The organism is Bradyrhizobium sp. BR2003 (genome assembly GCF_009720285.1).
Classification (GTDB): domain Bacteria; phylum Pseudomonadota; class Alphaproteobacteria; order Rhizobiales; family Xanthobacteraceae; genus Bradyrhizobium; species Bradyrhizobium elkanii.
The window spans coordinates 1-102,503 of the sequence record NZ_SMYJ01000012.1 but is presented as its reverse complement, the minus strand read 5'-3'; the positions used below and the strand labels follow the sequence as shown (position 1 = coordinate 102,503).

The 102,503-nt window shown below is 63.8% G+C and carries 90 protein-coding genes, 2 tRNA genes and 2 pseudogenes; 57 read left to right on the top strand and 37 right to left on the bottom strand.

The features are described from left to right. Positions 1-282 (top strand): annotated as a pseudogene (locus E2I15_RS08145) (DUF6502 family protein); the annotation flags it as partial. After that, positions 279-1,472 (top strand): DUF5666 domain-containing protein, encoded by a 1,194-nt coding sequence (locus E2I15_RS08140; RefSeq protein ID WP_137484005.1) that lies wholly within the window; start codon positions 279-281, stop codon positions 1,470-1,472. The pseudogene E2I15_RS08145 and the gene E2I15_RS08140, both read left to right, overlap by 4 nt. Positions 1,473-1,542: 70 nt before the next feature. On the opposite strand, the gene E2I15_RS08135 is transcribed toward E2I15_RS08140, so the two are convergent. Then, on the bottom strand, positions 1,543-2,913 hold the full coding sequence (locus E2I15_RS08135; RefSeq protein ID WP_137484004.1) for a M23 family metallopeptidase: 1,371 nt from the start codon (positions 2,911-2,913) through the stop codon (positions 1,543-1,545). Between the two features lie 100 nt (positions 2,914-3,013). Next, positions 3,014-3,745, bottom strand: coding sequence for a peroxiredoxin (locus tag E2I15_RS08130; RefSeq protein WP_155262270.1), 732 nt, complete (start codon positions 3,743-3,745; stop codon positions 3,014-3,016). 228 nt (positions 3,746-3,973) lie between these two features. On the opposite strand from E2I15_RS08130, the gene E2I15_RS08125 reads away from it, so the two are divergent. Further along, positions 3,974-7,675: a YhdP family protein gene (locus tag E2I15_RS08125; RefSeq protein WP_137484001.1), complete on the top strand. Its 3,702-nt coding sequence runs from the start codon at positions 3,974-3,976 to the stop codon at positions 7,673-7,675. Positions 7,676-7,821: 146 nt separating this feature from the next. Here E2I15_RS08125 and E2I15_RS08120 read toward each other — a convergent pair whose 3' ends face one another. From E2I15_RS08120 to tyrS, 3 genes are all read right to left on the bottom strand, one after another. After that, a complete protein-coding gene (locus E2I15_RS08120) occupies positions 7,822-9,414 on the bottom strand; it encodes an alkaline phosphatase family protein (protein WP_137484000.1) in 1,593 nt (530 codons plus the stop codon). Positions 9,415-9,617: 203 nt separating this feature from the next. After that, on the bottom strand, positions 9,618-10,868 hold the full coding sequence (locus E2I15_RS08115) for an MFS transporter (protein WP_137483999.1): 1,251 nt from the start codon (positions 10,866-10,868) through the stop codon (positions 9,618-9,620). A gap of 113 nt (positions 10,869-10,981) precedes the next feature. Continuing rightward, positions 10,982-12,235, bottom strand: coding sequence for a tyrosine--tRNA ligase (tyrS, locus tag E2I15_RS08110; RefSeq protein ID WP_137483998.1), 1,254 nt, complete (start codon positions 12,233-12,235; stop codon positions 10,982-10,984). A gap of 151 nt (positions 12,236-12,386) precedes the next feature. On the opposite strand from tyrS, the gene E2I15_RS08105 reads away from it, so the two are divergent. The 3 genes from E2I15_RS08105 to E2I15_RS08095 all read left to right on the top strand — a co-directional run bounded on the left by E2I15_RS08105 (position 12,387) and on the right by E2I15_RS08095 (position 14,585). Continuing rightward, the gene (locus E2I15_RS08105) at positions 12,387-13,490 is read left to right on the top strand and encodes an anhydro-N-acetylmuramic acid kinase (protein WP_137483997.1); all 1,104 of its coding nucleotides are present in this window, start codon (positions 12,387-12,389) and stop codon (positions 13,488-13,490) included. 82 nt (positions 13,491-13,572) lie between these two features. Further along, the gene (locus tag E2I15_RS08100; RefSeq protein ID WP_137483996.1) at positions 13,573-14,250 is read left to right on the top strand and encodes a glutathione S-transferase family protein; all 678 of its coding nucleotides are present in this window, start codon (positions 13,573-13,575) and stop codon (positions 14,248-14,250) included. Positions 14,251-14,255: 5 nt separating this feature from the next. After that, positions 14,256-14,585: a DMT family transporter gene (locus E2I15_RS08095; RefSeq protein WP_137483995.1), complete on the top strand. Its 330-nt coding sequence runs from the start codon at positions 14,256-14,258 to the stop codon at positions 14,583-14,585. Between the two features lie 106 nt (positions 14,586-14,691). Here E2I15_RS08095 and E2I15_RS08090 read toward each other — a convergent pair whose 3' ends face one another. After that, a complete protein-coding gene (locus E2I15_RS08090) occupies positions 14,692-15,339 on the bottom strand; it encodes an alpha/beta hydrolase (protein ID WP_016843213.1) in 648 nt (215 codons plus the stop codon). Between the two features lie 459 nt (positions 15,340-15,798). Here E2I15_RS08090 and E2I15_RS08085 point away from each other — a divergent pair, with 459 nt between their 5' ends. The 8 genes from E2I15_RS08085 (at position 15,799) to E2I15_RS08050 (ending at position 23,391) form a co-directional block, all read left to right on the top strand. Continuing rightward, positions 15,799-16,956, top strand: coding sequence for a cysteine desulfurase family protein (locus tag E2I15_RS08085; RefSeq protein ID WP_137483994.1), 1,158 nt, complete (start codon positions 15,799-15,801; stop codon positions 16,954-16,956). Between the two features lie 94 nt (positions 16,957-17,050). After that, entirely contained in the window at positions 17,051-18,547 is a 1,497-nt protein-coding gene (sufB, locus tag E2I15_RS08080) for a Fe-S cluster assembly protein SufB (protein WP_018271445.1), read from the top strand. 58 nt (positions 18,548-18,605) lie between these two features. After that, positions 18,606-19,358, top strand: a complete 753-nt coding sequence (gene sufC, locus E2I15_RS08075; protein ID WP_028342146.1) for a Fe-S cluster assembly ATPase SufC — start codon at positions 18,606-18,608, stop codon at positions 19,356-19,358. A gap of 17 nt (positions 19,359-19,375) precedes the next feature. Then, the gene (gene sufD, locus E2I15_RS08070; protein ID WP_137483680.1) at positions 19,376-20,698 is read left to right on the top strand and encodes a Fe-S cluster assembly protein SufD; all 1,323 of its coding nucleotides are present in this window, start codon (positions 19,376-19,378) and stop codon (positions 20,696-20,698) included. Then, positions 20,695-21,942: a cysteine desulfurase gene (locus tag E2I15_RS08065; RefSeq protein WP_137483679.1), complete on the top strand. Its 1,248-nt coding sequence runs from the start codon at positions 20,695-20,697 to the stop codon at positions 21,940-21,942. The genes sufD and E2I15_RS08065 overlap by 4 nt, the downstream gene beginning before the upstream one ends. Beyond that, positions 21,939-22,310, top strand: a complete 372-nt coding sequence (locus E2I15_RS08060; protein WP_016845787.1) for an SUF system Fe-S cluster assembly protein — start codon at positions 21,939-21,941, stop codon at positions 22,308-22,310. Before E2I15_RS08065 ends, E2I15_RS08060 begins: the two co-directional genes overlap by 4 nt. A gap of 79 nt (positions 22,311-22,389) precedes the next feature. Continuing rightward, positions 22,390-22,779, top strand: coding sequence for a HesB/IscA family protein (locus E2I15_RS08055; RefSeq protein ID WP_137483683.1), 390 nt, complete (start codon positions 22,390-22,392; stop codon positions 22,777-22,779). A gap of 147 nt (positions 22,780-22,926) precedes the next feature. Beyond that, positions 22,927-23,391 carry a TfoX/Sxy family protein gene (locus tag E2I15_RS08050; RefSeq protein ID WP_137483678.1) on the top strand — a complete coding sequence of 155 codons (465 nt, stop codon included), beginning with the start codon at positions 22,927-22,929 and terminating at the stop codon, positions 23,389-23,391. 99 nt (positions 23,392-23,490) lie between these two features. Here the strand turns inward: E2I15_RS08050 and E2I15_RS08045 are convergent, their stop codons facing one another. The 4 genes from E2I15_RS08045 to E2I15_RS08030 all read right to left on the bottom strand — a co-directional run bounded on the left by E2I15_RS08045 (position 23,491) and on the right by E2I15_RS08030 (position 28,493). Continuing rightward, a complete protein-coding gene (locus tag E2I15_RS08045; protein WP_028342140.1) occupies positions 23,491-24,558 on the bottom strand; it encodes a GGDEF domain-containing protein in 1,068 nt (355 codons plus the stop codon). Positions 24,559-24,871: 313 nt separating this feature from the next. After that, the gene (locus tag E2I15_RS08040) at positions 24,872-26,341 is read right to left on the bottom strand and encodes a DEAD/DEAH box helicase (protein ID WP_137483677.1); all 1,470 of its coding nucleotides are present in this window, start codon (positions 26,339-26,341) and stop codon (positions 24,872-24,874) included. A 252-nt stretch (positions 26,342-26,593) separates the two neighbouring features. Then, positions 26,594-27,286, bottom strand: a complete 693-nt coding sequence (locus E2I15_RS08035; protein ID WP_246668446.1) for a helix-turn-helix transcriptional regulator — start codon at positions 27,284-27,286, stop codon at positions 26,594-26,596. Positions 27,287-27,491: 205 nt separating this feature from the next. Beyond that, positions 27,492-28,493 (bottom strand): helix-turn-helix transcriptional regulator, encoded by a 1,002-nt coding sequence (locus E2I15_RS08030; protein WP_137483675.1) that lies wholly within the window; start codon positions 28,491-28,493, stop codon positions 27,492-27,494. A 230-nt stretch (positions 28,494-28,723) separates the two neighbouring features. Between E2I15_RS08030 and E2I15_RS08025 the strand changes: the two genes are divergently transcribed. Further along, positions 28,724-30,211 carry a caspase family protein gene (locus E2I15_RS08025; protein ID WP_137483674.1) on the top strand — a complete coding sequence of 496 codons (1,488 nt, stop codon included), beginning with the start codon at positions 28,724-28,726 and terminating at the stop codon, positions 30,209-30,211. Positions 30,212-30,290: 79 nt separating this feature from the next. Beyond that, on the top strand, positions 30,291-31,535 hold the full coding sequence (locus E2I15_RS08020; protein WP_155262269.1) for an FAD-dependent oxidoreductase: 1,245 nt from the start codon (positions 30,291-30,293) through the stop codon (positions 31,533-31,535). A gap of 31 nt (positions 31,536-31,566) precedes the next feature. Here E2I15_RS08020 and E2I15_RS08015 read toward each other — a convergent pair whose 3' ends face one another. From E2I15_RS08015 to E2I15_RS08000, 4 genes are all read right to left on the bottom strand, one after another. Then, positions 31,567-32,337 carry a glucose 1-dehydrogenase gene (locus E2I15_RS08015; protein WP_137483673.1) on the bottom strand — a complete coding sequence of 257 codons (771 nt, stop codon included), beginning with the start codon at positions 32,335-32,337 and terminating at the stop codon, positions 31,567-31,569. Between the two features lie 197 nt (positions 32,338-32,534). Next, a complete protein-coding gene (locus E2I15_RS08010) occupies positions 32,535-33,326 on the bottom strand; it encodes an outer membrane protein (RefSeq protein ID WP_137483672.1) in 792 nt (263 codons plus the stop codon). Positions 33,327-33,553: 227 nt separating this feature from the next. Continuing rightward, entirely contained in the window at positions 33,554-35,614 is a 2,061-nt protein-coding gene (gene parE, locus E2I15_RS08005) for a DNA topoisomerase IV subunit B (RefSeq protein WP_137483671.1), read from the bottom strand. Between the two features lie 126 nt (positions 35,615-35,740). Beyond that, complete coding sequence (locus E2I15_RS08000; protein ID WP_137483670.1) at positions 35,741-36,109, bottom strand: hypothetical protein; 369 nt, start codon at positions 36,107-36,109, stop codon at positions 35,741-35,743. A 188-nt stretch (positions 36,110-36,297) separates the two neighbouring features. Between E2I15_RS08000 and E2I15_RS07995 the strand changes: the two genes are divergently transcribed. The 6 genes from E2I15_RS07995 to E2I15_RS07970 all read left to right on the top strand — a co-directional run bounded on the left by E2I15_RS07995 (position 36,298) and on the right by E2I15_RS07970 (position 41,611). After that, a complete protein-coding gene (locus tag E2I15_RS07995; protein WP_028332199.1) occupies positions 36,298-36,828 on the top strand; it encodes a DedA family protein in 531 nt (176 codons plus the stop codon). Between the two features lie 147 nt (positions 36,829-36,975). Then, positions 36,976-37,965, top strand: a complete 990-nt coding sequence (locus E2I15_RS07990) for an MBL fold metallo-hydrolase (protein ID WP_137483669.1) — start codon at positions 36,976-36,978, stop codon at positions 37,963-37,965. A gap of 221 nt (positions 37,966-38,186) precedes the next feature. Next, positions 38,187-38,858, top strand: a complete 672-nt coding sequence (locus E2I15_RS07985; protein WP_137483668.1) for an FMN-binding negative transcriptional regulator — start codon at positions 38,187-38,189, stop codon at positions 38,856-38,858. After that, a complete protein-coding gene (gene argC, locus E2I15_RS07980; RefSeq protein WP_137483667.1) occupies positions 38,858-39,904 on the top strand; it encodes an N-acetyl-gamma-glutamyl-phosphate reductase in 1,047 nt (348 codons plus the stop codon). The genes E2I15_RS07985 and argC (E2I15_RS07980) overlap by 1 nt, the downstream gene beginning before the upstream one ends. 121 nt (positions 39,905-40,025) lie before the next feature. After that, positions 40,026-41,006, top strand: coding sequence for an N-acetyl-gamma-glutamyl-phosphate reductase (argC, locus tag E2I15_RS07975; protein WP_137483666.1), 981 nt, complete (start codon positions 40,026-40,028; stop codon positions 41,004-41,006). A gap of 14 nt (positions 41,007-41,020) precedes the next feature. Continuing rightward, positions 41,021-41,611: a class I SAM-dependent methyltransferase gene (locus E2I15_RS07970; RefSeq protein WP_137483665.1), complete on the top strand. Its 591-nt coding sequence runs from the start codon at positions 41,021-41,023 to the stop codon at positions 41,609-41,611. A gap of 50 nt (positions 41,612-41,661) precedes the next feature. On the opposite strand, the gene E2I15_RS07965 is transcribed toward E2I15_RS07970, so the two are convergent. Both E2I15_RS07965 and E2I15_RS07960 read right to left on the bottom strand, forming a co-directional pair. Continuing rightward, the gene (locus tag E2I15_RS07965) at positions 41,662-42,060 is read right to left on the bottom strand and encodes an MAPEG family protein (RefSeq protein ID WP_137483664.1); all 399 of its coding nucleotides are present in this window, start codon (positions 42,058-42,060) and stop codon (positions 41,662-41,664) included. A 109-nt stretch (positions 42,061-42,169) separates the two neighbouring features. Beyond that, positions 42,170-43,978, bottom strand: coding sequence for a PHA/PHB synthase family protein (locus tag E2I15_RS07960; RefSeq protein WP_137483663.1), 1,809 nt, complete (start codon positions 43,976-43,978; stop codon positions 42,170-42,172). Positions 43,979-44,269: 291 nt separating this feature from the next. Here E2I15_RS07960 and E2I15_RS07955 point away from each other — a divergent pair, with 291 nt between their 5' ends. The 5 genes from E2I15_RS07955 (at position 44,270) to E2I15_RS07935 (ending at position 49,265) form a co-directional block, all read left to right on the top strand. After that, positions 44,270-44,545: a hypothetical protein gene (locus E2I15_RS07955; protein ID WP_137483662.1), complete on the top strand. Its 276-nt coding sequence runs from the start codon at positions 44,270-44,272 to the stop codon at positions 44,543-44,545. A gap of 216 nt (positions 44,546-44,761) precedes the next feature. Continuing rightward, entirely contained in the window at positions 44,762-45,982 is a 1,221-nt protein-coding gene (locus tag E2I15_RS07950; RefSeq protein WP_016842955.1) for an LL-diaminopimelate aminotransferase, read from the top strand. Positions 45,983-46,003: 21 nt separating this feature from the next. Beyond that, a complete protein-coding gene (locus E2I15_RS07945) occupies positions 46,004-47,323 on the top strand; it encodes a homoserine dehydrogenase (protein WP_137483661.1) in 1,320 nt (439 codons plus the stop codon). Between the two features lie 79 nt (positions 47,324-47,402). After that, complete coding sequence (gene glpX / locus E2I15_RS07940) at positions 47,403-48,401, top strand: class II fructose-bisphosphatase (RefSeq protein ID WP_137483660.1); 999 nt, start codon at positions 47,403-47,405, stop codon at positions 48,399-48,401. A gap of 144 nt (positions 48,402-48,545) precedes the next feature. Beyond that, on the top strand, positions 48,546-49,265 hold the full coding sequence (locus tag E2I15_RS07935) for a haloacid dehalogenase type II (protein ID WP_137483659.1): 720 nt from the start codon (positions 48,546-48,548) through the stop codon (positions 49,263-49,265). Positions 49,266-49,365: 100 nt separating this feature from the next. Here E2I15_RS07935 and E2I15_RS07930 read toward each other — a convergent pair whose 3' ends face one another. After that, positions 49,366-50,109, bottom strand: a complete 744-nt coding sequence (locus E2I15_RS07930) for an outer membrane protein (protein WP_246668445.1) — start codon at positions 50,107-50,109, stop codon at positions 49,366-49,368. A 417-nt stretch (positions 50,110-50,526) separates the two neighbouring features. On the opposite strand from E2I15_RS07930, the gene E2I15_RS07925 reads away from it, so the two are divergent. From E2I15_RS07925 to E2I15_RS07915, 3 genes are all read left to right on the top strand, one after another. Continuing rightward, positions 50,527-51,492, top strand: coding sequence for an AraC family transcriptional regulator (locus tag E2I15_RS07925; protein WP_170991818.1), 966 nt, complete (start codon positions 50,527-50,529; stop codon positions 51,490-51,492). Between the two features lie 146 nt (positions 51,493-51,638). Then, positions 51,639-53,480: a single-stranded-DNA-specific exonuclease RecJ gene (recJ, locus tag E2I15_RS07920; RefSeq protein WP_137483656.1), complete on the top strand. Its 1,842-nt coding sequence runs from the start codon at positions 51,639-51,641 to the stop codon at positions 53,478-53,480. 18 nt (positions 53,481-53,498) lie between these two features. Beyond that, entirely contained in the window at positions 53,499-54,317 is an 819-nt protein-coding gene (locus E2I15_RS07915) for an SDR family NAD(P)-dependent oxidoreductase (protein WP_137483655.1), read from the top strand. 96 nt (positions 54,318-54,413) lie between these two features. Here E2I15_RS07915 and E2I15_RS07910 read toward each other — a convergent pair whose 3' ends face one another. Together E2I15_RS07910 and E2I15_RS07905 are read right to left on the bottom strand one after the other, a co-directional pair. Continuing rightward, entirely contained in the window at positions 54,414-55,649 is a 1,236-nt protein-coding gene (locus E2I15_RS07910; protein WP_137483654.1) for a lytic murein transglycosylase, read from the bottom strand. Positions 55,650-55,704: 55 nt separating this feature from the next. After that, the gene (locus E2I15_RS07905; protein ID WP_137483653.1) at positions 55,705-56,280 is read right to left on the bottom strand and encodes a MarR family winged helix-turn-helix transcriptional regulator; all 576 of its coding nucleotides are present in this window, start codon (positions 56,278-56,280) and stop codon (positions 55,705-55,707) included. A 95-nt stretch (positions 56,281-56,375) separates the two neighbouring features. Here E2I15_RS07905 and E2I15_RS07900 point away from each other — a divergent pair, with 95 nt between their 5' ends. The 3 genes from E2I15_RS07900 to E2I15_RS07890 all read left to right on the top strand — a co-directional run bounded on the left by E2I15_RS07900 (position 56,376) and on the right by E2I15_RS07890 (position 58,441). Further along, on the top strand, positions 56,376-56,852 hold the full coding sequence (locus E2I15_RS07900; protein ID WP_137483652.1) for a carboxymuconolactone decarboxylase family protein: 477 nt from the start codon (positions 56,376-56,378) through the stop codon (positions 56,850-56,852). A gap of 41 nt (positions 56,853-56,893) precedes the next feature. Then, entirely contained in the window at positions 56,894-57,400 is a 507-nt protein-coding gene (locus tag E2I15_RS07895; protein ID WP_137483651.1) for a cupin domain-containing protein, read from the top strand. Between the two features lie 147 nt (positions 57,401-57,547). Then, on the top strand, positions 57,548-58,441 hold the full coding sequence (locus E2I15_RS07890) for a dihydrodipicolinate synthase family protein (protein WP_137483650.1): 894 nt from the start codon (positions 57,548-57,550) through the stop codon (positions 58,439-58,441). A gap of 21 nt (positions 58,442-58,462) precedes the next feature. On the opposite strand, the gene E2I15_RS07885 is transcribed toward E2I15_RS07890, so the two are convergent. Further along, entirely contained in the window at positions 58,463-58,885 is a 423-nt protein-coding gene (locus E2I15_RS07885; RefSeq protein WP_137483649.1) for a DUF805 domain-containing protein, read from the bottom strand. Between the two features lie 250 nt (positions 58,886-59,135). On the opposite strand from E2I15_RS07885, the gene E2I15_RS07880 reads away from it, so the two are divergent. Then, complete coding sequence (locus E2I15_RS07880) at positions 59,136-59,561, top strand: chorismate mutase (protein ID WP_137483648.1); 426 nt, start codon at positions 59,136-59,138, stop codon at positions 59,559-59,561. A gap of 241 nt (positions 59,562-59,802) precedes the next feature. Here E2I15_RS07880 and E2I15_RS07875 read toward each other — a convergent pair whose 3' ends face one another. Further along, entirely contained in the window at positions 59,803-61,401 is a 1,599-nt protein-coding gene (locus tag E2I15_RS07875; protein WP_137483647.1) for a M23 family metallopeptidase, read from the bottom strand. Positions 61,402-61,527: 126 nt separating this feature from the next. Beyond that, positions 61,528-62,094: an elongation factor P gene (gene efp / locus E2I15_RS07870; protein WP_137483646.1), complete on the bottom strand. Its 567-nt coding sequence runs from the start codon at positions 62,092-62,094 to the stop codon at positions 61,528-61,530. A gap of 541 nt (positions 62,095-62,635) precedes the next feature. Here efp and epmA point away from each other — a divergent pair. From epmA to E2I15_RS07855, 3 genes are all read left to right on the top strand, one after another. Then, a complete protein-coding gene (gene epmA, locus E2I15_RS07865) occupies positions 62,636-63,688 on the top strand; it encodes an EF-P lysine aminoacylase EpmA (RefSeq protein WP_137483645.1) in 1,053 nt (350 codons plus the stop codon). Then, positions 63,685-64,776 carry a lysine-2,3-aminomutase-like protein gene (locus tag E2I15_RS07860; protein ID WP_137483644.1) on the top strand — a complete coding sequence of 364 codons (1,092 nt, stop codon included), beginning with the start codon at positions 63,685-63,687 and terminating at the stop codon, positions 64,774-64,776. The genes epmA and E2I15_RS07860 overlap by 4 nt, the downstream gene beginning before the upstream one ends. Positions 64,777-65,039: 263 nt before the next feature. Beyond that, positions 65,040-65,285 carry a hypothetical protein gene (locus tag E2I15_RS07855; RefSeq protein ID WP_246668448.1) on the top strand — a complete coding sequence of 82 codons (246 nt, stop codon included), beginning with the start codon at positions 65,040-65,042 and terminating at the stop codon, positions 65,283-65,285. Between the two features lie 66 nt (positions 65,286-65,351). Here E2I15_RS07855 and E2I15_RS07850 read toward each other — a convergent pair whose 3' ends face one another. The 3 genes from E2I15_RS07850 to E2I15_RS07840 all read right to left on the bottom strand — a co-directional run bounded on the left by E2I15_RS07850 (position 65,352) and on the right by E2I15_RS07840 (position 68,337). Further along, on the bottom strand, positions 65,352-66,437 hold the full coding sequence (locus E2I15_RS07850; protein WP_137483641.1) for a 3-deoxy-7-phosphoheptulonate synthase: 1,086 nt from the start codon (positions 66,435-66,437) through the stop codon (positions 65,352-65,354). A gap of 235 nt (positions 66,438-66,672) precedes the next feature. Then, positions 66,673-67,245, bottom strand: coding sequence for an HdeD family acid-resistance protein (locus E2I15_RS07845; protein ID WP_137483640.1), 573 nt, complete (start codon positions 67,243-67,245; stop codon positions 66,673-66,675). A gap of 54 nt (positions 67,246-67,299) precedes the next feature. Further along, positions 67,300-68,337, bottom strand: a complete 1,038-nt coding sequence (locus E2I15_RS07840; RefSeq protein ID WP_137483639.1) for a PrsW family glutamic-type intramembrane protease — start codon at positions 68,335-68,337, stop codon at positions 67,300-67,302. 353 nt (positions 68,338-68,690) lie between these two features. Between E2I15_RS07840 and E2I15_RS07835 the strand changes: the two genes are divergently transcribed. After that, a complete protein-coding gene (locus E2I15_RS07835) occupies positions 68,691-69,596 on the top strand; it encodes a sulfite exporter TauE/SafE family protein (RefSeq protein ID WP_137483638.1) in 906 nt (301 codons plus the stop codon). 7 nt (positions 69,597-69,603) lie between these two features. Here the strand turns inward: E2I15_RS07835 and E2I15_RS07830 are convergent, their stop codons facing one another. After that, positions 69,604-70,836 carry a Zn-dependent hydrolase gene (locus E2I15_RS07830; protein WP_137483637.1) on the bottom strand — a complete coding sequence of 411 codons (1,233 nt, stop codon included), beginning with the start codon at positions 70,834-70,836 and terminating at the stop codon, positions 69,604-69,606. Between the two features lie 165 nt (positions 70,837-71,001). Here E2I15_RS07830 and E2I15_RS07825 point away from each other — a divergent pair, with 165 nt between their 5' ends. The 5 genes from E2I15_RS07825 (at position 71,002) to E2I15_RS07810 (ending at position 73,080) form a co-directional block, all read left to right on the top strand. Further along, on the top strand, positions 71,002-71,343 hold the full coding sequence (locus tag E2I15_RS07825; RefSeq protein ID WP_137483636.1) for a hypothetical protein: 342 nt from the start codon (positions 71,002-71,004) through the stop codon (positions 71,341-71,343). An 83-nt stretch (positions 71,344-71,426) separates the two neighbouring features. Further along, entirely contained in the window at positions 71,427-71,576 is a 150-nt protein-coding gene (locus E2I15_RS38675) for a hypothetical protein (RefSeq protein WP_170991817.1), read from the top strand. Between the two features lie 158 nt (positions 71,577-71,734). Then, positions 71,735-71,809, top strand: a tRNA-Glu gene (locus E2I15_RS07820). Between the two features lie 611 nt (positions 71,810-72,420). After that, a complete protein-coding gene (locus E2I15_RS07815) occupies positions 72,421-72,678 on the top strand; it encodes a PilZ domain-containing protein (protein WP_137483635.1) in 258 nt (85 codons plus the stop codon). A 156-nt stretch (positions 72,679-72,834) separates the two neighbouring features. Next, positions 72,835-73,080, top strand: coding sequence for a hypothetical protein (locus E2I15_RS07810; protein WP_137483634.1), 246 nt, complete (start codon positions 72,835-72,837; stop codon positions 73,078-73,080). Positions 73,081-73,098: 18 nt separating this feature from the next. Here the strand turns inward: E2I15_RS07810 and E2I15_RS07805 are convergent, their stop codons facing one another. The 4 genes from E2I15_RS07805 to E2I15_RS07790 form a co-directional block, all read right to left on the bottom strand. Next, positions 73,099-73,740 (bottom strand): glutathione S-transferase family protein, encoded by a 642-nt coding sequence (locus E2I15_RS07805; RefSeq protein WP_137483681.1) that lies wholly within the window; start codon positions 73,738-73,740, stop codon positions 73,099-73,101. 354 nt (positions 73,741-74,094) lie between these two features. Further along, positions 74,095-74,547, bottom strand: coding sequence for a VOC family protein (locus E2I15_RS07800; RefSeq protein WP_016844600.1), 453 nt, complete (start codon positions 74,545-74,547; stop codon positions 74,095-74,097). 1,106 nt (positions 74,548-75,653) lie between these two features. Next, complete coding sequence (locus E2I15_RS07795; protein WP_137483633.1) at positions 75,654-75,881, bottom strand: hypothetical protein; 228 nt, start codon at positions 75,879-75,881, stop codon at positions 75,654-75,656. 69 nt (positions 75,882-75,950) lie between these two features. Further along, the gene (locus E2I15_RS07790) at positions 75,951-76,124 is read right to left on the bottom strand and encodes a hypothetical protein (RefSeq protein ID WP_018271496.1); all 174 of its coding nucleotides are present in this window, start codon (positions 76,122-76,124) and stop codon (positions 75,951-75,953) included. A 167-nt stretch (positions 76,125-76,291) separates the two neighbouring features. Here E2I15_RS07790 and E2I15_RS07785 point away from each other — a divergent pair, with 167 nt between their 5' ends. Beyond that, positions 76,292-76,639 (top strand): GrlR family regulatory protein, encoded by a 348-nt coding sequence (locus tag E2I15_RS07785; protein ID WP_137483632.1) that lies wholly within the window; start codon positions 76,292-76,294, stop codon positions 76,637-76,639. Positions 76,640-77,524: 885 nt separating this feature from the next. Here the strand turns inward: E2I15_RS07785 and E2I15_RS38670 are convergent. Continuing rightward, positions 77,525-77,686, bottom strand: a complete 162-nt coding sequence (locus E2I15_RS38670; protein ID WP_162832435.1) for a hypothetical protein — start codon at positions 77,684-77,686, stop codon at positions 77,525-77,527. A 254-nt stretch (positions 77,687-77,940) separates the two neighbouring features. Between E2I15_RS38670 and E2I15_RS07780 the strand changes: the two genes are divergently transcribed. From E2I15_RS07780 to E2I15_RS07765, 4 genes are all read left to right on the top strand, one after another. Then, positions 77,941-78,702 carry an SIR2 family NAD-dependent protein deacylase gene (locus tag E2I15_RS07780; protein ID WP_137483630.1) on the top strand — a complete coding sequence of 254 codons (762 nt, stop codon included), beginning with the start codon at positions 77,941-77,943 and terminating at the stop codon, positions 78,700-78,702. A 209-nt stretch (positions 78,703-78,911) separates the two neighbouring features. Next, positions 78,912-79,577: a cold-shock protein gene (locus E2I15_RS07775; protein ID WP_137483629.1), complete on the top strand. Its 666-nt coding sequence runs from the start codon at positions 78,912-78,914 to the stop codon at positions 79,575-79,577. A gap of 122 nt (positions 79,578-79,699) precedes the next feature. After that, entirely contained in the window at positions 79,700-80,179 is a 480-nt protein-coding gene (locus E2I15_RS07770) for a DUF192 domain-containing protein (RefSeq protein WP_137483628.1), read from the top strand. Between the two features lie 119 nt (positions 80,180-80,298). Further along, positions 80,299-80,375: transfer RNA gene (locus tag E2I15_RS07765), tRNA-Pro, on the top strand. A gap of 154 nt (positions 80,376-80,529) precedes the next feature. On the opposite strand, the gene E2I15_RS07760 is transcribed toward E2I15_RS07765, so the two are convergent. Beyond that, the gene (locus E2I15_RS07760) at positions 80,530-80,829 is read right to left on the bottom strand and encodes a hypothetical protein (protein WP_137483627.1); all 300 of its coding nucleotides are present in this window, start codon (positions 80,827-80,829) and stop codon (positions 80,530-80,532) included. 1,009 nt (positions 80,830-81,838) lie between these two features. On the opposite strand from E2I15_RS07760, the gene E2I15_RS07755 reads away from it, so the two are divergent. From E2I15_RS07755 to E2I15_RS07725, 7 genes and pseudogenes are all read left to right on the top strand, one after another. Beyond that, positions 81,839-82,729, top strand: a complete 891-nt coding sequence (locus E2I15_RS07755; RefSeq protein WP_137484088.1) for a dienelactone hydrolase family protein — start codon at positions 81,839-81,841, stop codon at positions 82,727-82,729. Positions 82,730-82,815: 86 nt separating this feature from the next. Then, positions 82,816-84,255, top strand: a pseudogene (locus tag E2I15_RS07750) (IS1182 family transposase). Positions 84,256-84,467: 212 nt separating this feature from the next. After that, positions 84,468-85,847, top strand: a complete 1,380-nt coding sequence (locus E2I15_RS07745; RefSeq protein WP_246668480.1) for an adenylate/guanylate cyclase domain-containing protein — start codon at positions 84,468-84,470, stop codon at positions 85,845-85,847. Positions 85,848-86,100: 253 nt separating this feature from the next. Further along, positions 86,101-88,152 (top strand): hypothetical protein, encoded by a 2,052-nt coding sequence (locus E2I15_RS07740; RefSeq protein WP_137484085.1) that lies wholly within the window; start codon positions 86,101-86,103, stop codon positions 88,150-88,152. Positions 88,153-88,327: 175 nt separating this feature from the next. Further along, the gene (locus tag E2I15_RS07735) at positions 88,328-91,621 is read left to right on the top strand and encodes a hypothetical protein (protein WP_137484083.1); all 3,294 of its coding nucleotides are present in this window, start codon (positions 88,328-88,330) and stop codon (positions 91,619-91,621) included. Positions 91,622-91,642: 21 nt separating this feature from the next. Further along, the gene (locus E2I15_RS07730) at positions 91,643-92,128 is read left to right on the top strand and encodes a hypothetical protein (protein ID WP_137484081.1); all 486 of its coding nucleotides are present in this window, start codon (positions 91,643-91,645) and stop codon (positions 92,126-92,128) included. 471 nt (positions 92,129-92,599) lie between these two features. Then, the gene (locus tag E2I15_RS07725; protein ID WP_170991841.1) at positions 92,600-97,429 is read left to right on the top strand and encodes a DUF11 domain-containing protein; all 4,830 of its coding nucleotides are present in this window, start codon (positions 92,600-92,602) and stop codon (positions 97,427-97,429) included. A 177-nt stretch (positions 97,430-97,606) separates the two neighbouring features. Here the strand turns inward: E2I15_RS07725 and E2I15_RS07720 are convergent, their stop codons facing one another. Continuing rightward, positions 97,607-98,242: a hypothetical protein gene (locus E2I15_RS07720; protein WP_137484078.1), complete on the bottom strand. Its 636-nt coding sequence runs from the start codon at positions 98,240-98,242 to the stop codon at positions 97,607-97,609. Positions 98,243-98,866: 624 nt separating this feature from the next. Here E2I15_RS07720 and E2I15_RS07715 point away from each other — a divergent pair. Next, positions 98,867-99,268, top strand: coding sequence for a hypothetical protein (locus E2I15_RS07715; RefSeq protein WP_155262266.1), 402 nt, complete (start codon positions 98,867-98,869; stop codon positions 99,266-99,268). 72 nt (positions 99,269-99,340) lie between these two features. Here the strand turns inward: E2I15_RS07715 and E2I15_RS07710 are convergent, their stop codons facing one another. The 4 genes from E2I15_RS07710 to E2I15_RS07695 all read right to left on the bottom strand — a co-directional run bounded on the left by E2I15_RS07710 (position 99,341) and on the right by E2I15_RS07695 (position 101,114). Continuing rightward, positions 99,341-99,556: a hypothetical protein gene (locus E2I15_RS07710; protein WP_137484076.1), complete on the bottom strand. Its 216-nt coding sequence runs from the start codon at positions 99,554-99,556 to the stop codon at positions 99,341-99,343. A 511-nt stretch (positions 99,557-100,067) separates the two neighbouring features. Further along, entirely contained in the window at positions 100,068-100,280 is a 213-nt protein-coding gene (locus tag E2I15_RS07705) for a hypothetical protein (RefSeq protein ID WP_137484075.1), read from the bottom strand. A gap of 38 nt (positions 100,281-100,318) precedes the next feature. Then, positions 100,319-100,591 carry a hypothetical protein gene (locus E2I15_RS07700; RefSeq protein WP_137484074.1) on the bottom strand — a complete coding sequence of 91 codons (273 nt, stop codon included), beginning with the start codon at positions 100,589-100,591 and terminating at the stop codon, positions 100,319-100,321. A gap of 34 nt (positions 100,592-100,625) precedes the next feature. Continuing rightward, on the bottom strand, positions 100,626-101,114 hold the full coding sequence (locus E2I15_RS07695; RefSeq protein ID WP_246668479.1) for a hypothetical protein: 489 nt from the start codon (positions 101,112-101,114) through the stop codon (positions 100,626-100,628). 379 nt (positions 101,115-101,493) lie between these two features. Here E2I15_RS07695 and E2I15_RS07690 point away from each other — a divergent pair. After that, the coding region (locus E2I15_RS07690) for a Gfo/Idh/MocA family protein (RefSeq protein WP_155262265.1) at positions 101,494-102,503 on the top strand (1,010 nt) is incomplete at its 3' end.

Sequence of the window (102,503 nt, the reverse complement as noted above, 5' to 3'; positions counted from 1 at the left end):
GACCATGTCGCGGCCGCCGAGCTCAACGTGTCGTCGGCCACGCCGCGCTTCCTCGAGCGCGCGGTGCATTACGATGGCTTGTCGGCGAAGCTGGCGAAACGGCTCGAGGGTCGCTCGCGCGAGCTCGCGATGGAGGCGCTGAAGGTCGCCAACCGCGAAGCCAACCGCGCGCTGGCAAAAGACAAGGGCGGCGACTATCGCTGGAATTTCGGCATCTACATCTATCGCGAGGGTCCGGACGGCCCGGTCGATGACGATGCCGACGAAGGCGGTGCGGCGTGAAGCGCCCGCCGGTCATTTCGCGCCGCGTGCTGCTTGTCGGCTTCTGGCTTGCCGGAACGTCGCTCGCGGGCGCGCAGGTCAAGAAGCGCGGCAATGATCAGGGCATCGGCGGCACCGGCATCACCGGTTCCGATCAGGGAATCGGTGGCACCGGCATCGTCGGCGTGATCCAGCGGTTCGGCTCGATCTATGTCAATGGCGAGCGTGTCGCCTATGCCCCCGACGTGCCGGTCAGAATCGACGGCGAGGCGACGAGCGCCAAGGCGCTGCGGATCGGACAGCTCGCGCGCGTGGTGGCGCAGCGCGATGGCGGCGGCACGCTGTCGACCAAACGCATCGATGTAACCAGCGAGGTGACCGGGCCGGTCGAGCAAATGAAGCCGGGCGGGCTGACGGTGCTCGGCCAGACGGTGGCCTGGATCGGACGCGAGAGCTGGCTGAAGGTGGGCGCGCATGTCGCCGTGTTCGGGTTGCGCCGCACCGACGGCGTCGTCGTCGCAAGTCTGGTGCAGGAGCGCCATGACGCCACCGCGCGCGTCGCAGGGCCGCTCGAGCGCGACCGTGCCGGCGCCTTGCGGATCGGCGAGCTCAAGCTCGACGGCGTCGATGCGGCGCTGGTCGGTCAGCGCGTGCAGGCCGAGGGGCACGTCGCGCAGGGCGTGATGCAGGTGTCGCGCAGCCGCGCCGACGATTTCTCCGATCTCGCCGGCGCGCACCGGCTGTTGATCGAGGCCTATGTGCGGCGGGTCGGCAATGACCTGCAGCTCGGCTCCGGCTTTGTCGCGCGCGACCATTCGCGGTTCTCCCCGGCGGCCGACACGCGCGTCATCCTCAACGCGCAGTTGTCGGGCCCGCGCGAGCTGCGCGTCGAATCGGTGCAGTCGGTCGGCAAGTTCCCGGGCTCGTCGGTGAAGAGCCCGGGCACGCCGGGCCGTGGCCCCGGCGGCGGCGGATCCGGGCCGGGTCACGGATCGGGACCTGGCGGCCGCGGCGCGCCAGGCGGCGGCGGTCCAGGCGGCGGGCCTGCGCCTGATCCGCTGAGTGGTGGACCGACCGGCCCCGGTCCCGGTGGCTTCGGCCCGCCCGGCGGACCGTTCGGTCCCGGTGGCGGTGGCAGACCATTCGGACCCGGCGGTGGATTCGGTGGCGGCGGACCGCCCGGCGGCATGGGGGGCGGCGGCCGCCGCTAAGGCCACAAACGCGATCGGCGCAAGCGAGACCGCTTGCGCCGATGTTCAGATCGATCGTTGTGCGATTGAGCTAGCCCGCGCTGAGCCGGACGCCGGCGCGGAGGAATTTCTGCGGATCGACCGCTTCACCGTCGATGCGGGTCTCGTAGTGCAGATGGGGACCGGTGGAGCGGCCGGTCGAACCGACGGCGCCGATCACCTGGCCGATCTTGACGTATTCGCCGACCTTGACGCCGATCTCGGAGAGATGACCGTAACGCGTCGACAGGCCGTTGCCGTGATCGACCTCGACCATGCGGCCATAGCCGCCGGCCCAGCCGGCCGACACCACCTTGCCGTTGGCGGTGACACGCACCGGATCGCCTTGCGCCGCGCGGAAGTCGAGGCCGGTATGCATCGCCGGCCGGCCGAGGAAGGGATCGGTGCGCACGCCGAAGCCGCTGGTGAATTCGACTTCACCGACCACGGGCTTGCGGTAAGGCACCAGCGCCAGCGTCTGGTTCAGTCGCTGCATCTGTGCGCGGTTGATATTGATGCGATAGAGCTGGCGTTCGAACGCGCCGGCGTCGGCAGAGAGTTTCACAGGGACAAAGGGCCCGCCCATGCCGGAGCGCGGCGTCGCCGCCTCGAGCTGCGCCATGTTGAGACCGAGATCGGAGATCACGCCGCGCATCCGGCGCACCTTGGAATCGATGCTGTCCTCGACCGAGGCGAGCGCGGCAACCTGGCGCCGCTCGACCTGGTCAAGCGAGGTCTGCAGGCGGACCAGCACGTTGTCGACGCCCTGGGCCTTCGCGAACTGGTTCGGCTGCGTCTTGGCGATCAGCGGCGCGCGCGATTCGAGCCGTGCCTCGCGATCCGGCGGCGCCACGAAGATCACGGTGTCGCTGATCGGGGAGGGTTTCAGCGTGCCGGAGGACGGCGCAGCCTCGGCCCGGCCCTGCGGCTTGATCGATCCGGTGCTGGTGACGTCGGGCATTGCGCCGAGCGCGGTGGCGCGCGATTCCAGCGTCGACTGCCGCTTCATGATCTGGTCGAGCTTTTGGTCGAACTGCTCCTGGTCGAGCAGCTGGCGGCTGGTGGTGCGGTCGACCTTGGCGCGCAGCTCCGAGATGCGGTCCTCATAGGCGTATTGCATCTCGGCTTGGCGCGCGATCAGCCGGGTCAGCACGTCGTCGCGGAACGCGAAATAGGTCGCGGTGGCTGCCGACCACATGCCGAGCAGCACCACGGTGCCGACGATGATCCAGAACACCACCGGCCCGAACCGGACCTGCTTGCCGGCATGGACCAGGGTATAGCCCTCGCCGGAGGCGGCCACCGCTGCCGCCTTAGCGGGTGCGGTGTGATGGGCTGCCGGACGGCGCGCCGGCGTCCGGCCATGGTCCTGCGGATGATGGTGTTTGTGATGTTCCTGGTGATGACCGGACCGGCTCGACATCGGTACTCCCGCGGCCGGTCGGACCAAGCTCCGTACGGCTAATTTGCGGGGCCGATTTGAGCCCGTCATGGTTAATTTTCAGGAAACGGAACTCGTCCCGTCAGAGCGCGCGGGCAGCCTCCAATACCGCTTCGGCGTGGCCGTCGACTTTCACATGGCGCCAGATGCGGGCGACTCTTCCACTGGAATCGACCAGAACCGTGGTGCGAATAATTCCCATGAAGGTCCTGCCATACATGGATTTTTCGCCCCAGGCGCCATACGCCTCCAGCATCTCGTGGGCCGGATCGGAGACCAGCGGCACCGACAGCTGGTGTTTGTTTCGAAATGACTCCTGCGCCTTAACCGTGTCGGCGGAAATGCCGACCACTTCGGTCCCCGCAGCGACGAACTCGCTTTTGAGCCGGGTGAAATCGATCGCCTCCCTGGTGCAGCCGGGGGTGTCGGCGCGGGGGTAGAAGAACAGCACCAGCTTCTTGCCGGCAAAATCCTTCAGCGAAACGCTGTCCCCGCCGTCGCGCGGCAGGTCGAAGCCGGGCGCCGTGGCGCCCTCGGCAAGTGTGATGGCGGACGAGTTGGTCACGGTCGGCCCTCGCTTTAACGGTTTCGATGCCGCCTTGTGCGAAGCTTTGCTTCGAACACCCGCTGCGGTCTTTGCTTTCGTTGCCTTTGTCGTTTTCTTAGTTGTTTTCTTGGCCGCTGCCTTCTTCGCAACCGCTGTGCGGGTTTTCGTCGCGGACTTCCCAGTGCTTGCGCTTGCGGCGCGCGCAACCTTTGTTGTGACCCGCTTTCCGGTTGTGTTGGAGGATTTCTTGCGCGTTTTCTTGGACATACGCCTTCCTTTCGTCGCTTTCCGAAGCTCAACCATTGGGGTATTGCGGGTCTTATTGGCGGCGGCCGGATTCGCGCCGGCCGCTGGGCAAGTTTGATGGCCACGGAGTATGGTGACAAGGAATTCGACGCGTGACCCGTCCGCTTGCTGAATTGGCTTTTGATTGGTTGGTTTGGTCCGTTCTGGGGGCCATCGGCGAGTAACATGATTAGGCGAGGATAGGCGGCGATGCCGGCACAGGAGCGCTCGATACGCATCGACGGGCGCCCCGATGGCGGCGATCAGCTTCGCCGTCAGCACCGAGAGGCAATGGCAAGGAACACGTCGCCGCAGGGTCCAAATCCGCGCGCCGGGGCTGACTTCTCGCAATGGGAAGACGACGCTGCGTGGGACGAGCAGGATGAGGCGGCGGGCAACCGTGCGCGGCAATTGCTGGCGCGTTCCAACACCAACCTGCATCGCTTCACCGATTTCTGCTCCGGCATGCAGCGCTCGCTGAACGGCGAGCGTTGGATCCGTCGCATCGGCCTCGTCCTCGTGGTGCTGGTCGCGATGTTCGCGACCTGCTTCGGCGCGCTGTGGTGGCGGCTCGGCGCCGGCCCGATCAATCTCGACATGGCGACGCCGTGGCTTGCCGCGGCGATCGAGGAGAATATCGGCCACGGCAACACGGTCGAGGTCGGTGGAACGCAGATCGAGCGCGCCGGCCGCGTCAGGATCGCGGTGCGCATCCGCGACATCATCGTCCGCGACCGCGACCATGCGGTGGTTGCGAGCGCGCCCAAGGCCGAAGTGCGCCTGTCGGGCACCGCGCTCCTGATGGGCCAATTGCGGGCGGAGAGCCTCAATCTGGTCGATGCTGAACTGTCGGTGCGCATCACGCCCGACGGCAATGTCACCGTATCCGCCGGCGACACCGCTAAACCGCTGGCCACCGGCGTTGCCTCCAAGCGGGAGGCGGGGATGCCGCCGACATTCCCGCGGCCGACACCCGCGGCACCGCCGCCGCCGGTTGCCTCGCCGCCGGCTGCCGCCGAGCCCTCGGCGTCACCCGATTCGGCCCAGAGCGGGCTGCTCGCCGGTCTCGACTGGCTCGACAGCCTCAGCATGACCGGCCTCGATGGTCAGAACCTCAACGAGATCGGCCTGAAGAACGGCAATCTCGTCGTCGACGATCAGCAGCGCGGCAATAAATGGAGCTTCGAGAACATCAGCCTCAGCCTGCGGCGCCCGAGCGGCGGCGGCGTTGCGCTCAGCTTCGGCGAGGAGGGCGCGAAACCCTGGTCGGTGCGCGTGCTGGTCGGGCCGCAGCAGAACGGCGTACGCTCGGTCGACATCAAGGCCGACAAGGTTTCCACCCGGAACATCCTGCTCGCGCTCCGAACCAAGGATCTGACCTACACCGCCGACCTGCCGCTGTCGGGCGAGATGAAGGGCGAACTCGGCCGCGACGGCCTGCCGACCTATTTCCGCGGCAAGATCAATGTCGGTGCCGGCAACATCATCGACACCGACACGCCCGACTACCCGATGCCGGTCGATTCGGCCGAGATGAGTGTCGAATGGGATTCGGGCCGCCGCGTGCTGCTGGCGCCGATCAAGGTCATCTCGGGCGCCAACCGCATCACGCTGCTCGGCCATATCGAGCCGCCGAACGACAACGTCACCGACTGGCAGGCCGGCCTGTCGGGCGGCACCATCGTGCTGGCCGGCGCCGACAAGAACGAACCGCCGTTGATCTTCAATCGCATCAACATCGGCTTCCGGTTCGACACCGACAAGAAGCGCGTGCTGCTGACCCAGGCCGACATCTCCAATGGCGAGATCGGCGTCGCTGGAACCGGCAGCATCGACTATTCCGGCGAGCCGCGGCTGCAACTCGGATTCGCCGGCACGCCGATGTCGGCCTCGGCCCTGAAACGGATGTGGCCGGTCATCATCGTGCCCGAGGTGCGCGAATGGGTGCTCGAGCGGATCGACCGCGGCACGCTCCAGCGTATCGATGTCGGCGTCAATTCGCCGGTGCACAACCTGTCGCGCAAGGGACCGCCGATCCCGGATGACGGCCTCTCGGTCAACATTGTCGCCTCGGGTGTCACGGTGCGTCCGGTGGACCAGATGCCCGCGGTGCATGACGCGGATCTGAAGGCCAGGGTGACCGGCCGCACCGCGACCGTGACCATCAACCAGGGCATTGCCGACACGCCTGCGGGCCGCAAGATCACGCTGTCGGACTTCAGCTTCGAGGTGCCGGACATGGCGCCGAAGCCGTCGCCGTCGAAGGTCAAGTTCCGGGTCGACTGTCCGGTGCCGGCCGCCGCCGAAATCCTCGCGTCCGACCGGCTCAGCGACCTCTCCGGTCCGCCGATCGATCCCAATGCCAGCAAGGGCAACGTCACCGCAACGATCAATCTCGGCATGCCGGTGAAGGGCGAACTGACCAAGGCCGATACGCTCTACTCGGTCACGGCCGACATCTCCGGCGTTGCCGTCGACAAGCTGGTGATGAACCAGAAGCTCGAAGCCAACGCGCTGAAGGTGATCGCCAGCAATGCCGGCTTCCAGGTCAAGGGCGACGTCAAGATCAACGGGCAGGCGGCCTCGCTCGACTACCGCAAGCCGGCTGAGGGCGATGCCGACGTCAAGCTGCAGGCGACGCTGGACGATGCGAGCCGCGCGCGCCTCGGGCTCGATCTCGGTCCCGCGGTCTCGGGCGCGATCCCGATCAAGCTGAGCGGCAAGATCGGCAGCGGCGACAACCCCACCACCAAGATGGGCGTCGAAGCCGACCTGACCCAGCTCAAGCTCGACAACATTCTTCCGGGCTGGGTCAAGGCGCAGGGCCGGGCCGGCAAGGCAACCTTCAACGTGGTGCCGAAGGGTCAATCGACCAGGTTTGAGGATATCTCGATCGACGGCGCCGGCGTGTCGATCAAGGGGGCGCTCGAGGTCGACCAGAACGGCGACCTCATGAATGCGTACTTCCCGACCTACGCGCCGTCGGAAGGCGACAAGACTTCGCTGCGGGCCGATCGCGGTCCCGACGGCGTGATCAAGGTGACGATGCGTGGCGACGTATTCGACGGCCGGGGCTTCCTGAAGTCGGCGATCTCCGGCCGCGACAGCGATCCCAAGAGCAAGACCAGGACCACCGATTTCGATGTCGATCTGAAGCTCGGCGCGGTCGCAGGATTCAACGGCGAAGCGCTGCGCAGCGTCGACGCCAAGGTCTCGCGCCGCAACGGGTTCTTCAAGGCGTTCACGCTGAGCGGCAAGGTCGGTCGCGATACCCCCGTCACGGTCGATATGCGCGGACGCCAGCAGGGCCGCGAGGTGATCTATCTGCAGACCAGCGACGCCGGTGCGTTCCTGCGCTTCATCGACACCTATTCGAAGGTGGTCGGCGGCCAGCTTACGCTGGCGATGGAGCCGCCGATCCCGGAGCCGAGCCCGAGAGAAGGGCTCATCAATATCACCGGCTTCTCGGTGAAGGGCGAGACCCAGCTCGACCGCGCCGTTGCCGGCGGGCCGGTCAGCACCCAGAACGGCATCGGCTTCGACGCGCTGCGCGCCGAATTCACGCGCCAGAGCGGCCAGCTTTCGATCCGCAACGGCGTGGTCAAGGGACCGACCATCGGCGCGACCATCGAAGGCAGCATCGACTATATCGGCAACCAGGTGCGGATGAACGGCACCTTCATTCCGATGTACGGATTGAACAACATGTTCGGCCAGATCCCGTTCTTCGGGATTTTCCTCGGCGCCGGCAGCAATGAAGGCCTGATCGGCGTGACCTATGAAGTGGTGGGCACGCCGAGCGCGCCGGTGCTGCGCGTCAACCCGATCTCCGCGCTGGCGCCCGGCCTGACGCGGAAGATCTTCGAGTTCAAGCAGTACGGCCCGAACGACCTGCCGCCGACGAACAACTGACGCGTTTCGAGCGAGGGGGTCGACGGCTCGCGCACGGAAAATACGTCAAGCCGGAAGCCTGAGCGCCCCTGAACGACGGCAAAGAAGAGCGGCGCCCGATTGAATCAGGCGCCGCTGATCTCAGCTCTTCACCGCAGTCGTCCGGCTCAGCGGTCGAAACCGGGCAGGGCGGCGGTGTGCTCCGCGCGGGCGCCCGTCAGTCTGTTGGGGTTGAGGTGAAGTGCGCGCAGAATCGTCGGTGCGACCTGCTTGTTCTCGACCTTGTCATCCACCACCGCGCCTTCGAAGCCCGGGTTGGCGACGACCAGCAGGACGTGGGTGTCGTCGTCGGTGAAGCCGCCATGCTCGGAGACCTTCTTCGCGCTGCCGCTGTAGATCGTGCCATGGAGCGGCTGGATGATGATGTCGGGCGTGCGGCCCTGGGCCGGGTTGCCGAATTTGTCACTCAGCTCGTCGCCGGCATAGATCTTCTCGATCCGGGCCTGGTTCAGCAGAACCCTGTCGGTCTCGAGGATGCCGACGGCCTTGCTGGCCTGGGTCTGATCGGCCAGCCAGATCAGCGAAACGTCGTCGGCGGTCTCCTGCGCTACCTTCACGCCGCCGGCGGTCAAGAGGTCGACCGGGTCGACGACGTCGGCATGGCCCATTGGCAGCCGCGGATTGGTAGAGCCCTTCAGCATGTGAAGCTGGCTCACGTCGATCGGTGACTGGCCATGCTTCGCACCGACGACGACCAGGGTATTCTTCGTGAGATGCTGCTTGTCGAGCTGTTCAAGGATCTGGCCGAGCGAGCTGTCGACGAACTCGAGCGACAATTCGAGCTCCGCGCTCGGTGTGCCGTTCGCATCCGTGTAGCCGTCGGCGGTGACTTTCTGTCCGACGCTGACGGCCTGGAAGTTCATGCCCAGGATCGCGGGCACGCCGACGGTCTTTGTCCCGGTATGGTCAAGGCCCTTGATCCAGTTCAGGACTGCGGTGACCTTCAGATTGTCGTAGTAGCGGGTGTAGACCGGGTTCACGGTCCAATCGTCACTCGCCTTGGGCGTCGGGATCAATTCGGGTGCAGTGGCAAGCACGGTCGTCGAATTGATCTCGGGCGCATAGAGCTCGTCGAGGCCCTTGCCGGAGGGGCCGCTGATGATCTCATAGGCCGGGTGCTTGTCCGACCAGGCCGTGCGCAGGCCAGCCTCGTGGATCACTTCCATGATCGTCGTGGTGTCGTTCTTCAGGTAGGCGTGCGGATAGACCGGCAGGCAAGCGCCGCCGACCTTGCGCAGCGGCAGGTTGGCTGGATTGATGTGGTCGGAATTGGCCGCACCACCGCCGTCGAGCTTGCTCAGATCGTAATCGAGCGCTTCGAAATATGTGGCTTCGGTACCTGGCTTGCCCTGGCAGTTGCTGCCGGGCGGAAACAGCGTCTGGTCGTAGGTGTCGTCGTAAAAGACGCCGTGCGTCTTCGGCGAGGCGCCGGTCATGAGTGCCAGCAGCCCCGGAAAGGAATCCGACGGGTGCGAGGTGTGCGCATTGGTGTAATGCACGCCGTGCCTCAGCAGTTTTGCGAAGGTCGATGTCGGGTGTCCTTTGACATAACGCTGCAGGTCGATCTCGTGCATGCCGTCGACGCTGATCAGAAGAACATGCTCGATGGCGCGATGATCGTCATCGTCGGAGCGTGCGGTCGCGCTGAGCGCGGTCGAGCCGAGCAATACCGCAATCGCGAGCTTTCCGAATCTATTCATGTTTGACGCCCTCCCGTTGAGAAACTGGCGTCCTTGGATACCGCTGCGAACACGACAGGGATGTGAAATCGCAATGATGATGTCATAACGATCCCGTTAGCGCGGTCATTGCTGCCCTGCGAGCGCGCTCCGCCGTCACATCTCGTTCGCATGCCCGTAACAGTCCGCTCGCAAATGGTGCGCTGGGTTCGCTGGTGCCCGGCTCAGCGCCGCAGCGCCGGCACCACCAGGAACGGGATCAGGCCGAGCACCACATTGACCAGCGCGAAGGCGATCAGCGGATTGTAGCTGTGGGTCCAGTCGTGAATCAGGCCGCCGCCCCATGAGCCGAGGCCGGAGCCCAGACCGCTGCCGATCATGATGGTGCCGTAGATCGTGCCGACGCGCTCGCCGCGGAAAATCTTCAGCGCGGTCGCCGTGATCAGCGGACCGCGCGAGCCGATCATGCTGCCGAAGCAGATGATGAAGCCGGTCAGCAGCCAGTAGTTCGGATACCACTGCAGCAGCCAGAGCAGGATGATGCCGATGATCGAGACGCCGTAGCTGAACAGCACCGAGGGCCGGCGGCCGATGATGCCGTCGAGCGTGGAGACGCCGAGCATGCCGACGAACAGCGCGACGCCGGAGAAGCCCCAGGCGGTTGCCGCCTGTAGCGGCGGGAAGCCGACATCGATCAAATAGGCGACGATCTGCGCCGTCAGCGCATACATCGCGATCGCGGTGAAGAAGAAGGTGGAGAACAGCGCCCAGAAGGCGTGGTGGCGCATCGCGCTGAGCAGTGTCCAGCCTTCGTCGGCCAGACTGCTTTCCGCCTTCCGGACGATCTGCGGCGATCCGCCGGCGAGCAGCCGCCACGGCAGAAAGACCAGCGGAACAAGCAGGCAGAGCGCGCCGATGCCGAACACCTGATAGGCCTCGCGCCAGCCGATCCGGTCGATCAGAACCTGCGACAGCGGCAACAGCAGCAACAGGCCGGCGCCGGTCGCCGAATACATCACGGCCATCGCGGTCGGCAGGCGTGGTCCGAACCAGCGGCCGAGCAGGATCGAATTCGACACATTGCCGATCAGCGCGGTGCCGAAACCGACGCAGAGGCCGACGCTGAGCTGGAATTGCCAGAGCGCTTGCGCGCGCGAGGCGACGAGGAATGCGCAACCGAGCAGCGACAGGCCCAGCGCATAGACCACGCGCGGACCCGAGCGGTCGAACAGGCGCCCGACCAGCGGCGCGGTCAGGCCGCTGGCGAGCCAGGTCAGCGAGTAGACCGACACCACGGAGGCGCGGTCCCAGCCGAAATTTTCCGAGATCGGTTTCAGGAAAACGGTGAAGCTGTCGCTAAGGCCGCGCCCGAGCACCGACAGCACGAAGCAGAGCGCGAGCACGTTCAGCGCGACGCGGGACTGCTTCGCCGGCGCTGCAAGCGTGTCGTTCGGAGGCGTGGTCTGCTGGTCCATCGCATTCTTTTCGAGCGCGATCGGACGCAAAACCGGAAGTCCACTTTTGCTGATCGCGCTCAGGCAGGGAGCGCGCTTTCCGCACTCCCTGCAACCGACAAATGCGAATGCGCCTATGCAGGCTTCAGCAGGACGTGGCGCTTCTTGCCGAGCGACAGTTTCACCACGCCTTCCGGCGTGAGATTGGCCGAAGTCAGCAGCATCTTCTCGTCGGTCACGGCGTCATCGTTGACGCGAAGGCCGCCGCCCTTGATCTGCCGGCGCGCTTCGCCGTTGGAAGCGACGAGCTCGGCCTTGACGAAGGCGACGAGCACGCCGACGCCGGCTTCAAATTCGCCGCGCGGAATTTCCACCGTCGGCAAGGTTTCGGCCAGCGCACCTTCCTCGAAGGTGCGGCGCGCGGTCTCGGCGGCTTCGTTCGCTGCATCGCGGCCATGGAGCAGGGCGGTCGCTTCCGTCGCCAGCACCTTCTTGGCCTCGTTGATCTCGCCGCCGGACAGGGCTGCAAGCTTGCTGATCTCGCTCATCGGCAGGATGGTGAACAGCTTGAGGAACTTGACGACGTCGGCGTCCTCGACATTGCGCCAGTACTGCCAGAAATCGTAGGGCGAGAACTGGTCGGCATTGAGCCACACCGCGCCCTTGGCGGTCTTGCCCATCTTGTCGCCGGAGGCGGTGGTGAGCAACGGCGTGGTCAGCGCAAACAGTTGCGGCGTGCCCATGCGGCGGCCGAGATCGACGCCGTTGACGATATTGCCCCACTGGTCGGAGCCGCCCATCTGCAGCCGGCAGCCGGCACGGCGCGACAGCTCGACGAAATCGTAGGCCTGGCAGACCATGTAGTTGAACTCGATGAAGCTCATCTCCTGCTCGCGTTCGAGCCGGAGCCGCACCGAGTCCATGGTCAGCATACGGTTGACCGAGAAGTGCCGGCCGATGTCGCGCAGCATCTCGATCCAGTTCAATTTGGTCAGCCACTCGGCGTTGTCGAGCATGATGGCGTCGGAAGGCCCGTCGCCATAGCGCAGCACCTTGGCGAACACGCCGCGGATCGAGGCCTTGTTGGCTTCGATCTCCGCAACCGTGCGCATTGCGCGCGTCTCGTCCTTGCCGGAGGGGTCGCCGACCATCGTGGTGCCGCCGCCCATCAGCGTGATCGGCTTGTTGCCGCTCTGCTGCAGCCAGTACAGCATCATCATGGTCAGGAAGTTGCCGATGTGCAGCGACGGCGCGGTGCAGTCATAGCCGACATAGGCGGTCGCCTGGCCCTTCGCGGCAAGCGCGTCGAGGCCCTCGAAATCGGAGCACTGGTGGACGAAGCCGCGTTCCTGTAAAGTGTTCAGGAAATCCGATTTAAATGCAGTCATTTGTCGGCCAGCCAGCTCATTCTGTTTTTACGGTTTTTGCATCTATTTGCGGAACCTTGGCGCTGAGGCTGCCGCAGGCGGACGCGCAGTGGCATTATAGGATGTACTTGTTTGAGACAAGCCGGGGGTTCCCGGCTGGGGCGCTTCCACGATGATGTTAACGGCACTCGGTCTGATGAGCGGCACCTCGCTCGACGGGGTCGACGTGGCATTGATCGAGACCGACGGCCGTCAGATCAAGGCCTTCGGACCCTCGGGCTATCGGCCTTATACCGAAGGCGAGCGCAGCCTGCTGCGCCAGGCGCTGACGGAGGCGGTTCATCTGTCGCAGCGCGACGCCCGGCCGGGGATTTTGCGTCAGGCCGAGCAGGCCGTCACCACGGCCCATGCCGAGGCGGTCGCCAGCTTCACGGCGCAGCACCGGATCTCGGCCCAGGATATCGACATCGTCGGGTTCCACGGCCAGACCGTCCTGCATCGCCCCGAGCGCAGGTTGACGGTGCAGATCGGCGATGCCCTGGCGCTCGCCAAGGTGATCCACATTCCGGTGATGCACGATTTCCGCGCCGCCGACGTCGAGGCCGGCGGGCAGGGCGCGCCGTTCGTGCCGGTCTACCATCGCGCGCTGGTGCAATCGCTGAACCGCGAGGGGCCGATCGTCGTGGTCAATATCGGTGGCGTCTCCAACATCACCTATATCGACGGCACGGACACGCTGATCGCCTGCGACACCGGGCCGGGCAATGCGCTGCTAGACGACTTCATGTTCCGCCAGATGCACCAGCCGTTCGACACCGCCGGCAAGTTCGCCGCGCTGGGCAAACCGGACGAGGCCTGGATCGCGCAGGCGTTGAAGCTGCCGTTCTTTGCGCTGCCGCCGCCGAAATCGCTCGACCGCAACGACTTCGCCAGCCTCAAGCTCGGCGCCGTGGCGCCGGCCGATGGCGCCGCGACGCTGACCGCCTTCACTGCCGCGGCCATCGCTCGCGTCGTGCCGCTGCTGCCGAAACGGCCGAAAAGCTGGATCATCTGCGGCGGCGGCGCGTCAAATCTCACGATGCTGCGGATGCTGCGCGAGCGGCTGGCGCCGGCGACCGTCGAGCCGGCCGAGGCGCTCGGCTGGGCGGCGGATGCGATCGAGGCGCAGGCCTTCGGCTTCCTCGCCGCGCGCGGCATGAAGGGCCTGCCGCTGAGCTACCCCGCCACCACGGGGGTGCCGATCCCGATGACCGGGGGCATTATCGCGCGACCGTGATTTAGATGCAAATGCATCTACCTTGACAGTTCCATGCCGTTGCATTTAAATCGATGCAGTTGCATTGAACGCGAGGTTCGTCATGGCCGCCCTGAAACTGATCAGCCACAAGCTCTGCCCCTATGTGCAACGCGCGGTGATCGCGCTGCGTGAAAAGGGCGTGCCGTTCGAGCGGGTCGACATCGATCTCGCCAACAAGCCGGACTGGTTCCTGAAGATCTCGCCGCTCGGCAAGGTGCCGGTGCTGGTGGTGACGCGCGACGACGGCAAGGAGGTCGCGCTGTTCGAGAGCAACGTGATCTGCGAGTACATCGAGGAGACACAGGCCGGCGCCAAGCTGCACCCCGAGGACGCGCTCACGCGCGCTGAGCATCGCGCCTGGATGGAGTTCGGCTCGGCCATTCTCGGCGACCTCTGGGGGCTCGAGACCGCAACCGATGCGGCGGCCTTCGAGAGCAAGCGGCAGGCGGTCGCCGCAAAATTCGCGCGCGTCGAGGCTGCGCTCGGCGCCGGTCCGTTCTTCGCCGGCCAGAATTTCAGTCTGGTGGATGCGGTCTTCGCGCCGATCTTCCGCTATTTCGATTTGTTCGACCAACTGACCGATCTCGCGGTGTTCACACACACGCCAAAACTTCGCGCCTGGCGCAGCGCGCTGGCACAGCGGCCGAGCGTACGCAGTGCCGTGTCGCCTGACTATCCGGCGCTGCTGCACGCGTTCCTGGTCGGCCACCGCGCGCATATGCTGAAGCTTGCCGCGTAAGAGCCATGTCGCACTCGGTTGCGTGGATCGCGCTCGTCGTCGCCGGCTTGCTGGACGTCGGCTGGGCGATCTCGATGAAATATGCCGAAGGCTATACGCGACTCGGCTGGACGCTGGTCTCGCTGCTGCTGCTCGCCGCGTTCGTGTTCCTGCTCGGACGCGCGCTGCAGGTGCTCGGCGTCGGCGTCGCCTACACGGTGTGGACCGGCATCGGCGCGGCGGGCACGCTGGCCATGGGCGTGCTGCTGTTCAACGAGGCGGTCAACCCGATGAAAGTCGCGGGGATTGCACTGGTCTTGGTCGGCATCGCCGCGTTGAAATTCGCACCGGAGTAAGTCAGCGCCGTAGCCCGGATGGAGCGCAGCGCAATCCGGGGAATTCTATCCGCGGCAGCAATCCCGGATTTCGCTGCGCTCCATCCGGGCTACGAAGCAGGCGCCGTCAGCGCACGTTGGCGAGACGCATGTCGAGATAGCCGGTCACCGTCTCCATCAGCGGCTCGAGCTTGCCGTCGAAGAAGTGGTTGGCGCCGGGAATGACCTGCTGGTCGATCACGATGCCCTTCTGCGTCTTCAGCTTCTCGACCAGCGTGTTGACGTCCTTGGGCGGCACCACGGCATCCTTGTCGCCGTGCACGATCAGGCCCGATGACGGGCAGGGCGCGAGGAACGAGAAGTCGTAGAGATTGGCGGGCGGCGCGATCGAAATGAATCCCTCGACCTCCGGCCGGCGCATCAGAAGCTGCATGCCGATCCAAGCGCCGAACGAGAAGCCTGCAACCCAGCAGGCGCGCGCTTCCGGATTGATCGCCTGCGCCCAGTCGAGGGCGCTCGCGGCGTCGGACAATTCGCCGGTGCCGTGATCGAACGAGCCCTGGCTGCGGCCGACGCCACGGAAGTTGAAGCGCAACACCGAGAAGCCGCGATGCGCGAACGCGTAGTAGCACTGATAGACGATCTGGTGGTTCATCGTGCCGTGGAACTGCGGATGCGGATGCAGGATCATCGCAATCGGCGCGTTCTTCTGCTTGGCCGGGTGGTAGCGGCCCTCGAGACGGCCAGCAGGGCCGGTGAAAATGACTTCAGGCATTGTGTTCCCTTGATTGACGCGTTCCCTTGATTGACGTCGATCAATCAACCGGTTGGAGCCATCTTCAGCGACGGTTCGCGAACAGAGCAGCTCGTGATGAAATCGGCGCAGGCACCGCCGCGCGGCACGCTGGAGGCCTTCTAGCATGACGCAAGGGGCAAAAATCAAGGAAATTGTGCCGCTTGGCGGCCGCGAATCCGCGTCGCGTTGCGCGCGTTGCCGGCGCGGCGGCGGCGATCCGGATCGACACGCCGGATTGCTTCGAAGGTTACCTGAAGTTTCAGTCTGTCATAATGCTATCGCGCTCAAGGACCGCGAACGCCGTGTCTGGCGGCAGCAAGGCTCCCCGCCGCGCGTGAAAAATCTCCCGTGCCGGGGACGTCTGATCTGGTCTGGGTCGTCAACTGTCGTTATGTCGCAGTGAAGGCCGCAACCACGATGGTTGCTGCGGATAGCTCCATGGCCGATCGCGTTTATCTCGACTGGAATGCCACCACGCCGCTTCGCCAGGAGGCGAAGGCAGCGATGGCTGCGGCGTGGGAATTGATCGGCAACCCGTCCTCGGTGCACAGCGAGGGGCGGCGGGCGCGACGGCTGGTTGAGGATGCCCGCAATGCCGTGGCGAAGGCGGTCGGCGGCCGGCCGCAGGACGTGGTGTTTCTCTCCGGCGGGACCGAAGCCAATGCGCTCGCGCTGACGCCGGGATTGCGCCGCGCTGCGGGCGCGCCGGTGCAGCGGCTGCTGGTGTCGGCGATCGAGCACGCGTCCGTGCTCGCGGGCGGTCGGTTTGCGACGGAGGCGACCGCCGCAATCCATGTCACGCGTGCCGGTGTGATCGATCTCAACCATCTGCGCGCGCTGCTGGCCGATGGTCCGCCGGCGCTGGTCTCGGTGATGCTGGCGAACAACGAGACCGGTGCCATCCAGCCGGTGGCTGATGTCGCCGCAATCGTCCATGCGGCTGGCGGGCTGCTGCATGTCGACGCGATCCAGGCGTTCGGCAAAATCTCGTTCGATCTGGCCTCGACGCAGGCCGACCTGGTGACTCTGTCGGCACACAAGATCGGCGGACCGAAGGGCGCAGGCGCGCTGGTGCTCGCCGAGGGCGTCGAGGGCCTGGAGGCGTTTCTGCGCGGCGGCGGGCAGGAGTTCGGGCGGCGGGCAGGGACCGAGAACATCGCCGGCATCGCCGGGTTCGGTGCGGCCGCCAAGGCCGCGATGGCGGCGCTGAAGGGAGACGCGGCGCGCGTCAGGGGGCTGCGCGATCGGCTGGAGCACGGGCTGCGGCAGACGCCGGACGTGCTGGTGTTCTCCGATGACGTCAAGCGGTTGCCTAATACCGTCCTGTTCACGGCGCCCGGAATGAAGGCTGAGACGGCGGTGATCGGGTTCGACCTTGGGGGAATCGCGGTGTCGTCCGGTTCCGCCTGCTCGTCGGGCAAGGTCCAGCCGTCCCACGTGCTGGAGGCAATGGGATACCGCTCAGGGGTGTCCCGGGGAGCGGTGCGGCTCAGTCTTGGCTGGTCTACCACGGAGACAGACGTGGATTTGACCCTCAAGGCTTGGCGAAAGCTCGCCGATACCTTAGTTAAGGGGGAACGACGAAACACAGCTTGAACTGTTCTAAGCGGATTTCGTCTTCAAAGCATCGTAAGAGACTTTCGGAACTTGATATCCACCGCGGTCCTTGAAACCGCGAGCGGAGGATTGAATGCCTGCTGTACAAGAGACGGTCGAGCGCGTCCGGCGCATCGACGTCGACCAGTATCGATATGGGTTTGAGACGCTGATCGAGTCCGACAAGGCCCCGAAGGGGCTGTCGGAAGACACCGTCCGCTTCATCTCCGCAAAGAAGAATGAACCGGCCTGGATGCTGGAATGGCGCCTGGAGGCGTATCGCCGCTGGCTGACCATGACCGAGCCGACCTGGGCGCGCGTCGACTATCCGAAGATCGACTACCAGGACATCTACTACTACGCGGCGCCGAAGCCGAAGAAGACGCTGTCCTCGATCGACGAGATCGATCCGGAAATCCTCAAGACCTACGAGAAGCTCGGCATCCCCCTGCGCGAGGTCGCGATCCTCGAGGGCGTCGAGCCGCCGCCCGGTGGCGAGCAGACGCCGAACCGCAAGATCGCGGTCGACGCCGTGTTCGATTCGGTTTCGGTGGCGACTACCTTCCAGAAGGAGCTGAAGGCGGCCGGCGTGATCTTCATGCCGATCTCGGAGGCGATACGCGAGCATCCCGAACTGGTGCAGAAATATCTCGGCACCGTGGTGCCGACCTCGGACAATTACTTTGCGACATTGAATTCGGCTGTCTTCTCCGACGGCTCGTTCGTCTACGTGCCGCCGGGCGTGCGCTGCCCGATGGAGCTGTCGACCTATTTCCGCATCAATGAGCGCAACACCGGCCAGTTCGAGCGCACGCTGATCATCGCCGACAAGGGCTCCTACGTCTCCTATCTCGAAGGCTGCACCGCGCCGCAGCGCGACGAGAACCAGCTGCACGCCGCCGTGGTCGAACTCGTCACGCTCGACGACGCCGAGATCAAGTATTCGACGGTGCAGAACTGGTACCCGGGCAATTCGGAAGGCAAGGGCGGCATCTACAATTTCGTCACCAAGCGTGGCGACTGCCGCGGCAAGAACTCCAAGATCTCCTGGACCCAGGTCGAGACTGGTTCGGCGATCACCTGGAAATATCCGAGCTGCATCCTGCGCGGCGACAATTCGAGCGGCGAGTTCTACTCGATCGCAATCTCGAACGGTTTCCAGCAGGTCGATAGCGGCACCAAGATGATCCATCTCGGCAAGAACACGTCGAGCCGGATCATCTCCAAGGGCATCGCCGCCGGCAAGTCGCAGAACACCTATCGCGGTCTGGTCAGCGCCCATCGCAAGGCCACCGGCGCGCGCAACTACACCGCCTGCGACTCGCTTCTGATCGGCGACAAATGCGGCGCGCACACCGTGCCCTATGTCGAGGCCAAGAATTCCTCGGCGACGTTCGAGCATGAAGCGACGACGTCGAAGATTTCCGAGGACGTGCTGTTCTACTGCATCCAGCGCGGGCTCTCGCAGGAAGAAGCCGTCGGCCTCGTCGTCAACGGTTTCGTGAAGGACGTGCTGCAGCAACTGCCGATGGAGTTCGCGGTGGAAGCGCAGAAGCTGATCTCGATCAGCCTTGAAGGTTCGGTTGGCTAATCCATCCCGCCGACGGCGCGGCCGACGCGCCTTTCGGGTGATGCTCAGGAAAAATCAGATGTCTCTGCTTGAAGTGAAAGATCTGCAGGTTCGTGTCGAGGAGCGTGAGATCCTCCACGGGCTGTCGCTCACGGTGAACCCGGGAGAGGTGCACGCGATCATGGGGCCGAACGGCTCCGGCAAGTCGACGCTGTCCCACGTCATCGCCGGCAAGCCGGGCTATGAAGTGACCGGCGGCCAGATCCTGTTCCGTGGCGAGGACCTCCTGGAGATGGAGCCCAACGAGCGCGCCGCCAAGGGCGTGTTCCTGGCGTTCCAGTATCCGGTCGAGATTCCCGGCGTCACCACCTGGAATTTCCTGCATGCGGCGCTCAACGCCCAGCGCAAGGCGCGCGGCGAGGACGAGATCTCGTCGCCGGCGTTCCTGAAGAAGGTCCGCGAAGTCGCCAAGTCGCTGAACATCCCGCAGGACATGCTGAAGCGCGGCGTCAATGTCGGCTTCTCCGGTGGTGAGAAGAAGCGCAACGAGATTCTGCAGATGGCGCTGTTCGAGCCGGCCGTCTGCATCCTCGACGAAATGGATTCCGGCCTCGACATCGACGCGCTGCGGATCGCCGCCGACGGCGTCAACGCGCTGCGCTCGCCGGAGCGCGCGATGGTCGTGATCACCCACTATCAACGGCTGCTCAACTACATCGTGCCCGACTTCGTGCACGTGATGTCGAAGGGCCGGGTGGTGAAGAGCGGCGGCAAGGAGCTGGCGCTGGAGCTGGAAGAGTCCGGTTACACGCAGTTCGAAGACGCTGCCTGACAAACACGGATTTTGTGATGAACGTGGTTGCAAAGACCGAGACCGGGCGTGCGCTGGGCGATGCATTCGCCGTGGTGCGCGATCGTCTGCCCGGCAAGGGCAAGATCGCCGATCAGCGGCGCCAGGCCTTCGAGGCTTATGAACGATCAGGCCTGCCGCATCGCCGGATCGAGGACTGGAAATACACTGACCTGCGCGCGCTGATGCGCGAGGTGCTGCCGCTCGCGCCGGCGCCGGATGCCGCCGCGCTGGATCGCGCCAAGGCGGTCGTAGAGGCCCACGCGATCGAAGGCGTCCGGCGCCTGGTGCTGGTCGACGGCGCGTTCGCGCCTGATCTCTCCGATTGGCAGGATCTGGAGAAAGGGCTCTCGATCAATCCGCTGCGCCTCGCGCTGGAAGGCGGCGACGAGATCATCGCGACGCAGGCTCTCGCGTCCGATATCGCCAACCCCATGGTCGCGCTGAATGGCGCGATGGCGACCGACGGGGTCATTATCGACGTCGCCGACGGCACGGTGCTGACCCAGCCACTGCACATCGTGCATGTCGCATCCGGCACTGCGCCGGCCTCGACGTTCACGCGGTCGCTGCTCCGGCTCGGCCGCGATGCCGGCGTAACGCTGGTGGAGAGCTATCTCGCCGCCGACGGCGCCAAGACCTACCAGACCCATGACGGACTGGTCGTTGCGATCGGCGACAATGCACGGCTCGATCACGTGCGCCTGGTCGAAGACAGCATCGAAGCCTTCAACATTTCCTCGGCGACGGTGTCGCTCGGCGCGCATGCCCATTTCAACACCTTCGGTTTGACGTCGGGCGGGCACGTCAGCCGTTACCAGCTGACGGTGACCTGCAGCGGCGAAGGCTCCAAGGTCGAGACCAACGGTGTCAATCTGATCAACGGCAAGCAGCACGCCGACACCACGCTGTTCATGGATCACGCGGTGCCGCACTGCGCGAGCCGCGAGATCTTCCGTGCCGTGGTCGACGACCGTGCCCATTCCGTGTTCCAGGGCCGCATCGTCGTCCGCCCCGACGCGCAGAAGACCGACGCCAAGATGATGACCCGCGCGCTGCTGCTGTCCGACGACGCGGAGGCCGACAACAAGCCCGAGCTCGAGATCTTCGCCGACGACGTCACCTGCGGTCACGGTGCGACCACCGGCGCGCTCGACGAGAGCCTGCTGTTCTACATGCGCGCCCGCGGACTGCCCGAGAAGGAAGCGCAGGCGCTGCTGATCCAGGCCTTCGTCGGCGAGGCGATCGAGTCCATCGCCAGCGACACGTTGCGCGAGGTCGCAATTGCCACCGCGCAGCGCTGGCTTCAGGCGAGGGCGTGAGCATGCACAAGGCGGTCGCCAACGGCAGTTACGACGTCGCTTTGGTGCGGCAGGATTTCCCGGCGCTCGCCATGCAGGTCTACGGCAAGCCGCTGGTCTATCTCGACAACGCGGCCTCGGCGCAGAAGCCGAATGCGGTGCTTGACCGCATGACCGAGGCCTACAAGAGCGAATACGCCAACGTGCATCGCGGCCTGCATTACCTCGCCAATACAGCGACGGAGGCCTATGAAGGCGCCCGCGGCAAGGTCGCGAAGTTCATCAACGCCCGCCGCAGTGAAGAGATCGTCTTCACCCGCAACGTCACCGAGGCGATCAATCTGGTGGCGTCGTCCTGGGGCGGAGAGAACATCAGAGAGGGCGACGAGATCGTCCTCTCGATCATGGAGCACCACTCCAACATCGTGCCGTGGCACTTTCTCAGGGAGCGCCAGGGTGCCGTGATCAAGTGGGCGCCGGTCGACGACGAGGGCAATTTCCTGATCGAGGAGTTCGAGAAGCTCCTGACGCCGCGCACTAAGATCGTCGCGATCACCCAGATGTCGAACGCGCTCGGCACGCTGGTTCCGGTCAAGGACGTGATCCGGCTGGCGCACGCCCGCGGCATCCCGGTGCTGGTCGACGGCGCGCAGGGCGCGGTGCACCTGCCGATCGACGTCCAGGACCTCGATTGCGATTTCTACGCCTTCACCGGCCACAAGGTGTACGGGCCGACCGGCATCGGCGCGCTCTACGCCAAGCACGAACATCTGGTGGCGATGCGGCCGTTCAACGGCGGCGGCGAGATGATCCGTGAGGTGGCCAAGGACTGGGTCACCTATGGCGATCCGCCGCACAAGTTCGAGGCCGGGACGCCGCCGATCGTCGAGGCGATCGGGCTGGGGGCTGCGATCGACTACGTCAATTCGATCGGCAAGGAGCGCATCGCCGCGCATGAGCACGAGCTGCTGACCTATGCGCAGGAGCGCCTGCGCGAGATCAACTCGCTGCGCGTGATCGGAACCGCCCGCAGCAAGGGACCGGTGATCTCGTTCGAGATGAAGGGCGCGCATCCCCACGATGTCGCGACCGTGATCGATCGTCAGGGCATTGCGGTGCGCGCCGGCACGCATTGCGTGATGCCGCTTTTAGAGCGGTTCAACGTCACGGCCACCTGCCGCGCATCCTTCGGGATGTATAATACTAGGGAAGAAGTCGACCATCTGGCGCAGGCGCTGATCAAGGCGCGGGAATTGTTCGCATGACCGATACAGCCGAAGTCAAGACGGCCACCATGGAAACCACCTCGGCGCTGCCGGCGGAGGAGACCGAGCGCATGAGCGGCGAGATCGTCGCGGCGTTGAAGACGGTGTTCGACCCGGAGATCCCGGCCGACATCTACGAACTCGGCCTGATCTACAAGGTCGATCTCAAGGATGATCGCTCGGTCGACATCATGATGACGTTGACCACGCCGAACTGCCCGGCCGCGGGCGAGTTGCCGCAGATGGTGGAGAACGCGGTTGCCAGCGTTCCGGGCGTCGGCGTCGTCAACGTCAATCTGGTCTGGGATCCGGCCTGGACGCCGGACCGGATGTCGGACGAGGCCCGCCTCGTCCTCAATATGTGGTGATGCGTTAGGGGATTAGATCAGGCTTAGGCTCGACAAGATCGGCAATTGATTTGCCGCTGGGACTGACCACATGAGTGACATGACGCAAGCTTCAACAACCCCAGCCAAGCCGAAGCGGCCGCGCCCGCAGGTCATGCGACTGACCGATGCCGCGGCGGAGCGGATCACCGAGCTGACCAAGCGCGCGGATTCCGAGATCGTCGGGTTGCGCGTCGGCATCAAGAACGGCGGCTGCGCCGGACAGTCCTATACCGTCGAATATGCCCATGAGATCCGCCCGACCGACGAAGTGGTCGAGGACAAGGGCGTGAAGATCCTGGTCGATCCGAAGGCCGTGCTGTTCCTGCTCGGCACCGAGATGGACTATGTGGCCGACAAGATGCAGGCCCAGTTCGTGTTCAACAACCCGAACCAGGTCTCCGCCTGCGGTTGCGGCGAATCGGTTCAGCTCAAGCCGGCCACGGTCTGATCGCTGCCGCGCCGGCGAGCGCGCAACGCGCTCGCGCCTTGGTTTCGATACCCACCATCGTTGCATGTCGACGCGGTCGTCGATCATACTGCGCCGCCAACAGGCTGCGGCACACGAATTCGGCCGCGCCAGATCAATGGTGCGCCCATGGACCGCGAATTCCTGACCGACCTGTTCGTCGATTTCGGCCCGGTCACGCTGCGCCGGATGTTCTCCGGCTACGGCATTTCCGCTGACGGCATCAACTTCGCGCTCGCCTTGCGGGCCGGGCTCTACTTCCGCGCCGACGAGGCGACCGTCCCGCAATTCGAGGCGGAAGGCTCCAAGCCGTTCCAGTATCAGACGCGGTCGAAGACCGTCACGGTGAACTCCTACTGGCAGCTGCCGGCGCGGCTGTTCGACGATGCCGAGGAGCTTGCGGTCTGGGCGCGCTTGGCGCTCGGCGCTGCCCAACGTGCCGCGCTGCGCAAGCGGCCGAGGAAGCCGCCGGCCGCGCGAAAGGCGAAGGCGCCGGCGAAGAAGGCTGCGGGCAAGAAGAAGGTTGCGAAGAAGGCGGGCGCGAACCAACCTTCAAAGAAGCGCACGCAAAAAAGGAAAAGGTCCTCATCCTGAAGGAGCGCGCACCGCGCGCGTCTCGAAGGATGGCCGCGGGCGCTGTACGGGCATCATGGTTCGAGACGGCGCGTTGCGCCTCCTCACCATGAGGGAAGACTAAGCCACGCGGGTCTGGATCTCGGTGCTGTATTCCGGATCGGCCTCGCAGATCACACGGTTGCGTCCGGCGCGCTTGGCGGCATAGAGGCAGGCGTCGGCGCGCTCGATCAGCGAGTCGGTGTCGTCGGACGGCTTCAGCATGGAGACGCCGACCGAGATCGTGACACGGCCGAGGATCTCGCCGGTCGACTTCTTCTTGAGCTCCTTGGCCATCACGGCGCGGCGGATGTGGTCGGCGACCGTCAGCGCCTGCCGCAGCGCCGTGTTGGGCAGCACCACGGCGAATTCCTCGCCGCCATAGCGGGCGGTGATGTCCTGGCCCTTGATGTTCTGCTTCAGCGACTGCGCCACCAGCCGCAGCACCTGGTCGCCGGTGAGATGGCCGTAGGAGTCGTTGAACGATTTGAAGTGGTCGATGTCGAACATCAGGAGCGACAGCGGCTCGCCGCTGGCGAGCGCGGCCTGCACCGCCATGTCGATCGAGCGGTCGAAATATTTCCGGTTGCCGAGGCCGGTGAGCGGATCGGTCAGGCTCTCGGCGCGGATCGCCTCGAGGCTGTGCTGCAGGTCGCTGATCTCCGACTTCGACAGCGCGAGCCGGTTCTCCAATGCCTGATTGGTCTCGCGCATCTCGCGCGTCGATTTTGCCAGGCTATCGACGATTGCCTTGATGTGATCGCGGGTGGTCGCGCTCGCAAGCTTGTCGCTGGCGCCGACGAGGCTGGCGTCATAGGTCGCGGACACGCCGAGCGCGTCGGTGATCAGCTTCATGACGGCGTCGATCTCGCCGATGACGCGCGCGCCGACCTTGTCGATGCGGTCCGAGGTCTTGATGTGCGAAAGATAGGTTTCGTAGATCTGCTCGAGATCGGATTCAGAGAGCTTGCCGCTGCGCGCCAGCGTCTCGTTGATGACCTTGTTGAGCGGCGCGTTGTATCCGGTCGCGTAGACGTACCAGATTTCGTAGTTGCGAGGGACGGCGGTCTGGCGAAGCGAGCGGATCTGGCCAAGTGCGACTTCGGCAAAGGCCAACGTACGTTCGTGCTCGTCCAGCAGCTTGACCACTGTTACGTCCTCAATGCACGCAATGCCGATTAAGCCGGCAGCAATGACTAAACTATTGGGGCGAGGGTACGGGACGAGAGTGAAGGCAAGGTAAACAGTGGAACTACGGGGAAGCCGGCTGCGATGAGCATGCGGCGCGCCCGATGCTTGTCCGCCTTGGCCACTTTCGGACGCGTTTCGCTTGCTCGCGTTTGCGATGCGCAAACTGCACGCATTTGCTTCAAACGCTGGGAATCAGCGCGTGCGCCGGTCCCGGGCGGCAACAGAGATTGGCTGGACTACCGCCGCTGGCGCGGCGGCATCGGAGCAGGCCTTATGCGCGTGCGCGCACAGGTCGCAGCAGGAAGGCGGGCAGGTGCGAATGATCGGCGGGCTCGGGGTCGACCTCGCGCTGCGGCCGCCGTGGCTCGGCACGCCCGATCGACGGCACGTGCGACGGAGCGGCCTGCGGAGCCGAATTGCGGCCGTGGCGCGGTTCACGCTCCGGCTTCGCTGCGCGCTCCTCGCGGGGCTCCCGCTCGTGACGCGCCTCGCCGCGCTCACCGTGGCGCGGCTCGCGGCGCGGCTTGCGGCCGCCGCGGGCACCATCGCGCGAACCTTCGCGGCCACGCGAGCGGCGCGGCGCCGCATCCTCGTCCGAGGCTTCGCTGTGAACGGTGTAGTCGCCCTCGGTGCGCGGAATCTGCTGGCCGATCAGCTTCTCGATCGCGGCTATCGACTTGCTGTCGAGCGGCGTGACGATGGAGATCGCGGTACCGGTACGACCGGCGCGGCCGGTGCGGCCGATGCGATGGACGTAGTCGTCGGGGTGATGCGGCACATCGAAGTTGAAGACGTGGCTGACGGCGGGAATATCGAGGCCGCGGGCGGCGACGTCGGAGGCCACCAAGAGGGGCAGCTCGCCCTTGCGGAATTGATCAAGCGCGGCCATGCGGGCGCTCTGGTCCATGTCGCCATGCAGGGCGCCGACGCTGAAGCCGTGCTTCTGCAGTGACTTGTGAAGGACGGCGACTTCGCGCTTGCGATTGCAGAAGATAATCGCGTTGTTGAGGTCCTTGGCATCGCGCAGCAGGCGGCGGAGGATCTCGCGCTTCTCGTGCGGCTCGCGGCCCGCGGGCACCTGGGATTGGGTCACGGTCACCGCGGTCGTCGCGGGCTTGGAGACCTCGATCCGGGCCGGGTTGTGCAGGAAGGTCTCGGTGATGCGGCTGATCTCCGGCGGCATCGTCGCGGTGAAGAACAGGGTCTGCCGCGTGAACGGGACGAGCTTGCAGATGCGCTCGATGTCGGGGATGAAGCCCATGTCGAGCATGCGGTCGGCTTCGTCGATCACCAGCAGCTCGACGCCGGTGAGCAGCAGTCCGCCGCGTTCGGTGTGGTCGAGCAGGCGGCCGGGTGTTGCGATCAGGACGTCGACGCCACGCATCAGCTTGGAGTCCTGGTCGCCGAACGAGACGCCGCCGATCAACAGGGCGACGTTGAGCTTCTGGCCGGCGCCGTATTTGTCGAAGTTCTCCTTCACCTGCGCGGCGAGCTCGCGGGTCGGCTCGAGGATCAGGGTGCGCGGCATCCGTGCCCGGGCGCGGCCCTTCTCGAGGATCGTGAGCATCGGGAGAACGAAGGCAGCGGTCTTGCCGGTGCCGGTCTGGGCAATGCCGAGGACGTCGCGCCGGGCGAGAACGTGCGGGATTGCCTGTTCCTGGATGGGAGTGGGGTTGGTGTAACCGGTAGCCGCAACAGCGGCGAGGACCTTATCGGACAGGCCTAGATTGGAAAAAGACATTGAGCCTCTGGTCGAAACCGCCGTTCGGAATCGAAGGTAAAAGGCTGTCGCGTTCGGCCCCGAAACGGCTCGCTTTTCTATAAAGCTCGGGGGCTCTGACTAACGCTGACGGACGGCAAACCTGACGAATCGCGCTTCGATCCGAGGGCCGCGTTGCCTCGCAACATAGGGGCGAAACCGGTAAAGTCAATCTTGGAACCGGCCGGATAGCCCAAAAAGCTTAACGTTTTGGCTGAAATATGCGTCTTTTCGTCATTTGGCGGTCAAATGAATCACGACCCGCGCCCCGGACGGCGAGGCCGCCGCGGGGGCTTCCGCGCTGTTTTTCATCCTGAATCCGCTGGGCGTCAGGCCTTCGGATGCGTTGAAGATCCGGTAGAAGGTGGCAAGGCTGCCGAACCCGCAAGTGAGTGCGATATCAGCGATCGGCCGCGGCGGCTTCTCGCAAAGCAGCCGTCGGCTCTCGTTGAGGCGCTGGGCGGTGACAGTCTGCGAAAAGCTCGCTCCGGTCGCTTCGAACAGGACGTGCAGGTAGCGCACTGAGACGCCGAGGATCTCGGCGACCATCCCCGGCGACAGCGCCGGCTTTGCCAAGTGCCGCGTGATCAGGCGGCGCGCGAGGCTGAGCCGGCCGACGCGCAGCGCCTGCTGCGCGCGGCGGCTGCCCGGCCTGATCGCGCCGCGCTCGATCAGCGCAAGCTCCGCCACGATCTTGACCAGCGCAGGAATGCTCGCGGTATCACCGGCCTCGGTGGCCTCCTTGAAGTCGGCGAGACAGGCTTCGAGCAGCGGCGCCCAGCCGCGATCGCCGGTCGCCGGTGAGCCCTGACGGGCAGGCTCAGATGCCGGGATTTGATCCGTGCGCAGTTCCGCGGCATCGAGAGGAATGCGCGTCGCGCCTGTGGCTGGCGTTTCCGGGCTGTGATCCTCGTGCTTACCGCGCATCGTGACTGACCCCTCGCTCTGCATGAGAGCGCGCGTTGCCGGTCAGGAAATTTGCTGTGCGGAACCCGGACGAAGCGCCGCAGTGGTTCTGACGAAATGGCCGGAAAATATCTTCTCAATGCGCGCAGGCTGATCACTTCGGTTCAGCGAAGGTGGGATCGCGCGGCGGTGTGAAATTCAAGGAGGTGAAGGGGGCGCGGCCGAGCTACGGCAAATTGCGAGTGCGGTGTCCCGGCCAGTCCGGACGGGCGCAGGCCGTTTGCGCGCGGTAGTCGCCCGGCGTCATGGACTCGGATGCATTGAAGAGGCGGTAGAACGTCGCAAGGCTCTCGAAGCCGCAGGCAAAGGCGACCTCGGCGATCGTTTGCCTCGGCTGCTCGCGGAGCAGGCGGCGGCTTTGCTCGAGCCGGAGCGCGGTGACGGTCTCCGAGAAGCTCATCTCGGTCCCCTCGAACAGGATGTGCAGGTGACGGACCGAGATGCCGAGCAGGCCGGCAATCAGGGTTGGCGACAGCGCCGCACGCGCCAGATGGCGCCGGATCAGGCGGCGGGCCAGCGACAAATGGGCGGTTCGCAAGGCCTGCTGCGCGAGCCGGCTCTTCGGCCGCATGATGCCGCGCTCGATCAGCGCGATATGGGCCAGCGCCTGCACCATCGGAGCCGTGCCCGCCGCAGCGATGGCATCGTTACTTTCGATGAGGTCGCGGAAGCATGATTCCAGCAGGGTCCGCAGCGCGGTCTCATCCTGCACGGGCCTGGGGACGAGTTCGCCGAGCTCGGCGCCCGGCGGGACGATGTTGGCCACCGGGACCTTGATGATGCGCAGGTGGAAGCCGTCGTCGTGCAGGGGGACAGTGCGATAGGGCAGGTCCGAATAGCTGGTCGCGAACATGCCGTCGCGGACCGCGAATTCATCGAGCCGAGCGCCGCCGAACCAGCCGCCGCCGCCAAGCTGCTGGTAGATGCACAGGCTGTCGCTGGCCGCGTCGGCGATGTCGCCCGTGCGCCGCTCGACGCGGTACGGCGAGGCGCGCAGCTCGACCAGCCCGGCATCGCCGAGCTTGCGCAGCGAGAACTCGCCGAAGAAGTCGCGGCGCCGGTCGGCTTCCAGCTCGGCGGTGACGCCGAACAGCCCCTTGGCGCGGACCTCGCGCCAATAGTCGAAGCGATCCTTGGGATCGACCTGATCAGTAGACCATGTGTGCACGGAAAAGCCGTTGCGACGTGCGGAGTGCTCGAGCCGGATGGAGCCACGAATCTATCACGCGGGCCGTAAAAAGAAACTTGACCTAAGACGGATCGGACCCCTCATTTCGGGCTGGCGTGGCCGGCCGCAACGGCCGTCCGCGGTCGGCCTTGAACCGGCCAAGCGGCTGGTCCGACTATCAGGCGGCGGTCGTACGGGCGGCGCATTGGTCGTGCAGGCGGGAAAACGGGATGAAGAGCTGGCTTTCGAGACTTTCGGCGATCCTTTGGGCAGTTGCATTTGTCGCATCGGCCGCGCCTGCCCAGGCCGAAAAGCGCGTCGCGCTGGTGATCGGCAACAATGACTACAGGAACGTGCCCAGGCTGCAGAAGGCGGTCAACGACGCCCGCACCATGGGCGACACGCTGAAGCAGCTCGGCTTCAGCGTCATGGCGGCCGAGAACCTCAACCGGCAGGCGTTCTCCGAAACGCTGCTCGCGTTCGACCGTGCCGTGGAACCCGGCGATACCGCGTTCTTCTTCTATGCCGGCCACGGCTTCGAGATCGCCGGCCAGAATTTCCTGCTGCCGACCGACGTCCCGGCCGCCACTGAAGGGCAGGAGGAATTGGTGCGCGACGCCTCTGTTCTTGCCGACCGCATCGTCGAGCGCTTGCAGAACAAGAAGGCGCGGACCTCGATCCTGGTGTTCGACGCCTGCCGCAACAATCCGTTCGAGCGCGCCGGCACACGCGCGGTCGCCGGCGGCGGTGGCCTTGCGCCAATGACGCAGCTGCCGGAGGGCGTGTTCTCGGTGTTCTCGGCGGGGCCGCGCCAGACCGCGCTCGACCGTCTTTCGAACGATGATGCCAATCCCAATTCGGTGTTCACGCGGACCTTCGCCAGGGAGCTGCTGCAGCCCGGCGAGAATCTCGTGCAGGTCGCGCAGCGCACGCGGCGCCTGGTCAGCGAGATGGCCGAGACCGTGAAGCACAAGCAGATCCCGGTCTATTTCGACCAGATGGTCGACGACGTCTTCCTGAACGGGATCGCCAAGGGGCAGGCCGAGGCGGCCAAGCCGTCCGCGCCGCCGCAGCAGGTGGCCGCGCTGCCGCCGGTCGCGGTGCCGAAGCTGGATTCGATCAACGCGCCGATCGCGAGCTTCTCGCGGCACAATGGCGGCTGGACCGTGGTGTTCTCGATCGCCGATCCGACGCTCGGGATTTCCTGGCGGATCGGCGACAGCGGCGATTTCCGCGAAACCGGCTTCATCGACACGCTCGATCCGCGCACGCGCAAGCGGAAGCCCAATCCGTCGGTCGAGCTGCCCGCCGATGCGCCGGCCGCCACGATCGAGATTCGCTATGTCGATACGCAAGGCACGATGCAGGGGCCGTTCCCGATCAAGTTCGATCCCGACGCCGCGCTGATCCGCGACCAGCGCAAGATCCTCGACATGACCGCGACCAGCTGGCTGTCGTTCCGCGAGTTCAACGGGCTGCTGGTCTACTATACGCACCTGATGTCGTATCGTTGCGCGATCCGCGAGGTGCGCATCGGCATCGACACCGCGATGCCGGACAAGGTCCTGAAGATGCCAGCCTGCAATTCGCGCGATCCCAGCGCGATCCCGTCCGACGCGCAGCCCTATCTGAAGCTTGCGCCGCAGACCAAGGCGGTCTCGGTCGAGCTGACCTATCGCGACGGCAGCGTGTCGGAAATCAAGACCTTCAGGCGATAGCCTTGCATCCTTGCCGCCGGATCCGCGTTACAATCGGGTCCTGGGTCCTGTAGGGCGAGGCAGCGGTGAGGACGGCATCATGGATGCAGGCAATCCGGCAGGGCCGAACACGCGCCAGATCAGGGTCCGCTGCTGCGTGGTCGGCGGCGGGCCGGCCGGCATGATGCTCGGCTATCTGCTGGGACGCGCCGGGGTCGATGTTGTGGTGCTGGAGAAGCACGCCGACTTCTTCCGCGACTTCCGCGGCGACACCGTGCATCCGTCGACCCTGCAGGTGATGGACGAACTCGGCCTGATCGACGGCTTCCTGAAGCTGCCGCATCAGGACATCCAGACGCTCGACGGCATGTTCGGCGGCACCTCGGTGCGGATCGCCAACCTCCGCCGCCTCAGCGTCAAATATCCCTTCATCGCGATGATGCCGCAGTGGGACTTCCTCAATTTCCTGCGCGAGAGCGGCAGGCGCTTCCCGTCGCTGAAGGTGCTGATGAAGGCCGAGGCGACGGATCTGATCCGGCGCGGCGATGCTGTCGCGGGCGTGCGCGCGAACACCCCCGACGGCCCAGTCGAAATCGAGGCGGATCTCACCATCGGTTGCGACGGACGTCATTCGATCGTGCGCGAGCGCGCCGGCCTCGACGTCGAGGAGATCGGCGCGCCGATGGACGTGTTGTGGTTTCGCGTCGGGCGGCGTCCGGATGAGACCGAGAATTTGTTCGCCCGCGTCGAGCACGGCAAGATGATGGTGACGTTCGATCGCGGCGACTACTGGCAATGCGCTTATGTGATCGCCAAGGGCCAATACGAGACCGTGAAGGCGAGGGGATTGCCGGCGCTGCTCGACGACGTGCTGCACCTGGCGCCGATCCTCAAGGCCGGCATTGCCGACGTGAAGAGCTTTGACGACGTCAAGCTGCTCACGGTCGCGATCAATCGCCTGACGCGCTGGACCCGTCCCGGCCTGCTCTGCATCGGCGACGCCGCGCATGCGATGTCGCCGATCGGCGGCGTCGGCGTCAACCTCGCGGTGCAGGATGCGGTCGCGACCGCCAACATCCTGGCGGCGAAGCTCGTTCACGGCGTGCCGTCGGAAGACGAGCTCGATGCGGTGCGGCGTCGCCGCGAATTCCCGGTGCGCGTGACGCAGCGGATGCAGGTGATCGCGCAGAACAACATCATCAGCGCGGCGCTGAAGGCCGGCGATCAGCCGGTGCCGCTGGCGCTGCGGTTGATCACGGCAATGCCCTGGCTGCAGGGTCTCACCGCACGTCTGGTGGCCATCGGGGTGCGGCCGGAGCACGTGCATTCGCCGGCTGCGGGCTGAACGCCGCGCGACCGGAAGAGAGCTCGTGCTTTCAGGCCATCACCGAATAGCCGCCGTCGACGGGGATCGCGGTGCCGGTGACGAAGTCCGACGCCGGCGACGCCAGGAACACGGCGATGCCGGCGAAGTCGTCGATCGCCCCCCAGCGGGCCGCTGGCGTGCGCGCAAGCACACGCTCGTGCAGCCCGGCCACCTGCTGGCGCGCGCCCTTGGTCAGGTCGGTATCGATCCAGCCGGGCAGGATGGCGTTGACCTGGATGTTGTCGGCAGCCCAGGCGTTGGCGCAGGCGCGGGTGTACTGCACGATGCCGCCCTTGCTCGCGGCATAGGCCGCGGCGAAGCTCGCGCCGAAGATCGACATCATCGAACCGATATTGATGATCTTGCCGTGGCCCGACGCCTTGAGCGCCGGATAGGCCGCCTTCGAGCACATGAACGCGCTGGTGAGGTTGGTGTCGATCACCTTGCTCCATTCCTCCAGCTCGAGCTCGTGCGGAGGCTTGCGGATGCTCATGCCGGCATTGTTGACGAGAATGTCGATCCGGCCGAGCTCGCGAACCACCCGTTCGACCATGGCCGCGACGGCGGCCTTGTCGGTCACGTCGGTTGCCACCGCGATCGCCTTGGCGCCGCGCTTGCCGAGATCCTCGATGGCGGCCTTCGACTTCGCCTCGTTGCGGCCGACCACGGCAACCGCCGCGCCGGCGTCCGCCAGACCGCGCGCCATGCCAAGCCCGATGCCGCCATTGCCGCCGGTGACGATGGCGACCCGGCCCGAGAGATCAAACTGTCCGTTTTTCATTGTTGTTGTCCGCTGAGGTTTGAACCGGGCGCGAGAGTGCCCGATCGTCACGGCGCTGACCAGATCGGCCACAGCCGGTCCGCCCTGCACCGGCGGGCCTGTGCGTGGGCGATTCCCGGGACGTTCGGGCAACAAAAAAGCCCCGGACAATGCCGGGGCTTTTGGTCTGCTGTCTCAGCAGGGATCAGGTACGTAGCTCAGTACTTGGCAACAACCGGACCGGTCCAGTTGAAGCGGTAGACCAGCGAGGTGCTGATGGTCTGGACGAACGGCTTGAAGGTGATGTCGCGGCCGTTCGAGATGTTGGTGCCGTCGGCCAGCTCGGAGATGTTCTTGTTGTCGTAGTAAGCGGCGCGATATTCGGTCTTCATGAACCAGCCCGGCGCGGTGATGCCGAAGATGTTCAGGTTGTTCTCGACGCCGCCGCCGACGAACCAGCCGCTGCGATCGAAGTCGTTGGTGTGCAGGCCCGAGGGAAGAGCGGTCGCGGTATTGAACAGCGTGGTGCCCTTCCAGTGCGAGCTGGAGTAACCGGCGTTGACGTAGGACAGAACGTTCGGGGCGATCAGATAGCCGAGGCGCGCACCAGCGGCCCAGCTGTAGTCGTTCTTGATGTTGCCGGCGACGAACGGACCCTGATCCTGGATGGTGCCCTTCAGGCTGCCGAACTGACCATCGGCGAACACGCCGATGACCCAGCTGTTGGCGGTCTGCCAGTCGTAGCCGGCACCGACGGTGCCGAACCAGCCGTCGCCGCCTTGGCGCTGGTTGAAGCCGAGGATCGGCGCGCCCGTGGTGGTCGACTGAACGCCGGTGTCAGCGTCCCAGACGCCGCCGCCGCCACCGCCGAAGATGTAGAAGCCGGTCCAGCTCGGAGCGACCGGGAGCGGGGCAGGAGCCTTGGTGTAGGGGCGGGCGGCCAGGTCGGCAGCCGACGCCGATGCCGTCATCGCAGCAACCGCGGTCAGAGCGAGCAAAATCTTCTTCATATCCAAATCCTCGACTTAGCGTTCGATCAGGTCGCTCAGGGGAGTGCGCTGGCACCGATTCCCGAAACTCATGGTCGGACTATACGTGGTTCCGCCGGAAATGCTGTTGCTGGTGAGACACAACCGGCCGAAAACGAAGCCGCCGGGGCTCTCCGAACCGGCAAAATGGCAACGGCCGCCCCAATCTGGGGGTGGCCGGAAACCCATTTCAGATCAATCGGTTGGGTCTAGACGTCGAGCAGGTCGTCGCTGGCGAATTCGGCCTTGTCGGAGATGAAGGCAAAGCGGGCTTCGGCCTTGGTTCCCATCAGCCGTTCGACCGAGTCGGCGGTGCCCTCGCGATCGTCGGCCAGCAGCACCACGCGCAGCAGGGTGCGCTTGGCCGGATCCATCGTGGTTTCCTTCAGCTGGGCCGGCATCATCTCGCCGAGGCCTTTGAAGCGATTCACCTCGACCTTGGCGTTGGCGTTGAACTCGCTCTTCAGCAGCTCGTCCTTGTGCGCGTCGTCGCGGGCGTAGATCGACTTGGTGCCGTGCTTCAGCTTGTAGAGGGGCGGAACTGCCAGGTAGAGATGGCCTTCGTCGATCAGCCGCGGCATCTGCCGGTAGAAGAACGTGATCAGGAGCGATGCAATGTGCGCGCCGTCGACGTCGGCGTCGGTCATGATGATGATGCGCTGGTAGCGCAGATCCTCTTCGCGGTAATGCGCAAGCGTGCCGCATCCGATCGCCTGCACGAGGTCGGAGAGCTGCGCGTTGGCGGTCAGCTTGTCCTTGCCGGCGGAGGCGACGTTGAGGATTTTTCCGCGCAGCGGCAGCACGGCCTGGGTCTTGCGGTCGCGCGCCTGCTTGGCACTGCCGCCGGCCGAGTCACCTTCGACGATGAAGAGCTCGGAACCTTCGGTGCCGGCGTCGGAGCAGTCGGCTAGCTTGCCGGGCAGACGCAGTTTCTTGCCGGCGGTCTTGCGCGCGGTCTCCTTTTCCTGGCGACGGCGCAGCCGCTCCTCGGCACGATCGATCACGAAGTCGAGCAGCCGGTTGGCTTGGTTGGGATTGCCTGACAGCCAGTGGTCGAACGGGTCCTTCATCGCCTGTTCGACGATGCGCTGCGCTTCGGCGGTGGCGAGCCGGTCTTTCGTTTGGCCCTGGAATTCAGGCTCGCGCACGAACACCGAGAGCATGACGGCTGCGCCCACCATCACGTCTTCCGAGGTGATGGAGGCCGCGCGCTTGCCCTGGCCTGCGCGTTCGGCGTGGTCCTTGAGGCCGCGCAGCAATGCGCTGCGCAGGCCGGATTCATGCGTACCGCCGTCGGGCGTCGGCACCGTGTTGGTGTAGGACGACAGGAAGCCGTCGGCATCGGCCGTCCAGGCCACCGCCCATTCGCACGCGCCATGCGCGCCGCTGCGGCCGGATTTGCCGGAGAAGATATCCTGATGCACCAGGGTGTCGGCGTGGATCGCCGCGGCCAGATAATCCTTCAGCCCGCCGGGGAAGTGGAATTTGGCTTCCGCCGGGACGTCTTCGACGCCCTTCAATAGCTCCTGGTCGCAGTGCCAGCGAATCTCGACGCCGCCGAACAGATAGGCCTTCGAGCGCGTCATCTTGAACAGACGCTGCGGCTTGAACGCCGCCTTGGCGCCGAAAATGTCGGTGTCCGGCTTGAAGCGGATGCGCGTGCCGCGGCGGTTGTTGACCTTGCCGAGGTCTTCGAGTTTGCCCTTCGGATGGCCGCGCTCGAAGGTCATGCGATGCAACTGCCCGCTGCGCGCAACCTCGACCTCGAGCCGCGAGGAGAGGGCGTTGACCACGGAAACACCGACACCGTGCAGGCCGCCCGAGGTCTCGTAGACCTTGGAGTCGAACTTGCCGCCCGAGTGCAGCGTGCACATGATGACTTCGAGCGCCGACTTCTTCGGGAATTTCGGATGCGGGTCGACCGGAATGCCGCGGCCATTGTCGGTCACGGTCAGGAAGCCGTCGGCCGTCAACTCCACGTCGATGAAGGTGGCGTGGCCCGCCAGCGCCTCGTCCATGCAGTTGTCGATGACCTCGGCGAACAGGTGGTGCAGCGCCTTTTCGTCGGTGCCGCCGATATACATGCCGGGGCGCCGGCGGACCGGTTCCAGCCCTTCCAGCACCTCGATGTCAGCCGCCGTATAGCCGGCTTCCGCGCTTCCAGCGGATCGCGAAGCAGCCTTGGCCGGGGCACGTCCCTTCGGCTCCGGGGCTTCGAACAGATCGTCGGCAGATTTGCTTTTGGCGTTCGATTTCAATGATTTGGCCATGGTTCTTCAAGTGGCGCGCCGGTCACGGCGCAGCGAATCGGTTGCTCTGACTATGCCACGGATGGGCTGCCAAATGGGGGCGGCGGCGCCCTCCGGGCAGCCGCCCCTGTAGATAGGCGTCCGCGATTACGCCTTCGAGGTGCGGAATACAACGACCGTGAACAGGACCATGGCGATGACCACCAGCAGTGAGCCGACGATCGGTGCCGCCTCGAACGAGGCCCCCTTGTGCAGCACGGCGGCCACGCCGGCCGGAAACAGGATGCCGCCGACGATGTGCAGCCAGCCCTGGATTTTCGCGAGCAGCATGCGGCCCGCTTCCGGCACCAGCCGGTAGTAGAGGCCGAACAGGAACAGCAGCACGCCGCCGACCAGATTGAGATGCGCATGCGCCGGTCCCAACGTGAAGTCGTGCTCGATACCCATCGCGATCCCCGCGAGCATTCCGAACAGCAGGACGACAACGCTCACGCACATCATCAGCGATCCGATCATCCGGTATTTCCTTTTTCTTGTGAGGGAGATGCCGGCCGGCCCGGACCTCAGGGTCCTTACGGGAAATCACGCTCGATCCCCGCCTTTGTGACTTGATGTCACGCAATGGGCTGGCTTACCTGTTCTTAGGCTGCGTGCCGCTAGAAAGGTTCATTCGAGGTTCAACGGAGCGGAAGGCACACGACGAGATGGAAGACCTTGCGCGGGCCCTGGCCGAATTCGTCCGCCATCACCAGGCCTGGGCCGCTCCGATCGTCATGTTGCTGGCATTCGCTGAATCGCTCGCCTTCATCTCGCTGCTGGTGCCCGCCTGGGGCGCGCTGGTTGCGATCGGCGCGCTGATCGGCGTCAGCGGGATCAGCTTCTGGCCGATCTGGATCGCGGGCGGCGTCGGCGCCGCGCTCGGCGACTGGGTCTCCTACTGGTTCGGCTATCGCTACAAGGAGCAGGTCGCGCAGATGTGGCCGCTGTCGCGTTACCCGGAAATCCTGCCGCGCGGCGAGGCCTTCGTGAAGAGCTGGGGCGTGCCCAGCATCTTCATCGGCCGCTTCTTCGGTCCACTGCGCGCCTCGGTGCCGCTCGCGGCCGGCATTTTCGAGATGTCGTACTGGCAGTTCCAGATCGCCAATTTCGTCTCCGCGCTGGTCTGGTCGGCGGCACTGCTGCTGTTCGGCGACGTCATCGCGCATGCCATCGAGTGGGTGTGGCGGGTGGTGTAGCAAGCTCCGGAATAAGGCCGTCGGGCAGGGGTTAGGCGGGAGGACAACCGCTCGCGCCGTCGTCATCGCGCGAGCATCGAAACGCTGATACAACCGCGCCCACCAGGCGCGAATTCATCGGGCGCAGTCTCACTGGGAGGACATCACATGGAATTGACACGACGTCATGCTCTTGCCGGCGCTGCCGGCATCGCCGCTGCACCGTTGCTATCAGCCGTTCCTGCGGCCGCTGTGGCGGCGGTCGCCGACAAGCAGGCGCCGAGCTTCTACCGCTACAAGGTCGGCGACATCCTCGTCACCGTGGTGTCCGACGGCAAGAACGTCTTCAAGCTCGAAGACTCCTTCATCCCCAATGCGAAGCGGGACGACGTCAACGCGGCGCTGGAGAAGGCGTTCATGCCGCGCGATCAAATGACGATCTGGTTCGCGCCGCTCGTGCTCAACACCGGCGGCAAGCTGGTGGTGATCGACACCGGCAATGGCGCGCTGGCGAAGGCCAGCACGAAGGGCGCCAATGGCCTGTTCGCCGACAATTTCGTCGCCGCCGGCTTCGATCCCAAGAATGTCGACATGGTCGTGATCTCGCACTTCCACGGCGACCACGTGAACGGCCTCTTGACCGCCGAAGGCACGCCGGCATTCCCGAATGCCGAGGTGCTGGTGCCGGCGACCGAGTGGAAGTTCTGGATGGACGACGGGGAGATGAGCCGGGCGCCGGCCGGACGCATGCAGGGCCTGTTCAAGAACAACCGCAATATCTTCGAGGCCGGCCTGAAGAAGAAGGTCACGCCCTACGAGTGGGGCAAGGAGATCGCGCCGGGCCTGACCTCGGTCGAGACCGTCGGCCACACGCCGGGCCATACCTCCTACGTGCTGGCCTCGGGCCCGGACAAGGTCTTCATCCAGTCCGACGTCACCAACAATCCGAACCTGTTCGCGACCAACCCCGGCTGGCATGCGTTCTTCGACCAGGACGGTGACGTGGCAGAGAAGACCCGCCGCCGCATCTACGACATGGTGGTTGCCGAGCGGCTCCAGGTGCAGGGCTTCCACTATCCGTTCCCCGGCCTCGGCAACGTCGTGAAGGACGGCAGCGGCTACCGCGTCGTGCCGGCGCCGTGGAATCCGGCGATCTGAACGGGTTTTCCTTGACGCAAAATGGGCGCGGCCTTATAGCCGCGCCCATGATCAACGCCGCGACCATCATCATTGCCCGCCGCCGCCGCATCCTCGCGGTATGGGCGGTCGCTCGCGTTTAAGACCATCGCCTCTGCCGCCGGACCTGATCCCGCGGCGCTCTCCTGAAAAGACACGCGGTTCGATCTGGCGGCTCCTTCATCACGCAGGAGTTTTCGATCATGTATACGCCACCGCCCTTCAAGCCTGACCGCGCCGCGAGCCTTGCCTTCGCGGAAGCGCGCGGTTTCGGCATCGCCTGCGCGTCGGACGGCGGCAAGCCGATCGCCTCGGCGCTGCCGTTCTATCTGACCTATGCCGCTGACGGCACGCCGCGGGCGCTGTTTCATGTTGCCCGTCACAATCCGCTGGTAAAGCTGGCGGGTGGCTCGCCCTGGCTGCTGGCCGTCAACGGCGCCGACGCCTATGTTTCGCCGGACTGGTACGTGTCTCCCGATCAGGTGCCGACCTGGCTCTATCAGGCGGTGCATCTGACCGGGCCGGTGCGGAGGTTGTCGGATGAGGAGCTTGCCGTTCAGATCGACGCACTGAGCGCCAAGTTCGAGGACCGGCTGCTGCCGAAAAAGCCGTGGGTGTCGGGCAAGATGACCGCCGCGCGGCTGGAAGCCATGAAGAAGGCCATCGTGGGCCTCGAGATGATGGTGGAAGAGGTGGAGGGCAGCTTCAAGCTGAACCAGCACAAGTCTGAAACCGATTTCGCCGCGGTCGGCAACACGCTCGCATTGCAGGCCGAAGCCGGTGCCCGGGCCATCGCGGCTTTGATGCGCGAGGTGCGCCCGCAGGCTTTCGCGATGATACAGGCCGAGATGACTGCGCTTCCGAGGAGCGAGTAATGACGAAGAAGAAAATCGGAATCTTGGGCGCGTCCGGCTACACCGGCGCCGACGCGGTGCGCCTGCTGGCGCGGCACCCGAACGCCGAAATCACCGCGCTTACCGCCAACACCCATGCCGGCAAGGCGATGAGCGAGGTGTTTCCTCACTTCTTCATGCTACACCTGCCAAAGCTCGTGGAATGGGAAAAGGTCGACTGGACTCGGCTCGATGCCGTGTTCTGCGGACTGCCGCACGGGACGACGCAAGAGATCATCGCCGCGGTGCTGAAGACCAATCCCGGAATCAAGATCCTCGATATGTCCGCGGATTTCCGGCTGCGCGACAAAGACAGCTACGCGCAATGGTACGGCCATGAGCACCGGGCGCTCGAATTGCAGGACGAGGCTGTCTATGGGCTGACCGAGCTCTACCGGGAGAAGGTCACGGCCGCGCGGCTGGTGGCCTGTCCCGGCTGCTATCCGACGGCGGTGCTGCTGGCGCTTGTTCCGCTGGCGAAGGCAAAGCTGATTGACGTCGACGACATTATCATCGACGCAAAGTCGGGCGTCACCGGCGCCGGACGCGGACTGAAGCAGAACACGCTGTTCAGCGAGGCCGGCGAGGGGTTGTCGCCCTATTCGATCGGAAGCCATCGACACTCGGCGGAGATCGAGCAGGAGATCGGCGCGGCCGCTGGCTCGGCCGTGACGGTGAACTTCACCCCGCATCTCGTTCCGATGGCGCGGGGTGAGTTCTGCACATCCTATGTCAAGCTCAATGGGGCTACACCGGACGATTTGCGCGCCGAGCTGGAAAGGGCCTACGCCAACGAGCCGTTCGTATATGTGACGAAGAAGGGTGTGCTGCCACAGACGCAGAACGTGCGTGGCTCGAATTACGTTCAGATCGGCGTCGTCGCCGACCGGATCAAGAACCGCGCCATCGTGCTCTCGACGCTCGATAACCTTGTGAAGGGTTCGGCCGGACAGGCGATCCAGAACATGAACCTGATGTTCGGCTTGCCTGAAACCACCGGACTGGAGCAGATCGCGCTGTTTCCATGAGCAGGGGTTGTTGTCGTGGGCGAGGGTGCGCTCAATCTAAGGATAACTGCCCATCTCCGTTGGCGGCGCAGGCGCGGCCAGATGTGTTAAACGAAACGAACGAGCTCGAAAGGACCATGCCATGACCGTCACCGACACCAACCAGCCGAAAACCAGGAGCGGTGCGACCAAGGCCACCGTGTTCGTCGATGGCGCGTCCGGCACGACCGGCCTCGGCATCCAGGAGCGGCTGCTCTCGATCGGCGACGTCGCGGTGAAGTACATCGCCGAGGACAAGCGGAAGGACGCCGGCGCCAAGCGCGCGCTGATGGAGGAGGTGGATCTCGTGATCCTCTGCCTCCCCGACGAGGCCGCCAAGGAGACCGTGGCGCTGATCGACACCATGGGCAATGCCGCGCCGAAAGTGCTCGACGCCTCGACGGCCTATCGCGTTGCGCCCGATTGGGCCTACGGTTTCCCCGAGCTTGCGCCCGACCAGGCCGACAAGATCCGTCACGCGAAGAAGGTCTCCAATCCGGGCTGCTATCCGACCGGCGCGATCGCGCTGCTGCGGCCGATCGTCGACGCCGGCCTGCTGCCGGCGGATTATCCCGTCACCATCAACGCGGTGAGCGGCTATTCGGGCGGCGGCAAGTCGATGATCGCCAGCTTCGAGGACGGCTCGGCGCCGGCCTTCGAGCTCTACGGCCTCGGCTTCGAGCACAAGCACGTGCCGGAGATGCAGCTCTACTCGCATCTGACGCGAAGGCCGATCTTCATCCCGTCGGTCGGCAACTACCGGCAAGGCATGCTGGTCTCGGTGCCGCTGCAACTCGACGCGCTGCCGGGCAAGCCTGATGGTGCCGATCTGCATGCCGCTCTGGCGAAATGGTACGCCGGCAGCAAATATGTCTCGGTGATGCCGCTGCAGAACGAGGCCGCCAAAGGCGGGCGGCTCGAGCCGGAGGCGCTCAACGAGACCAACCAGCTCGAGCTCTATGTCTTCGCCAGCGACAAGCACGGTCAGGCGGTGCTGGTCGCACGGCTCGATAATCTGGGCAAGGGCGCCTCGGGTGCCGCGGTTCAGAACATGCGGCTGATGCTCGGTCTGGCCGACAGCTGACGGCGACGCGGATCGTGGACGACGCTACGCTGCAATTCTATCGGCGCAATGCCGAGGCCTATGCCGGGTGGGCGAAAGCGCCGTCCACCCGGCTGATCGGCTTTCTGAAGCTGCTGCCGCCGGGCGGCGCGATCCTCGAGCTCGGCTGCGGCGCCGGCAATCATGCCGCTGTCATGCTCGCCGAAGGCTTTGTGCTGCGTGCGACCGACGGGTCGCCCGAGATGGCCGAGGTCGCGGCGCGCCGCATCAATCATCCCGTCGAGCCGATGCTGTTCGATGAGCTCGAGGACCACGAAGCCTATGACGGTGTCTGGGCCAGCGCCTGCCTGCTGCACGTGCCGCGCGACGAGTTGGCCGGCATTCTCGGCCGGATCCATCGGGCGCTGAAACCCGGTGGCGTGTTCTACGCGAGCTACAAGATCGGCCACGGCGATGGCCGCGACAGCATCGGCCGCTACTACAATTATCCCGTGGCGGACTGGCTCGCTGCGACCTACGCCGCGTCAGGGGCGTGGACGCAAGTCTCGTCCGACACCAGCGAGATCAAGAGCTTTGACGAGGCGCCCGCGACGATGCTGCACATCGTGGTGCGCAAGAGCGGGTAGTTGATGCCGCGCCGGCGCGGCTGTCGCCGCAACCGGCGGGAATATCTGGATCAGAGAACCTTGAAGATCGCGAGCGCCAGCACCGCTTGGGCGAGGAAGCCGACCGTGAAGGCCAGGGTGCGGAACACCGGCAGGCCGAGCGTGTACACGATCAGGTGGGCGACGCGGGCCCAGAAATAGACGGCGCAAGCGAGCACGGTCCATTTCGTGGAATAGTCGGCGGCGTTGAGGATCAGGACCAGCGGCGCGAAGATCACGAGGTTCTCGACCGCGTTGTCGTGCGCGAACATCAGGCGGTTGGCCCATTCTGCGTGCGGCTTGTCGGTGCGCGAGGGATTGGCCATGGCGCCGGAGAGGCCGCGCACTTGGCAGCGGTTGATGGTGTAGGGGATCCACAGTATGCCGGTCAGGATCACCGTCAGCGACAGCCAGAACAGTTCGCGCGTCATCGTCTCCCCCTCACGTGAATTCGATTCCCGACCGTCGGGACCATCTATTTATAGCTGAGCGGAAGACTTGGCGCTACGCGAAGCCTTTGCGCCGCGCGAAGACTTGGCGCTACGCGCGGACCCGGACATAGCTGCCAGGAGCGTCCTCGAGCACCGACACCCCGTTCGCGCCCACGATGCGCGCCGGCACGGTTTCGGGGTCGTGGCTCTCCAGCCAGGCGCGCCAGTCGGGCCACCACGAACCCTTGTGCTCCTCGGCGCCCTTCAGCCAGTCGGCGAGCTTCATGTCCTTGATGTTGTCGTTGGTCCAGTACTGGTACTTCTTCGACGCGGGCGGATTGACCACGCCGGCGATGTGGCCGGAGCCGGACAGCACATATCTCACCGGGCCGCCGAAGAACTGCGAACCGTAGAGCACCGATTCCGCCGGCGCGATGTGGTCCTCGCGGGCGGCGAGGTTGTAGACCGGCACCTTCACCTTCGACAGATCGAGCAGCGTGTTGTCGAGCACCATGGTGCCGGTCGACAGCCGGTTCTCCAGATAGCAGTTGCGCAGGTAGTAGGAGTGGTTCGACGACGGCATCCGCGTCGCATCCGAATTCCAGTGCAGCAGGTCGAACGAGGAGGGCGCCTGGCCCTTCAGATAATTGTTCACGACATACGACCAGATCAGGTCGTTCGAGCGCAGCATGTTGAAGGCCATCGCCATCTTGCTGCCCTCGAGCACGCCGGATTCCTGCATGTCGCGTTCGAGCGCCGAGATCTGGTCCTCGTCGACGAACACCAGGAGATCGCCGGCATGGGTGAAGTCGACCTGCGCGGCAAAGAACGTCGCCGATGTCACGCGCTGGCGGCGCTTCTCGGCGAGATAGGCGAGCGTCGAGGCGAGCAGGGTGCCGCCGACGCAATAGCCGGCGGTGTGCACCTTCATCTCGCCGGTGACCTTCTCGATGACGTCCATCGCCGTGAGCGGGCCTTCGGTCATGTAGTCGGCCCAGGTCTTCTTGCCGAGCTCCTTGTCCGGATTGACCCAGGAGATCACGAACACCGTGATGCCCTGGTCGACGCACCATTTGATGTAGGACTTCTCGGGGCGCAGATCGAGGATGTAGAACTTGTTGATCCAGGGCGGCACGATCAGCAGCGGCGTGCGCAGCACGTTCTCGGTCGCCGGCGAATACTGGATCAGCTGCATCAGCTCGTTCTGGAAGATCACCTTGCCCGGCGTCGTCGCCATGTTGACGCCGACCTCGAGATTGCTCGAGTCGGACTGGCGAATCCGCAGCGTGCCATGGCCGGCCTCGATATCCTCGGCCAGCATCTTCATGCCGCGCACCAGATTGTCGCCGTTGGTCTCGACGGTGGCGCGCAGCACCTCCGGATTGGTCAGTACGAAATTCGACGGCGCCAGCGCGTTGGTGATCTGCTGGACGTAGAATTCGGCCTTCTTGCGCGTGTGCGGATCGATCCCGTCGGCGTCATGGACCAGCTGCTGCGCCCATTTCGAGGTCAGCAGATAGAGCTGCAGGATGAAGTCGAAGAACTGGTTCGACTTCCATTCCGGATCCTGGAAGCGCTTGTCGCGCGGGGCCGGGGCGATCGCCGGCTTGGCATCGGCCTCGCCGGCCATGCGGCGCACCGCCGAGCCCCAGAGATCGAGGTAGTCCTTGCCGAGCTGCATCTGCAGCGACGAGGCGCGCTCCTTGTCGGACAGCCAGTATTCGGCGATCACGCTGAAGGTCTTGATGACCTCACCGAGCTCATTCGGCGGCTTGTCGCGGACTTCTCCGGTCTGGCGCGGCTTGAGATAGGCTGCCAGCGCCTGGCCGCTGCTCTCCATCGCTCGCGCGATGTTCATCGCGAAGGCTTCGGCGTTGAATTTCGGGGCGGCCTGGGTGTCGGTACTAACGTTGCTCATCTAAGGTACAATATCGCGTCGTTTGGAGGGCGTCATCGCGCGGTGCGGCAATGAAAATCAGTCAAAATCCGATGTTTCTCCCTGTTGCGGTGCGTCAAAAAATCTTTGTTCTGACATATTGAAGCCTCAGGGGTCGCTTTTGGTGTTCTCGCTTTAAGCGTTTCGGGCGACAATGGTTTGAAACGCTAAAGTCGGAATTAACGCAGCGGGGACGCTGCAAGGCTCGTACCAGTGCGACCCGTGTCGGCGACGTGCGACGTGCGCGCTAGCTTGTTGGGGACAATTCGGCGCATGCCGATCGATCGAATGAACAGGGGGCTCGCGGCCGCAGTGCTGCTCGCGTCGTTGGTGGCGCTGAGCGGGTGCTCGAGCACGATCGCCGATATGACGCTGCCGGCCGACGCCCCGGCGCGGCAAAAGGATGCCGGCGGCTACCTCCCGGTCCATGATCTTCCGCCCGACCGCGCCGATCCGACGATCAAGCCGGCGGACCAAGCCAAGATCGAGCAGGAGTTGATTGCCGCGCGCGAGCGCCAGGCCTCAACCGCCGCCCAAAGCGGCAAGTAGCGCGCGACAAACGGCCTATCAGCGCTGGCGCCGCCCGGTGTCCGTGCTAAAAGAAACCCAGTTCAACCGCAGATCCGGCCGCAGCCCCCAGATCGTGCGCCTGAATTCGCTCTAAGTCATTGATTCAGTGCGATTTCTGTCAGAGGCCGAGCCGGCTTCCGCAAACTGGACCAAGGGGGTCGATTCTGGCATCGCGGTTGTCGGAGCAAGGGTCCCATGGAAGATTTTTACCGCATTCGCCGTCTGCCGCCTTACGTCTTTGAGAAGGTCAACCAGGCCAAGGCGGCCGCGCGCAACGCCGGGGCCGACATTATCGACATGGGCATGGGGAACCCGGACCTGCCGACCCCGCCGCATGTGATCGAGAAGCTCAAGGAGACGCTGGGCAAGCCGCGGACCGACCGCTACTCGGCTTCGCGCGGCATCAACGGCCTGCGGAAGGCCCAGGCCGCCTATTATGCGCGCCGCTTCGGCGTCAAGCTCAACCCCGACACCCAGGTGGTTGCGACGCTCGGCTCCAAGGAGGGCTTTGCCAACGTCGCGCAGGCGATCACGGCGCCCGGCGACGTCGTGCTGTGCCCCAATCCGAGCTACCCGATCCATGCGTTCGGCTTCCTGATGGCGGGCGGTGTCATCCGCTCGGTGCCCTCGGAGCCGACGCCGCAGTTCTTCGAGGCGGTCGAGCGGGCGATCATCCATTCGATCCCGAAGCCGATCGCGCTGATCGTCTGCTATCCGTCGAACCCCACCGCCTATGTCGCGGACCTCGATTTCTACAAGGACCTCGTCGCGTTCGCGAAGAAGCACGACATCTTCATCCTGTCCGATCTCGCCTACGCAGAAGTTTATTTCGACGAGAACAATCCGCCGCCGTCGGTGCTGCAGGTGCCCGGCGCGATCGACGTCACCGTCGAGTTCACCTCGATGTCGAAGACGTTCTCGATGGCCGGCTGGCGGATGGGCTTTGCGGTCGGCAATGAGCGGATCATCGCGGCGCTGGCGCGGGTCAAATCCTATCTCGATTACGGTGCGTTCACGCCGGTCCAGGTGGCGGCGACCGCGGCGCTGAACGGTCCCGACGACTGCATCCGCGAGATGCGCGACACCTACCGCAAGCGTCGCGATGCGCTGGTCGAGTCATTCGGCCGTGCCGGCTGGGACATTCCGCCGCCGCAGGCCTCGATGTTCGCCTGGGCGCCGCTGCCCAAGGCGTTCGAGGCGGTCGGCAGCATGCAGTTCGCGACCCTGATGGTGGAGAAATCCGGCGTCGTGGTGTCGCCAGGCGTGGCGTTCGGCGAGCATGGCGAGGGCTATGTCCGCATTGCGATGGTGGAGAACGAGCAGCGCATCCGGCAGGCCGCGCGCGGCGTGCGCCGCTTCCTTGAAAGTGGCATCGAAACGTTGCACAACGTCGTTCCTCTCGCCAACCGACGCTAATCCTTCCAGGTTGCTTTATTCATGGTCGCACCCCTGAACGTGGGCATAGCGGGGCTCGGCACCGTCGGTGCCGATGTCGTCCGCCTCATCGAAACGCAAGGACGCGCGCTGGCCGAGCGCAGCGGCCGACCCGTTCGCGTGGTCGCGGTCACGGCGCGCTCGAAGGCCAAAAAGCGCGGCCTCGACCTGCATGGCATCGCCTGGGCGAAGAGCCCGCAAGACCTCGCCGAGGATCCCAACATCGACTGCTTCGTCGAATTGATGGGCGGCGCCGGCGATCCCGCGCTGTCCGCGATCGAGACCGCGCTGAAGGCCGGCAAGTCGGTCGTCACCGCCAACAAGGCGCTGATCGCCAAGCATGGACTGCGTCTTGCCGCGGCCGCCGAGAAGCACGGCGGCGCGCTGAATTTCGAGGCGGCGGTCGGTGCGGCGATCCCGGTGATCAAGACGCTGCGCGAGGGCCTCGCCGGCACCAGCGTCAACCGCGTCTACGGCATTCTCAACGGCACCTGCAATTACATCCTGACCCGGATGGAGCAGGAGGGCCTGTCGTTCGAGGAGTGCCTGAAGGACGCCCAGCGTCTCGGCTACGCCGAAGCCAACCCGTCGTTCGACGTCGACGGTCACGACACCGCGCAGAAGCTCGCGATCCTGGCGAGCCTCGCCTTCGGAACCAAGGTCGCCGAAAGTGCGGTTTATGTCGAAGGCATCTCCTCGATCACGCCGGAAGACCTCAAGGCCGCCGCGGAACTCGGCTACCGGGTCAAGCTGCTCGGCGTCGCGGTGCGCACGGCAAAGGGCATTGAGCAGCGCGTGCATCCGACCATGGTGCCGAAATCATCCTCGATTGCGCAGGTGATGGGCGTCACCAATGCAGTCGCGATCGACGGCGAGGGGATTCCGCCGATCACGCTGGTGGGACCCGGCGCCGGCGGCGGCGCGACGGCTTCGGCCGTGGTCGCCGACATCGCCGACGTCGCCCGCGGCATCCGTGCCAAGCCGTTCGGGCGCCCGGTGGAGCGGTTGCGCGACACCACCAAGGCGCCGATGGAACGCCATGAAGGTGGCTATTATATCCGCCTGATGGCGCGCGATCTTGCAGGCACTGCCGCAACAATCGCCACCCGGCTGGCGGAACAGAAGATATCTCTGGAATCCATCGTGCAACGGCACCCCGATGGCGTCGATGTGAACGGTGCGGCCAAAAAACCTTCACCGGTCCCGGTCATTCTGATTACCTATGCGACCAGCGAGGATGCCGTGCATCGTGCGCTGGCCGCAGTGCAGCGCGATAAGGTCATCAGCGGCCGGCCGCAGGTGATACGGATCGAGAAAAACTAGCGCATGGCCTGAACGGGTCGGGCGTGAGACGATTGATGCGGGCAGGCTGGCCTGTCCCAGAGGCTTAAGGAGTACGCCGATGTCGACCCATATTTCCGTTCCGCCGCAGATGCTGCTCGAGCGCATCCTGACGCTCGAAATCGTGCGCGTGACGGAGCGCGCGGCGGTGTCGGCCGCGCGGCTGCGCGGCCACGGCCAGGAGAAGGCCGCCGACAAGGCCGCGGTCGACGCGATGCGGCGCGAGCTCAACAAGCTGCCAATCGAGGGCACCATCGTGATCGGCGAGGGCGAGCGCGACGAGGCGCCGATGCTGTTCATCGGCGAGAAGGTCGGCCTCAACGCCGGCCCCAAGGTCGACATCGCGGTCGACCCGCTCGAAGGCACCACGCTGTGCGCCAAGAACATGCCGGGCTCGATCGCCACGATGGCGATGGCCGATGGCGGCACGCTGCTGCACGCGCCCGACGTCTACATGCAGAAGATCGCGATCGGTCCGGGCTTCGCCAAGAACGTGATCGAGCTCGACGCGCCGCCGGCCGACAACGTCCGCCGGCTCGCCAAGGCCAAGGGTGTCGACCCCAGCGCGATCAACGTGCTGGTGCTCGACCGTCCGCGCCATGCCGACATCATCAACAGCGTGCGTTCGACCGGCGCTGCCGTGCAGCTCATCACCGATGGCGACGTCGCCGGCGTCATTCACTGTGCCAAGCCCGATGAGACCGGCGTCGACATGTATATCGGCACCGGCGGCGCGCCCGAGGGCGTGCTGGCCGCGGTCGCGCTGCGCTGCATCGGCGGCCAGATGCAGTGCCGCCTGATCCTCGACACCGAGGAAAAGCGCGAGCGCGCGCACAAGATGGGCGTCACCGATCCGAAGATGATCTACGGCATCGAGGACATGGCCAAGGGCGACTGCCTGTTCGCCGCCACCGGCGTCACCACCGGCTCGCTGCTATCAGGCGTGAAGTTCAAGAAGGACGTGATCGAGACCGAGACCGTCGTGATGCGCTCGGTCACCGGCACCGTGCGCTACATCAAGGCCGAGCATCGGCAACTCGAGAAATTCCACCTGGACTAAACAGACGCTGTCATTCCGGGATGGTCCGAAGGACCAGACCGCAGATGAGCAATTGCGCATCGGGGAATCTCGAGATTCCGGGTTCGATGCTGACGCATCGCCCCGGAATGACGACAACAAGAACAACAAGAAGGGGAGCCACCCATGTCCGATCTGTCCGGAGTCAAGGCGCTGGTATTCGACGTGTTCGGCACCGTGGTTGATTGGCGCACCAGCCTGATCAACGATTTCACCAGATGGGGCGAAACGCGCGGCATCAAGGCCGACTGGACCGCGCTGGTCGACGGCTGGCGCGCGGTCTATGCGGCCTCGATGGACGAGGTGCGCAAGAACCCGCAGAACGGCTACGTCATCCTGGACGTCTTGCACCGCCGCTCGCTGGAAAAACTCGTCGCGCAGTTCGACGTCAAGGGGCTGAGCGAGGCCGACCTGCAGCATCTGACGCGAGGCTGGCATCGCCTGCACGCCTGGCCCGACAGCGTCGCCGGCCTCACCCGGCTGAAGACCAAATACATCATCTCGCCGCTGTCCAACGGCAACGTCGCGCTGCTCACCAACATGGCGAAGTTCGCGGGGCTCCCGTGGGATCTCGTGATGTCGGCCGAACTGTTCGAGCACTACAAGCCCGATCCGGAAACCTATCTCGGCGCCGCCAAGCTGCTCTGCCTGCCGCCGGAGCAGGTGATGATGGTCGCCGCGCACAATTACGACCTGAAGCACGCGCAGAAGCTCGGCCTGAAGACCGCCTTCGTGGCGCGTCCGACCGAATACGGCCCGCTGCAGAAGGTCGATTTCGAGGCCACCGGCGAGTGGGACATCGTGGCCAAGGATTTCGGGGACATCGCCAGCCGGATGGGCTGCTAGCTCGACGCTCGCCGAACCGGGAGAGCGAAGCATACTGCCGACCAGCGCCGAAAGGGGCCGCGCTCTCGCGGCCCCTTCGTCCATATCTGTCGCGTTGCGATCAGAAGCGGTAGTTCACACCGGCCTTGATGGTGTGAAACTTGGTGTCGACGTCCATTCCGGCATTCGCTGTGAAGCCGTTCGCGACGTCGTTGATCGCGCTGGAAAGCAGTGTCCGGCTCCCGAGATCGATGTAGAGATACTCGGTCTTGAAGGACCACTGCGGAGCAAGAGCGTATTCCAGGCCCGCGCCTGCGGTCCAGCCCCATTGCGTGCCACCCGATGCAACTGACGTCGTGTGAGCCACGCCGTTCGGTCCGGCAAAGCTGAAGGTTCCATGGGTGTCGACCTTGCCATAGGCCGCGCCGCCGGTGGCGTAAAGAAACAGCCGATCCCAGGCGTAACCGAGCCGGCCACGCACGGTGCCGAACCATGCAATCTCGGAGCCGGTGCCGAATGTGGTTGCGACGCTCGTTCCGTTGACGGTGAGGATCTGATTGCCCTCGAACCTGCCTTCGATACCCGACCACTGGAAGTCGGCTTCGAGACCGAGCACCACATTGCTGTTGTATTGGTGATTGTATCCGATCTGCCCACCGCCGAAGAAGCCGCTTGATGTCAGGCTGAATTTGCCGCTGGTGCTTGACGTGAGCGGGGGGGCCTCGGCCTGCAACTGTCGGGCCGAAGCGTGAAAGGGATACTCGAACCTGTCACCACCGAAGCCGACATTGGCACCGACGTAGAAGCCGGTCCAGGAGAAGGCCTGAACCGGTGTGATCACCGGCGCCTTGACTGGATAGGACATGTCGGCTGCAAGCGCGGGAACAAACGACGCACCTAGAAACAAGCCAGCGCCGAGGAGAGATTTCTGCATTGATGGGCCCCTGAAAGTGTCGCGCTGAGCGCAGATGCCCTGGGGCATTGCGGTTGCGAACAGCTGCTGATCCGGACCCGGTGAGCGCCGACGTCAGATTGCGACGTCGTTTCCCGCGGCATCCTGCGCGCAAACTGGCAGGGCTCGCAGCCGCGGTCTTGTTCTCATGCGCAACGGAATTTAGCTCCTGCGCACCCGCACCAAACTTCGGAGCAATGTTGTAGCTTCGCAACAGGACGCATGCTTGATGTGCATGCACTGCGACAAATCGGGCGGTCGTTGCGGCGAAATTACGCATAGCCTGAGGAGATGCGCTTCATATGATGAATGCACCCAAAGGTTGCCTCTGTGAATCGCGCCAGTATTTCGTCGGAATGCCTTGATCCTGAACTGGCGGACCACCAGAAGTTCTCGCTCTGGAGCGAGCAGATGGAGGCGCTCACCTGTTGCGTCGACATCACGCGATCCGACGATCGGCCGTTCTCTGCATCGATGCAGTGGGCTGATTTGTCGGACGTGCAAGTCTCCCGCTTTGCCGGCTCCTTCCATCGAATAAGACGGTCGCGGACAGCAATTTCACGCGGCCCTAACGATGATTTCTGTCTGCTCTTCCATCGCGGGCGTGGCACCTTTCGCGTGGATCAGGCGGGACGCGAAGCTGCTCTCGCCCCGTCAGGCGCATTTCTCGGCAGCAACGGCATGCCCGCGGACATGGTGTCCGACGCTCCGTTTTCCTGCACGACATTGACGGTCAGCAGGGATCGCCTCCTGTCTCTCGTCGGCGCCGCCGACGAGGTGCTGGTCAAGCCGCTTGACGAACGAAGCCCCGCTGTCGGTCTTCTGCAAAGATACATTGAACTCGTGGTCGATCTCCCTGGAGAGCCGCATGATCCGCTGCTCCAGAACCATGTCGGCACCACGCTGCTCGACCTGACTGCGCTGGCGTTGGGTGCGCGAGGGGATGCGGCGCAGAACGCGACGATGCGGGGCCTGCGGGCCTCCCGCACGCAGGAGGTCATCGCCGAGATCAACCGCAGTTTTGCCAGTGCAGGGTTTTCAGTCGAGCAGGTCGCGAAACGCATGGGTGTCTCGGCCAGATATGTGCAGGATCTGCTGCAGGACACCGGTTCGAGTTTTACCGAGCGGCTCCTTGAGCGACGACTCCAGCACGCCATGCGCCTGCTCACGAGTGAGCAGGGAGACCGGATGAAGGTCAGCGACATTGCGCTCGCCTGCGGCTTCAACGAGATCGCCTACTTCAATCAGCGATTTCGGCGGCGCTTCGGCCAAACCCCGACGCAATCGCGGCGCTAGCAAAATTCCCGCGAGTCCCTTCAAATTGCGCTGGTTTTCGGCCCGGGCCGGCTTGGTTCCCGGGGCGCAAAAAAGGCATCTATCCACAGCTCTGGCCGGTATTTGGGCTTGGAAGTCAGCCTTTTCTTTGCAACGCGTAAAGGATCATGCCGCTGCACGCATCCGCACTGCCCGTCGAGGCGCCACAGGCGTTCCTCGGCGTGACGCGGTCGCTGACCGGAAAACTCTGGCGCGACCGGCTGGATGCGCGCGGGGCGGCGCGGGCGCTCGCGATCGTGCAGCGTCACAACCTGCCGGAAATGCTGGCGCGCGTGCTGGCGGGCCGCGGTGTCGCGATCGACGAGGTCGCCGATTTCCTCGACCCGACCATCCGCAAGCTGATGCCGGATCCTCACACGGTCACCGAGATGGAGCATGCCGCCAGGCGCATTGCGGATGCCGCCGTGCGCGGCGAGAAGGTTGCGATCTTCGGCGACTATGACGTCGACGGTGCGACCTCGGCGGCACTGCTGACCTGGCATCTGCGTCATTGCGGGCTGGATCCGCTGATCCACATTCCCGACCGTATTTTCGAAGGCTACGGGCCGAACGTCGACGCCGTGCGTGCGCTGGCGGCGAAGGGCGCGACGCTGCTCGTCACGGTCGATTGCGGCACCACCAGCATCGAGCCGCTGGCGGAAGCCAGGAAGCTCGGGATGTCGGTCGTCGTGATCGATCATCACCAGACCGGCGATGTGTTGCCCGAGGTCGACGCACTGGTGAATCCGAACCGGCCTGACGATATTTCGGGGCTTGGCCATCTCGCAGCGGTCGGCCTCGTGCTGGTGACCTTGGTCGCGGTGAACCGCGAACTGCGCCAACGCGGCTTCTGGACCGGCGAGATGCCGGAGCCGGACCTGCTCAGCGTGCTGCATCACGTCGCGCTCGGCACCGTAGCCGACGTCGCGCCGCTGGTCGGGCTCAACCGGGCCTTCGTCGCAAAGGGCCTGATCGCGATGCGCCGCCGCGACCATGTCGGCCACACCGCGCTGATGGACGTGGCGCGGCTGAACGGCCCGCCGGAGGCCTGGCATCTCGGCTTCATGCTGGGACCGCGCATCAATGCCGGCGGTCGGATCGGGCGCCCCGATCTCGGCGTGCGGCTGTTGCTCGAAGGCGACGTCTCCGAAGCTGCGCGGATCGCGGCCGAACTCGATCGCCTCAATGCCGAACGGCGCGTGATCGAGCAGGCGGCCGAAGCACAGGCCGAGGCCGAGGCGCTGGCTTCGCTCGGGCTCGAGGACAAGGGCGCTGTCATCGTCACCGCGGCGGAAGGCTGGCATCCGGGCGTGGTCGGGCTGGTCGCGGCGCGGCTGAAGGAGAAGTTCGCGCGTCCTGCGTTTGCGATCGCGCTGGAGCCGGGCGGCATCGGCACCGGATCGGGCCGCTCGATCGGCGGCGTCGATCTCGGCAAGGCGGTGCGGCAGGCGGTGCATGACGGCCTTTTGATGAAGGGCGGCGGGCACGCGATGGCGGCCGGCGTCACCCTGCGCAAGGAGAAGCTCGCCGAATTCCGCGCCTACATGGAGAGCGCGCTGGCGGCCGACGTCGCCAACTCGCGTCACGAGAACGAGCTGTTCATCGACGGCGCCGTGACCGCGCGCGCGGTGACGCCGGAGTTCGCCGCGACGCTCAATCGCGCGGGCCCGTTCGGTGCCGCCAATCCGGAGCCGGTGATCGCGCTGCCGTCGCATCAGCTGGTCTATGCCGACGAGGTCGGGCAGGCGCATCTGCGGCTGCGCTTCAAGTCAGGCGACGGCTCCATCGTCAACGGTATCGCGTTCCGTTCCGTCGGACAGAAGCTCGGCAGCGCCTTGACGCAAAATCGCGGCCAGCAATTGCACGTGGCGGGCTCTCTTGCGGTCGACCGTTGGCAAGGCACCGAACGTGTGCAATTCCGTGTGCTCGACGTCGCGGTGCCGGATCAGGGCCCGACGGTGATCCGATAAGAAACGTTGGGAGAGGACATGGCAGGACAGGTTGAAGGCAAGGTCGCGCTGGTGACCGGCGGCGCATCGGGTATCGGCGAGGCCATCGTCGAACTGTTCGCGCAGGAAGGCGCGACGGTCGTTGCGACCGATATCGACAAGTTGAGGGGACCGGAGCTCGCAGCCCGGCTCAAGAAGGCTGGTCGCGACGTGGTCTTTCTGCCGCAGGACGTCACCAGCGAGGAGCGCTGGATCGAGGTCATCGCTGACATCGGCAAGCGCTACGGCCGCCTCGACATTATGGTCTCGAATGCCGGCATCGGCATCGGGGCGCCTTCGATCGTCGAGATGTCGCTCGCCGACTGGCGCCGGCAAACGGCGATCAATATCGACGGCGTGTTCCTGTCGGTGAAGCACACCCTGCCGCTGATGCGCAAGCATGGCGGCGGCTCCATCATCATGATGTCGTCGCTGGCCGGCCTGCGTGGCGCGGCGACGCTCTCCGGCTACAGCGCCACCAAGGGCGCGGTCCGGCTGTTTGCCAAGTCGATCGCAATGGAATGTGCGCAGGTGAACGACGGCATCCGCGTCAACTCGGTGCATCCCGGCATCATCGACACGCCGATCTGGGGCAAGATCCCGACCGGCGCGACCGGCGCCGGTCAGAACGCGCCGATCGATCCGGAGGAACGGGCAAGGTTCGCCACGCCGCTCGGCCGCGCCGGACAGGCGATCGAGATCGCGCAAGGCGTGCTCTATCTCGCCTCCGACGCATCACGCTATGTGACCGGCACCGAGCTCGTGATCGACGGCGGCATGAACGCCGGCGGCGTCGTGCGGCAGCCTGCGAGCCGGTAGGAGCGAACTGTCGTAGCCCGCAGCGGAGCGACATGCGGGAAATGCGTCCCCGGGTATCGCTTTCGCTCACCCGGGCTACGCAGATCGCAATGACGGTTAGCCGCCTTGCCGTAACCGCGCCAGCACCTTGAGCCCGCCGTAACCGTCGGCGGGCAACAGGCCCATCTTGATCTGAAAATCCTTGATCGCCTTCATGGTGTCGTTGCCGACGCGGCCGTCGGTGCCGCCGGTGTCGAATCCGGCCTTGGTTAGCCGCGTCTGCATCTCCTGCACCTCGGCCAGCGTCAGCGCGCGCTCCGAGCCCGGGAAGGGCTGGATGAAGGGCGGCCCGCCGAGACAGCGGTCGCCGAGATGGCAGATCGCCAGCGCATAGTTCATCGACGGATTGTAGCTCTTCACCGAATTGAAATTCGGGCCGAGCAGAAAAGCGGGACCGCCGGTGACCGGGATCCAGAGCTGCGCCGACGCGTTCGGCTGCGGAAACGGCTGGCCGTCGGCGCGCGTCACGCCGGCGCTCGCCCAGGCCGCATAGGTGCGGCTGCCGCTGGTGCCGCCGCCGGGCGCGCGGACCTCGTAGCCCCAATGCTCGCCGCGGTGCCACTTGCCGCGATTGACGAGATATTTCGCGGTCGAACCGAGCGCGTCGTCGGGCCGGCCGAACGGCGAGACCTTGCCGTCGCCGTCATAGTCGAAGCCGACATTGAGCCAGACTTCCGGCATCCACTGCGAATGCCCCATCGCGCCGGCCCAGGAGCCGTTCATCTCCTCCGGCGTGCTCCAGCCGCGCTGCACGATCTTCATCGCGTTGATCAGCTCGGTTTCCCAATAGGCCTTGCGGCGCGGCTCGTTCCAGGCGAGCGCCGCCAGCGAGGGAAACACCGGCGTCATGTGGTTCTGCTGCACCAGCGGATCGCCATAGGCGGACTCGACGCCCCACAGCGCGAGCAGCGTGCCGCGCTCGACGCCGAAGTCGCGCTCGATCCGGCCGAACAGGGCGTCGTTCTTCTTCAGCGCCTCGCGGCCATGGATGATGCGCCAGTCCGAGACGCGGCGGTTGATGTACTGCCAGATCTGCTCGTGGAACTCCGGCTGGTTGCGCATCTGCCTGAACACGCTCATGTCGGGCTCGACCCGTCCCATGCAGCGAGTCCAGGTCGCCTCCGAGATGCCTTTTGCCAAGGCGCGGGCGCGGAAAGTGTCGCGCCACTGATCGAAGCCCGCCGGCGCGGCGGCCAGCGCGCCGAGCGGATGGGCGAGCGCGACACCAGCGGCGAGTCCCGCCTTCAGGATGCAGCGGCGGGCAGGGGATCTCGGAGAATCAGGCTGTTTCATCGGGCCAGTGTAGCGGCGCCGATCGGGTGAGCCAAAAGCCACGCCGCCGCAGGAGCTAGCTATCCTGCAAATCTGTGGCGATTTTCGACAGCCATTGCCGGACGATCTGCTCCGATCTGGCGTCAAGGCCGGCGGCGAGCCGGCGCTCCTGGGCCTGCGCGATATGGCGGCATTTCTCCAGCAGCGCGGTTCCATGGCCGGTCAGGGTCCATTGCAGCACCCGGCCGTGGACGGGGTGAGGCGTCTTGCGGATCGCGCCGTCGCGCTCGAGGTTGCGGATGATCACGCTGACGGTCTGCGGCGTCAGCAGCGCGACGCGAGCCAGATCGGCGCCTGACAGGCCCGGATAGGCCTTCAGCATGGTGAGCACCACGAATTGCGGCGAGGTGACGCCGAGCTCGGCGAGCGCGCGCTCCATCGACAGCCGCGAGGCCGCGTGGGCCTGGCGCAGCAGATAGGCGAGATAGCCCTGCTCGCCGCGCTTGCCTTCGCCGGGCGGCGGAACGGAAGGGGCGAGCAGGACGTCGCCTGCGGTCGATCCTGCATTCGCTGCGGCCCTTCGGCCGGCGGCTTTTTCGATCGGACGCCGCCCGGCGGTGCCGGATTTGCCTCGTTTCTGCATTGCCGCCATGTTGCCTGCTGTCGCGTTTGCCGATGTCCGCATCTTGCCGATGATATCAGAGCTCTGATAATGTCTCAGCACACTGATAACATGAGGCCAGGCCAATGTCACATGCCCGTAAGGAATACACCGACTTCGAGAAGCTCGCGCCCGACGTCTTCGCCGCGGTGCGCGCACTCGGCCAGTTCGCGGCGAAGGCCGGCCTCGACAAGCAGCTGCTCGAGCTGGTCAAGCTGCGTGCCTCGCAGATCAACGGCTGTGCCTTCTGCGTGCAGTATCACATCCTGCAGGGCGAGAGCCTCGGCGTGCCCGCCGACAAGCTGAACCTCGTCGTGGTGTGGCGCGAGGCGCCGCAGTTCACGCCGCGCGAGCGCGCCGCGCTGGCCTGGGCCGAAGCGTTGACCACCTTGCCGAACGGCGTCAGCGACGAGGTCTATGCGCAGGCCACCGCCGAATTCTCCGAGCCGGAGCTGACTTACCTGACCTCGGCGATCGCATCGATCAACGTCTGGAACCGGTTCGGCGCCGCCTATCGCTGGACGCCGCCGCCGCGCCGGCAGCGTGAGGACGCGGCCTCGTAACGTCGAGACGGATCAAACGGCAGCTGACAGGGAGGAAAACAATGACCTCGATGGCAATGACTCCATCTCTTGCATTCGCGCGGCCGCCGCGACCGGTCGCGCTGGCCGTGATCGCGGGACTGGCCTGCGCCTTCGTGATCGGCAAGGCACTGCCGACCCCGATGGACGCGATCTCCGCGGTGATCGCACCACTCTGTGCGAGTGCCAATGCGGCGTCGCCGCTCGACAGGGTCGAGGTCATCAGCTCGCACGCGCTGCCCAATGTGCCGGGCAAGCGCGTCACCGTGGTGCGCGTGTTCTATGGTCCCGGCGGCTTCACGCCTCCGCACCGCCATTCCGGTTCGGTGACGGCCTACATCACCAAGGGTGAAATCCGCTCCCAGCTCGGCGGCGGGCCGGTCGAGAGCTTCAAGGTCGGCCAGTCCTTCTTCGAGCCGCCGGGCTCGACCCACATGGTCTCGGCCAATGCGAGCACCACGGAGCCGGCGGAGCTGATCGCGGTGTTCGTGGCGGACGAGGGCGCGCAGCTGACCACGATGCTCGAATAACGATCGGTTGGGCGCTCGTTCTGCAAGACGTGCGCACTGGACCAGTTTGGTGCCCAGTTCGCGTGAAACTGGACCTTGCGCGCGACGGGGCGGGTCGATTGATTGCGCGGCAGCTCACGGCGTTTGCCGCCGACGAGGGACGAACCGATGATCAGTCTGAAGGGGCTCTCTGCCTTCCCGATAACGCCTTCGAACCGGGATGGACGGGTCGATGTGGGTGCGCTCCGCGCCTTGCTCGACCGCTTGATTGCGGCGAAGGTGGATTCGGTCGGGCTGCTCGGAAGTACCGGCTCATATCCGTATTTCAGCCGCGATGAGCGGCGGCGCGCCGTGCAGGCGGCCACCGCCTTGGCGGACGGCAACACACCAATACTGGTCGGCATCGGCGCACTGCGCACCGACGATGCGGTGCGGCTGGCCCAGGATGCGCGTGATGCGGGCGCGACGGCAGGCTTATTGGCGGCGGTTTCCTATACGCCGCTGACCGATGACGAGGTCTTTGAGCATTTTCAAACCGTAGCCCGCGAGAGCGGGTTGCCGATCTGCATCTATGACAATCCCGGAACGACCCACTTTCAATTCACGCCGGCTCTCATCGGCCGGCTCAGCCGGGTCGAGGGAATTGTCGCGGTGAAGAGTCCGGCGCTGGATGCTTCGACCGTGGCGGGCCATCTCAGGGAATTGCGGGCTGTCGTTCCTGACGGCGTTGCGTTGGGTTACAGCGCCGACTGGAATTGCACCGAGGCCCTGCTGGCGGGCGGAGATACCTGGTACAGCGTTGTCGCAGGAATCTTCCCGAAGGTCTGCGTGGACATCGTTCGCGCCGCGACGAGCGGCGATGCGGCCCGGGCGCGAGAGCTCAACGCGCGTCTGCAGCCGATCTGGGATTTGTTCAGGACATATTCCAGTCTGCGCGTCGTCTACGCACTTGCCAATCTCAGAGGGGTCTGTGCGGCCGAGCCTCCACGTCCGATATTGCCGCTCCCCGCGGACGCTCAGGGAAAGGTCAAGGAGACGCTGGCTGCGATGGAGATCGACTGATCGCAACCACGGCGCAAGGCGCTAGATGCCGGCGCGCGCCAACGGGTCGCGGCCGAACCGGTTGTCACCCTTCGATCCCGGCAGCACGCTCAGCGTTGCGACGAGCGCCAGATACGGGATCCAGTATTTGACGTGGAGCGCGGCGGCGAGGTGGGGAATGGCGAGGATCGTCAGCGCCCACCAGCCCGAGATGTTGAGATCATGCAGCCGCTTCACCAGGATCGCGGCGAACGGCCACAACGACAGCATGAGCAGCAAGCGCAGGACGGACAGGTCGTCGGCGGGCGGGCTGCCGTCGTAATACCGCGGACCAGGGTCGAGCCTTGCGCCGATGCGAATGACGAGCATGTCGACCAGGACGAGGCCGAAAAATCCCAGGCCGAATTCCTGCCGGCTGATGCGGCCTTTCACCGAAAGAAAGAACCAGCTGAAGGTCGAGAGCATGCTTGGTTATGGTCCAGCCTGAACGGGCATCTTATCCATAATTGCGTCCGACGGTTGAAGCGGGACAGGTTCCCGCGGATTGCTGCGTCCATCATGATCATTCAAGCTGGCAATTGTCGCCGTGACATGACGCGCATCGATGCGATTCCGAATGGAACCTGCGGCCGTCCCGTCAGCGGCATGGCTTCCATCGGCGCGCGAAATCGGCATAACGATCGCAGGGCGTGCTCGGCTTTCTGGGAGGCGTTCGATGCGATTGCCGGTATTTCTGTCGACGCTTCTTCTGATTCCTGCCGTGGCATGCGCCGAGGAACCTGCGACGAATGCGCCGGCGCTGTGGGGCAGCCCCACGGTCGACAACGGCGCCTGCTGCAAGACGCTTGGCGAGGTGCGCAGCAATATCGACCGGCTCGACCGCGAGATCGTGCGCCTGATGGCCGAGCGCGGCCGCTACGTCCATGAAGCCGCCCGCTTCAAGGCCAACCCGGCGCAAGTCGAGGCGCCCGAGCGCGCCGAGGCGGTGGTGAAGAAGGCAATGACGCTGGCCGAGCAGGATGGGCTGTCGCCCAAGGTCGCGGAGGCCGCCTATCGCGCGATGGTGCGCGCCTTCATCGATTATGAGCAGGGCATCTTCGCGGCCGCCGCGGCGCGCGGCGATGCGCCCTGGAAGAAATAGGCGGGCGCGGCTCACCATCCGGACCAATGACGCTACCGATGTGGCGCGGAGCTCCATGGTCCCGGGGCAAGCGGCGTTTGCACGATTTCGGAATAATGGAATTATGCCGCTGATTTGCCCGACGTGTCAAGTTGTCGGTCGCCGGCTCCTTTGCATGGGGTTGTTTTCGATATTTTGGCAGAGCGCCCCGATCCGGTGTCCATCCCGCATCAAGTGCGGACAGGCTTCGCTCGACAACGCGCTAGTTGCCGCCACCCTCCTGGGTGTCGATGCGATGCAGGACGTCGTCGGGCAGGGCGTGGGCCACGGCGGCCGCGGGTCCGGACTCCGGTCCGATCTCGCGGCCACGGCCGCGGATCAACCGCTCATAGGCCGACACCAGCGTGGTGTAGGGATTGACCCACAGCCAGCCGTCGCGCGTGAACAGCTGGACGTCGAAATGCAGATGCCGCGAGGTGCCGTTGGGGTGGTCGAGATAGTTCGAGACCACGCCGATCTTCTCGCCCTCGCTGACGCGGCGTCCGTTGAGCAGGCCGTCGGCATCCATCACTGACGGGTTCATGTGCATGTAGCGGAAGCGGACGTGCTCGGTGCGGGTGTTGACCTGCAATGTCGCGGCTTGCTGCTGCGCCGAGCGGATCACGATGCTGTCGCGCACCGCAACGACCGCCTGCTGCTTGGGATCGCAACCATCCTTGCTGTCGACCGGACATGCGCCAGGCCGGATGTCCTGGCCCTGATGGCCGTAGCCGCTGGCGCATTGGCCGACCTCGAAGCTGCGCGCCTCGCAGAAATTGTCCTGCCAGGGATACGCGTCGATCGCCGCGCCGGCCTTGCGCCTGGCGAAGGATTGCGAGTGCGCGAAGGCCGGCGCCTTATCGAGCGGAAAGCGGATCTGCGAATAGACGGTGAAGTCGGCGTGACCACCTTGTTGCCTGCGGCCGCCGCTGCCTGCGACGATGTCGCCGCTCGGGTGGTAGGCGAAGTCGGCGGATTGCGCGGCGGGCCGCTCGGCGATGTCGGAGGCGATGTCGCTGCGCGGCCGTGACGGCTGGCCGCCGGCGATGCGCAGGGCCTTCAGAAAGCGCTCGGCGACCGGATAGGCCTCGCGGCAGGCCAGCCGCTTCGGCCGCGGCGCGCTGTCGAGGCACTGGATCGACACGACATAGGGAATCCCGAAGCGGGTGAAGGCGTAGCGGACATAGCCCTCGCGAATGAAGCGGCGCAGGTCCGGGAACTGCGCGGTCAGCGTCTTGACCGGCTCGCCCTTGCCGCCGAGCCGGTCGGCGAGGTCGTAGACAAGGATCGAGCCGGAAATCTGCACCTCGACCGGCTTGGCAAATGTCCGCGGCGGCAGGCCGTCGCCGGGGTCGAGCGAGAACACGGCATCGTAGCCCGACGCACCGGCATGGAAGAAATCGACCGCGCGGAAGTCGGCCTGGTAGCGCGCGATCGACAGGCTGTCCGGCGCACCGTTTTGCCGCGCGTCGAGATAGTTGGCGGGGTCGAACGGCAGCAGCACCGGGATCGGGCTCTGCGCGATGCCGGGAAACAGCGGCGCTGTTACCGCGTTCAACTGCACCAGCGCAGGCGTCGCCCGCGGATCGGTGGCGGGAACGCGGCGTTGTCCGGCGAAAGTGAAGCCGGCGGCGACGGCCGGGCGGCTGCCGATCTCCTGCCGCAATTGGTCGAGCACGGCGCGCCATTCGACCCGCATGGCCGAGATCGATGGCGTTCGGAATTCGTCGGCATGGGCGCCGGGAAGAGGCGAGAGCAGGGCTGCCAGCCAGCAACTGACGAAGCTGACCACCTTCCTGTTCACTGCGCTCCCCGGGCTCATGTCTGACGCCCGAGAGACTAAAGCAAGTTCCGGAAAAGTGTGTAGCTGTTTTCGGTAAAGTTGATGCTTAACCAACAAGTTGAGGCGCGATGACGATTCATTTCAAATCCCACCGCGCCTCAGCGCTCAGTCCTTGGCGCGTTCGACGTAGGAACCGTCCTCGGTCATAACCACGATGCGGGTGCCCGTGGTGATGTGCGGCGGCACGCCGGTGCGCAGTCCGTTGGACAGCACGGCCGGCTTGTAGGACGAGGAGGCGGTCTGGCCCTTGGTCACGGGCTCGGTCTCGACCACTTCCAGCGTCACGCGCTGCGGCAGCTGGATCGCGACCGGGTTGCCCTCGTGCATCGAGAGCTTCACGGTCATGTTCTCCTGCAGATACGGCGCGGACGAGCCGACGATCTCCTTGGAGACCTGGACCTGGTCGTAGTTGTCGTTGTTCATGAAGTGGAAGCCGTCGCCATCTTCATAGAGGTAGTTGTAGTTGTGGTCCTCGACGGTGGCCTTCTCGACCTGGTCGGTGGTCTTGTAGCGCTCCGAGACCTTCACGCCGTCGCCGATGCGGCGCATTTCGATCTGGCTGACCGGGGTGCCCTTGCCGGGATGAATGTTCTCGGCGGAAAGGACCACATAGAGCTTGCCGTCCTGCTCGATGACGTTGCCCTTGCGGATGGAACTGGCGATGACTTTCAAAGGTGTTTTCCTGAATTTGAGAGCCTAGGGGCGCCAACCGGATCGGCTGCCCCTCGGCCATGGCGGCGATTTCGGGCTGCAACATACTGATTTGTCCCTGAGATGCCAGTCTTTTGCGGCCGAATTCGCAAGGTTGCCAACCGTCCAGGCCGCGCCAAGCGGCCCTGTTTTCGGGCCGGATCGGGCGTTTTCAGTGCGGTCCGGTTGTGCTCGGCAAAGCTCGCAGGACCCGAGAATGTCCCGGTTTTCAGATCGTAGAGGCAACGCCAGTCCTCGACCCTCGAGCCCCTTGATCGTATGGGCACGGTCAAAGATCCAGAATTGAAACAGCAGGCCATCGTCGCCCATGTCGCGCGCGTACTTCGGCTGGGGCGCATGGACAATGTGCGCGTCTTTCGACAAGAAGGGACCAGCCTTGCCGCGTGCCGCGGAGGCCGGGGCTGTGCGGGCTTATGAACTTGTGTGGAATCAATCGGTTGTGCAAGGCTCTTGAGTGCGGATGGCGGCTCGTTGACGCTGAATCCGCGAGGATGCTCTGGCGATGACAGCTCATGACCAGCCGTCGCCCTGGTGGGCGCCGCAGCGCTATGCCGACCGCAGGCCGTTCCTGCAGGCGCGGACCGCGATCACGCGGGCGGTGCGCGCCTGGTTCGAGGAGCAGGGATTTGCCGAGGTCGAGACCGCGATCCTGCAGATGTCGCCGGGCAACGAGACCCATCTGCACGCTCCCCGCACCGAGCTCAGGCAGGCCGATGGCTCACTTGCGCCGCGCTATCTGCGCACCTCGCCGGAGTTCGCCTGCAAGAAGCTGCTCGCGGCCGGCGAGCCGAAGATTTACGAGTTCGCGCGGGTGTTCCGCGACCGCGAGCGCGGCGACCTGCATTTGCCCGAATTCACCATGCTGGAATGGTACCGCGCCAATGCCGGCTATGACGCCATCATGGCCGACACGATCGTCGTGATCGCCCATGCGGCGCAGGCGACCGGGATTGGGCGGTTTTCCTTCCGCGGCAGGACGGCCGATCCGTTTGCGGAGCCGGAGTTGCTGACGGTCGCGGCAGCTTTCGAGCGCTTCGCCGGCGTCGACCTGTTGGCGACGATCACGGGCGGCGCGGGCGATCGCGAGGCGCTTGCGGCGGCTGCAGCAGCGCGGGTGCGGGTTGCAGATGACGACACCTGGTCCGATATCTTCAGCAAGGTGCTGGTCGAGCATGTCGAGCCCCAACTGGGGCAGGGCCGTCTGACGGTGCTGTTCGAATATCCCTCGCCAGAGGCCGCGCTGGCGCGCACCAAGGCCGGCGACCCTGATGTCGCCGAGCGTTTCGAGGTCTATGCCTGCGGCGTCGAGCTCGCCAATGGCTTCGGCGAGCTGACCGACGCGGCCGAGCAGCGCCATCGTTTCACCGCAGCGATGGACGAGAAGGCCCGCCGTTATGGCGAGCGCTATCCGCTCGACGATGACTTTCTTGCCGCGGTCGGACAGATGCCGGAAGCCAGCGGCGTCGCGCTCGGCTTCGACCGGCTGGTGATGCTGGCGAGCGGCGCGCCACGAATTGATCAGGTGGTCTGGACGCCGCCTGCGGGAGAGACATGAACAGGATCGATCCAAAACTGGCGGCGACGCTGCGACAGCCGCGCGAGCTGGTCGAGGCCGGGCTCGCGCCGGCCGCAGCACTTGCCGGGCTCGAGCGGGTCGCTGCGCGCTACGCGGTCGCGGTGACGCCGGAGCTCGCCGCGCTGATTGATCCGGCCGATCCTGCCGACCCGATCGCGCGGCAGTTCATCCCGAGCGCCGACGAACTCGTCGAGCAGCCGGGCGAGAACGCCGATCCGATCGGCGACGAGGCGCATTCGCCGGTCGCCGGAATCGTGCATCGCTATCCCGATAGGGTGTTGTTCAAGCTCGTCCATGTCTGCGCGGTGTATTGCCGGTTCTGTTTCCGGCGCGAAATGGTCGGGCCGGGAAAGGCCTCGGCCTTGTCAGATGACGCCTACCGCGCGGCGCTGGATTACATCCGCAGCCATCCGGAGATCTGGGAAGTCATCCTGACCGGCGGCGATCCCTTGATGCTGTCGCCGCGCAGGCTGACCGAGATCATGGCCGATCTCGCCGGGATCGATCATGTGAAGATCGTGCGCCTCCACACCCGGGTTCCGATCGCCGATCCGGGCCGTATCAATCCCGAGATGGTCGCGGCATTGCGGGTCGAAGGCGCGACGACCTGGATTGCGATCCACGCCAACCATCCGCGTGAGCTGAGCAACAATGCCCGCTCGGCGTGCGCGCGCCTTGCAGACGCCGGCATTCCCCTGGTGAGCCAGTCCGTCCTGCTGCGCGGCGTCAATGACGATGCTGCGACGCTCGAGGCGCTGATGCGCGGCTTCGTGGAGTGCCGGATCAAGCCTTATTATCTGCATCACGGCGACCTTGCGCCCGGCACTGCGCATTTGCGCACCACGATCGAAGCCGGGCAGGAATTGATGCGGGCGTTGCGCGGGCGTGTCTCCGGACTTTGTCAACCGGATTATGTGCTCGATATCCCCGGTGGCCACGGCAAGGCGCCGATCGGCCCGAGCTATTTGTCGCAGCCGGCTTCCCGCGAACGTGAAGGTCCGGTGGAACGGCGCTACCGTATCGTCGATTATTGCGGCGACGTTCATCTTTACCCGCCGCAATCCTGAGGCGGCGATGAGCGGGGCTGGGGACGGACGGCAGGAGCCGCCCGAGGACGAGGGCAGCCGCAGCATCGAAAATGCTGTGATGTTCGGCTTCTTCGTGGTGCTGGTCGCCGCGGGAATCTGGCTCCCTGGCACGATGGCCGATATACGGAAGGTACAGGATTGCGCAGCGCAGGGGCGACGCAACTGTGCTACCGTTGAGGTCCCGGAACGGGCGCGATAGGGTTGAGAAGCGGAGACGCGAGATGCGGAAGACAGTTTTGTTGATGGCTCTGATGATGGTTGCGGCCGGAGCGCCCCAGCTTGGAACGTCCAGCGCCTGGGCGCAGCAACAGGGCGGATCGTCCTCCGTGCAGAAGGGTTCGGGGGTGCCAGAGGCGCCGATCGGACATCGTCAGCCGCGCCGCGGCGACGTTCCCAGCGAAAAGAACATCAACGATCCGAATAGTCAGGCCAACAAGGAAGACGCGGCGCTCGACAAGAAGATCAAGAGCATCTGCCGTGGTTGCTAACCCACGTAGCTGACCGGCGAGGCGCGATATCCGCCCCGCCGGCAACGCTCAATCCGTTCGGCCGTGTCAGGCCGAACGCTCCTGCAGGCCGTCGCGCCGCACGCTGCGCCTTGCGTCGACGGCATCGGCCAGCTGTTTCAACACGTCAGCCGTTGTGCCGAGATCGATGCAGCCATCCGTGATGCTCTGGCCGTAGGTCAGCGGCTTGCCCGGCACGACGTCCTGGCGTCCCGCAACAAGATTGCTCTCGATCATCACGCCGATGATGCGCTGTTCGCCGCCTGCGACCTGGCGCGCGATGTCGGCAGCAACCGCCGGCTGGTTCTCCGGCTTCTTGCTGCTGTTGGCGTGGCTGGTGTCGATCATCAGCCGCGCTGCGACCCCGGCGCGACCGAGCTCGGTGGCGGCAGCATCGACGCTCGCGGCATCATAGTTCGGCGCCCGGCCGCCACGCAGGATGACGTGGCAGTCTTCGTTGCCGCTGGTGGCGGCGATCGCCGAGCGGCCGCCCTTGGTGACCGCCATGAAATGATGCGGATGCGAGGCCGACTTCACCGCGTCCGCCGCGATCCGCACGCCGCCGTCGGTGCTGTTCTTGAAGCCGACCGGGCAGGACAGGCCGGAAGCCAGCTCGCGATGGATCTGGCTCTCGGTGGTGCGCGCGCCGATCGCGGCCCAGGAGACCAGATCGGCGATGTATTGCGGCGTCGTCATGTCTAGAAATTCGGTGCCGGCCGGCAGGCCGAGATTGTTCACCGCCGACAGCACGTTGCGGGCGAGCCGCAGGCCCTTGTTGATGTCGAAGCTGCCGTCGAGATCGGGATCGTTGATCAGCCCCTTCCAGCCGACGGTGGTGCGCGGCTTCTCGAAATAGACCCGCATCACGATCTCGAGGCGGTCGGCGAGCTGTTCGCGCAGGCTGGCGAGGCGCTCGGCGTAATCGACGGCCGCCGCGGGATCGTGGATGGAGCAGGGGCCGACGACGACCAGCAGACGGTCATCGGTGCCGTTCAGGATCGCGTGGACGGCGTTGCGGGCGCCCATCACCACCCGGGTCGCCGTCAGGGTGCGCGGGACCTCCCGCATCACCTCTTCGGGCGTACTGAGCTCTTTCAATTCCTTGATGCGAAGATCGTCTGTCGTACTCAACACGGCTGGCTCCTTTGGAGTTCGGGACCTGCCGGCACACAAAAAAGCCGCCAGGTCTGGCGGCTTGTTTTGGACGTTTGCTGCAATTCTTCAGATTGAGCGCGATCCTCCTGCCGCCAGCGAGCTGTCGTAGCTAAAGTACCAAAAATAGCTGGTGGCGACGGTGATCATGGGGCGGCTCTATAGCGCAGGGATTTGGGGCTGTCACCCCCCAAATGCAAGCCCCCGCGGTTCGGCGTCAGGTGTTGCGTGCCGCCAACGCCATGCCGATCAGGGTCGCCCCGCCGAACATCAGATTGAGGCCGACGAGGAGGCCGATCGCCCATCCCGCGGACTCCGGCAAGCCGGCGATGACGAAGAAGGCGATCACGATGTCCATCAGGCCGGCGATCAGCAGCCAGGACCAGCGTCCCGACAATTGGCGGCGGTGCTCCAGCGCGTACATGACGGTGGCGACGCCTTCGGCGACGAAATAGGCGCCGACCACGATGGTCAGCGTCAGCACGCCCTGCATCGGACGGGCGAGCAGCACCATGCCGGCCAGCACGGCGAGCGCGGCCGAAATCAGCGACCACCAGAAGCCCGGCATGTTGCGCGCCCAGAACGTCACGATCAGCCCGCCGATGCCTGAGATCAGGAACATCCAGCCGAGGAAGATGGTGACGGCAAGGCTCGCGAATGTCGGCACGATCATCGCAGCGATGCCGAGGATCACGAGCAGGATGCCTTCGAACAGGAACGCCTTCCAGTGCGCCTTGACCGCGGCTTGCATTTCCGATCGCAGCTTGTCGAGGTCGTTGGACAGGGTCATCGCGGCTCTTCGGATCTGCGAACGTAAAGGCTGCGCGCGCGTGCGGGCGTTATCCTAACTCTGGCTCGGTGCGGAGGGAAAGCCCTCCGAGGCGGTCCGCATCCGGTTGCGGCCGAGGAAGTAGACCGCGGTGGTCGCGATCAGCAGCGCCAGTCCGATCAGGATCGAGGTGAAGCCGATCGGGACCAGGATGAACGACGCATTGCGCTCGGGATTCACGTACCAATGATGCAGCGAGGTGAGCAGGAAGGAGACGCCGGCAAAGCCGGCGCCGCCGCCGATCAGCAACAGCGCCCACATCCGTCGCAGCTGGCTCAGCCGCTCGCGCGCAACGTCGGTGCGCGGCGCATGATGCTTGCCGAGGCGTCGCACCAGGCGGATTGCAAAGCCGATCGAGGAGAAGCCGATCAGCACGCTGGCCGAGCCGAGCAGCAGCCGTGTGGTCGAGCCGAGGTCGGGGATGCGCTGGAGCGCGAGCAGCGGAAAATCGAACGCCGCGTGCAGGGCGACCGGTGCGACCAGCACCAGGGCCCAGTTCGTGATGCGCGCCCAGTCGCGGTGACCCCGGTAGGCGCCGAGCGCGCCGCCGGAGCGCGCGATCGCAAGATAGGCGCCGGCGATGATACCAAGCGCGCCGTGGAACGGCACCGTGAGCACGCTGCGCAACGCCGCGAGCGCGCGCCACATGTCCTTGTGCTGGACCAGATAGGCGAGGTTCTCATAGGCGGCAAATCCAAGTCCGGCGGCCGCGCCATAGACCACCGTATCCATCGGATCGGCGAAGGCGCGGCGCCGCGTCGAAATCGCGATGATGACGAGAACCTTGACGATCTCCTCCGGTGCAGCGACCCCGAAAGCTGCGCGCACCGCCTGCGTCGCCCAGGGATTGTCGGGAATGGCGAGCAGCGCATTGAAGGGAATTCGCGCGAGGCCGAGCAGCGAGATGCTCGCCGCGCCGAGCACGAAGGCGAGCCATACCTGAACCGGCGGTCCGGGGCGCTCGTCGGCGGCGATGACGAGCCATAACACCAGCAATGCGGGGGCAATGGCGGCGGCGCCGATGACGGTTGGAAGCGACTCAAGCAACAACATGAGCCGGACGGGCCCCTTTGATGGCATCAAAGCGATGCGTGCCGAAGAAATGGCAGCAAGTTCAGCGGATTGCAAATCGGTCTGATGCCGTTCTCGTGACCAATATGCCACGGTGCCTTACGAAAGCGGGTTGGAACGGTGCCGTTGCGGGCCTTGATCGGCTCAAGGCCGAGGGCGGCACCCGGACAGGTTCCTGAGCGGCGGCAGTCCGTGGCGTTCCATGCGCAGGAGCTTTGTCGGCCCGACGAATGGATAGGATCGCGACCTGTGGGGCCGATCAGCTTTCGGCACCGCGTCCCCTTCGTTGGGTTATAATGCCGTGGGCAAGGCGACTGATCCGGTAAAAGCCAGAGATGCTTTCGATTGATTCTGCTGTGATCGTTCTTGCCGTGATCGCGCTGTTTGCGGCGTTTGTAAACGGCGCGCTTGGTTACGGGTTTTCCTCGCTCACGGTGCCGGTCGCGCTCGTCTTCTACACCAACCGCGTCCTCAATCCTGCGGTGGTGATCGTCGAAGTGTTCGTCAATCTGTATGTTCTGTGCATCAACCTGAGCGGTGTTCCGGCCGTGTGGCGGCGCGTGCTGCCTATTCTCATCGGCATGCTGCCCGGCATCGCGGTCGGAGCCTTTGCGCTGACGTCGCTTCAGCCCGGCTGGACCAAATTCGCCACCTACTCGATCATTCTGCCGCTCATTCTGCTGCAGGCGGCCGGTTGGCGGAGGCCGATCCAGTCGCAATGGCTGGTCGGTTTGCCTTTTGGAACGATGCTCGGGGTCTTGTACTCGGTCACGACCATTTCGGGCCCGCCGCTGGCGATCCTTTTCAACAATCAGGGCCTCGTCAAAGATGAGTTCCGGGCCGGCCTTGCACTGGTTCGGGTGACGGAGTCCAGCCTGACTGCAATCGCCTACTACAAGCTCGGTCTGTTCATCGACGAGAGCCGGAGCATCCTGCTCGTGCTCGTTCCCTGCGTTGTCCTCGGCATACCGCTCGGTGCCTGGCTGATCCGGCGGCTGGACGCCGAGACGTTTCGCCGGATCTGCATGAGCTTCGATGCGTGGGTCGTGGGATTCGGCCTGTCGCGCGTGTTGATCGAAGTGAAGCTGATGGAAAGCCCGTGGGCCTACAGCGTCATGGCCGGCACGATCCTGATCGACGTCTGCTTGCTGTACGTCTTCTTCACCGCGAGGAGAGGCACCGTGCAGAACTCGCACGCCCTCGCTTCGCTGAAATCCGGCAACCGGGGCGGTCCGACCTGAAGGTGCTCTAGCCTGCGAGCAGGCGCCGGCAGGTTTCGACAAACACCTCGGCCCCCGTGACGATATCGGCGTCGTCGGTGTTCTCGCTCCAGTGATGGCTGATCCCGCCGATCGACGGCACGAACAGCATCGCCGCCGGCATGATGGTGGCGAGGACCTGGGCGTCATGGCCGGCGCCGCTCGGCATGCGGATCGATTTGCCGCCGGCGCAGGCTGCGCTCGCGGCTTCGATCGCATCCTGGAATGCGGGCGTCATCATCGCGGGCACCCCGGTGCGGATGCGCTCAACCTTCACGCCGCAGCGGCCCCGAGCGGTGGCCTCGGCCGCCAGGCGATGCAGCTGCTGTTCGAGGCGAGCGATCACCTCGGGATTGTCGTCGCGAATCTGGAACAGCATGTCGGCCTGGCCGGGGATGATGCTCGGCGCGCCCGGGTCCAGCGTGATGCGGCCGGTGGTCCACACCGTGCGCGGTCCCGACAGGGCAGGGAAGCTGTCGTCGACCGCGACGCAGAACCGCGCCAGCGCCAGGCCGGCGTCCCTGCGCACCGCCATCCGCGTGGTGCCGGCATGGTTCTGCTCGCCGGTGAACGTGATGCGATACTGCCAGATGCCGACGATCGAGGTGACGACGCCGATCTTGAGCCCGCTGCTTTCCAGCGTGTCGCCTTGCTCGATATGCGCTTCGAGATAGCCGATGTGGCGGCCGGCCTCGGCGTTGAGGCGCGGGCGGCCGGCGAAGCCTGCGTCGCGCAATGCATCGCGCATGGTGCGATCGCTGGAGCGGTCGCGGGCTGCATCGATGTCGGCTTCGGTCACCGCGCCGACAAACGACCGGCTGCCCAGGAAACTGCCGAAATGTCCTTCCTCGTCGCACCACGCGGCGACCTCGACCGCGCCGTTTGCGTCCGGATCGGTATTGATGACGCGCGCCGCCTCCAGCGCATAGATCACGCCGAGCGGCCCATCGAGCCAGCCCGCATGGTTCTGGCTTTCCAGATGCGAGCCGGCGAGCAGCTTTGGTCCCGCCTTTGCGCTGGAGCCGAGCACATTGCCGATGCCGTCGATCGTCGCGGTGAGATTGGCGTCGGGCAAACGCGCCGCGAGCCAGTCGAGCGAGCGCAGATGCGGTTCGGAGAATGTCGGCTTGTGCACGCCGGTCTTGTAGGCGCCGATCGCGCGCAGCGCATTGAGATCTGCGAGCACGCGCTTGCCGTCGAAGCGACCGTTGATGCCTGGCATGATTGGACTCCGGATTGCCGTCTTGATTTACGCCTTGATCTACGCCTTGGCGCCTCAATCCCGTCTTGATGCCGTCGTGGTTGGGTGCGACGGAACAATCAGGGCAAACGATTTCTTAGCGGTTCTGCTCTTAGGTCGCAGTACGAATAGCGTGAGAGTGTGATCATGTCTGCATTCCGGAACTGGGCTCGCAAGGCCGCTGTGCTGTTTCTTCCGATCGCGCTCGGCGCCTGCGCGCAGGTTTCTCAGCAATACAGCGTGACCACGCCGCCGCCGGGGACAGGTCCGCTGGCCTGGGACGGTGCCGGACAGGACCCCAATCTTCCGCAGCCGCGGCGCCATGCGCGGAATGCGTCGCCCGCAGTAGCGGACACATCGCCTGCGCAACTGTCTGAAACGGACGCCGACGACAGGCTGGCGCGCAAGCTCGTGATCTGCAGCACCTGCATCAAGCAGACGCAGGCGGCGCAGCCGAATAATCGTCAGGACGTCGCCAGCAATCACTAGCGCCGGCGCTGAGCGCCGTTGCCGGACATCCAGCCGGCTCGCAGGCCTTAGTTAGGCCACGATGTCGGTCGATGCGCAGGCCCATGTCGATCCGAAGGTTCATCGTTCCCGCCGTCGTCGTCGCGCTTGCCGCCGCAATCCTGATTCACGTCGGCGGTTCGCGGGCCCATGCGCATGTGCCGACGCATTGCGGCTTCTGGACCTCGATCGAGGCCGGACTGTCCTGCAGGTGATCTCCAGGTGACCTGCAGCATGACCTGCAACCCGGGAAAAGCGTTCTGAACGCTTGCCCGCCCGGCCAATCGCCACTATACGTTCGCCCGTCGCGGCTTGAGGGCTGTGGCCAGTCCGGCGCATCTCACGTCTAACGTATTGATTTGCCGGGAGTTTTGCTCCCTTCGTCTATCGGTTAGGACGCCACCCTTTCACGGTGGAGAGAGCGGTTCGATTCCGCTAGGGAGCGCCATCACGGCCGAACTGAAGACTCCACAAAATCAGACTGTTAAGCGTCCAGATTGTCATTTTCGGCGCATCGCCCAGTCGATCTCGCGACGACAGTTCTATCAGCGACTACGGGAAGTGATCGCCCAAGCGCGGCGATCGCCGCGCCTGGGGAACTGCTTCTTGATTGGGCTTACGATCGCGATCGGCGCCGCTCGGAACATGACGTCAGGTTCGGCCTGCTGCGCGATTGCGAGAATTGCCAGATCAATCTCGCCTGGCCCCATCCCCCACAAACGATCGACTTGGCGTTCGCGTTGCCGCGCGGGGCTCGTCACCAAACGGAGAAGGCAAAGGTCGCTTCATCAATCGAGTTCGGCGCCAGGACCGCGTTCTTGATGAGCGACGATGTGAGTATCGCGCGAACGCTGGCGGGCATTTACGGCAACGACGTCACATGTCAGCCAAGTCAGCCAGGATGTCACTCGCGAAGTCCTAACCGACTTCGAAACCCAGATTTGCAACGGCGCCGTGCCGCGCTGGCAGATGTGAACAATCCCGAGATCGCTGCAATCCGCCGCTCTTTCGCAACCCTTTGTAAAGCCAACGGCGATACGGCTGGGCGGGGATGATGTGATGGTTCCAGGGACCAGGAAGCGCGAAACGCGCAAATCGCTGCGGCAATCCGGCTGGATCACGCTCGACGGCGGATTCGCCGCGCGGCCCTGCGTGGTCGAGGACATGTCCTCGTCGGGCGCCAAGATCACGGTCCAGGACAACAACACGCTCCCGGCCAAGCTGCGGCTGGCGTTCTCGCGCGACGCCCGCACCGGGCGCGCCTGCGAAGTGGTGTGGCGCGAGGGCAGGACGTTCGGCGTCAAGTTCGTGCGGTAGAGCATGATCCGGAACAGTGGATCCGGTTTTCCCTCGCGACAAACGCGGAACGCGTTTGCGCGGAGATCATGCTCAAGAAAGAAGCTAGCTCATGCTGCGTTCGTCCCCATCGCATCATGAGCTGGCCTCATCCGGTGGCGCAGGATAAAAGGCCGGATGCGCAAGACCTGCTTCATCATCGCCATCCTGCTACCCGCCGCCGCGCTCGCGCAGCAGCGCGACCGCCGCAATTTTCAGACGCTCCCCGACGCCGGCAAAACCTTGCCGTCGAAATCCGCGACGCGGAGCAATCCTTGCGCATCGTACGGGCCGGGCTTCGTCAAGGTCGAGGGCTCCGACACCTGCGTGAAGCTCGGCGGCGGCATCAGCGTCGATGGTGGGATGTCCGGCCGCGGACGGTGAGCGGCTTGCCGCCCGCGCTCACGACATCGGCGGCGCGATGAAGCGCACGAAGGCCGGCCGCCCCGCGATCTCACCGAACCAGCGTTCGAGATTGGGTAGCTTCGGCTTGGTGACGCCCTCGACGCCGAGCCAGCGCCGCGCAAAGGCGCCGAGCGCGATGTCGGCGATCGTGAAATGGTCGCCCTCGATGAAGCGGCGCCCTGCGAGCTGCGCCTCGACGACGCGCCACACCGCGCCCTCGGCATCGGCGTCCTTCTGGAGCTGGACCATGTCGCGCTTCTCCGGCGGCGTGCGCACCAGGCCCCAGAACACCGGCCGGTCGACCGGCTGCAGCGTCGACAGCGTCCAGTCAAGCCAGCGGTCGACGGCGGCGCGCGCCTTCGGCGCTTGCGGATAGAGCGGCGCGCCCTGGCCATAGGCCATGCAGAGATAGCGCATCACCGAATTGGATTCCCATAGCACATAGTCGCCGTCGGCCAGCGTCGGGACGCGGCCATTCGGATTCATCGCGAGATAGTCGGGCTGATCGTTCTTGCCGAACTGCATGCCGGCATCGATGCGCTGATAGGGGAGGTCGAGCTCGGCGAGACACCAGAGCACCTTCTGCACGTTGACCGAATTGGCCCGGCCCCAGATCGTCAGTTGCGGCTTGCTGTCCATCACGCGTTTCTTCCCGCTGTTGTGCTTTGCGCGCGTTCATAGCCGAAGCGTCGGGGAAAAGCGCGGGGTGAATTGTGCCGAGAGCAAAAAAAGGAGGCTCCACCGCATTGCGGCAGAGCCTCGCTGATACGTACACATCAAATCGCGGTCAGTGACCGAACAGCAACCACAGCACGATGATCACCGGAATTGGCACGCCCAACAGCCAAAGCAAAATTCCTTTTCCCATCTCGTTGCCTCCTCGCATCCTTTCTGTGAGGAGGCAACGTCGACGGTTGCGGCACGTTCCTCGCAATTGCTCCGCGCTTCAGCGATGCAGAAGCGCGCAGAGGAACGGGCGCGCAGGCACCGCGTTTACCAGTGGCCGGTGTTCGGCATCGACGCCCACGGTTCGGCGGGGGCCTTCGGCTCGCCCTTTTGCAGGATCTCGATCGAGTGCAGGTCGGGCGAACGCACGAACGCCATGTTGCCGTCGCGCGGCGGCCGATTGATGGTGACGCCCATCTTCATCAGCTTCTCGCAGGTCGCGTAGATGTCGTCGACCTCGTAGGCGAGATGGCCGAAATGGCGGTCTTCGCCGTATTTCTCCTCGTCCCAATTGTAGGTCAGTTCGACCAGCGGCGCGCCGCGGGTTTGCGGCAGGGACTTGAGCAGATGGAGGTCTTCCTCCGCGCAGAGAAACACCAGCGTGAAGCGGCCCTTCTCATTGTCGATGCGGCGCACTTCCTTCAGTCCCAGCGCGTCCTGATAGAATTTCATCGCGACATCGAGATTGCGGACGCGCAGCATGGTGTGCAGATAGCGCATTTTCTTATCCTCCTGCGGATTCAGAGATTTTGTTTGGGCTCGGCCGAGACGGGGCAAGAAATAGCAGCAAAACGCGGCGCGGGGCAGGGGTTTGCGCGGCTTTTGCCGACCGCATTTCGCCTTTGCATGCTCACGCCTTCGCGAGCGCTGGCTCCCGTTGCGCCGCGCGATCACGCAGCCAGATATGCGCTTGCGCAGCAGCAGATACGAGAAAGCCCCGCCCGGGAAATATCCGGGACAGGGCTTTCGTGGTCGAGCCTTGGAGGCACCGCGCCTCTATCTCACCGATTGCCGATAAGGCCAATCAAGGACACGCGAGGTTGGACGTCCTCTAAAGCGCAAAACCCCGCGAGCGGGCTCGCGAGGTCTGATGCCGACCGGCCTTGGGGAGATCGTGCCGGCAACCGCGCATACAACGTCGCTGCGCGCGGAAAGTTCCTGGGGTCCGGAAAATAGAAAGCCCCGCAGGCTGGATGCGGGGCTTTCCCAGCTGACGGACTGGGGATCTCTCAGGGCGTGAGCCGTCAACTGTCGGACATCAAACTTAAGGTTGAATTTGTAAAATGCAACAGCGCCGCGTAGACGGAGTATGTTCGTCCCACAGCGCTGCGCCGGATGCTGGGCCCTGAAATCCCCCAGCGCCCTTTATGTCTGCGCGCCGTGCAAAAGGTTCAAAGAAGGACCCCGCGAGGCGGATTCGCGGGGTCCTTCCAAAGCCCACAGGGCGGTGAGCTGTCGGCACCACGCGTGATTTGCCGTTGCGTTGTTCAATGCGGCTTCGGCCGACCGGGCGCCAGCTGGCCGACCGGCTTCAGGAACGTCCAGGTTTCCAATCGGGCTGCGGCTCTTACGATCTTCCGAGCTGCGTCTTGCCGCGGAACAGGGCGCACACGGGCGCCTCCAGAAACAAAACCCCGCCAGTTACCGAAGTAAGCTGACGGGGCTTGTTGAGCTGATATTTCCGGTGGATTTCTCCCTCGTTGTACCGCTCGTGAAATGAACGGCGGAACGAGAGACTCGTTCCTTCCTTTTTTGAAGGTCGCCTGCTTTTTTTGAAGATCGCTTTTTTCGAGGTCGCAGCTCCCTGGACGTTCGGTCGCGGGAACCTACTTTTTTGTGTCGTCCCTTTTTGCCGCGCCCTTTGCGGTGTCCTTCATCCCGGACTTGTTGGCCCGCTTCACGTCCATCCCCGTGGTGTCCATCGCGCCGCTCTGAGTGGCTCCATTGGTGTTTTCAGGTCGTTCCATGCCGCTCTGCGGCGCGGGACCCGTATCCTGCGCAAAGGCCGCGCCGGCTATCAGGGTGAGGACGGTGACCGCGATCAGCTTGCACATGGGGGGCCTCCTGGCGTCACCAGGATGACCCGCGCGCAGTCGAGAGGTTCCTGTCGGCTGGCGCCGCTCTTACACCTTGATGTCGAGAATGGTCTCGACCGCTTCGCGGTCGGCCTGGTTCTTCGCGGCGAAGACATCCAGCACATCCTCATTGATGATGCGCGGCTGCTCCTTCGCCGTCTGGTCGACGACGAGCTGCACTCTGGCTTGCGTCACTTCGACAGGTACGGGGTATACGAGCATGGCTCTCTCCCTCCGGAGGATCGAACCTTCTCAGGGCTTTCTTAACGATTTGTAAGCGCCCGGGGCCGCCTTTGCGCCGATTCGGAGAGGCGGACGGTATCGGCCTGCTCGCACGCCGGCCGGATTGGAGCCATACTGCGGACCCCCAGGACCGGGCGGCGCGATCGATGAAGAACGGGCTCTATTCGATCCATATCCACATGACCGACGGCGTGAGAGGCCGCGACAGCGGCATCCTGATCCTGCGCGACGGTCTCTTGATCGGCGGCGGGCCATATTTCTGGTCGATCGGGGCCTACACGGTCGGCGAGGGCACCTGGAAGGGACATCTCAGCACCAACCAGCATTCGCCGTTCGCCGACCCGTTCACCCGTCCGCTGTTCGCCGGACAGGAAGTGACGAGCGGGTTCTCCGGCACGTTCAGCGGTGACGAGGCCGAAGTGTTCGGAACCGTGCTGGTTGGAACCCGCAGCCTGGGTTTCCGGGCCACCCTGAAATGGCTCGCCGATGCCTGAATGCGCGCACGCGGCGCGAGGCTGTGGACGAGGGCGCAGCAAGATCCGCATTTCGTTGGGGAATTGGACCTACTGGCGCAGTGAATTTGCTGCGGACAAGCAGGGGATATCGCGGTGAATCCCGCTGCGGCCACCGATCGCGACATCCCGAACAAGGCATTACCCCGCCACCGCTAACCTTACCCAGTTAGGTTAAGCGCAGCATCGAGTTGTCACTACCTGCGATTGCGATTGGGATGGCTACGGGTGACAGCCATGATGCCATCGTTCCACAGTGCGGATCGACCGACCCACCGACGCGTGATGGTGGTGGGCCTACTGTTCTGTTCGGTCTTTGTCGCGATCAGCTTCTGGTTTCGGCCGCAGCCGGAGAACGGCAGGGCGCTTGTGAAGGCGGACCGGCTGGTGCGGACGGCGGGAGAGGCTCGGAAGGCAAACTGAACACGGCGAGCCGGGGGAGCGGCAAGGTGAGACGAGCCGCCGGCGCTCAGTCCGGCAGCTTCCCGTTCGGATGCTTGTGATACATCGCGATGCCGATGAAACCGGCAAAGCCCATCACGTTAAGCAGCAGTTCCATCCATGCCGGCATCGATGCCAACCTCGTTCATTGCCAAGCTAATCATTGAGGTTGTATTTTTGTTCCGGCGCTAACCGATGGTAGCTTTGCGCTATCGCATGGCTGGCGCGTTTTCGAGCGACCCGATCGGAACGGAAAACGCTCGAGGGAACCGGAACCTGCGTGGCGGCAACCATCGCACAGCGGCACCGGAAACAGCCATAAGCCCGGAGCGCACCGCTCCGGACTTTCTCACTTGCGCCTCATGGCGCAATCGCGGGTGCCCCGACCATGAGCGCGGTCGCCCGGCAGGGCATCAAACGGTCTCGTTAAGCGGTCTTGCGTTGAAACCCGCTCCAGGCATTGCCTAGCGTGTTGTCGTAATATTCCTGGCGATCGCGCTCGAACTTCTGCTGCGTGGCCCTGAAGCTGGCAACGCGTGCGACGATCTCCTCGCGCTCGCGCGCGACGCGGTCTTCCTGATCGGTCATTGCCCATCCTCCTGGCCGTGGTCCTGTCCCGGGCGCATTGGCGTCGGCGAATTGGGCGTCAATGCGGAGCAGCCAGTGCAGGAATGTGATGATGCTGAGGCGGCGGAAGAGCGACGAAGCGGATGCGCCGAAGCAGGTGGTCGCAAGCAGCTGCGAGCAAGGCACCCTGACCGCAGCCGACCGCTCGCGCAACGGTTGAGCGCGCAACCGGTCGCGCCGTGCTATAGTCGCCGCGGCCAACCGGATTGTCTTCAGTGATCGCAAAAGATTTGCGCAGCGGCGTCGAGCTGCTCGGCGACATGATTGCCGAGGCGTCGTCCATCGTGCCGTTCACCGGGGCGGGCATCTCCACCGAATGCGGCATTCCCGATTTCCGCTCGCCCGGCGGGCTGTGGACGCGCAACCGGCCGATTCCGTTCGACGAGTTCGTCGCCAGCCAGGACGCGCGCAACGAGTCCTGGCGCCGCCGCTTTGCGATGGAACAGACCTTTGCGGCGGCCAAACCCGGCCGCGGGCATCGCGCGCTTGCGTCGCTCTACCGGGCCGGCAAGGTTCCCGGCATCATCACGCAAAACATCGACAACCTGCATCAGGCGTCGGGCTTCAAGGCCGACGACGTGATCGAGCTGCACGGCAACACGACCTATGGCCGCTGCATCGGCTGCGGCAAGGACTACGAACTGTCGTGGGTGAAGCAGCAGTTCGACAAGACGGGCAGTGCGCCCGACTGCGCGGACTGCGGCGATCCGGTGAAGACCGCGACGATCTCGTTCGGGCAATCGATGCCCGAGGATGCGATGCGCCGCGCGGCGGAACTCTCCAGGCAGTGCGACCTGTTTCTGGCGATCGGCTCATCGCTTGTGGTGTGGCCCGCCGCGGGCTTTCCGATGATGGCGAAGGAGAGCGGCGCGCGGCTCGTGATCATCAACAACGAGCCGACCGATCAGGACGACATCGCCGATCTGGTGATCCGCCACGACATCGGCGACACGCTTGGTCCTTTCGTAGGCAATTGATGCCCGATTGATTCGCGGCTGTGCAAGCCTGTTCATAGTTCCCGCAAGAATCGTTTTTTAGCTATGCCCCGCAAGCGGGAGTGTTATCTTTTGGTTGAGAGATTCGCGCCGCGTCCAAATCAGTCCGAGTGAGTTGGTCATGGGGAGCAGCGTGTACAGGGTGCGCCGCAACGACGGCGATCTGCATTTGATGTGTGGGGTCCGGGGTCATGGGGTCGGACGGATTTGAGTCCAAGAAGCTCGGCGGACCGCCGATGGGCGGAGTTGGGCAGAGCAGGATTGCACAAGGCGAGTATGGCGCGAGCGCGTCGCGCGATCCGGCGATCGATGCCTTCTCCGGTCTCGGCGACACTGCGGCCAACCTCGTCGAGGTTTCCGGCGTCATCAAATGGTTCGACGCCTCGAAGGGATACGGCTTCATCGTCCCCGACAATGGCTGGCCCGACATCCTCCTGCATGTGACCGTGCTGCGGCGCGACGGCTATCAGACCGCCTATGAGGGCGCGCGGCTGGTCGTCGAATGCGTGCAGCGTGCGAAGGGCTACCAGGCTTTCCGCATCGTCTCGATGGACGAATCGACGGCGATCCATCCGGCTCAGATGCTGCCGCCGCGCACCCATGTCACGGTAACCGCAACCAGCGGGCTCGAGCGCGCGCAGGTCAAGTGGTTCAACCGGCTGCGCGGCTTCGGCTTCGTGACCTGCGGCGAGGGCACGCCCGACATCTTCGTGCACATGGAGACGCTGCGCCGCTTCGGTATGACCGAACTGCGCCCCGGCCAGTATGTGCTGGTGCGGTTTGGGCCCGGCTCCAAGGGTATGATGGCCGCCGAGATCCACCCGGAGACCGGTCCGTCGGCGCTGTCGTCGCATTAGCGGCTGAACGGACTCCCTGACGCAAACGTGAGCCGCCGGCGAGCCGTCTCGGCTCTGGCATTTGCCGCAATCGTCGGGTTAGGGTCCGCCGGAAAATCGTCTCCGGTGGTGAGTATTTGTCGATGAATTTCGTTCGCAGAGTTGGGCGCCATCGTTCGTGGCTGATGGCCTGCCTCGTGATCATGTTCGGCGCATTGCTGGCTCCGGCCGCGCAGGCCGCCAGCGTCCAGCCGCTCGAGATCGTCACCAAGTCCGGCGTGCATGTCTTCTCGGTCGAAATGGCGACCACCGAGCAGGAGAAGGAGACCGGCCTGATGTACCGGAAGGAGCTCGCGGACGGCAAAGGCATGCTGTTCGACTTCTCGCCGGAGCAGGAAGTGTCGATGTGGATGAAGAACACCTACATCTCGCTCGACATGATCTTCATCCGCGCCGACGGGCGCATCCTGCGGATCGCCGAAAACACCGAGCCGCTTTCGACCAGGATCATTCCGTCGCGCGGGCTCGCCAAGGGCGTGCTCGAGGTGATTGCCGGGACCGCGCAGAAATACGGCATCCAGCCCGGCGACCGGGTCGCCCATCCGCTGTTTGGCGGCCGTTAGCATCCGGTTTTGATGCGATTTCCGGACGGAAACCGGTGCCGGATTCGCCGCACGAAGACCCGATCCGTGCCTTGCTGGCGATGACCGAAGCGTGTATCCACGGGGCTTCTCGGAAATGTCGGGGTATAGCGCAGCCTGGTAGCGCGGCAGTTTTGGGTACTGCAGGTCGTTGGTTCGAATCCAGCTGCCCCGACCATCTAATCCCTTGAAACTGCCTATACATTTTTTCTCCGTTTTGACGATTGCGGCGCCCGCGCCACCTCGGGGAAGCACCGGGGAAGCACGGTCGCGGTTTTGGAGCGTCCTTGGGTAATGGGGTGCGCCTCGCATCGCACCCAAGACAAGCCAGCCTAGTGAAGGCGGATAGAACCGGCGAGCGCCTCCGCGCGCGCGGTAAGCATTTCTTGAGCCGTCGCCAAGGTCACCGCGGCATCGATCTCAACCATGTTGCCGGCGAGGGGGCGGAACTGGCCAACGGCTTCGCCTCCGAGCGGCACCAGCATGGCCGCGGCGAGCGCAGAGCTCACTTGGCAGCGGACGAGGGCGTTTCCATCCTCGACATCCAGGAGAATGTCGACCCCGCGGCGCGCGAGTTCGCGGCCGATGACGGTGGCGTTGCGATCAATCTTGGAAGCGATGGCGGTGCGCATAGTGTTTTGCCTTTCGAGCAAGGGTGACAGCCCAGGGGCGAAATGACCGACACTAGACGGCCCCGCGCGCCTTTGGGCGTGCGCCTTGGACATACGCGCGCGGCCCCTGGACAATGTGTTGCGTGTTCGCCGCTCACCGGATTGGCTCTCGGCTAGTGTTTCGGGCTTTCGACCCGCGATCAGAATGCGCTCTGTTGAAAAATCGGCAACGAAAATTTTGTCTGGAAAAGTCTAATACGAATACCCGACACGTTCCTGATTGGTGACGCTTCGCTTTCTTTCGCTTTTGCGCATTTGTCGATTTCTTAGCGTCGCACGACCATACAAAAAGTGCCTGTGCCGCAGTGGTTTCGGTGACTCAGAGATTCGCGCGCGGTCAATAACTTAGCTATAGTGAAGCGCATTCTCGGGAGGCGCTCATGAGAAACGCCAGGCCGTCGGAAGATCCAGCCGTTATTGCACTGAACAGAGTCCTTGCGGCGGGCGATGATGACGATGAGTACAACCTTGCGATCGCGATGCTTGAGACTTGCCCAGCTCTCACGGCGCAAGGTGTCAGAGCGAAGCGCAATCTCGAGCGATCGCGCCAGGCAGCCCTAGAGCAGGGCGATCGCCTCACGTTCGACGGGCGTATTATGATGCAGCGCCTTGCCGATAGCATTGACGAAGGTCTCTCACTGTTGACACGCGAAGCTTTGCGCCGCGCGCCGCGGCGTTCGCCCCCGGAGGGTGGCCACCCCACCCCCCGGCACCCCCCGACGCCTCGAGGTGCAATGGCCGCCGAAGGCTCCGACTAAATCTGAAAAATCCAAAAAGTCGCGGTCGCCGACGTGGGGTCTCGAAGCGGCACCGGTGATGAATATGAAGATATCTCACTACAATTCACCGGGCGAAAATCTCCATAGGTTCGCTGCAGAGGAGGCTTTTTGAGCGCGAAGGCGACGGAGGCGCGAATCACGTCAACGGGTGCTAGGCAGTTGTCATTCGTTGGAAACAACTCGAGGTATCAATGAAGCGACGACGTTTTCTCGCAATGATTGCCGTCTTGTCGCTCTCATCTGCGCATGCAGAGACGGTTAAGATACCTTGGCATGCCTCGGCACAATCCTCGCCCTGGATTCCCGGCAACGAATACATCGACGGCTGGTCGAAGAACTTTATGGACGGCACCGTCGAGGAAAAGGGCAAGGTGAAGGTCGAGGGCGAACTGCAGGCGGATATGATGCTGCCGCAAGGTGCTAAGGGGCCAATCCCCTTCGTTATTATGTTGCACGGTTGTGACGGGTTCGGCCGGGTTGAGAAAAAATGGGGGCGCGACTACGGAGGCAGATTGCTCGGAGCAGGCTATGGTGTTCTGCTGCTCGACAGCTTCGGCAGTCGGGGTTTAGGGCCCGACGGCGTCTGCTCGGATCCCAGCCAGTTGACCTGGGCGCGGCGCAGGGCCGACGATGCTTATGCGGCGCTGGACTGGCTCATCGAACAGAGGATCGCCGATCCCAAGCGGGTCTACGTCCTCGGCCGCAGCAACGGTGCTACCACGACTTTGATTGTCATGAACCGGCTGATTGGCGATTTGCACGAGCACATGTTCGCGGGCGGCTTCGCAATGCAGCCGTCCTGTTATTTGATGAAGAATGTCGAGTTCTATGCATCAGTCCGCCTCTTCCTAGCGGAGAAGGACGAGGCTACCAGTCCCGTCGTGTGCCGCCGGATGGCTGAAAGCAAGCGTGCCATCCCCGTGGAGACGATACTTTGGAAAGGGGCGTATCACAGCTTCGAAGACCACGAGCCCATCCACGTGTTCCATGGCTATCACATCGGATACAATGCTGCGGCAGCGGAAGGCACGATCAAAGCAATCATTAGTGCCTTGAACACCGCCGGCAAAACCGAGAAATAAGCCGGTCTGCCCGATGATTTCAGCAGACTGACAGTCGGCATGGCCATCGGGAACGTCGGCTTCTCCCGTGATTCTAGGGGGAATTGATGAAGCGCTTCGTTGCGGGGGCGGATTGTAGACAGTCGGCGTTATTGCCCGAATGCCTCGGCGATTTCATTGACGAGAGCAGCCCTGTTCGCGTGATCGACGTGTTTGTCGACACGCTCGATTTGGCCGAGATGAGCTTCGAGGGAATGGCGCCGGCGGCAACTGGTCGGCCGGCGTACCACCCGTCGGTTCTCCTGAAGCTGTACATCTATGGCTATCTGAACCGGGTGCAGTCGAGCCGGCGGCTGGAGCGCGAGGCCGGGCGCAATGTCGAGGTCATGTGGCTGCTGGGCCGGCTGGCTCCTGATCACAAGACGATCGCCGACTTCCGTAAAGACAATGGTCTGGCGTTACGCAAGGTATGCGCGCGCTTCGTCGAACTCTGCCGTGAGATCGGCCTTCTCACGACGGCGAGCGTCGCCATCGATGGCAGCAAGTTCAAAGCGGTGAACAACCGGGACAGGAACTTCACCCGGACGAAGGTGGAGCGGCGACGCGCCCAGCTGGAGGAGAGCGTCGCGCGCTATCTCAGCCAACTTGACACGGCCGACCGACAGGAGCCGACGGAGGCGCTGGCCGCGAAGGTGACCAGGCTCACCGAGAAGCTAACGAAGCTAAAGGAGGAAATGGGAAAGCTTGCCGTTTACGAGAAGCAGATGCTTGCTTCGCCTGACCAGCAAATCTCTCTGACCGATCCCGACAGTCGTTCGATGGCGACGAGCGGCCGCGGGTCTGGCGTCGTCGGCTACAACGTGCAGGTCGCTGTGGATACCGAGCATCATCTGATTGTGACGCATGAGGTAACGAACAGCGGCTCAGATCGGGTTCAACTGGCCAATATGGCAAAGCAGGCGAAAGAAGTGCTCCAGACCGAGGCGCTCGAGGCCGTGGCCGATCGCGGTTACTTCAGCAGCGTGGAGATCCTCGCGTGCCACGAGGCCGGCATCACGGTAACTCTGCCCAAGCCACAGACGTCGAGTGCCAAGTCAGATAGGCGCTTCGGCAAGCAGGATTTTGTCTATTAGCCTGAAGAGGACGCCTATCGCTGCCCAGCTGGAGAGCAACTGCCATATCGCTTCACCAGCGAGGAAGACGGCAAGCAGCTACGGCGCTACTGGACCACAGCCTGTCAGGCTTGTTCGCTCAAATCGCAGTGCACCACAGGACCAGAGCGGCGGATTCCACGATGGGAGCATGAGCATCTGCTCGACGCTGTGCAGCAGCGCCTTGACGCAAACCCACAAGCCATGCGCCAGCGTCGAGAGACAGTCGAGCATCCGTTCGGCACGATGAAGGCCCGCATGGGAGCCACACACTTCCTCACCAAAACGCTTCCAAAAGTAGCCGCTGAAATGGCACTCTCGGTGTTGGCCTATAATCTGACACGGGTCATGAACATCGTCGGAATCAGGCCGCTGATGGCTGCGATCGTGGCCTGAGACGAACCGATCCTGGCTCCTCACCGACTCCCTGGGACGGGCGTTTTTACACGGCCAAGTCCCGGAGCCGACATCGGCCTGGCCATTTGGCAAGGGGTAATTCTGGCTATACCCGCCCTTCCAGAATTGTGGCCTGACCCTATAAGATGCACCTCCCGACCCCAGGGTAAGATATGGCGCGGCCGTCAAAAACGAGAGGCAACAGGAGCGCGGTGAAAACCCGCAAGGCGAACTCTATGGGCGACCACAAAAAGCCCATTAAAAGTAAGCGCCGCATTTCTCCGATCTCCGATGTGACCAAAGAGTTGCAGGAGGCCCGCGAGCAGCAAGCGGCTACGGCCGAGATATTGAAGGTCATCGCCAGTTCAGCTGGCGAGCTTGGGCCGGTGTTCGAGGCCATGCTGAAAAATGCCGTGCGCATCTGCAGCGCCAGTTTTGGGACGCTGCTCCTATACGAAGGCGACAGGTTGCGGCGGGTAGCGCGAATGGCCGCGCAAAACGTGCCGCAATCGTATGCGCCCGACCAGGAAACGCCGCCACACTTCATCGCGCCGTTTGATGGGGCGCCTTCGCTGGGGCGCCTCGTCGAGACCAAGGCGCTGGTTCACATTGCCGATATTGCCACCGAGCATCCCGACGATCTGATCTACAAGGTCGCCGCAGCCCGCACCGTTCTGATTGTGCCGATGCTCAAAGAGAGCAAGCTTATCGGCGCCTTTGCCGTCTACCGCAAGGAGGTGCAAGAATTCAGCGACAAGCAGGTCGAGTTGCTGGAAAATTTTGCGGCACAAGCCGTGATCGCCATCGAGAACACGCGGCTGCTCAAGGAACTGCGGGAGCGCACAGATCAAGTAGCCGAGCTTAATCGGAGCCTCGAAGCGCGGGTCGCCGAGCAAGTCGAGGAATTGGGCCGCATCGGACGTCTGAAGCGCTTCCTCGCTCCACAACTGGCCGAACTGATCGTCTCGCAGGGAAACGAGAAGATCCTCGAAAGCCACCGCCGCGAGATCGTGGTCGTGTTCTGCGATTTGCGCGGCTATACCGCCTTCACCGAGACCGCCGAGCCAGAGGAGGTGTTGAATTTCCTGCGCGAGTATCACGGCGCGCTCGGGCCGCTCGTCAGCCAGTTCGAGGGGACGCTCGACCAGTTCTCCGGCGACGGGATCATGGTGTTCTTCAACGACCCCGTACCGATCCCCGACCCGGCTCTGCGCGCGGTCGATATGGCCGTCGCGATGCGCGAGGCTGCGTCGTCGCTGACCGCGGCCTGGCGCGAGCGAGGCCGTGAGTTGGGATTTGGCGCCGGCATCGCGCAGGGTTACGCGACCTTGGGCCAGATCGGATTTTCCGAGCGCTTTGGATATACTGCGATTGGCACCGTGTGCAATGTGGCGGCACGGCTGTGCAGTGAGGCTAAGGACGGCCAAATTCTGCTCAGCCAGCGCGTCAACGTGGCTCTCAAAGGAAGCGTAGCCACTGAACATCTTTGCGCAGTTTCGTTGAAGGGGCTCACCCAGCCGATCGTGACCTACAACGTGCCGCTCACGGCTAGCCAACCGGCGCTCCGTGTTATCGATGGGGGTAATCATTGAACGGCCAGCCAGCGGGGGAGTCCGGCCTTGGCCCTTAGCTCACGGTCCTTCGGACGGTCGGAATGCTAGTTCGCGGATGCAGAGCGGACATCGTTTAGCCGGACCAGTGCTGACGCGTTCATACTTTCCGCTTTCTCGATTCACTTTGTGACTACATTTCGCCGTTACACTTCAATCTACGGACGCAACGCCGCTTCGCCGACGGCACACACCGCGCGCATTCGCGCAACCCACACCAACCCCGTCGGCGAAAATGTCGTATCCCACCAAATACGCCCGTCAGTACGATTACAGCTCGTACCAGAACGCGAACCCGAACCGGCCGCTGCCGGCGACGAAGGTCAACGCGGACCTCAATGCGGTTGTGCAGTCGACCACCGAAATCGTGGATTTCCTGAAGGGGATAGCGCGGGCTGATGGCGCGATCGCGAACGGCGCCGTTGGCTACGACCAGCTCTCGCCGAACTTGCAAAGCGCAGGGATCGCGCCGGCGGACGCATGGGTTTCGTCGAAGGATTACATCGTCGGCAACAGCGTCGTCACCGCGGGCGCGCTCTATCGGTGCGTTGTCAAGCACACCTCGACGGTTTTCGCGACCGATCTGGCGGCCGGCTACTGGCTATTCGTGGCCGACATTGCGTCGGGTCCACAAGGCCCGCAAGGCGTTCCGGGCGCCACGGGAGCGCAAGGACCTACAGGGCCGCAGGGAGATCAAGGCCCGCAAGGCCCCACCGGTCCCGTTCCTGGCTATAGCACGCGCGCCGTTGCGGCCGCGGCCACGATCTCAGCGGCTCTCAGCTTCATCGCGACGACTGGCTACGCGGCCGCCAACGATGGCGGAGGCGGAACCTACACGCGGTTGGCATCGGCGCCGGGCGTTGTCCGTAATTGGCATTTCCAGAGCGCCGACGGGGCATACTGGCAGTTGCTCACCAACGCCGTGTTGCCGCGGCAGGTGGGTGCAGTTCTGGATGGCGTGGCCGATGACACGGTCGCTATCCAGGCGTGGGTCGACTATTCGGCGACCTTCGGCGTCGTGGCAAAGGACCAGGCGGGCACGGCCGTCATCCCGACCGGCGTGATCAGCCTTTCGGCCAACACCAACGTGGCCGGCGGGAATCTGTTGACGCTGAAGCGGACGTCGAACGTCGTCGCGGCGGTGATGCAGGGGACGTCGGTCAGGAATGTCTCTGTGCGGGGTCTGAACTTCGACACCACGGCGGGCTTTTCGTCCACGTCCAGCAACACCATCGGCAACAGCTCGCAGACTTACACCGTGCCGGCGGGGCTCAATCTCATTGTCGGCAATTTCGTCCAGATCACCGCCGCCGGCGCGCCGACGAACTACATGATCGCGCAGATCACCGCGTATAGCGGCACGACGCTTTCCGTTACGGCGACTACGTCCGTTGGCGCCGGCTCTTACGCAAGCTGGCGGCTCGACGTTTACCCGTTGAACGGCGATCTGTCCGACAGCAATCATGCGCTGCGATTCCGAACCTGCACGAACGTAACGGTCGAGGACAACGTCGTGATCGGCCGCTTCTACAACGGCATCGACTTCCGGAACACGAACGGCATTTACGCCAACAACAATTCGGTGACAGGTCACGTCAACCGCGGGATCGCGGCGGAATCGTATACGTTCGCGATGAGCGACGTGAAGATCGTCAACAACGCCGTCGACGGGAATTCGTTCGCGCAGTACGGCATCGTGACGGGCGCGACTTCGTCCGGCGCTCTGGCGCAGATGGTTATTCATTCGAATAACGTCAAAGCGACGCTGTTTCAGGGCATATCGATGGGGGGTGCCGTCAGTAACTCGTCGATTAACGGCAACACTGTTGTCGTGACATCATCGGGGGCGAGCTGCATCCTGGTCGACAAAGCTGACGGGCTTGTACCGCAAAACAATACTGTCGTTGGCAATGCGACGAGCGGGGGCACCGCCGGCATCACCATCATCGACGCTCTCTACATGTCCGTTTCCGGCAACAGTACGGTCGGCGGGGTCAATGGAATCCTGATCAGCGGATCTGCGAACAGTTCAACGGCGTATATTTCGTTGACAGGAAACAAGGTCACCGGCGCGAGCAGCCACGGGTACAATCTTCAGGGCAGCGCGACGAATGCTGTGTTTGGCATCTCTCTTACTGGCAACCTCGCGATCGCCAATGGCGGATGGGGGTTCAACTCAAACGCAAGTGTCGGGTCTATTGTTGAGGTTGGAAACGTCTCGATTGCAAACACGTTGGGCGCCTACAACATCACGGGCGTGACGGCGCCCACGAATGGCAACATTTGACCTCGATGTTCGCTTTTGAGACTTTCGGGCAGCATAACCAGACAAGGCGCATCCGCCGGTTCGCCCTCAGCCTGAAACGTGACATCTCCGTTGGACGATATTTCCTTCAAGCTCGGCGAGCTCAGTGCCGGCCATACGATGATTGCGTGTAACATGATTATCAGGGCTTACTAGCATGAGCCAGATTGTCCAGTTCGAAGGGCAGACGCACGAATTTCCCGACAACTTCACCCGAGCCGATATTCAACGTGCGCTCGGTAATCTGGCCCGTTCTCCGCGATTGGCAGATGTGCCGACCTCGGATCGTCGTTTTCCGATGGCGGGGGGTGGCGGAGTGGTGGCGGCGCCTCAGCCCATCCCACCGCTGCCGCCTGGGGATACCCTCGACCGTAAGCCCGGCATGTTCGACGATCTCATCCCGAAGCAGCCAAACTCTACGCCGCGACCGGGAATGTTCGACGACCTTATTCCGCCCGCTCCGCCGAGCTCACAACGGCAACCGAAGCTCATTCCTGTCGATCACGATCCGTTTGCGGCCGATAAACCTCCGTTCGATCCGAAGCAGCCGTTTCAAGCGGTAGCTACGAAGCCTCCGTTCGATCCCGCACAACCGTTTCAAGCAACAACCGTTCCGCGGCAGCCAAAGCTTGTGTCAGTCGACCACGATCCGTTTGCGACCGCACCGGCGCTACCTGCGATCAGCGCCGCGCCCCTCACGCCCGGCGGGGTACCGATTGGCCCAAACGGCCTCCCGCGCGTCGAGATCGCGCCGTCGCGTGCTAATGGCCAGCCCAGCGCGCTGCATGGCCTGGCTGTCGGCACCCAAGGCGTCGGCGCCGGTCTGCGCGATATCGTCGCCATGCCGTTCGACCTCGCGGCTGGCGCGCAGAACGCGATTGCTGGCGGCCTGAACAAGATCCTCGGGCCGAACCTCGGCAAAATTCCCTACGCCACGCCTGCGTCGAAAATGATCGAGCATATTGCCGAGCCGTACTCGATCCCCGAGAGCGAGATGTCTCCCGGTGAGAAGCTCGGTTACAAGGTCAATCGGTTCGGTACGCAGGCCCTCGGTATTGGCTCCATGCTGGCGGCTCGCGCGCCGGCCGTGGCCGCGGCGGTCAAGCCGGCCGAGACGGCTGTCGGTCGCTTCTTCGACACCATGTCCCGTCCTTACACCGCGGCGCCGGCGCGCACGGTGGTCGGCGATGCGATCGGCGGCATGGGTGCGGGTGCGGCCGTCGATGCCGCGGAGAACTACGTGCCAAAGGAGGCCGTCGTCGGCGGCAAGTATCCGAGGATGGTCGCGGAAGCGATCGCGCCCCTGGCTGGCGGCATGGGAGCAAACGCGATCCAGGGCGCCGCCGAGGGTGTCGCGGGCCTGCTCCGAGGCATGGCCACAAAGGCGCTTAGTGGACCAACGCGGGAGATTCCGCTCAACCCGAACACGCGGGCGCCCTATCCGGAGGCTGCGATCGAGAAAGCGGCAAGCAGGCTCCAAGGCGCCGCCAGCGGCGCGCCGAAGGCGCTTGCGCAGGATATCCGCGAGAATGCCGCCGAGCTTCTCCGTCCGCCGGCGGGGCAGGTACCCGTGGACACGTCGGCCCTTCCGACCACAGCGCTCCTCTCGCGCGATCCGGGCTTGATTTCCCTCGAGCAGGGAGCTCGGTTGCGGTCGTCGCCCGACTTCGTCCGGCGCGATCAGAACGTCAAGGAAGCCGCCGCCGAACGCGTCGAAGGCATGCGCGATCCTGATGCGGACCTCAGTGCCGTGGTGCGGCGGGCAGGCCAGGCGCGCCAGGAACGTCTGGCCGTCGCTGATGAGCCGGTTCGGAACGCCGAGGAGCACGCCGCCTCGTTGGATCGCACCCAGCGGGAGGCGGGCGCCGCGTTCACGCCGATCGCGAACTCGCAAGCGCAGGCCAACGCTTCCCGCCAGCTCGACGAAGCGCTGGTAGATCGTACTTACGTGCCGGCGCGCACCGAGAAGAATCGGCAGTTCGACACCGCGCCGGGCCGCGCCGAGGAACTCCCGGCCGACGACATTTTCGCCGCTATCGATCGGGTCCGTCGGAACGCAAACGGCTTGGCGCCCGGGACGTTGCCGAACGACTTCATGCATCGCCTGGACGCGCTGCGGCCGCGGATCGATCCGGAGACCGGTGCGAACGTGGGCGGCCCCGGCACCGCGGGCGGCGGCGATCTGGCCGACCTGCGGAAATACATCAAGACGGCCCAGCAGCGCGCTCAGCAGTCCGGCAACTTCGATCTTGCCGACAACATCTCCGCTCTGGGGCGGGCGATCAATCGGACTATCGAAGCTGCACCAGGCTACGCAGAAGCCAATGCCAATTACGGCCAGTTCGCTGGCCGCTTTCGACCCGAGCCGAACGACGAGATGGCCAAGTTTACCCGGGAGATTGACCGCGGCGGCCAGCAAGCCGACGGCACGCTCAATCGTGGCGCGACGCCGCCGAGCGAGACCGCGAGCCGGTTCTTGAACTCGCCGGAGGCGGCCGCCACCTTGCCTCGGGCACTCGACGGCTCTCCCGCGGCGCCGGCGGCGCAAGCCGCAGTCCGTGACTACTATCGTTCGGACTTCGCCAAATCTGCCTTGAACCCGGATGGTACGATCAATCCCCGGCGGGCGCTCGCGTGGACGAACATGAACGCGGAGGTGTTGGCGCAATTTCCTGCGTTGCGGCGCGAGTTCGACGACCTTGTCTCGACGACGCAACGTGGCGAGCAACTGTCCGCGGAGGCGAGGGCAAACCTCGATTCTGCGCGCGCGACGCGCCAGGCAACCGAGGCAGAACTCGATCGTTCGGCCATCGGCACGCTACTCCGGGAGGATCCGCGCGACGTTGCCTCAAAGCTTCTCGGCAGCAAGTATTCCTCCGGCAAGAGGCTGGACGAGATCAATGCACTCGTCGGCCACGATGAGGCCGCACGCCGCGGCTGGAAGGCTGCGGTTGCCGAGGTGTTAGCCAATCGGGTTCAGGGGACGCGCCAAGTGGGCGAGACACCGGAAGTGCAATTCGCTCGCTTGGCAAAGGAGTTCAAGGACAACGAGGGGCTGCTCGCCAAGACGTTCGACCCCGAGGAGATGAGCAACTTGCGCCAGGCGCACAAGTTTCTGGAGTACTTCAAGGAGGCCGAGAAGCGGTCGACGGTCGGCTCCGACACCGCGGAGAAGCTGAGCATCCCCGGCGGCATTCAGCTGGCTATCCGTCACCTGTACGGCGACCTGAGAGGCGGCGGCGTAATCAAGCGATTCAAGCTGCTGCTCGACATGTTGCCGTCGAACAAACAGAACGTCGATGAGATCGTTCACATGGCTTGGTTCAATCCCGATGTGGCGGCGTACCTGCTCGAGCGGCCGATAAAGAATGCGGAAGTGCCAGGGCACAACGTCAACCTTCGCCGGCTCATTGCGGCGGCAAATGCGTCGCGCCAGGGCGACGCCGACTAGCTTCCAACGTTCGAGGGAAAAATGACCGTATTGACAGCATCAGACATAACCGAGCAGCAACGCGAGCTGGTGCGCTATATCGTGGTGCAAGGTAAGTCGCCGGAGGAAGCTGCTAATCTGGCCGGCTATCACCCGAAATCGGTTTACCGGACGCTGCGCCTGCCGGCCGTCGCCGCCGCCGTCTCGGAATCGATACAGCTCGACCTTGCCGCCGTCGGCGCACCGCTGGCGTACCGCGTTGCAAAATCGCTATTGCAGGATGAAAAGGTGAGCGCGCGCGTGCGCGCGGATCTGTCCATGAAGGTGCTTGACCGCGCAGGGCACATTACGCCGACTCGGAAGGATTTGGTCCCGCAGCAAAAAGCGTTGGCCGAAATGTCCCGCGAGGAGCTCGCAGCCTTCATCGAGCGCAACCAGGCAGAAATCGACAAGATCGAGGGGGAGTTGGCGTCTCGGGCGAAGGATGTCTCGGCTCAGTCGTCGACGGAGCCGGCCTTCCTTATCTGAGCGTGAGCCACGCATTGCCTGAGGAGGGTGAGTGAATCGAACGTCTCCAACAATTCTTGCGTGGCAGCTTTCCGCTAGTGAATTCGTCTAGCAACACCGAGAGCTTGCGCGACTGCTTCAAAGTGCGAGCGATAAGGGCTCTTGCGTGTAAGCAACCACAGAGTGCGACCAGTTGTCGCGACAGCGTTGAATCAAAAAAAAGCGATTTAAGTGAGCCAAACGTTATGGTTGGATAACGCTATTGATTATTACTTTAGATCTGAATTGATTATCTAAGCCTGACAAGTCGCTGAAACTTCGCCAAAGCTGATTTCACGTTGCAAGCTTCGTCGCGCACGAAGAGATTGCTTTACTTTGCTTGCCCGCTTCGACGCGTTGGACTAGTTCTGTCGTCACGTCTGAACGGTCTGTTTCCGTTGGGTTGAACCGGCGGAAAGCGCTCCGATGCTTGCTCTTTTTGGATGGCAAGTCATGGCACCTTCAGATGATGTCATTTCCATTGACGCTTCTTTGGCCAACGCGACTGCCGATGGCGACTATGTCATCCGTGGCTTAGTCGACCTAGCGAGGCGTAAGCTCGCAGCTTTTGCAGAATCTGAGACCAATCGCGTCGAAGCCCACAAGCTCTTTGGAGACTCCGAGCTACTGACTGTCTTTTTGGATCAGATGATCCGTGGCCAGTTCAGTATACCGGAGATCCGCGTCGTCGATACCTCGGTCCTGCCAACGGCGGACGGAGCCTACTTGCCGGCGATTGACCTGATCTTGTTTTCCGACCGGTTGCTCCATGAAGGCATGGAGGGACGGCTGGAAGATGTGCTGTTGGAGGAGATTGGGCACGCCATCAGCCAGCGCGTGAGCGAGGATGAGGTGCCGGGCGACGAGGGTTTCCTCTTTGCCGCGATGGTACGCGGCGAGCCCCTCGGGGGGCCGATTGGGGACGGCCGCGGGGCGGTTACACTGGACGGAATTGTCTACGCCGCCGAGTTTGCTACCGTCTCGGACAGCGGCGGTTTTGAAGGAAGTCAGCAGACCCTCAAGCTGGAGACGAAGGGCGGCGGAACGCTGACCTACTCATACGAGCACTTTACGATCCCGGATCGCTTCATTATCCGCTACGAGGGCAAGACTCTCCTGGACACCGGTTTTGTGGGCGGCGGTAGATCAGGCACAATTCAGATCCCGCAGGGGACTTCCGACGAAATCGACATCCGAGTTGCGACGGACGATGCGGGGACGGCCTGGAGCTACACCGTCACTGCCGAGGAATGCGACGACATTTCTCCTCTTACCATCGCCGCGGCCGGAGGCTCGTTCACTCATAACCCCACAACGGATAAGTGCGAGACGACGGGCACGGTTTCGGTCGGCCGCAAGGATGGAAGAGCCTCGCTTTTCCACGCCATCAACACGACGACGGAATACGACAAGTCGGCCATCGATATCAAGAACGGCACGATCTTTTCCGATATCGGCGGAGTCACGCAGTCGCTGTTCCAAGCCAACTTGTCTATCTCGCCGCAGACTAGATCGTCGGCTATCTCGGAGACAGGAACCGGTGAGTTCAAGCTTGCCGGCCTTGACGTGGACTTCAAATCGATCACGCTGCTTCAGAACGAGTTGGGATTCGATATCTCGTTCGTTCTACCGGACCAGGCGAGCGGGTTGCTCGTCCCAACCGTTTCGGCCGGAAAAAACGCCTTTATAATCGACAGCACTGGACCGCATTTTGCCTATGGCGGCAAAATATCGTTGCCCAATGCTCCAACGTTCAAGCTTTTGAATGTCGTCGACGTTGAAGCCAAGAATCTGTCCTTGGAATATCGCGCAGGAGAGGACGCGCTTCGCCTGCAGGGCAAGATTTCGTTCGACAGTTTCGCAAAGACGGTCGGCGGAATATCCAAGGTCGAAGCCGACCTCAGCGGGAATAACTACGTTCAGATAAATCATGACGCGCGCGTCGATCTTGTCGGCTCGCTCAAGGTTGGCCGTGACCTTGCTATGCCCAAGGGGTGGGGGCTTAGTGAAATCGAGCTCACGATCAACACTGTGACACATGAGATCGGCGGCTCGGCGACCGTCAGGACGCCATTTGGCGTGAGCTTCGGTGAGGGCTTGGCTGTCAAGCCATCGTTGGAATTTTTCACGAATCCATTCAGCCTCGATGCGGTCGGCGTCGAGCTCGACAACATCAACAAGCCAATTCCGTCCTATCCCGTATTTTTCTTCCAAGGTGTGCGGGGCAAAATCAATAACTTCGCCGAGAATAATCCTGCGGACATCGAGTTCAGCGGCGGCATTTCGGCAACTCTAGGCCCGCAGCGAGGAGGTAGTCGCCTGGCCCGGCTTGATCTCGACGGGAAGATCACTCCGAAGATGATCGAAGGGACGAGCAATCTCGAGCTCCTGACGATCGAGTTCGATGCATTCGGTAACAAGGTGGGACCGCTTTCGATCGCGAAGTCAACCGGAACGACCACGCTCGATTGGAGCGCCGGCCTAATGAAGCAGGTTGGCTCCTTCAACTTATTGGACGGGCTGGTCGTCACAAACACTACCGTCGCATTCGACACTGAGTTCAACTTTGGAACAGGCGGTGCTGCGACCGTCGGCATCCCGAACTACGTGCCTCTCTTCGGTGGCGCGCAGCTGGCGAACGCTAACTATGCAATCAAGTTCACGAACGACGGAAATTATTCGAACGACTTTGTCGCTGGCTGGGGCCAGATCACTATCCAGAAGCTTGGCTTCGAGATCGACGTTACTGCCGGCATCCGCGCAAATTTCGACGGAACCATGGTCAGGATCGGAGCCGGAAACCTTCCAGTTGTCGGCAGCTGGGACATCCCGGCATCGAAGGAGTACGTTCTGTTTGCGGCCGAATGGGATAACGCCGATCCCAGCGTGCAGCTTCTCGTAACGCTTCCGAACGGCACGATCATCACGGAAGATCAATTCGCTGCCAACAATATCGCAATTGTGGACGAGCTCTCGTCAGATACTCAACGGACCATAGTCGCCATCAATCCGGTCGAAGGCCGTTGGCACGTTGACGTAGACGACTCGACAGGGCTCGGCACGGTTCGCACGGAGGCGCTCACCGAAACGCCTGGCCCGACCTTCCGGTTTCTGACACCAGGCCTCGTCAAACTTTCGGATGGGGATGTTCGGATTGATTTTGAGTCCTTCGACCCAGATTCGGCTGCCAATATCTCCTTTTGGTACGACGACGACGATTCGGTAGCGGACGGGGTGTTCATCGGTTCGACGACAGAGGCCGACGGGGCAGGGAGCTTCGTTTGGGACACAACGTCGGTCGCGGCAGGTGACTACTTCGTTTACGCGCTCGTCGACGACAACGCCAACCCGATCCTAACCCAGTTTAGCTCGGAGAAAGTGACGGCCGGCTCATCGGTTGACCTAGCGGCCACGATCACGGCGGGGGTGGCCTCTATCACCCGGGGCGATCAAATCACCTACACGGTAAAGGTTGAAAATCTCGCGTCGGTGGCGGCGGCGGGCGTCGTCGCGTTGGTGAACTTGCCGGCGGCTGCGGCTTTCGTTAGCGCTTCGATCACTCCGTCAACCGTAAGCGACGGGGAGCTAACGTTTGCGTTGGGTGATCTCGCGGCGGCAGGCGTGACCTCGATTGAGATCGTGGTTGATACCGACGGCGTCCCTACCGACCCGACGACCCTGACCGCCGACGTCGTCGTCATTGCCGACACCTACGACCCCGAACCGGCAAACGACGGCAATTCGGTCGGCGTCCTCTCCACGCCGCCGGCTCCATCGCTTGCCGATCTGGTGGTCACCACCCTTGATCCACCTGACGCATTGGCGCTGAACGAGCCGTTCTCGTTCGAGGTTCAGATCACAAATCAAGGTGGGGCGCCGGCTACCGGCGTCATCTTCTCAGAATTTATCCCCAATGCGGGCAATCTCAGGCTCAACGGGAGCGGTACGCTGTCCGCGACTGATACGTATCAGCTCGGGCTGGGCACAATCGCTCCTGGCCAGACCGTGACAGTAACAGTTAGCGGACTGGCGCAGGCAGCTGGGCCGTTGCTTTCAAGTTCGTCGGTGCAGGCGAATGGGGAGTCGAACTCGACTGACAATGAGTCGGTTCGCGAGCTCAATGTCCAGAGCCTCGGCCTGGAGTCCGCGGATCTATCGCTCACTGCGAACGCAACTCTACCCGACGACAATGATGTCTCGACACTCACGATATCCCTCAACAACAGCGGGCCGGGCATCGCGAGCGCGATCAAGGTGGCGGTCGATACCCCGGACGGCGTCCAAGTTACCGGAATTTCTACCGTGCAAGGCAGCTTCGATCCGGCTACGGGAATTTGGGATCTTGGCAACGTCCGGGACTTTCTATCCCGCGATCTCGTTCTAACTCTCGATAGCTCGGCCGCCCTCCAAGGTGCGCACCACGTCACGGCTGAGTTGATCGCGGTTGACGAACCCGATCCCGATTCGACTCCAAACAATCACGTGAAGACAGAGGACGACATTGTCGTGGTCGACCTTGGCTTCTCGACTCTACCAGACCAGCTCTATACCGAAAGCGGACGGATCGGCGTACTGGGACAGACTAGCGACGGCCAGCTCGACTTCCTCGAATTCAAGGGTAACACACTAAGCCAAAGCCACCTTGGCGGTGCGTACTGGCCGGTGAAAGCGGACGTCGATTACGACGGCGATGGCCGCATTGACCTAATTACGCAGGACGCATCCGGTCAAATCGACCTCCTTTTTTCGAACGATCAGGGGGCGATCGAACGAAGCCTATTGCTGGATGGCCAGTACTGGAACGTCGTCGGTGCCGGCGATTTCGACGGCTCCGGCCGGATCGCGATAGCGACGCAAAGCGACGCCGGTGAGATCGATCTTCTTTACTTCACCGGCACCCAGCTCACCGAGAGCGCTCTCCTTCGCGGCCGTTACTGGGACGTGGTCGGGACAGCGGATCTAAACGGGGATCGGAAGGCCGACTTTGTTACTCAGGACACAAAGGAGGATGGAGGTCAGCTGGACCTGTTGTTCTTCAACAATTTCGATCTCGTTGGCAGCGCATTAACGCCGGATAGTTACTGGACGGTGCGGGACGTAAGTGAGACAACCCAGGTTGGGCGGTTTCTCGCCACCACGCAGGATCCTGTCAGCGGTGCCATCGACCACCTTCAGTTCGAGGGCACGACTCTCACGGCGTCGCTTTTGGAGGAGCCGGGCAGTCACGAAGGCTTAAAAGTTGTCGCTAGCTGGGGCGTGTCGAACGAGTTCTGGAACATCTAGACTAGTGAGTGGCGGCAAAAACAGACCTATTGCGTCAGCTGCTTGTCTTGTTTCGCAGGCAATAGTTGATGACAACGAGCACGCCTGCAATCGCGGATCCGCTCATATTGGAGCCGCTTCGCCTCTAGAAATGCCTAGGCTCCCCTCGCAACCTTTGGTCGAGCGTAAGCGGGGTTCTTACGGTTGTTTGGTCGGTGGGCCCAGCTTGGAAATCGCGAGCTTTTGCTTCTCGCTGGGCTCGCTGGAATCTGCTTCGTTAGGCAATTCGAGAAGCTGTCTTGCAAAAGGCTCGGGGGATTCTTTTCGTGTCTGCGTCAACCACGACATGCGAAGAACTTCGGACAGCTTGCGGAAATTACGAGCGATGATTAACAGTTGAGATTGCGTGTAACCTTCATTGCGTTGCCATTCCGACGGTTCTTTCAGTCGCCATTCGGTACCTGAAACCGAGCTTCTGTTCGGATGCATGACACCATGTGCCAACCGATTTCGAACCGAGTTGTACATGATTGCTTTGTTGCGGCCGGCGGCAATAAGATCCAGCCAGTGTTGATCGAGTTTTGGCGGCTCGGATGGTGGCAGCCAAATGTGCGTAGTGCCGCCTGCTGTGTCGAGTGCCGCGCTGAATAGATCAGATCTCGCGGAATAGCTTTTAGGTGAAAAGAACAGTTCCTTCGCGATGTCGTAGTGCAGGCCCGTGCAAGTCGCGAACCATATGGACATTCCATACTCGACTTCGCCCCAAGCTGCCATCGCTTTGCCGAAGGCAAGATAGAACTGGTCCATTGGATGAAGGTCAGTGGGCTCGGCCATTTTGGTCTTTAAGCTGTTTCAACGCGACTCGGATTGCACGCTTACGTTTTCGAGTATCTGCAGGCAGGGACGAGCCAATATTAATCCTCCGACTATTGCAATTTCTTGCTCGATCAGCGTGCGCTTTAGTTGTCTTGCGATCCAGGTGAACAACTCGGTAGGCACTTGTCTTTCGGTCGATAGCCTCACCAGCCGGGGACGCGGCTTGGACCGCACAGTCTTCGTGTCGCGGCTTCGTTGGATCTGACGATGCGTTTCCGCATTCTCGCTCACCTATTGGATCAGAACTGTGGGCTTCCCGCTCAACCCGACGTCGACCAAGCCGGTGGATCTTCTCAAGGACGAATGCCTCAGCTTTCATCAACCATCAAGCGGCCGCAAGGGCCGGGATATTACGGAGACTGAAGTGTGAGAACTGGTTCACAAACGGCCGGCCGGCCGGCTGCTAGATCGTGCCGCGCTGGGGATTTCAGGGGCCCAGCGTCTAGGGCGCCGCCGGGACACGATATTTCGAGCCCGACGGCGTCGTTTTTGGCGACGATCAGCAGGAGAGCCAAAGTCGCGGTGGCGCCCGCACGCTAACGCGGATGGGCGTGTGAAAAGCGATTGCAGCGGAGGGACTTCATGAGCGTTCCCCAGGGTATCAAAGACTTTATCTCGTCTCAACGCCCGAACCTTGTCTGCAATAAGTGCATTGCTGATGCGTTGGGTTTACGAACGATCCGGCGCAGATCACGAGTGCGCTCGCCACCACAAGTGATTTCGCTCAAGAAGAAGGGACATGCTCATTTGAAAGAGCGAAAAGAAGGTGATCCGTCGTACATGAGGCCGCTCTTAGAGGCTAAAGGGATCATCGCTCTTGCTGTCGTTGCGCCTGGTTTTATCCGCGGGGTTTATTATGCTCTGCGGTCTCGCCGACTGAACATGCGTCGAAATCCTCGCGGCAACCGCGGTAATTCATCATCCGGCTTCGGCCTATTACACTTCGGGCAGGGCGCGCCAGCGCCGCCACACCGGCAAGCGTGATTGCCAGTCCACGGTTGGTCCGGATGGTTCTCGCAGACCCAGCCAGTATCGCCGCAAAGGATGCATGCTGGCTCAGTCATCGCTCAACTCAAAGAGCTCTTTGACTTCGGTCAATCGCAGTTTCGTACCGGCCGGCACGTGCTCCAGGAGAATGTATCTGGTGTCGACTGCAATCCGGTCGCGCCGGATGTCATCTTGCTCGGCGTGATATGCCAGCATGTCCGCTGCGGATTGGCGGGCGACCTCCAGCGGGATCTCGATCGACTTTCGGATGATTGTAACGGACATGCCCGCGAAATAGGAATTCTGTGGCGGATTTGCCAGTCGGTCAGGTCGTGACGGTCGGGGGAAAGATGGGGAACAAGAAGATGGACTAGCTACTGGCTCGGCTTGAACGTACCGAACGGCTGGAACAACCGCGATCAGCTCAGGACTAACCACGCTGACACGATTATGATGCGCCGCTGGGCGTCCTCGTCCGATCCGGTGGAGAGAGCGGCGTGTGAAGCGTATCGCCATCGTAAGAATTACGAATGGAAGAACTTTTACGCACCGGCGATCGCCGTCGTGGTTCTCCTTGTCCTATTTAGGGCATTTGTATCCAGCTGATCTTTGTCCGCGCGGCTCACCAGGCTTGCTGGCTTGCATCTGCGATGGCGCCCGTTTCCTAGCCGAGACCGATCATTTGGCCTCATCCGAGCAATAGGGCGGCTCAGGACCCTACAAATGCGGCCCTATAAAGCCAGAGAACGGCGATCCCGCCCAAATGCCACGCCAGGCGGCTTGCGCCTTGTATCCGCTAGTCTCGTTGTTCCGGCCGTTCCGTAGATAGCAAATTCGGTAAGGGCGCCATACGCGGCCGGGACGGATCGGGCAGGTTCTCCTCTTCCTGACTTTCCTCAAACCGGCGATGCCGTCTGCTCGCAATGAGACCGACGAGCACCATCAGGAAACCCGCTGCAATCAAGAGAAGCCCGATGACGTGTTCTTGACCGACGAAGAAAGCACTCAACGGCAAAACCTCCTGCGATCTGCCGCGGCTCGCGAGCTCTACTTGGCAACGTTTATGACTTGCGGCTTCTGAAGAGCCTGCAATTGGAGCTCGACGTTGTTCACGCGGGCGTTGACCTCGGCGATCAATTTGTAGGTCCGATCAAGCTCCACTGACTGCTGGTCGAGACGTATTTTTTCTATTCTGCGCAATTCAATCAAGGCCTCCGTGCTTGCTTCGCCCAGCTGTCTCCGCTGCACCTCGGATAATCCGATGGAGATAAAATTAAAAATGATGGCCGCGATGATGAGAGCTCGCGTGGAAATCCTCATGGGCTATATCCCTGAATTGGCTGAAGTCGCCCAACTACTTTAGTCGATACTTCCTGCCATTGGTGTTTGGGTCGGTATTGTCGCTCGTAGAGAACATCAAGATCGGCACTGTTTCATCGGATCGCCGATACAGCTTATAGAGTCCGCGCCCTTTTGCAGAAATATCCTGCGGATCGCTGTTTGCCGGACCCAAAGGCTCACCATCCTCGTAAAGACGAGCAGACGTCAGTTCGGCAATGGGATATTTGACAACAACCACGTAGGCATGGCCTTGCCAAAGACGGAAGGCCTGCCGAATTCTCGGGTCCGGCGGCTGCTGCGGGATCAGGTAAAGGAAGCCGCTGGCAGCCAAGGCGAATAGCGTTGAACCAACCGTCACCCGTGTACTAGAGGAAATGCTGGAAACCTTACGGAACAGCACTCTTCTGTACGCCTTGGCTATTGAGTCCTCCATTCTCAGACGTGCGCCGTGTGCTGCCATAGAGAAGGTAAGACTCCGATAACCCCTGTTCTCGGCCTTCACGAAAACCCATCCGATATGCGGCCACAACTGATAGCGCCAGGAGCAAAACCGATCCCGCAATGAGGATCATCAATGTCGCTGTCATGGGGAAAACAATGGTTGCGCCGCCCAATATTGACAACGAATATAACGGATGAGAGAGGTTTGGAAATAGTGCTAAAGCGACGTTTTCATAAGAGTGGCATCTTATCCATTCGACTACCGTAATATTACGGGTTTTGTATAGTGGAGTGAGCCGATGAGCGCGCGTGCGGTTGCTCGGAGGGAATTGCGTTTTTGGTTTTCGATGCTGATTGGCCTTTCGCCAATCTGGTTGGTCGCTGCGCTTGTTATCTTCTTCAGATGGTAGCCGGCCACAGGATTAGACAGGGCCTGTTGCATGATCAGATTTGGTTTGCTCGGGTGCGGGCGTATCGCCAAGCGTCACTCGGATCTCCTGGGTGGCAATCACGTCGAGGGAGCGAGCCTGGTCGCAGTCTGCGATCCGATCCGCGCGCGCGCCGATGCGGTTGCCGGGAAGTTCGGCGTTCCGGCCCATTACGACATGGACGAATTTCTGGCGCGGAAGGACATCGATGCCGTCGCCGTGCTGACGCCGAGCGGGCTGCATCCCGCGCATGTGATCGCCTGCGCCAAGGCCGGCAAGCACATCGTGGTTGAGAAGCCCATGGCGCTGCGGCTGCAGGACGCCGACGACATGATCCGGGCCTGCGACCAGGCCGGCGTCAAGATGTTCATCGTCAAGCAGAACCGCTTCAACGTGCCGGTGGTCAAGGCGCGCGAGGCGCTCGACGCCGGCCGCTTCGGCAAGCTCATCCTGGGGACGGTCCGGGTGCGCTGGTGCCGCGACCAGGCCTATTACGACCAGGACGATTGGCGCGGCACCTGGGCCTATGACGGCGGCGTGCTGACCAATCAGGCAAGCCACCATGTCGACATGCTGGAGTGGTTCTTCGGCGACGTGGTGAGCGTGCATGCGCGCGCGGCAACGGCGCTGGCCAATATCGAAACCGAGGATACGGCCGTCGCAACGCTGAAGTTCCGCAACGGCGCGCTCGGGATCATCGAGGCGACCACTGCGGCGCGCCCGACCGATCTCGAGGGCTCGCTCTCGATCCTGGGTGAGAAGGGCACCGTCGAGATTTCGGGCTTCGCGGTCAACCAGATCCGGCACTGGCGCTTTGTCGACGAGCTGCCGTCGGACAAGGACGTCGTGGAGAAGTTCTCGGTCAATCCGCCCAACGTCTACGGCTTCGGCCATCAGGCCTATTATCACCATGTGGTCGATTGCCTGGAGAACCAGCGCGCCGCGCTGGTCGACGGGCTCGAGGGCCGCAAGAGCCTGGAGCTGATCTCGGCCCTCTACGAGTCGATCGAGACCGGCGAGGA

Bases quoted from the DNA above. Each gene is read 5' to 3' on its own strand.
- E2I15_RS08135 (WP_137484004.1), bottom strand. From the start codon at position 2,913: ATGTCGAGCCGGTCCGGTCATCACCAGGAACATCACAAACACCATCAT.
- E2I15_RS08130 (WP_155262270.1), bottom strand. From the start codon at position 3,745: ATGTCCAAGAAAACGCGCAAGAAATCCTCCAACACAACCGGAAAGCGG.
- E2I15_RS08125 (WP_137484001.1), top strand. From the start codon at position 3,974: ATGCCGGCACAGGAGCGCTCGATACGCATCGACGGGCGCCCCGATGGC.
- E2I15_RS08120 (WP_137484000.1), bottom strand. From the start codon at position 9,414: ATGAATAGATTCGGAAAGCTCGCGATTGCGGTATTGCTCGGCTCGACC.
- E2I15_RS08115 (WP_137483999.1), bottom strand. From the start codon at position 10,868: ATGGACCAGCAGACCACGCCTCCGAACGACACGCTTGCAGCGCCGGCG.
- tyrS (WP_137483998.1), bottom strand. From the start codon at position 12,235: ATGACTGCATTTAAATCGGATTTCCTGAACACTTTACAGGAACGCGGC.
- E2I15_RS08105 (WP_137483997.1), top strand. From the start codon at position 12,387: ATGATGTTAACGGCACTCGGTCTGATGAGCGGCACCTCGCTCGACGGG.
- E2I15_RS08100 (WP_137483996.1), top strand. From the start codon at position 13,573: ATGGCCGCCCTGAAACTGATCAGCCACAAGCTCTGCCCCTATGTGCAA.
- E2I15_RS08095 (WP_137483995.1), top strand. From the start codon at position 14,256: ATGTCGCACTCGGTTGCGTGGATCGCGCTCGTCGTCGCCGGCTTGCTG.
- E2I15_RS08090 (WP_016843213.1), bottom strand. From the start codon at position 15,339: ATGCCTGAAGTCATTTTCACCGGCCCTGCTGGCCGTCTCGAGGGCCGC.
- E2I15_RS08085 (WP_137483994.1), top strand. From the start codon at position 15,799: ATGGCCGATCGCGTTTATCTCGACTGGAATGCCACCACGCCGCTTCGC.
- sufB (WP_018271445.1), top strand. From the start codon at position 17,051: ATGCCTGCTGTACAAGAGACGGTCGAGCGCGTCCGGCGCATCGACGTC.
- sufC (WP_028342146.1), top strand. From the start codon at position 18,606: ATGTCTCTGCTTGAAGTGAAAGATCTGCAGGTTCGTGTCGAGGAGCGT.
- sufD (WP_137483680.1), top strand. From the start codon at position 19,376: ATGAACGTGGTTGCAAAGACCGAGACCGGGCGTGCGCTGGGCGATGCA.
- E2I15_RS08060 (WP_016845787.1), top strand. From the start codon at position 21,939: ATGACCGATACAGCCGAAGTCAAGACGGCCACCATGGAAACCACCTCG.
- E2I15_RS08055 (WP_137483683.1), top strand. From the start codon at position 22,390: ATGACGCAAGCTTCAACAACCCCAGCCAAGCCGAAGCGGCCGCGCCCG.
- E2I15_RS08050 (WP_137483678.1), top strand. From the start codon at position 22,927: ATGGACCGCGAATTCCTGACCGACCTGTTCGTCGATTTCGGCCCGGTC.
- E2I15_RS08040 (WP_137483677.1), bottom strand. From the start codon at position 26,341: ATGTCTTTTTCCAATCTAGGCCTGTCCGATAAGGTCCTCGCCGCTGTT.
- E2I15_RS08035 (WP_246668446.1), bottom strand. From the start codon at position 27,286: ATGCGCGGTAAGCACGAGGATCACAGCCCGGAAACGCCAGCCACAGGC.
- E2I15_RS08025 (WP_137483674.1), top strand. From the start codon at position 28,724: ATGAAGAGCTGGCTTTCGAGACTTTCGGCGATCCTTTGGGCAGTTGCA.
- E2I15_RS08020 (WP_155262269.1), top strand. From the start codon at position 30,291: ATGGATGCAGGCAATCCGGCAGGGCCGAACACGCGCCAGATCAGGGTC.
- E2I15_RS08015 (WP_137483673.1), bottom strand. From the start codon at position 32,337: ATGAAAAACGGACAGTTTGATCTCTCGGGCCGGGTCGCCATCGTCACC.
- E2I15_RS08010 (WP_137483672.1), bottom strand. From the start codon at position 33,326: ATGAAGAAGATTTTGCTCGCTCTGACCGCGGTTGCTGCGATGACGGCA.
- parE (WP_137483671.1), bottom strand. From the start codon at position 35,614: ATGGCCAAATCATTGAAATCGAACGCCAAAAGCAAATCTGCCGACGAT.
- E2I15_RS08000 (WP_137483670.1), bottom strand. From the start codon at position 36,109: ATGATCGGATCGCTGATGATGTGCGTGAGCGTTGTCGTCCTGCTGTTC.
- E2I15_RS07995 (WP_028332199.1), top strand. From the start codon at position 36,298: ATGGAAGACCTTGCGCGGGCCCTGGCCGAATTCGTCCGCCATCACCAG.
- E2I15_RS07990 (WP_137483669.1), top strand. From the start codon at position 36,976: ATGGAATTGACACGACGTCATGCTCTTGCCGGCGCTGCCGGCATCGCC.
- E2I15_RS07985 (WP_137483668.1), top strand. From the start codon at position 38,187: ATGTATACGCCACCGCCCTTCAAGCCTGACCGCGCCGCGAGCCTTGCC.
- argC (WP_137483667.1), top strand. From the start codon at position 38,858: ATGACGAAGAAGAAAATCGGAATCTTGGGCGCGTCCGGCTACACCGGC.
- argC (WP_137483666.1), top strand. From the start codon at position 40,026: ATGACCGTCACCGACACCAACCAGCCGAAAACCAGGAGCGGTGCGACC.
- E2I15_RS07965 (WP_137483664.1), bottom strand. From the start codon at position 42,060: ATGACGCGCGAACTGTTCTGGCTGTCGCTGACGGTGATCCTGACCGGC.
- E2I15_RS07960 (WP_137483663.1), bottom strand. From the start codon at position 43,978: ATGAGCAACGTTAGTACCGACACCCAGGCCGCCCCGAAATTCAACGCC.
- E2I15_RS07955 (WP_137483662.1), top strand. From the start codon at position 44,270: ATGCCGATCGATCGAATGAACAGGGGGCTCGCGGCCGCAGTGCTGCTC.
- E2I15_RS07950 (WP_016842955.1), top strand. From the start codon at position 44,762: ATGGAAGATTTTTACCGCATTCGCCGTCTGCCGCCTTACGTCTTTGAG.
- E2I15_RS07945 (WP_137483661.1), top strand. From the start codon at position 46,004: ATGGTCGCACCCCTGAACGTGGGCATAGCGGGGCTCGGCACCGTCGGT.
- glpX (WP_137483660.1), top strand. From the start codon at position 47,403: ATGTCGACCCATATTTCCGTTCCGCCGCAGATGCTGCTCGAGCGCATC.
- E2I15_RS07935 (WP_137483659.1), top strand. From the start codon at position 48,546: ATGTCCGATCTGTCCGGAGTCAAGGCGCTGGTATTCGACGTGTTCGGC.
- E2I15_RS07930 (WP_246668445.1), bottom strand. From the start codon at position 50,109: ATGTCCTATCCAGTCAAGGCGCCGGTGATCACACCGGTTCAGGCCTTC.
- recJ (WP_137483656.1), top strand. From the start codon at position 51,639: ATGCCGCTGCACGCATCCGCACTGCCCGTCGAGGCGCCACAGGCGTTC.
- E2I15_RS07915 (WP_137483655.1), top strand. From the start codon at position 53,499: ATGGCAGGACAGGTTGAAGGCAAGGTCGCGCTGGTGACCGGCGGCGCA.
- E2I15_RS07910 (WP_137483654.1), bottom strand. From the start codon at position 55,649: ATGAAACAGCCTGATTCTCCGAGATCCCCTGCCCGCCGCTGCATCCTG.
- E2I15_RS07905 (WP_137483653.1), bottom strand. From the start codon at position 56,280: ATGGCGGCAATGCAGAAACGAGGCAAATCCGGCACCGCCGGGCGGCGT.
- E2I15_RS07900 (WP_137483652.1), top strand. From the start codon at position 56,376: ATGTCACATGCCCGTAAGGAATACACCGACTTCGAGAAGCTCGCGCCC.
- E2I15_RS07895 (WP_137483651.1), top strand. From the start codon at position 56,894: ATGACCTCGATGGCAATGACTCCATCTCTTGCATTCGCGCGGCCGCCG.
- E2I15_RS07890 (WP_137483650.1), top strand. From the start codon at position 57,548: ATGATCAGTCTGAAGGGGCTCTCTGCCTTCCCGATAACGCCTTCGAAC.
- E2I15_RS07885 (WP_137483649.1), bottom strand. From the start codon at position 58,885: ATGCTCTCGACCTTCAGCTGGTTCTTTCTTTCGGTGAAAGGCCGCATC.
- E2I15_RS07880 (WP_137483648.1), top strand. From the start codon at position 59,136: ATGCGATTGCCGGTATTTCTGTCGACGCTTCTTCTGATTCCTGCCGTG.
- E2I15_RS07875 (WP_137483647.1), bottom strand. From the start codon at position 61,401: ATGAGCCCGGGGAGCGCAGTGAACAGGAAGGTGGTCAGCTTCGTCAGT.
- epmA (WP_137483645.1), top strand. From the start codon at position 62,636: ATGACAGCTCATGACCAGCCGTCGCCCTGGTGGGCGCCGCAGCGCTAT.
- E2I15_RS07860 (WP_137483644.1), top strand. From the start codon at position 63,685: ATGAACAGGATCGATCCAAAACTGGCGGCGACGCTGCGACAGCCGCGC.
- E2I15_RS07855 (WP_246668448.1), top strand. From the start codon at position 65,040: ATGGCTCTGATGATGGTTGCGGCCGGAGCGCCCCAGCTTGGAACGTCC.
- E2I15_RS07845 (WP_137483640.1), bottom strand. From the start codon at position 67,245: ATGACCCTGTCCAACGACCTCGACAAGCTGCGATCGGAAATGCAAGCC.
- E2I15_RS07840 (WP_137483639.1), bottom strand. From the start codon at position 68,337: ATGTTGTTGCTTGAGTCGCTTCCAACCGTCATCGGCGCCGCCGCCATT.
- E2I15_RS07835 (WP_137483638.1), top strand. From the start codon at position 68,691: ATGCTTTCGATTGATTCTGCTGTGATCGTTCTTGCCGTGATCGCGCTG.
- E2I15_RS07830 (WP_137483637.1), bottom strand. From the start codon at position 70,836: ATGCCAGGCATCAACGGTCGCTTCGACGGCAAGCGCGTGCTCGCAGAT.
- E2I15_RS07825 (WP_137483636.1), top strand. From the start codon at position 71,002: ATGTCTGCATTCCGGAACTGGGCTCGCAAGGCCGCTGTGCTGTTTCTT.
- E2I15_RS38675 (WP_170991817.1), top strand. From the start codon at position 71,427: ATGTCGATCCGAAGGTTCATCGTTCCCGCCGTCGTCGTCGCGCTTGCC.
- E2I15_RS07815 (WP_137483635.1), top strand. From the start codon at position 72,421: ATGGTTCCAGGGACCAGGAAGCGCGAAACGCGCAAATCGCTGCGGCAA.
- E2I15_RS07810 (WP_137483634.1), top strand. From the start codon at position 72,835: ATGCGCAAGACCTGCTTCATCATCGCCATCCTGCTACCCGCCGCCGCG.
- E2I15_RS07805 (WP_137483681.1), bottom strand. From the start codon at position 73,740: ATGGACAGCAAGCCGCAACTGACGATCTGGGGCCGGGCCAATTCGGTC.
- E2I15_RS07800 (WP_016844600.1), bottom strand. From the start codon at position 74,547: ATGCGCTATCTGCACACCATGCTGCGCGTCCGCAATCTCGATGTCGCG.
- E2I15_RS07795 (WP_137483633.1), bottom strand. From the start codon at position 75,881: ATGTGCAAGCTGATCGCGGTCACCGTCCTCACCCTGATAGCCGGCGCG.
- E2I15_RS07790 (WP_018271496.1), bottom strand. From the start codon at position 76,124: ATGCTCGTATACCCCGTACCTGTCGAAGTGACGCAAGCCAGAGTGCAG.
- E2I15_RS07785 (WP_137483632.1), top strand. From the start codon at position 76,292: ATGAAGAACGGGCTCTATTCGATCCATATCCACATGACCGACGGCGTG.
- E2I15_RS38670 (WP_162832435.1), bottom strand. From the start codon at position 77,686: ATGACCGATCAGGAAGACCGCGTCGCGCGCGAGCGCGAGGAGATCGTC.
- E2I15_RS07775 (WP_137483629.1), top strand. From the start codon at position 78,912: ATGGGGTCGGACGGATTTGAGTCCAAGAAGCTCGGCGGACCGCCGATG.
- E2I15_RS07770 (WP_137483628.1), top strand. From the start codon at position 79,700: ATGAATTTCGTTCGCAGAGTTGGGCGCCATCGTTCGTGGCTGATGGCC.
- E2I15_RS07760 (WP_137483627.1), bottom strand. From the start codon at position 80,829: ATGCGCACCGCCATCGCTTCCAAGATTGATCGCAACGCCACCGTCATC.
- E2I15_RS07755 (WP_137484088.1), top strand. From the start codon at position 81,839: ATGAAGCGACGACGTTTTCTCGCAATGATTGCCGTCTTGTCGCTCTCA.
- E2I15_RS07740 (WP_137484085.1), top strand. From the start codon at position 86,101: ATGTCGTATCCCACCAAATACGCCCGTCAGTACGATTACAGCTCGTAC.
- E2I15_RS07735 (WP_137484083.1), top strand. From the start codon at position 88,328: ATGAGCCAGATTGTCCAGTTCGAAGGGCAGACGCACGAATTTCCCGAC.
- E2I15_RS07730 (WP_137484081.1), top strand. From the start codon at position 91,643: ATGACCGTATTGACAGCATCAGACATAACCGAGCAGCAACGCGAGCTG.
- E2I15_RS07725 (WP_170991841.1), top strand. From the start codon at position 92,600: ATGGCACCTTCAGATGATGTCATTTCCATTGACGCTTCTTTGGCCAAC.
- E2I15_RS07720 (WP_137484078.1), bottom strand. From the start codon at position 98,242: ATGGCCGAGCCCACTGACCTTCATCCAATGGACCAGTTCTATCTTGCC.
- E2I15_RS07715 (WP_155262266.1), top strand. From the start codon at position 98,867: ATGAGCGTTCCCCAGGGTATCAAAGACTTTATCTCGTCTCAACGCCCG.
- E2I15_RS07710 (WP_137484076.1), bottom strand. From the start codon at position 99,556: ATGTCCGTTACAATCATCCGAAAGTCGATCGAGATCCCGCTGGAGGTC.
- E2I15_RS07700 (WP_137484074.1), bottom strand. From the start codon at position 100,591: ATGAGGATTTCCACGCGAGCTCTCATCATCGCGGCCATCATTTTTAAT.